Annotated in this window: 93 protein-coding genes (1 of these 93 cut by a window edge); 54 read left to right on the forward strand and 39 right to left on the reverse strand. The window is 39.3% G+C overall.

The features are described 5' to 3' along the window. Positions 1-1268 carry the 5' portion of a helix-turn-helix domain-containing protein gene (locus EHQ62_RS17490; RefSeq protein WP_135645226.1) on the reverse strand. It extends 298 nt beyond the left edge of the window, so 1268 of the gene's 1566 nt are visible here — the first part of the coding sequence; the start codon lies at positions 1266-1268; the stop codon falls past the left edge of the window. A gap of 144 nt (positions 1269-1412) precedes the next feature. Here EHQ62_RS17490 and EHQ62_RS17495 point away from each other — a divergent pair, with 144 nt between their 5' ends. From EHQ62_RS17495 to EHQ62_RS17505, 3 genes are all read left to right on the forward strand, one after another. Further along, entirely contained in the window at positions 1413-2399 is a 987-nt protein-coding gene (locus EHQ62_RS17495; protein WP_135645228.1) for a sodium-dependent bicarbonate transport family permease, read from the forward strand. Between the two features lie 103 nt (positions 2400-2502). After that, complete coding sequence (locus tag EHQ62_RS17500; RefSeq protein WP_135645230.1) at positions 2503-4335, forward strand: alginate export family protein; 1833 nt, start codon at positions 2503-2505, stop codon at positions 4333-4335. A gap of 61 nt (positions 4336-4396) precedes the next feature. After that, the gene (locus tag EHQ62_RS17505; RefSeq protein ID WP_135645232.1) at positions 4397-5026 is read left to right on the forward strand and encodes a TetR/AcrR family transcriptional regulator; all 630 of its coding nucleotides are present in this window, start codon (positions 4397-4399) and stop codon (positions 5024-5026) included. Here the strand turns inward: EHQ62_RS17505 and EHQ62_RS17510 are convergent. Beyond that, positions 5013-5786, reverse strand: a complete 774-nt coding sequence (locus EHQ62_RS17510; RefSeq protein ID WP_135645234.1) for a lysophospholipid acyltransferase family protein — start codon at positions 5784-5786, stop codon at positions 5013-5015. The genes EHQ62_RS17505 and EHQ62_RS17510 overlap by 14 nt on opposite strands. A 462-nt stretch (positions 5787-6248) precedes the next feature. Between EHQ62_RS17510 and EHQ62_RS17515 the strand changes: the two genes are divergently transcribed. The 5 genes from EHQ62_RS17515 to EHQ62_RS17535 all read left to right on the forward strand — a co-directional run bounded on the left by EHQ62_RS17515 (position 6249) and on the right by EHQ62_RS17535 (position 9513). After that, positions 6249-6818 (forward strand): hypothetical protein, encoded by a 570-nt coding sequence (locus EHQ62_RS17515; RefSeq protein ID WP_135645236.1) that lies wholly within the window; start codon positions 6249-6251, stop codon positions 6816-6818. Then, the gene (locus EHQ62_RS17520) at positions 6819-7667 is read left to right on the forward strand and encodes an LIC_13355 family lipoprotein (protein WP_135645238.1); all 849 of its coding nucleotides are present in this window, start codon (positions 6819-6821) and stop codon (positions 7665-7667) included. Positions 7668-7802: 135 nt separating this feature from the next. Next, on the forward strand, positions 7803-8582 hold the full coding sequence (locus EHQ62_RS17525) for a class I SAM-dependent methyltransferase (RefSeq protein WP_244241833.1): 780 nt from the start codon (positions 7803-7805) through the stop codon (positions 8580-8582). A gap of 12 nt (positions 8583-8594) precedes the next feature. After that, positions 8595-9152, forward strand: a complete 558-nt coding sequence (locus tag EHQ62_RS17530) for a slr1658 superfamily regulator (RefSeq protein ID WP_015676320.1) — start codon at positions 8595-8597, stop codon at positions 9150-9152. A gap of 13 nt (positions 9153-9165) precedes the next feature. Then, complete coding sequence (locus tag EHQ62_RS17535; RefSeq protein WP_135637185.1) at positions 9166-9513, forward strand: slr1659 superfamily regulator; 348 nt, start codon at positions 9166-9168, stop codon at positions 9511-9513. Between the two features lie 18 nt (positions 9514-9531). Here the strand turns inward: EHQ62_RS17535 and EHQ62_RS17540 are convergent, their stop codons facing one another. After that, entirely contained in the window at positions 9532-10707 is a 1176-nt protein-coding gene (locus EHQ62_RS17540) for a GNAT family N-acetyltransferase (RefSeq protein ID WP_135645240.1), read from the reverse strand. Between the two features lie 257 nt (positions 10708-10964). On the opposite strand from EHQ62_RS17540, the gene EHQ62_RS17545 reads away from it, so the two are divergent. The 3 genes from EHQ62_RS17545 to EHQ62_RS17555 are packed head-to-tail and all read left to right on the forward strand — an operon-like array spanning position 10965 to position 13899. Further along, on the forward strand, positions 10965-12338 hold the full coding sequence (locus EHQ62_RS17545; protein WP_244241834.1) for a PP2C family protein-serine/threonine phosphatase: 1374 nt from the start codon (positions 10965-10967) through the stop codon (positions 12336-12338). Positions 12339-12347: 9 nt separating this feature from the next. After that, positions 12348-13283, forward strand: coding sequence for an adenylate/guanylate cyclase domain-containing protein (locus tag EHQ62_RS17550; RefSeq protein ID WP_135645244.1), 936 nt, complete (start codon positions 12348-12350; stop codon positions 13281-13283). Positions 13284-13314: 31 nt separating this feature from the next. Next, positions 13315-13899, forward strand: coding sequence for a DUF6272 family protein (locus tag EHQ62_RS17555; RefSeq protein ID WP_015677526.1), 585 nt, complete (start codon positions 13315-13317; stop codon positions 13897-13899). On the opposite strand, the gene EHQ62_RS17560 is transcribed toward EHQ62_RS17555, so the two are convergent. Then, on the reverse strand, positions 13874-14596 hold the full coding sequence (locus EHQ62_RS17560) for a TetR/AcrR family transcriptional regulator (RefSeq protein ID WP_135645246.1): 723 nt from the start codon (positions 14594-14596) through the stop codon (positions 13874-13876). The genes EHQ62_RS17555 and EHQ62_RS17560 overlap by 26 nt on opposite strands. A 66-nt stretch (positions 14597-14662) precedes the next feature. Between EHQ62_RS17560 and EHQ62_RS17565 the strand changes: the two genes are divergently transcribed. Together EHQ62_RS17565 and EHQ62_RS17570 are read left to right on the forward strand one after the other, a co-directional pair. After that, the gene (locus EHQ62_RS17565) at positions 14663-15586 is read left to right on the forward strand and encodes a hypothetical protein (protein ID WP_135645397.1); all 924 of its coding nucleotides are present in this window, start codon (positions 14663-14665) and stop codon (positions 15584-15586) included. Next, positions 15583-16008 (forward strand): ABA4-like family protein, encoded by a 426-nt coding sequence (locus tag EHQ62_RS17570; protein WP_135645248.1) that lies wholly within the window; start codon positions 15583-15585, stop codon positions 16006-16008. Before EHQ62_RS17565 ends, EHQ62_RS17570 begins: the two co-directional genes overlap by 4 nt. Here EHQ62_RS17570 and EHQ62_RS17575 read toward each other — a convergent pair. Continuing rightward, a complete protein-coding gene (locus EHQ62_RS17575) occupies positions 16005-17645 on the reverse strand; it encodes an ankyrin repeat domain-containing protein (protein WP_135645250.1) in 1641 nt (546 codons plus the stop codon). The two genes, EHQ62_RS17570 and EHQ62_RS17575, sit on opposite strands and share 4 nt — an antisense overlap. 77 nt (positions 17646-17722) lie before the next feature. On the opposite strand from EHQ62_RS17575, the gene EHQ62_RS17580 reads away from it, so the two are divergent. The 6 genes from EHQ62_RS17580 (at position 17723) to EHQ62_RS17605 (ending at position 22290) form a co-directional block, all read left to right on the forward strand. Continuing rightward, positions 17723-18550 (forward strand): hypothetical protein, encoded by an 828-nt coding sequence (locus tag EHQ62_RS17580; RefSeq protein ID WP_135645252.1) that lies wholly within the window; start codon positions 17723-17725, stop codon positions 18548-18550. Positions 18551-18605: 55 nt separating this feature from the next. Further along, positions 18606-19640, forward strand: a complete 1035-nt coding sequence (locus EHQ62_RS17585) for a zinc-dependent alcohol dehydrogenase (RefSeq protein ID WP_135645254.1) — start codon at positions 18606-18608, stop codon at positions 19638-19640. 256 nt (positions 19641-19896) lie between these two features. Continuing rightward, a complete protein-coding gene (locus EHQ62_RS17590) occupies positions 19897-20664 on the forward strand; it encodes a DUF4846 domain-containing protein (protein ID WP_279638331.1) in 768 nt (255 codons plus the stop codon). Then, the gene (locus tag EHQ62_RS17595) at positions 20661-20864 is read left to right on the forward strand and encodes a hypothetical protein (protein ID WP_135645258.1); all 204 of its coding nucleotides are present in this window, start codon (positions 20661-20663) and stop codon (positions 20862-20864) included. The genes EHQ62_RS17590 and EHQ62_RS17595 overlap by 4 nt, the downstream gene beginning before the upstream one ends. Further along, complete coding sequence (locus tag EHQ62_RS17600; RefSeq protein ID WP_135645260.1) at positions 20851-21441, forward strand: LOG family protein; 591 nt, start codon at positions 20851-20853, stop codon at positions 21439-21441. Before EHQ62_RS17595 ends, EHQ62_RS17600 begins: the two co-directional genes overlap by 14 nt. A 36-nt stretch (positions 21442-21477) precedes the next feature. Next, positions 21478-22290 (forward strand): hypothetical protein, encoded by an 813-nt coding sequence (locus EHQ62_RS17605; protein ID WP_135645262.1) that lies wholly within the window; start codon positions 21478-21480, stop codon positions 22288-22290. A 200-nt stretch (positions 22291-22490) separates the two neighbouring features. Here the strand turns inward: EHQ62_RS17605 and EHQ62_RS17610 are convergent, their stop codons facing one another. Then, entirely contained in the window at positions 22491-22745 is a 255-nt protein-coding gene (locus tag EHQ62_RS17610) for a hypothetical protein (protein ID WP_135645264.1), read from the reverse strand. A 247-nt stretch (positions 22746-22992) separates the two neighbouring features. Between EHQ62_RS17610 and EHQ62_RS17615 the strand changes: the two genes are divergently transcribed. Further along, entirely contained in the window at positions 22993-24336 is a 1344-nt protein-coding gene (locus EHQ62_RS17615) for an adenylate/guanylate cyclase domain-containing protein (RefSeq protein ID WP_135645266.1), read from the forward strand. A gap of 354 nt (positions 24337-24690) precedes the next feature. Further along, on the forward strand, positions 24691-25752 hold the full coding sequence (locus EHQ62_RS17620; RefSeq protein WP_135645268.1) for a hypothetical protein: 1062 nt from the start codon (positions 24691-24693) through the stop codon (positions 25750-25752). Positions 25753-26150: 398 nt separating this feature from the next. On the opposite strand, the gene EHQ62_RS17625 is transcribed toward EHQ62_RS17620, so the two are convergent. The 4 genes from EHQ62_RS17625 to EHQ62_RS17640 form a co-directional block, all read right to left on the reverse strand. Then, on the reverse strand, positions 26151-27512 hold the full coding sequence (locus EHQ62_RS17625; protein ID WP_135645270.1) for a hypothetical protein: 1362 nt from the start codon (positions 27510-27512) through the stop codon (positions 26151-26153). Positions 27513-27856: 344 nt separating this feature from the next. Next, entirely contained in the window at positions 27857-28237 is a 381-nt protein-coding gene (locus EHQ62_RS17630) for a response regulator (protein WP_135645272.1), read from the reverse strand. Then, positions 28224-29804, reverse strand: a complete 1581-nt coding sequence (locus EHQ62_RS17635) for a PAS domain-containing sensor histidine kinase (RefSeq protein WP_135645274.1) — start codon at positions 29802-29804, stop codon at positions 28224-28226. The genes EHQ62_RS17630 and EHQ62_RS17635 overlap by 14 nt, the downstream gene beginning before the upstream one ends. Positions 29805-29930: 126 nt before the next feature. After that, entirely contained in the window at positions 29931-32141 is a 2211-nt protein-coding gene (locus tag EHQ62_RS17640) for a PAS domain S-box protein (RefSeq protein WP_135645276.1), read from the reverse strand. A 431-nt stretch (positions 32142-32572) separates the two neighbouring features. Here EHQ62_RS17640 and EHQ62_RS17645 point away from each other — a divergent pair, with 431 nt between their 5' ends. Further along, entirely contained in the window at positions 32573-33760 is a 1188-nt protein-coding gene (locus EHQ62_RS17645; RefSeq protein WP_135645278.1) for a GAF domain-containing sensor histidine kinase, read from the forward strand. Between the two features lie 164 nt (positions 33761-33924). Here EHQ62_RS17645 and EHQ62_RS17650 read toward each other — a convergent pair whose 3' ends face one another. The 4 genes from EHQ62_RS17650 to EHQ62_RS18620 all read right to left on the reverse strand — a co-directional run bounded on the left by EHQ62_RS17650 (position 33925) and on the right by EHQ62_RS18620 (position 36055). Continuing rightward, positions 33925-34626, reverse strand: coding sequence for a hypothetical protein (locus tag EHQ62_RS17650; RefSeq protein ID WP_135645280.1), 702 nt, complete (start codon positions 34624-34626; stop codon positions 33925-33927). A 7-nt stretch (positions 34627-34633) separates the two neighbouring features. Continuing rightward, the gene (locus EHQ62_RS17655; RefSeq protein ID WP_135645282.1) at positions 34634-34990 is read right to left on the reverse strand and encodes a M23 family metallopeptidase; all 357 of its coding nucleotides are present in this window, start codon (positions 34988-34990) and stop codon (positions 34634-34636) included. A gap of 54 nt (positions 34991-35044) precedes the next feature. Beyond that, positions 35045-35701 carry a hypothetical protein gene (locus EHQ62_RS17660; protein ID WP_135645284.1) on the reverse strand — a complete coding sequence of 219 codons (657 nt, stop codon included), beginning with the start codon at positions 35699-35701 and terminating at the stop codon, positions 35045-35047. A gap of 186 nt (positions 35702-35887) precedes the next feature. Further along, on the reverse strand, positions 35888-36055 hold the full coding sequence (locus EHQ62_RS18620; RefSeq protein WP_167482901.1) for a hypothetical protein: 168 nt from the start codon (positions 36053-36055) through the stop codon (positions 35888-35890). 264 nt (positions 36056-36319) lie between these two features. On the opposite strand from EHQ62_RS18620, the gene EHQ62_RS17665 reads away from it, so the two are divergent. The 6 genes from EHQ62_RS17665 to EHQ62_RS17690 all read left to right on the forward strand — a co-directional run bounded on the left by EHQ62_RS17665 (position 36320) and on the right by EHQ62_RS17690 (position 43023). Next, a complete protein-coding gene (locus tag EHQ62_RS17665) occupies positions 36320-36958 on the forward strand; it encodes a hypothetical protein (protein ID WP_135645286.1) in 639 nt (212 codons plus the stop codon). A 66-nt stretch (positions 36959-37024) separates the two neighbouring features. Beyond that, positions 37025-38215, forward strand: a complete 1191-nt coding sequence (gene mreC / locus EHQ62_RS17670; protein WP_135645288.1) for a rod shape-determining protein MreC — start codon at positions 37025-37027, stop codon at positions 38213-38215. Beyond that, the gene (gene mreD, locus EHQ62_RS17675) at positions 38212-38727 is read left to right on the forward strand and encodes a rod shape-determining protein MreD (RefSeq protein WP_135576698.1); all 516 of its coding nucleotides are present in this window, start codon (positions 38212-38214) and stop codon (positions 38725-38727) included. Before mreC ends, mreD begins: the two co-directional genes overlap by 4 nt. Next, complete coding sequence (mrdA, locus tag EHQ62_RS17680) at positions 38724-40661, forward strand: penicillin-binding protein 2 (RefSeq protein ID WP_135645290.1); 1938 nt, start codon at positions 38724-38726, stop codon at positions 40659-40661. Before mreD ends, mrdA begins: the two co-directional genes overlap by 4 nt. Then, positions 40661-42175: a rod shape-determining protein RodA gene (gene rodA, locus EHQ62_RS17685; protein ID WP_135645292.1), complete on the forward strand. Its 1515-nt coding sequence runs from the start codon at positions 40661-40663 to the stop codon at positions 42173-42175. The genes mrdA and rodA overlap by 1 nt, the downstream gene beginning before the upstream one ends. 8 nt (positions 42176-42183) lie before the next feature. Continuing rightward, complete coding sequence (locus tag EHQ62_RS17690) at positions 42184-43023, forward strand: hypothetical protein (protein WP_135645294.1); 840 nt, start codon at positions 42184-42186, stop codon at positions 43021-43023. A gap of 453 nt (positions 43024-43476) precedes the next feature. Here EHQ62_RS17690 and EHQ62_RS17695 read toward each other — a convergent pair whose 3' ends face one another. Continuing rightward, entirely contained in the window at positions 43477-44406 is a 930-nt protein-coding gene (locus tag EHQ62_RS17695; RefSeq protein ID WP_135645296.1) for a bifunctional riboflavin kinase/FAD synthetase, read from the reverse strand. Positions 44407-44442: 36 nt separating this feature from the next. Between EHQ62_RS17695 and EHQ62_RS17700 the strand changes: the two genes are divergently transcribed. Beyond that, positions 44443-45012 (forward strand): LIC10729 family protein, encoded by a 570-nt coding sequence (locus EHQ62_RS17700; RefSeq protein ID WP_244241835.1) that lies wholly within the window; start codon positions 44443-44445, stop codon positions 45010-45012. On the opposite strand, the gene EHQ62_RS17705 is transcribed toward EHQ62_RS17700, so the two are convergent. Continuing rightward, complete coding sequence (locus tag EHQ62_RS17705; RefSeq protein ID WP_135645300.1) at positions 45013-45357, reverse strand: STAS domain-containing protein; 345 nt, start codon at positions 45355-45357, stop codon at positions 45013-45015. A 119-nt stretch (positions 45358-45476) separates the two neighbouring features. Between EHQ62_RS17705 and EHQ62_RS17710 the strand changes: the two genes are divergently transcribed. From EHQ62_RS17710 to EHQ62_RS17720, 3 genes are read left to right on the forward strand one after another with little or no spacing between them, the layout of a single operon-like run. Then, positions 45477-46196, forward strand: coding sequence for an LIC_12936 family protein (locus EHQ62_RS17710; protein WP_135645302.1), 720 nt, complete (start codon positions 45477-45479; stop codon positions 46194-46196). A gap of 28 nt (positions 46197-46224) precedes the next feature. After that, positions 46225-46920: a DnaJ domain-containing protein gene (locus tag EHQ62_RS17715; RefSeq protein WP_135645304.1), complete on the forward strand. Its 696-nt coding sequence runs from the start codon at positions 46225-46227 to the stop codon at positions 46918-46920. An 11-nt stretch (positions 46921-46931) separates the two neighbouring features. Then, positions 46932-47951, forward strand: a complete 1020-nt coding sequence (locus EHQ62_RS17720) for a type I phosphomannose isomerase catalytic subunit (RefSeq protein WP_135645306.1) — start codon at positions 46932-46934, stop codon at positions 47949-47951. 16 nt (positions 47952-47967) lie between these two features. On the opposite strand, the gene EHQ62_RS17725 is transcribed toward EHQ62_RS17720, so the two are convergent. From EHQ62_RS17725 to EHQ62_RS17740, 4 genes are read right to left on the reverse strand one after another with little or no spacing between them, the layout of a single operon-like run. Then, on the reverse strand, positions 47968-48834 hold the full coding sequence (locus EHQ62_RS17725; protein ID WP_135645308.1) for a pirin family protein: 867 nt from the start codon (positions 48832-48834) through the stop codon (positions 47968-47970). After that, the gene (locus EHQ62_RS17730; RefSeq protein WP_135645310.1) at positions 48831-49919 is read right to left on the reverse strand and encodes a glycoside hydrolase family protein; all 1089 of its coding nucleotides are present in this window, start codon (positions 49917-49919) and stop codon (positions 48831-48833) included. Before EHQ62_RS17730 ends, EHQ62_RS17725 begins: the two co-directional genes overlap by 4 nt. Positions 49920-49934: 15 nt before the next feature. Beyond that, positions 49935-50477 carry an SRPBCC family protein gene (locus EHQ62_RS17735; RefSeq protein ID WP_135645312.1) on the reverse strand — a complete coding sequence of 181 codons (543 nt, stop codon included), beginning with the start codon at positions 50475-50477 and terminating at the stop codon, positions 49935-49937. 42 nt (positions 50478-50519) lie between these two features. After that, positions 50520-51839 carry an MFS transporter gene (locus tag EHQ62_RS17740; protein ID WP_135645315.1) on the reverse strand — a complete coding sequence of 440 codons (1320 nt, stop codon included), beginning with the start codon at positions 51837-51839 and terminating at the stop codon, positions 50520-50522. A gap of 46 nt (positions 51840-51885) precedes the next feature. On the opposite strand from EHQ62_RS17740, the gene EHQ62_RS17745 reads away from it, so the two are divergent. From EHQ62_RS17745 to EHQ62_RS17755, 3 genes are all read left to right on the forward strand, one after another. Next, positions 51886-52860 carry a cysteine synthase A gene (locus EHQ62_RS17745; protein WP_135645317.1) on the forward strand — a complete coding sequence of 325 codons (975 nt, stop codon included), beginning with the start codon at positions 51886-51888 and terminating at the stop codon, positions 52858-52860. A 453-nt stretch (positions 52861-53313) separates the two neighbouring features. Continuing rightward, complete coding sequence (locus tag EHQ62_RS17750) at positions 53314-59040, forward strand: LamG-like jellyroll fold domain-containing protein (RefSeq protein ID WP_244241836.1); 5727 nt, start codon at positions 53314-53316, stop codon at positions 59038-59040. Beyond that, the gene (locus EHQ62_RS17755; RefSeq protein WP_208720722.1) at positions 59031-59474 is read left to right on the forward strand and encodes a c-type cytochrome; all 444 of its coding nucleotides are present in this window, start codon (positions 59031-59033) and stop codon (positions 59472-59474) included. Before EHQ62_RS17750 ends, EHQ62_RS17755 begins: the two co-directional genes overlap by 10 nt. A gap of 71 nt (positions 59475-59545) precedes the next feature. Here EHQ62_RS17755 and EHQ62_RS17760 read toward each other — a convergent pair whose 3' ends face one another. Beyond that, a complete protein-coding gene (locus EHQ62_RS17760) occupies positions 59546-60307 on the reverse strand; it encodes a hypothetical protein (protein WP_135645321.1) in 762 nt (253 codons plus the stop codon). After that, on the reverse strand, positions 60304-62268 hold the full coding sequence (locus EHQ62_RS17765) for an acetoacetate--CoA ligase (protein ID WP_135645323.1): 1965 nt from the start codon (positions 62266-62268) through the stop codon (positions 60304-60306). Before EHQ62_RS17765 ends, EHQ62_RS17760 begins: the two co-directional genes overlap by 4 nt. Positions 62269-62509: 241 nt before the next feature. Here EHQ62_RS17765 and EHQ62_RS17770 point away from each other — a divergent pair, with 241 nt between their 5' ends. From EHQ62_RS17770 to EHQ62_RS17785, 4 genes are read left to right on the forward strand one after another with little or no spacing between them, the layout of a single operon-like run. Then, a complete protein-coding gene (locus EHQ62_RS17770; protein ID WP_135645325.1) occupies positions 62510-62905 on the forward strand; it encodes a hypothetical protein in 396 nt (131 codons plus the stop codon). Positions 62906-62952: 47 nt separating this feature from the next. Beyond that, entirely contained in the window at positions 62953-64275 is a 1323-nt protein-coding gene (locus EHQ62_RS17775) for a TolC family protein (protein WP_135645327.1), read from the forward strand. Beyond that, positions 64272-65411, forward strand: a complete 1140-nt coding sequence (locus EHQ62_RS17780) for an efflux RND transporter periplasmic adaptor subunit (RefSeq protein ID WP_135645329.1) — start codon at positions 64272-64274, stop codon at positions 65409-65411. The genes EHQ62_RS17775 and EHQ62_RS17780 overlap by 4 nt, the downstream gene beginning before the upstream one ends. A 1-nt stretch (position 65412) precedes the next feature. Beyond that, positions 65413-68523 (forward strand): efflux RND transporter permease subunit, encoded by a 3111-nt coding sequence (locus EHQ62_RS17785; RefSeq protein ID WP_135645331.1) that lies wholly within the window; start codon positions 65413-65415, stop codon positions 68521-68523. Here the strand turns inward: EHQ62_RS17785 and EHQ62_RS17790 are convergent. Further along, complete coding sequence (locus EHQ62_RS17790) at positions 68472-69278, reverse strand: dienelactone hydrolase family protein (protein WP_135645333.1); 807 nt, start codon at positions 69276-69278, stop codon at positions 68472-68474. The two genes, EHQ62_RS17785 and EHQ62_RS17790, sit on opposite strands and share 52 nt — an antisense overlap. Before the next feature lie 440 nt (positions 69279-69718). On the opposite strand from EHQ62_RS17790, the gene EHQ62_RS17795 reads away from it, so the two are divergent. After that, positions 69719-71431, forward strand: a complete 1713-nt coding sequence (locus EHQ62_RS17795; RefSeq protein WP_135645335.1) for an acyl-CoA dehydrogenase family protein — start codon at positions 69719-69721, stop codon at positions 71429-71431. A 91-nt stretch (positions 71432-71522) separates the two neighbouring features. On the opposite strand, the gene EHQ62_RS17800 is transcribed toward EHQ62_RS17795, so the two are convergent. Both EHQ62_RS17800 and EHQ62_RS17805 read right to left on the reverse strand, forming a co-directional pair. Continuing rightward, on the reverse strand, positions 71523-72704 hold the full coding sequence (locus EHQ62_RS17800) for a fatty acid desaturase family protein (RefSeq protein WP_135645337.1): 1182 nt from the start codon (positions 72702-72704) through the stop codon (positions 71523-71525). 58 nt (positions 72705-72762) lie between these two features. Beyond that, a complete protein-coding gene (locus tag EHQ62_RS17805; RefSeq protein WP_135645339.1) occupies positions 72763-73848 on the reverse strand; it encodes a flavin reductase family protein in 1086 nt (361 codons plus the stop codon). Between the two features lie 148 nt (positions 73849-73996). Between EHQ62_RS17805 and EHQ62_RS17810 the strand changes: the two genes are divergently transcribed. Continuing rightward, positions 73997-74620 (forward strand): TetR family transcriptional regulator, encoded by a 624-nt coding sequence (locus EHQ62_RS17810; protein ID WP_135645341.1) that lies wholly within the window; start codon positions 73997-73999, stop codon positions 74618-74620. A 10-nt stretch (positions 74621-74630) separates the two neighbouring features. Here the strand turns inward: EHQ62_RS17810 and EHQ62_RS17815 are convergent, their stop codons facing one another. Together EHQ62_RS17815 and EHQ62_RS17820 are read right to left on the reverse strand one after the other, a co-directional pair. Further along, the gene (locus tag EHQ62_RS17815; protein ID WP_135645343.1) at positions 74631-76436 is read right to left on the reverse strand and encodes a PAS domain S-box protein; all 1806 of its coding nucleotides are present in this window, start codon (positions 76434-76436) and stop codon (positions 74631-74633) included. Between the two features lie 459 nt (positions 76437-76895). Beyond that, positions 76896-77303, reverse strand: a complete 408-nt coding sequence (locus tag EHQ62_RS17820; RefSeq protein WP_135645401.1) for a 6-carboxytetrahydropterin synthase — start codon at positions 77301-77303, stop codon at positions 76896-76898. A gap of 66 nt (positions 77304-77369) precedes the next feature. Between EHQ62_RS17820 and EHQ62_RS17825 the strand changes: the two genes are divergently transcribed. Further along, positions 77370-77591 (forward strand): DUF1858 domain-containing protein, encoded by a 222-nt coding sequence (locus EHQ62_RS17825; RefSeq protein ID WP_012390037.1) that lies wholly within the window; start codon positions 77370-77372, stop codon positions 77589-77591. 76 nt (positions 77592-77667) lie between these two features. Then, on the forward strand, positions 77668-78078 hold the full coding sequence (locus EHQ62_RS17830) for a DUF2721 domain-containing protein (RefSeq protein WP_135645345.1): 411 nt from the start codon (positions 77668-77670) through the stop codon (positions 78076-78078). Here EHQ62_RS17830 and EHQ62_RS17835 read toward each other — a convergent pair. From EHQ62_RS17835 to EHQ62_RS17870, 8 genes are all read right to left on the reverse strand, one after another. Beyond that, positions 78068-79078 carry a zinc-dependent alcohol dehydrogenase family protein gene (locus EHQ62_RS17835; RefSeq protein WP_135645347.1) on the reverse strand — a complete coding sequence of 337 codons (1011 nt, stop codon included), beginning with the start codon at positions 79076-79078 and terminating at the stop codon, positions 78068-78070. The genes EHQ62_RS17830 and EHQ62_RS17835 overlap by 11 nt on opposite strands. A 161-nt stretch (positions 79079-79239) precedes the next feature. Further along, positions 79240-79671: a VOC family protein gene (locus EHQ62_RS17840; RefSeq protein ID WP_135645349.1), complete on the reverse strand. Its 432-nt coding sequence runs from the start codon at positions 79669-79671 to the stop codon at positions 79240-79242. A 179-nt stretch (positions 79672-79850) separates the two neighbouring features. Next, positions 79851-81098, reverse strand: a complete 1248-nt coding sequence (gene ccrA / locus EHQ62_RS17845) for a crotonyl-CoA carboxylase/reductase (protein WP_039928129.1) — start codon at positions 81096-81098, stop codon at positions 79851-79853. A gap of 64 nt (positions 81099-81162) precedes the next feature. Further along, on the reverse strand, positions 81163-82107 hold the full coding sequence (locus EHQ62_RS17850) for an LIC11086 family outer membrane transporter (protein ID WP_135645351.1): 945 nt from the start codon (positions 82105-82107) through the stop codon (positions 81163-81165). Beyond that, positions 82104-82961, reverse strand: a complete 858-nt coding sequence (locus tag EHQ62_RS17855; protein ID WP_135645403.1) for a hypothetical protein — start codon at positions 82959-82961, stop codon at positions 82104-82106. Before EHQ62_RS17855 ends, EHQ62_RS17850 begins: the two co-directional genes overlap by 4 nt. Before the next feature lie 47 nt (positions 82962-83008). Beyond that, entirely contained in the window at positions 83009-84220 is a 1212-nt protein-coding gene (locus EHQ62_RS17860) for an MbnH family di-heme enzyme (protein ID WP_135645405.1), read from the reverse strand. Positions 84221-84280: 60 nt separating this feature from the next. Continuing rightward, positions 84281-85129, reverse strand: coding sequence for an MbnP family copper-binding protein (locus tag EHQ62_RS17865; protein ID WP_135645353.1), 849 nt, complete (start codon positions 85127-85129; stop codon positions 84281-84283). 92 nt (positions 85130-85221) lie between these two features. Then, positions 85222-85692 (reverse strand): LIC_11090 family protein, encoded by a 471-nt coding sequence (locus EHQ62_RS17870; RefSeq protein ID WP_135645355.1) that lies wholly within the window; start codon positions 85690-85692, stop codon positions 85222-85224. 125 nt (positions 85693-85817) lie between these two features. On the opposite strand from EHQ62_RS17870, the gene EHQ62_RS17880 reads away from it, so the two are divergent. Together EHQ62_RS17880 and EHQ62_RS17885 are read left to right on the forward strand one after the other, a co-directional pair. Then, positions 85818-86144, forward strand: coding sequence for an LB_289 family protein (locus tag EHQ62_RS17880; protein ID WP_135645359.1), 327 nt, complete (start codon positions 85818-85820; stop codon positions 86142-86144). A gap of 69 nt (positions 86145-86213) precedes the next feature. Further along, entirely contained in the window at positions 86214-88190 is a 1977-nt protein-coding gene (locus EHQ62_RS17885) for a 7TM diverse intracellular signaling domain-containing protein (protein WP_135645361.1), read from the forward strand. A 21-nt stretch (positions 88191-88211) separates the two neighbouring features. Here EHQ62_RS17885 and EHQ62_RS17890 read toward each other — a convergent pair whose 3' ends face one another. Next, positions 88212-89888: a Na/Pi cotransporter family protein gene (locus tag EHQ62_RS17890; protein WP_135645363.1), complete on the reverse strand. Its 1677-nt coding sequence runs from the start codon at positions 89886-89888 to the stop codon at positions 88212-88214. 94 nt (positions 89889-89982) lie between these two features. Between EHQ62_RS17890 and EHQ62_RS17895 the strand changes: the two genes are divergently transcribed. The 3 genes from EHQ62_RS17895 (at position 89983) to EHQ62_RS18625 (ending at position 91217) form a co-directional block, all read left to right on the forward strand. Continuing rightward, entirely contained in the window at positions 89983-90474 is a 492-nt protein-coding gene (locus tag EHQ62_RS17895; RefSeq protein WP_135645365.1) for an FKBP-type peptidyl-prolyl cis-trans isomerase, read from the forward strand. 256 nt (positions 90475-90730) lie between these two features. After that, positions 90731-90994 (forward strand): RNA recognition motif domain-containing protein, encoded by a 264-nt coding sequence (locus EHQ62_RS17900; RefSeq protein ID WP_039928132.1) that lies wholly within the window; start codon positions 90731-90733, stop codon positions 90992-90994. An 82-nt stretch (positions 90995-91076) separates the two neighbouring features. Further along, positions 91077-91217, forward strand: a complete 141-nt coding sequence (locus EHQ62_RS18625; RefSeq protein WP_167482903.1) for a hypothetical protein — start codon at positions 91077-91079, stop codon at positions 91215-91217. Between the two features lie 18 nt (positions 91218-91235). On the opposite strand, the gene EHQ62_RS17905 is transcribed toward EHQ62_RS18625, so the two are convergent. After that, positions 91236-91676, reverse strand: a complete 441-nt coding sequence (locus tag EHQ62_RS17905; protein ID WP_135645367.1) for an ATP-binding protein — start codon at positions 91674-91676, stop codon at positions 91236-91238. Between the two features lie 162 nt (positions 91677-91838). On the opposite strand from EHQ62_RS17905, the gene EHQ62_RS17910 reads away from it, so the two are divergent. The 6 genes from EHQ62_RS17910 (at position 91839) to EHQ62_RS17935 (ending at position 96847) form a co-directional block, all read left to right on the forward strand. Beyond that, complete coding sequence (locus EHQ62_RS17910; RefSeq protein ID WP_208720725.1) at positions 91839-92171, forward strand: DUF2878 family protein; 333 nt, start codon at positions 91839-91841, stop codon at positions 92169-92171. Positions 92172-92290: 119 nt separating this feature from the next. Further along, a complete protein-coding gene (fumC, locus tag EHQ62_RS17915; RefSeq protein ID WP_135645371.1) occupies positions 92291-93679 on the forward strand; it encodes a class II fumarate hydratase in 1389 nt (462 codons plus the stop codon). Positions 93680-94034: 355 nt separating this feature from the next. Continuing rightward, the gene (locus EHQ62_RS17920) at positions 94035-94856 is read left to right on the forward strand and encodes a hypothetical protein (RefSeq protein WP_135645373.1); all 822 of its coding nucleotides are present in this window, start codon (positions 94035-94037) and stop codon (positions 94854-94856) included. Between the two features lie 150 nt (positions 94857-95006). Continuing rightward, the gene (locus EHQ62_RS17925) at positions 95007-95873 is read left to right on the forward strand and encodes an AraC family transcriptional regulator (protein ID WP_135645375.1); all 867 of its coding nucleotides are present in this window, start codon (positions 95007-95009) and stop codon (positions 95871-95873) included. A gap of 178 nt (positions 95874-96051) precedes the next feature. Next, the gene (locus tag EHQ62_RS17930) at positions 96052-96456 is read left to right on the forward strand and encodes a hypothetical protein (RefSeq protein ID WP_135645377.1); all 405 of its coding nucleotides are present in this window, start codon (positions 96052-96054) and stop codon (positions 96454-96456) included. Next, entirely contained in the window at positions 96425-96847 is a 423-nt protein-coding gene (locus tag EHQ62_RS17935; RefSeq protein ID WP_135645379.1) for a hypothetical protein, read from the forward strand. The genes EHQ62_RS17930 and EHQ62_RS17935 overlap by 32 nt, the downstream gene beginning before the upstream one ends. Before the next feature lie 46 nt (positions 96848-96893). Here the strand turns inward: EHQ62_RS17935 and EHQ62_RS17940 are convergent, their stop codons facing one another. Both EHQ62_RS17940 and tsaA read right to left on the reverse strand, forming a co-directional pair. Next, positions 96894-97622: a class I SAM-dependent methyltransferase gene (locus EHQ62_RS17940; protein ID WP_135645381.1), complete on the reverse strand. Its 729-nt coding sequence runs from the start codon at positions 97620-97622 to the stop codon at positions 96894-96896. 5 nt (positions 97623-97627) lie between these two features. Beyond that, a complete protein-coding gene (gene tsaA, locus EHQ62_RS17945; protein WP_135645383.1) occupies positions 97628-98083 on the reverse strand; it encodes a tRNA (N6-threonylcarbamoyladenosine(37)-N6)-methyltransferase TrmO in 456 nt (151 codons plus the stop codon). Positions 98084-98175: the final 92 nt, after the last annotated feature.

Here is a 98175-nt window from a genome sequence, read left to right on the forward strand (position 1 = left end):
ATTTTATCTGTTTCGAGGTATGTTTCTAATTTTGATCGATATTCTAATGTATTAATTTTGTTAGTGATGGAACGAAATCTTGTTTTTGAGACATCACGTTTTTCGTAATTTCTTAAAAATAGAAAACTACTCGCAGTTAAAAATGGTAAGTAAAACACAGAGGCATAAATGAAAAAAGGTTGGTACGGATAAAAATCAAAATGGAATAATGTTTTCAAAAACACTAAAAACAAAAATAAAACCCAAGAAAAAAAGTAACGTTTCTCTTCTTTGTTCCCATTATTGATAAGAAAAATGTGTGTATTTTTTAGAAAGTAAGCAGCCGAACCAAATACAAACAAAACTATAAAAATTCTATATTCATAAACAAAGTGAAACAAAGGAACAAACAGGTACAAAAATCCAGAAAATGCAAAGAACCAAAACAATTTCGGATATTCTAAATTTTCATTCGTAAACTTAACAAAACTAAACAAATACAAAAAGAAAATGAAATGATTCATCGATAAAAACAAATAATAGGAATGGCGAATCAAATTGTTTTCATTCCCAAAAACAGATGCCAACTCTTTGCCGTGAACAGAATACACTAACAAAAAGAAGAACAAATAATGGATAAGGATGGAAAGGTAAACAGTTTCTTTTGATTTGATGTATTCGGAAGTAGCCCAACCTACCGACACAATCGCCACCATAAGAAAAAATAAGAAGGTCAAAAAACGAAACAAAACAATGAAACGATAACTTGATGTGGAAATGGTGCGGATTGGAAAATTGATGGTTTCATTTGAATCCAAATACAAATAAAAGTCACGGGATTCATTGGCCTCTAACCTAACATTAAAATGGGGGAAAGGGGAAAGTAATCCAAGCCACGACTCCCATTGATAACCGCTGTAAACATCACCAATTTCCCCATTTCGATTTTCGGAACACATCTCGGCAGAAGGAATATTGATCCATTGGATGAGCACACTGAATTCGGATGGAACTTCCAATTGGTTCTGCAAACGAAAATGGAGCCACTGCCCGCGGGACCTTTGTCGGCTACGGAGCGAATGAGAACTTTCGTTTGGGATCCAAGCCATGTGTTTGAGTTTCTGGATGGACAAGGGATCACATGAATTCGGAGGGTTTTCTTTCCCAAAGGCTAAAAATTCCACTTCACGGCTGATATTTTGGCCGTAGAAGGCTTCTGGTTTCCAGAGACAGCCTTCCGCTACCAAAACGAAGGCCAACAAGGTGAAAACCCGAAAGATGATGCACATGGTTATCACCAATGTGGAACTCTAGCGTTCGCAAGGAAGCGAATTCAAGGGCCAAAGAAATCGTTTCAAGACTATTTTTTTGTCCAATTTTATGATTTTGGACAAATTGCATGTCTAAAATCATGGCAATTACGAGGGACAAATATGGACTTTCACAATGCTCTGAACAACATTCTCAACCCACCTGTCTTGTTTTTCTTTTTAGGAATGGGTGTCGTATTCTTTAAATCCGATTTACGCATCACGGAAGGAGTATCGAAATTCCTTTCCTTGTATCTATTGTTTTCTATTGGATTCAAAGGAGGGCATGAACTCTTTAAATCTCCTTTCGCCGAAGAACACCTACTCACTCTGATTGCCTGTATGTTTATGGCATGTTTTGTTCCAGTGTATTCTTACTTCATTTTCCGATTTAAATTGGACCATGCGAACTCTGCAGCCCTCGCTGGGAGTTTTGGTTCCATTAGCGCCGTTACCTTTGTGACAGCTGGAGCCTTTTTGCATAGTTATGGATTTGAATACCAAGGTTTTATCGTAGCAGGCATGGCGCTCATGGAATCACCTGCCATTGTCATTGCGGTCATCATAGACCGACTAGGGAAAAAGAAACAAAATGGGAATCCGAGTGAAAGGATCCAATGGAAACACCTGTTACACGAAGCATTCTTTAGTTCATCAGTTTATATTTTAATTGGAGCATTGATTGTAGGGTATCTTTCGGGTGAATCTGGATGGAACACAACAAAACCTTTCACAGAAGATATCTTCAAAGGACTACTCACATTTTTCCTATTGGACAAAGGGATAGATGCAGCAAAACAAATGCGTGAGTTAAAAAAAGTTGGAATCTTTTTAGTGGGTTCTTCACTCCTCATTATGTTTGTTAATGTGATCATTTCGATTTTTTTAACCAAAATCATCCAAATGCCAATTGGTGATGCATTGATGTTTGTGGTATTATGTGCATCTGCGTCATACATTGCAGTTCCTGCTGCGATGAAGGATTCCATTCCTGAAGCAAGTCCAAGTATCTATCTTACAGTTGCCTTATCGATCGTTTTCCCGATCAATATCATCTTTGGAATTCCAGTTTACTTTTATTTGTTAAAAATCTTTATGGGTAACAATTAAAATTCCATTTGAATCATTTGCGTTCCTTCACAAAATCCTCATTTTGTTCGGTAACAAAATGGGATGGATTCCAAACGCAAATCATAGGATAGGAGAGTACACTATGTTCCGTTTTCAGAATGGCATTCAATTTTGTTTCCTTTTATTGGTGCAAACCTCCTTTTTGTTTGCAGAACCAGTAGCAGATCCTACTGGGACCAAACAAGAGGAACCAAAACCGTACAGTTCTCCTATGAAAGAAAAGGGATTGGATCCAGAATTCAACCGCCATATGTTTGTGGAACCAGCCCTTTCCAAACATTCCGCAACCTCCTCCCAGTTTTGGTTGAATGATGTATTACGATTTGGTTTGTACCTTCGCCCGAGGCAAGAAATCCGGTACAATTTAGATTTTAACGCTTCGGACAAAGGATACGTTGACCGCACCCTCCAAACCTCTTCCCTATATTTTCTTTTTGACCCAAGCCCTTATGTACAAGCGAAAGTAACCTTACAAGATGCTCGTGTCTGGGGTGGAGAATCCCCTGCCTCGTCTGGTGATATCCGAGCTAATTTTTTTAGTAATTCTGCAGATATCTATTCTCGAAACCAAACCAATGCCGTATCCCTTAACCAAACTGGCGTTAGAGAAGCATTTATCTTACTCAACAAACTTCCTCTCCAATCCAAACTCCAAGTGGGTCGACAAATTTGGTCCTATGGCGACCAAAGGATGATTGGTGGTGGAAACTGGACCGTCAATGGACTTTCGTTTGATGGGGCGCGGTTGATGTTCAATTACGAAACCGTGAAACTCCATTTTTTTATGGCAAGGCCGTATTGGACTCAAAGTGGGCCGAATGGTGTCGCATCTGCCAATGATCCAAAACTCAATTCTTCTGCCAATGGAACCGATACGACACTCGTCGGAACTTACAATAGTTTTACGATCCCAGATTGGGTCACATTGGATCTCTATACCTTAGGTGTGGTGCGTAAGTGGAAAAAAAATACAACCAATCCAATTACTGGACTACCCGAATCTTCACCAGATGACCCACTCGCTACAAACCGAAGCCGCCAAAACCAAAATTTGGTGACTTCTGGCTTTCGGATTACGAATCGGACAAAAGGAAATTTTTTACCAGAAGGCAAAGCTTGGGATTTCACTTGGGAATCCGCATTCCAATCAGGGACTTCGGGTAGAAGGATCCAAGATCCATACCTAAAAGGTTACCTTCCTAATGAATGGGACAATTATAAAACAGAAAGAGAAAAGTACACTGGCCAAATGCATGTATTCCAAACAGGTTACACTTTTTTCAAAAAACTAAGGTTAGGTGGTCAAATTCTTTATGCATCAGGGGATAAAAATCGATCAGATGCTTCTCTTTCTACTTTCCAAACACTTGCGAACCCACGATTTGGTGTGATCCCTTATTTCAATAGTGTGGCTGGAATTTCAGAAAACATTAATGCACAAAATCTCTATTCAAAATCGGTAAGTCTTACGTATGCTTCCGAATCTTATGGTGAGTTCCAAATCACATACTTTCAAAACGACAAAGCGGAAAAACAAGATGCATGGTATGCCATTAGCGGTGTTGCCAATTCCACTGCATCCATTGGTGAAAGGAATCCCTATCCTGTGTCGTCTGACAAAGGTAGTACGGAAAATTATTCAAACCAATCCTATTCATCTCCTTATGCTTTGGGGAAACGGATTTATACAGAAGTGGACGTAACATGGCATGGCCAAATCAACGATTTTGTTTCGCTTTGGCTCGGTGTTGGGTATTTGCAAGCGGGTGATGCGGTGAGAAACTACCGCAATAGCAAAATCCAATACAATGCGACCACACAATCCTTCGAATGGAACCAAAACTACTTACAAGGGCGAAACCAATTGGCAAAAGAAGCTTATATGGCTTATGCCCAAATCAACGCTGCATTTTAAGAAAAACGTTCGATTTTTCGCTGGATTGCCTTAGGATGGAAGGGAAACCTGAAATTCATCCATGTTGGAAGCCCATCACAAACAAAGAAGGATTCGCAATAGCCTCTCACGAGAGGAGATCCGAGATGTTTCCCTCCTCATCTTAAAGGAGGAAGGACTCGAGGGCCTATCCATGCGAAAGATTGCAAACCGTCTCGGTTGCAGTGTGGCAAGTCCATATTCCTATTATGAAAGCCAAATTGACCTAGTACAAGATTTGATCCGAACGGGTGAAGACGAACTGCTTTCCATGTTAAAAAAAGCAAGTGCGGATGTCACAACAGGATCTGCATTTGACCAACTGGCTGCCATTGCTCGTTCCTACTTTCATTTTGCGAGCAATAACCGCGAACTCCACAAAGTGATGTTTGTTACCGATTATGGTGGTGTGCATCGTAAGGCTTTCCCACAACTTCCAAAAAGTTATCGGTTCTTTTTGGAGACCGTTCGCATCGGATTTGATTCGGGAGAAATTCCTTATCCCAAAAATGAATACCCAGCCATTGCTCGTATGATGTGGAGTTGGATGTATGGTGTGATTGTTTTGGATATGACGGGAATGCTTCGGAAACGAAAAGGAGCAGGAAATCCGATCGAAGAAGGAATTTCCTACTTTCAAAAATTGTTAAGCAAACAACCTAACCAGCAATAGTTGAAACTTCCATTCCGTCATTATCATCTTCTAAAGAAATTTCAGATCCAACTTGGGAATCATTCACGAGCACTGCTTTGTTTTTAGACAATTGGTTGAGTCTGATAAACTCCGCTTTGATCTCACCCATCACTTCCGTTGTATCATTCACTTGCCAAACAGGATTCCCTAAGGTGAGGCGAATGGGTTTGTTTAAATTATAAGCGTCAAGGTACATCGGAACAATTGGTAAGTTGTAACGTTTGCTTAGCACAACCATGCCAGGATACAACTTTCGCGACTTTCGAAACCCTCTATACCAAGAGCCTTCTGGAAAAATCCCAATTCCCAAATTTCCTTTTTTGATCCGTCTTTGAAAATCTTTTATGGTCACTGGATCGGATTCATTTCGATTGAGAGGAATGAGATCGATGGATTTCACAATCCCTTTGACCAATTGTTCTTTCCTACGAAGCCATTTTGACTTCCTACCTTTGTTTCCCATTCCAGAATCATAACTGGTTAGGGCCGTTGTGTAAATCCCATATCGTTTGAGGACACCACGGATCACAAATGCATCATAAGGCATGGTGATGATTTTTAAAAATTTATTTCTTGGTTTGATATGATTCGAAATGAGAATCATCGACTTTCCATTTAACTGGCGTAAAATATAGTCGTTTTGAATTTCTACTTTTTTGTTTCCATACTTGAGTCGCATGGGTTTCACCACAATCCACATCAATACAAAACCAATAGACCTTCCGACATAATAAAACATATCTTTTCCTCTTAGTTTGTATGAGTCCAAAAAACTCACTTGGTTGCAAAAGATTCCTTAGAAATTACGCTACATTTCCAATACAATTTTGTTTCAATTTGTACGAAACAGGTTCAGGAGAAATCCTGGATTTAAAAATTTGACAATCCTTGGCCCCACAAAAACCTGGAAAATACCTTCTGGGAGGAAACAGGTGAAAATCCTGTGCTGACCCGCAACTGTAATCCAAACATCTGTTTGGTGAGCCAGATCTTCCCCGTAAAGAAATCCTCGCGGTTATGGAACTTTACACACTAAAATCCAAATGACCACCATTTGGAGGATAGGGGCCCCGAAGGCATCGGGGCACCCGAAACAAGTTTTACAATGATGGATTTCTCTTTTGGAGGTTCCTTCCAAAAACACCAATCATTGTTTTCCGTTGGTCCGGAGTTCCCTAAAATTAAACTTTAGGAAACGTTTATGAAACAAACTCTTTTAAAAACTTTAGCCACCATTGGACTCCTCCTTTCCCTATCCCTTTGCAATACGGGTAACCAAGTTTCAGAATCGGAAGCCAATGAAAATTTACTCCTTGGACTATTAGCAGGCAGTGCGATCGAATCGAATAAGGATTTTGCTTTGAATGGTGTTTGGAATAGTTTCACTGGTAACGGGACAACTTCAGATACATTAACAACCTTTAGTGCAAAATTTGGACAAAAAGGTTTACAATTAGATGACAGTTCTGGTTTTGGAGGATATTCTAGTTGTTATATCATCATTGAGTTTAATAATAGCGAAGGAAGTTTCATCACACAAAACCCTGAAAATAACGGAGGATGTTTTACTGGAGATACCAACAAAGGAAAATACAATAAAGTATTCTTTTTTAAGAATACAGCAAAAGAAAATTCTTTTTGGTTATGTACAGTTGCCTTCGGTAAAACTTATGAAGAAGCAAAAGCACAAACAGATACATCAACAAAAACAAATCCAGGAAGTTCCGGTTGTGGTGCATCTGCCTTCTCTCGTTATGACCGAAAAATTTAAATGAGAAAACAAACTCTCTCTTATTTCATTTTCACATGTTTGTGGTTCTTTTCTTGTAAAGAGACAGGATCCTCGTCAAACGAAACTTTGTTGGCACTCCTTCCAATTCTCGGATCAAGTGCCAATGCCACTCTTTGTCCCAAATCTTCCTCTCTCCCAACAGATCTATTTTTTGCGAATACGGTCGTCAGTGCACAAGCTAGTATCTCTGGCTTTTCCGATCCATCCAAAGCCATCAATGGTGTTTGTGGTGCAGGAGAACTCGCGGGCTCTCTCGATGTGTATGCACTCGAAAAAACAGGTGTGGGGGCAACCATGATCCTCAGTTGGGGTGGTAAAACTGTTAAAAATGTCGCCGATGATGATTTTATCGTTTTTGATAATAGTTTTCGAATCTCCGATGATTCCAATACCTATGCCATGGATCCGTCTGTGATCCAGGTTTCCTTGGATGGAACCACCTATTGTGGTTTTAATCCGAGTTATACGGCCGGTAATATCAACTTAATTTCCAGCTGGACTAGGTTTGGTGGGCTGAGACCCGTGTATTTGAATATGACCACCAATCTTTTGTCAAACGAGGATCTCTTCATTGAAAAAGGCAGTCGGTTTTTTCTCGGAGGTGGAGATGCCTTCAATTTGGATGACCTAGATGAAAATGATCCAAACGATGTTAGTTGTGACGCAGCTGCCGTAACCAATATCCAATCAACAGGATTCAAATTTATCAAAATCACCTCGGCAAGTGCTGTCAGAAATTATGCGGATGGAACAAACAATTTTCCATGGCCACCTGGAAGTTATAATGGAAGTGATATTGATGGAGTGGTCGCACGCGAAGTGCAGTGAACCCTAAGCCATTATGTCTAATGTATGACCATACGCGAGGTTTTAAAAAAAACATTTAAAAATCGTTCGTATTTCAGTTGACCAATTTTAAAAAAAGGATTCTTTTTTTAGAACCACTCTTCTGGCGAATTCACTTTGAGCGAAAACCTTTACACACAAAAGATCTCCATTCAGGATGAAATGCCAAGGTTATCGGCGCAGGCAAACCTCCTAAAACTCCTGCTCGAACCATATTTAGATTCCATCGAATACGAAAAAGAAGTGGGGACAGCACTCGATGCGGGTGCGGGTCCAGGGGTTCTCACCAGTTTCCTCGTGAAAAAAAATCCCAACCTCAAATGGATGGCTTGTGACATCTCCGAAGATATGGTGCAGTACTGTAAGTTGGTATACCCAAAAGTAGACTGGAAGGTCTCCGATGTCCGGGCCTTGGATTACCCAGACAACCATTTTGATTTTATTTTTAATTCCATGGTCCTCATCCACATCAAGGAACCGGAAAAAGCGTTAAAGGAATTCTACCGGGTCTTAAAACCAGGGGGAAAAATCCTCATCCACTGTCCCAATGACAAAACTTTCACTGGCCCACAGGTCCTCCTAGACATGGTTGCCAAACATGCCACCATCCACCCAGCCGATCGGTTTGTGATGGAAAAAGTTCCGAGCATTATGGAAGGTTTAGGATTCCAATTGAAACATAGAACTGACTTCATTGCGTCCAATGATGGCAATGACGATAAACCCATTGTGGAGTACCCCAAAATTCATTTGGGAATGATGACAGGTTGGTCTATGATGTCGTTTATGGGGCACCCAGAAGGGATGCAAGAATTGTATTCTCAGTTACAATCCGAGTATATGTCCAACCGTGTGAAATTCACGATCAAATTAGAAACACATTTGTACCAAAAATAAACGGAGGCAAAATTGAACCAAAAGGCACCCATCATCATCGGTGAATACCACATCATTCCAGAGAATTTGCCTGCGGATGGACAATTGCGATTGGTATTCCAACCGATCGATATGACGACGTACTGGCGCAGGTGTGGTCTCACGGCCAATTTCGTTGCTGGATTTTATTCTTATTGTTACGAAGAAAGTGAAACCAAAGCCAATTCCCTTTCCACCATCATCAACGAACTCTTAGAAAATGCCTCTAAATTCTCCAAAGCGAGGGAAGGCAGAATCAATGTAGAATTAAAACAATATGGAAATCTTTTAAGGATTGATGTTTTAAATGTGGCGTCAAAAACCTTAAGGGATAGTTTTGAGCTTTTTGTGAACAAACTCATATCAGAAAACGTGGAGGAGATGTATTTTTCTACACTCGAAACCAAAGAGGATGGAGATACAAAGTCGGGACTTGGACTCCTGATGATGTTAAAGGATTACCCGGTCCGATTTGGTTATAGTTTCCATGAGATCGATGCCGATACTCATGAAATCACGGTAAGAGCAATTATCAACGTAGAAGAGATATAATAGGCGAAGCTTCATGGAAATCAAAGACTTAGATTACAACATACAATACGACGAAGCCACTAAGACTGTCAAATTCACTGGATCCATCCGCTTGCAGAACTTACCCGCTTATGAACCAATCAAATTATTTTTAAGAGACGTTGCAAAACTTTGCCAAGGGGCACTTCTGACCATGGACTTTCGAGACCTACAATTTGTGAACAGTTCTGGGATCACTACCCTCTCCATGTTCATTATTGACTCGAGAAAAAGTGCAACCTACCAAATCAAGATCCAAGGATCCCTCAATGTTTCTTGGCAGTCAAAATCCCTTTCCAATTTCAAAAAACTTTGGGACCAAGTGGTTTTGGAAATTTCCTAAACCACAACCAAACTCTTTTTAACCACTTCCCTTCGCAGTTCCGCCCATCTCGTACAACCTTCTAAATTCGAGCATGCGGCGGGACATTTCATTGAACCTCTGCGCAAGGATCACAAACAAATTGGTAAGCAGTTTGATCGCTAAGGTGGGACTTTGGATTTCCAATTTTTGAAATTCATTGGGTGTGAGGATGAGTAGTTTTGCATGGTCACGCACAATGATATCAGCATTACGATTGGATTTTGCCACAAACCCAAGTTCCCCAAAAATCTCTCCTTGGTTTAAAATGGAAATGGTAGAACGAACTCCATCTTCACGGTTGACAACAACCTCCACACTGCCTTCCAAAACACAAAACAAACCTTGGCTTTCTTGGTTTTGGTGGAAAACGATGTCCCCATCTTCATAATCGATGAGATCAAGCATGGACAAAAGTTTTTTGGACTCTTCCTCCGTAAACCCTCGGAGGAAAGAGAGGAACTGGCTTGGTGGGAGCATCATATCATGTACGATATTTTGCCAAACCGTATCCCCTTCCATTGAGAAGAGAGGTCTGATGTCTTTGTATTCAGGGAACTTGGTTTCAAATAGATGAGCCAACTCAGTTCCCGCAGGGAAACGTTTCGCCAAACGAAGGAAAGGTGAATGGATTTGTTTTAAGTATTCATTATCGTCTAACAAAAACACCATCGGGATCACAATCCCATACTCTGGATGGTGGATGTTTTTTTTGTACATTCTGTACCCAACTTGGTTGTACAAACGCACCAAGTGTGGGTTCGTATCTATGAAATCGATCACAATCCCATTTTCTCTGGCATGTTCATAGATCTTCATGCATAACATACTTGCTGCTGCTGTATGGCGGTATTCTCGTTTGACCATGAGTTTTGTCGACATGGAGACTTTGTCTGGGTAAAAGGGACGAAAGAGGTCCATTTCGTAAAGGTCCTCACATTCCAAACTCCCATCTTTACGAAAGTTGATGCGAACAGTGCCGATGATCTCCCCTTCTTCCGTTTCCGCGAGGAACAGGTGGCCTGTCTCATCAAAGGGTTCTTTGATCATTTTGGTGGTGTGGTCGGCATATTCTTGGACCCTGTTCATTTCTTGAACATAAATGTCATAGCGGAGGTGGTAAATTTTATTACGGTCTTCCTCAGTTGTTGCCAAATGGACGTTGATATGACTCATACTCGCCGTCCTCCTTAAAAATTTGAAAAATCATTTGCAATTTATGCAAAATGTATGACGTTATCAGTTAATTTTCCGCATTCTCTAAAACGAAATATAAAGAAAGAAACCTTTACTCTATGCCGCAATCCTCTTCCAACGAAAATCGCTTCGTCCTCTCGGACTACTACAAGAAACAACTTAAAGAGATTGCCTTCCAGGGGGAATTTAGGGCCGAAACCTTCGCCACTAAATTCCGATTCTTCTTCCTGGGATTTTTGGTTATCTTTGCTACACTCGGTCTTCTCTCTGGCCGTCCACCGGTAGAATTTTATTACCAAATCTCTGCCATTCTCGTTTTACTCTGTTACAACTTTGTTGTCCTCTATTCATTAAAGAAGTCGGGAAAATATCTCAATATATTTAAATTCTCTTCTTCTTTTTTAGAGATCACTCTCCTTACATTTGTTACAGGGTATACGGCATACTCCCAAAAAAACCCAAGCCTTGTGTATGCGGCACCGATGATTTATGTCTTTTTCATTCTCATCGCTCTCGCATCCATACGGAATAATACTAAAACAATCATCTTTGCAGTGATCATCCTCATCGTAGAGTATGCATCCCTCACCATCTACTTTTACCCTGAGATGACAGACTTCAATGCCAAACTCATTGCACTGTCTGACTATCTCAAACCGAGTTTCTTAGAAGAAAACAGTACCTTCTTCCTAGTCAGTGCGGTTCCCATGGGAATCTTTCTCATCTTACTTTATATGGTTGTGACGGGAGGTCTGATTTTATATGCCATCCTCAACACTTCACGCACCACACAAGAACAAGCTGACTTAATCTTTAACACAGAAAAGCAAGCCATCCTAGAAGAGAACATGCGCCTTGGTATGGAATTAGACGTCGCAAGGCAAATCCAAGCCATGGTACTTCCCCGCAATGAGGAATTAAAACAAATTGATGAATTAGAAATTTCGGCACGGATGGACTCTGCCAACGAAGTGGGGGGAGACTATTACGATGTGGTCCACCATGAAGATGGGACGGTATACATAGGGATCGGAGACGTGACAGACCATGGACTGGCATCAGGTGTTGTGATGCTCATGACCCAATCTGCTTTCATCACAACCTTACGATCGAAGGTGATCTCTTTACGAGAATCGCTACGTTCCATCAACTCCATTTTATTTTCCAATATTCATGTCAGAATGAATGACATTCGAAACCTAACACTCTCTCTCTTTTCCTATAAAAATGGAGTGTTTACAACTGCTGGCCAACACGAAACGATAATGGTTTATCGCCATGCAAACAAAAAAACAGAAATCATTGATACGGTCGACAATGGTATGTTAGTTGGTCTAACAGAATCAATTGATGAATTCATTCATGAAAAACCCATTCCATTGCAACCAAAAGACATCATCTTACTTTATACAGATGGTGCCACTGAAGCTGAGAATCCGAAACGAGAGCAGTTTGGTTCTCATAGACTGATTGAATCATTGGAACGACATGCAGACCTTCCCACTACTGATGAAATTTTAGCTGCCATTTTCCAAGACATCTATGTTTTTATCGATGGCATGGATGTCTATGATGACATTACCATTATGATCATGAGGAAACGAGGTTAGAGGACAATTATGGACAATGACAAAGTTTTGGAAGAGGAAAGAGCCAAATACGCAGAATTGGAAGTCCTTTACCAAAACATCATTGACCACTCAACCGAAATCGAAAACGAACTCTTAGAAAATAACAAAAAAATCCAAATGTATTTGGATCGGATGCGTCGTTACCTCTCCCCTCAATTGTATGAAATGATCACCGGTGCGGAAGTGGAAACCTCGATCTCCCACCAAAGGCGTAAACTCACAATATTTTTCTCTGACATTGTTGGTTTCACAACAATCACCGATTCCATCGAACCTGAAATCCTATCCGATTGTCTCAACCAATATCTGGATGTGATGTCAAGTATCGCGATCAAATACGGAGGTACCATCGACAAATTCATTGGTGATGCCATTATGATTTTTTTTGGTGCACCTAGTTTTGAAAACGACAAAGCACATGCCCTAAACTGTGTGAAAATGGCCATTGAGATGCGAGACAGTTTGCCTGCGTTAGATGAATACTGGAGAAAATCGGGAATCAACCACAACCTAACATGCAGGATTGGAATCAACACCGGTTATGTGACGGTTGGAAACTTTGGAACCAACGAAAGGATGGATTACACCATCATTGGTGGCCCGGTGAATGTTGCGTCCCGTTTGGAAAGTGTATCAAGTGCAGGGGAAATTTTGATTTCAAACGCAACCAAATCCTTGGTAGACGAATATGTAAATACGATTCCCAAAGGAGAAATCTTGGTCAAAGGGGTTCACACTCCCATCGAAACCTTCCAAGTGATTGGTTTAAAAAATGACCAAGAAAAAAAGGAAAATCCTTTTGTGAAATTTGATGGTGATGGTTTCCTCTTAAAACCCCTACACTTCGATAAACTCAGCACAAACCCCGAAGAACGCCGATTAATGCAAAATGCATTAGAAAAAGCGCTTGCGGCATTAAAGTAGTTTCGCTACTTTCTTTAGTTGAACTACGAATATGCGAAAATACGGCAATCTCACACACACGGCTTTCTCAGAACAAAAGCCTGAATCCATCATCGAAATCCATTTAAAACCTTTGGATTTGATGCGTTACTGGCGCCGTATTGGAATTTTATCTGATTTTATTGGTTATTTTTATGGGTTTTCGTTTTTACCCGATGTTCCAAGTGATTCGATGGACATGAAAAATTCAGAGATCGTCAATTCGATCTCCACAGTCTTCAATGAACTTTTAGAAAACGCTGCCAAGTATTCTTACGATAAAAAAGCCGATATCGAAATTTCACTCATCCACCGTGGCCAATCATTTGAAATGTTGGTCAGAAACAAAACAAACGAATCCAATGTTTCCGCATATGAAGCGAGCTTAAAAGAAATCTTTTCTGCAAAAGATTTGGAAAAACTTTACTTTGATAAAATTGAATCCAATGACCCAAACTCAAATCGATCAGGAATTGGTTTGATTATGGTATTAAAGGATTACCCTGTGGAGATGGAAGTGACACTCGAAACAGAAGGTGAACACACCATCATCACAAGTCGCATCATCTACTTTACAGACGTGTCCCTTCGATCATAATCTCTAATATTTGTAATACCTCTTTCTGAAAGGATTGTTTTTCTCCTTCGGAGGATTGTATTGCTTTCCATTTGCGTTCATTCAGTACGGCAAAACCATGGACCCCACTCCAAAAACTCATCATAAGAGTTGCAGTAGGCACTGATTTTTTTAAAACCAATTGGTTTTGTCCGTACTCGACAATCCGAAACATTCCCATATAGGCATCGTTTCCGCACTCTCTTAACTCATCTGAGATGGGATCCCCGGAAACATAAATTTCACCACCAAACATAAGTTCCGTTCTTCTTGGATTTTTGAGTAATAAGTAAATGTATTCTTCACCGGCTTTTCTGATTTTTGCCAAAGGATCTTCGGAATGTTCGTAAGCCCGTTTCATCGCAGCGGCTAATTCTCGAAACCCTTCGGTCACAAGGGCTTGGAGTAGGTCCATTTTCTTTGGGAAATGCCTGTAGGGGGCAGTGTGGCTCACCCCGAGGTCTTTTGCGATGTCTCTTAGGCTAAGAGAAGAAACCCCTGTTTTCTCTAGGACCTGACGGGAGTGTTCTAATACCACCTCTCGCAAATTCCCATGGTGGTAACTGGAAACTTCCTGGCTGTCTTTGGATTTGCCCAAATTGGATTTTAACGATGGGACAGAAGGTTTTTTGGTGGGAGCCTGGATTTTGGGGGCAGTTTGTTTTTTGGATGGTTTCATAAAATGTTTACAATGTATACTTTTTATGTTGACAGAGTATACATATTTGTTTACGCTGTCAACATTATGAAATACGCCGACTTCAAAAGACAACCACTTTTTTGGAATGGAATCGCGATGGCAGTACTCACGATATCCATGATTCCCTTAGTTTTTCTAGACACAAGAACCCTTTTGGGTGTGAATCTCTGGATCAAACCGATTAAGTTCACCGTTTCCCTGGGAGTGTATTCCCTATCCACTGTATGGATTTTGGAACGGTTTTTGAAAGATTGGCGTTTCAATCGGAAAACACAAATTGTCCTAACCATCACCTCGGTGATTGAAATTGTTCTCATCACACTCCAAGCGGCAAGGGGTGAATCAAGCCATTTCAATGTCTCAAACACTTGGAACCAAATTGTATTTTCCATTATGGGAACAAGTATCTCTATTTTTTGGTTATTCCATTTAGGTATGATTCTCCCTATTTTAAAGGAGAAAAGAATTTCAAAATCCGTTCGAGAAAGTTTACTTTGGGGGCTAACAATCGCTGGGTTTGGAATGATCATTGGATTTTTTATGACCCAACCTCGTCCCGAACAATTGGAACTGATGAAACAAGGGATTTTCCAAACAAGTGGGTCTCATAGCTTTGGAACGGGAGAACCGGGACAAGGCCTAACTTTTTTTGGATGGAGCACTGTGATTGGTGATATGCGTGTTCCCCATTTTTTTGGAATGCATGTGATGCAGATCTTCTTTGTAATCGCTGCATCCCTCCTCCATAAAAAAGAAACATCAGACCAAGTATTCATGGTTCGTTTTATGGGTGGTCTATTCCTTTCGATGAACATTTTGATGGTGGTCCAAACTCTTTTAGGACAATCAATTTTTTCATTCCAACCTTTGTTTACAGTGGTGTATGGAATTCATCTCCTCTTCATCGTATCTTTAGGTTTACGCCTATTTTCGTTTCCAAAATTTTTAGAACCAAAGGTGTTTATATGAACCCATCTCTCGTTTTCACAATTGCCAATTCACTCACTCTAGTGGCTTGGTTAGTTTTACTACTATCACCAAACCAAACAAAGGTGATTCCATATCTAAGGATCTTGGTTTCAGGTTTATTTCTCGGTGGTTTGTACATCCTTTCTTTATCCATTGGATTTGGAAATGCGGAAGGAAATTTTTCAAGTTTGCAATCAGTTCGGTCTTTGTTTCAGAATGATGAATTTCTGTTAGCAGGTTGGGTGCATTACCTTTCTTTTGATTTGTTTTTGGGAACATGGGAAGCAGAAGATGGAAAGGCAAACAACATCCACAGATTGGTTTTGGTACCCATCCATGGACTTACATTTTACTATGGCCCCGTTGGACTTGTATTGTATTTTATTGTTCGAAGTTTGAAAACAAAACGATTGGGATTTTAACCACCATATACATCTAAGAGAGAAAGGACCCTTTGGTAACGGTTCTTTTTCTCTTCGTCTGCTTCCAAATCTGCAATTTCTAAATTTTCAAATGCCAAGTCGCGACCAGTTTTATCATCCAAAGTTTTCGCATTTGCCTTTGCACCCGATTCCAATAACAAAGCAAGCACAGAAGAATTTCCAAATTTACAAGCTTCATGTAAAGCAGTGCTTCCATTTTGGTCACCGATATGGATATCCACACCCGCTTGGATGAGTCGTTTTGCCAAACTCGGTTCCCCAAATACGGAACACCAATGGAGGGGTGACATACCATTGACTGACTGTAAGTTTACCTTCGCACCACGTCTGATCAACTCATCCATCAAATTGGTTTTTTCTTGCAAACGAAGGGTATTGTCTTGGCATAATTTAAAAATTGCTGTTTCGCCATTTGCATCGACTATATTGGGATTCGCACCTCTTTCCAATAACCGCATACATGATTTGTATTTGGAGCGAACAAAAGCTTCTTGTAACAAAGTAAAACCAAGTGGGTTTCGGATCGAATCTTTGATGATAAAGTCCAATGATCCAACTGAACGAACAAAGGAATCCAAAAGATAGACATCATCTTCCTCTAACCAGTCTAAGGTTTTATCTTCGTTTTTAGTTTCTAATTGACTGCCTAAATGTTTATGGTATTCGTCTGGGAATTTTGTTTTGAGAAGAGGAATGAAGATGGGTTCCTTTTCAGAGTGGCATACAACATCATGGATGATGTGCCAATGTTCAGAGTTTGGTGTTAATTGATTTGAAATTAGAAAAATAAAACTCTCATTGAGTTTTCGTTGAGTGAGTTGGAAGATTGCCTGGATATTCCCTTCTTTAAAATGGACTTCGGAAACAGTGGTTTGGCTTTCAGGCCAATGGTACATGACAAGAGACAAAAGTTCTGCTTTTTCTTTTTCATTTAGAGCAGGAAAATGTTTTTGTAAGGATAAAATATTTCCTGACAAAACGTAAATTTTTGCCGCCAAAAAACTGGTGATGAAATCAGGTAATTCTTTGTTTGCCACACCATATTCATCAAATTGAATTTTGTAAATATGAGTCGCAGTAAAACTTCCATGTAAAAATGTATTCCACTCGTCTGAAATTGCGAGATACAATTTTCCATTCACTAAAACATGATCATAGTCCGTAACTGTTAACGATAACCGAACTGGTGCTTTGTTCACATTGTGATTGATGATGATACTTAAATTTTTGGAAGGTTGATCAGAAGTGACATCATAATCAAAATTCTTTAGTCTTACAATTTCTGGCAGCCCTGAAATGGAAATACGAACATCGTGATCGTTTCCCTCCTCGTCCTTCAAAAAAACGAGTTCTTCATTCGACCATTCTGAAACAAAATTAGAAGTATAACGGCCAAAAATTTGGCCTTGTAAGTTATGGTTGGGTATTTGGCCTAAAAAATTTAGGTCAAATAACACGAGTGAGTCGGACCTTTCCCCCGTTTCGATCTTTCGAAAATCAAAATGGTTCCAAATGGAACATTTTTTACATCGGTACTTTCCTTTTTTGCCCTCCAGTTTGGATGAAGAGATGGAATGACCACTGAGACAGTTGGAGCAGGATAAAATCGTTTTCATATTTCGCTTGTTCCGATATAGAATCCAAGAGACTTTACCGTGATCAATCGAAAATTAAATGCTTTAGGTAGGGATTCATGGGACAAAATCAATATTTAATCATTGGAGGTTCGGGGGAAGCAGGCCAAAGTGCCATCTCTGCCATAAGGTCCGTCGACCCTAGTGCCTATCTTATCTCTACCACGACGACAAAAGAACCTGTGTCCAATTCTGACCTAACGTTATTTGGGAAACGTGCCGAACCAGGTTTAACCGAAGCCGTCATTGATGACATAAACAAAGCAGGTAAGCCCCTAGAGTTCCAAGCCCTAATCTATACGCCAGCGCTCGGTGAAGTGGGATTTCCCATTGAAGAAAGTACCCAGGCACAAATCAAAGAAACACTTGGAATTTGTTTGGATCCGATGCTCAGTTTGGAAGAAAGGTTACAACCAAAACTAACAGTCGCCTATTCAGCGTTTTATTGGTTAAGCCATACTTTGGCATTTTATGGATCGATGGGTATCGCAAAATACAAAGCAGACAAATGGGTTTTGGAAAATCCGAAAAACCGTCGTTTGGTTAGAGCTGGTACTTTTTTTTCAAAGAGTGTTCGTGGGATCTCCATTGTTTTGCAAAGGACAATGAAAAAAACAAACCATCCTGATTTATTAAAACTAAAAAACAAATTTGAATCCTCTAACCAAAAGTTTATCGATTTTTTCCTTTCTTATGCGTGGGAACATGAAAAAGAAACGTTTCAAAACCAATTTGAGACTCCTTACCGACCAACCGTTCGAGATGATTTAACACGGGGACTTGCGAAAGCTTTGCAAAACGACTCTCCCATCACCACCGTTCTTGGGGATTGGACATGGGAAGAAACGAAATTGCCCCAATTGCCAACTTGGTTCCAACAATTTTAGTTGCACAAAAAAGAAAACAACCAAAACGTAGACCGATCGGTATACGGAGGGACAAATGCAAAGACTTGTGTTTCGTAAAAAAGGAATCTTGGAATGGGAAGAGATTGATACACCCACCATCAGTGGTGGAAACCAAGCGTTAGTGGAACCAATCGCGATCGCTCGTTGTGATTTGGATTTACCCATTGTACGCGGAGAAACTCTTTTCCGTGCACCCTTTCCCGTAGGACACGAGTTTGTGGGCCGTATCAAAAAAGTATCGGAAGATTTAGAAGAAAAATTCAAAATCGGAACCATGGTTGCCATTCCCTTCCAAATTTCTTGTGGCACTTGCCCTACCTGTTTGTCCCTCCATACCAATTCTTGTGAAACAGTCCCTTATACATCGGCTTATGGAATGCCACCTGGTGCCCAAACATTCGGTGGTGCCATTTCAGAATTGTTACTCGTTCCATACGCCGAACAAATGTTATTTGAACTGGATTCAAATATCAATCCAATTGGGATTGCAAGTTTTAGTGATAACATTGCGGAAGTCTGGAAACTCGCTGGTAGGTTTTTAACTAAAAAAAAAGATCCAAAAACAATTGTGGTGGGTGGGAATGCAGGGAGCATTGGACTGTATACAGCACTTTACCTCCACCAAACAAAAAAAGCCGAAGTTATGTATGTCGATACAAACAGGGAAAGGATAGATTTAGCATCTTCTCTTGGTATCCCCGTCACTCATTTCACAACCTTTCCCAAACCAAACGAAAGGTATGATTTGGTATGTGACGCCTCTGCCACAAAAGAAGGTTGGGACTTTGCCACAAGGTCACTCGGAAAAAATGCCATCCTTAGCTCTGCTTCCATTTTTTGGACCAATCGTTTGGAAATTCCTTATTTGGAAATGTACAACCAAGGTGCAGAGATCCATATCGGCCGAGTGGAATCCCTGGATTCGATGCAAGCACTTTACCCCGAAATCCAATCGGGTGCCTTTCAACCAGAATCCATTGTCACCAAAACTGTTTCTTTTGCCGGAGCCAAAGAGGCATGGTTGGAAGAGTCTATCAAACTTGTGGTGACACGCTCATCATTGGATTGAGATTTCTAACAATTGAAAAGCTCTTCCTTAGAATAAAGGAACATCCCCATCTTAGAATGCGAAATATGATTTGCATCCCAAATAAACTTTGATTAGAATTTATATCGAAAATATGATTTTGATTTCGGTCAAAATTTGATTCCATGGGATTAGGATGGGGACCAATTTTTTTAGTAGACCAACGGATCGAAACCAAAGAGTAAAACTTTCTTCTATCCGGATATGGATTTTCCTTTTCCTATTTGGAATCAGTTTTTTGTCTTTTGCCACCCTTCTCATTTTCCCACTTCATGCAGATTCCATCCAGAAAAGGATTACACCACCTAACGGATATTTGAGAGTGGATTACCCAAAAGCAAGTTTTTCTCATTACTTACAAAACTTCCCCTTAAAACCGGATGGTAGCCCCGTACTTTTGTATAACGGAAAGCAGAAACAAAACCAAGTCCATGTAGCCGTTCTCAATTTTCCCTTACTGAAACGGGACTTAATCCAATGTGCAGATGCAGTTATGAAACTCCGCGCAGAATATTTTTATGCCAACAAAAAGTTTGATGCGATCCATTTTAAAATCAGCAATGGAATGGATGTTCCTTTCCTGCGATTTGCCAATGGGGAACGAGTGGTTGTGAAAGGAAACAAAACCAGTTGGATACAAACCAAAGCCAAACAAGGAACAAACCGTGATGTCTTTGAAGAATACTTACAATTTATTTATAGTTATGCGGGAACGATTTCACTCAAATCAGAATTAATCAAAAAACCTTTATCCCAATTGGAACCAGGTGATGTTTGGATTGAAGCGGGATCCCCAGGCCATGTGGTGATGGTGGTAGACAAAGCAATGGGAAAAGATGGACAGATGGTATTCCTTTTGGCACAAAGTTATATGCCGTCCCAGGAAATGCACATTCTAAATTCAGAGGGTGAATTTTCTCCTTGGTTCACACTCCCCAAAGGAAACAATTTCCAAACCCCCGAATGGGAATTCCCGGCAAAAGAACTATATGGATTTTTAAAATGAAATATTGGTTATCCTTACTCCTTTTTTTCACGAGTCGTTTGTTTGCGATACCCTATGAAACAAAGCTCACTCGTGCCACCAATACCAAAAAGAAATGTTTTCTAAGACCAAACCAACATGGAATGGAGGACATTGGTCTCTATCACTGCATTCCCAATACCATTTCTTCCCAAGAAGCAAAAGCATATGGCACCATTTAAAAAAATAGCAATCTACTGTGGTTCTTCTTCTGGGAAAGATCCTTCGATTGAAAAGGAAGCCTACCGTCTGGGCGAAACACTTGCGACCCATTCGATTGGGATTGTCTATGGGGGTGCCAGTGTGGGCCTTATGGGAGCAGTTGCAAACGGTTGTTTGGCGAAAAAAGGCAATGTGATTGGAGTTTTACCAAGCTTTCTCAAACGACGGGAAATCGAACACATTGGTCTCACAGAACTCATCCAAGTAGAATCCATGCACGAAAGAAAACGAATCATGTTTGATCTTTCCGATGCATTTTTGGTTTTGCCTGGAGGTTTTGGAACCATGGAAGAGTTTTTTGAAGTGGTAACTTGGTCCCAATTGGGATTACACAACAAACCAATTGTGATTTTGAATTGGAATGGATTCTATGACCCCCTTGTCAAAATGTTCCAAACCATGGTGGACCAAGGCTTCTTAAAAAAAGAAAATTTGGATCTGGTGATCGTACTAAATAAATCAGAAGACCTGCTCACACATTTGCAAAACTATTCTCCGTCTAAGACCGAGAAATGGTTGTCGAATGACGCCATCTAATCAAGATTCACTGGTCAGGAAGGAACAATTCAGTTTATGCTCCGTGGGTTTCGAACATTTCCGTTTTTTACAGCAGTTTCATTTGCCATGGGGTTTTACCTCACGGTTCCATTCTTCCCAATGTTAGTCGCAAACCCAGACCTTTTAGAAAGCGATATTTACTATTACGACACCGTTGGCCAAAATCGAAACAAAACTCCAAGAAAACCTAACCCAGACTTACATGTCCCTTCTGTTCCCGTAAAACACGGAGTCACAGTTTTTTCCAATATTCCTAATGATAAAACTGCTTACCCATTCCTCCAAACAACGATTAACTTTGTAGAGGCACATTTTGCCTTCAAAGCCTTTTTATCGGATGGAACGGAAGTCTCCTACTCCACAAGGGGAGAACATGTCCGTTACTCCAAATGTTATGGTGAAATATGTATCATCGTATCCCAAAAAAACGTGTTAGGTGTAAGTAATTCAAGTACGGAATGGGAAAAAGGCCATATCTTTGGTGAGGAACGTTACGAAGTAGCTATGGGACACAGAGCGGCCCTTGTTGCCAGTGATCGCAAACTTTACTTATACAATAGTTATACAAACCACTGGGAAACCATCAGCCTCGAACAAGAAACCCTTCGTGGTTTTGCCAACCTCTATGATAAAGTGGCCATCATCACCTCCCGCCGTATCCTAGTGGTAGACCTTCCTTCCGAAGCCCAATTCGAACAAAATTTACTCCTCCGCGGTATCTACCAATTTGAAATGCGAGATGGGTTCATCAATTTTTACTCCGGTGATAAACTTTGGATGTTCCGCCACCAAACAGAGGCATTCGAAGAAGTGGATTTAACAGACTGACACTCCAACAAGCGAAAGGGTAAGCCTTTCCTTTGACAGGATTGGGGATGTTTTGGTATGCGCTAGGCTGGTTGATTCGATAAAATTAAATCAGATATGATAAAAATCAAATAGGATTATTACCGTATGCGGTATCGGAACTTTTTGGTGAGTCCTGAATTCCTTTGTTTCGGCAGAACTAATTTCCGTTGAAACAAGAATTAAAAATTAGTATTCCTTTCTACGGGTACAAGTGAGAGAAGACAAAAAGAAATCTTCAGGTTATCATTCTCATTGATTCTAGAAGAATATTCTTCTTGAGTAATGCGCCCTTCTTCAAATGCATTACGATGCCTAAGATTGAAATTTTCTATCACTGCTGCCATTTCAATGCATGCTTTTGGATTTCTTTCTCTTTCGGGGGCACATGCGATCAAAAGCAATGTGAAAGACACGGCAATTTTCATTTTTACCATTTAAATTTCTACCTACTACCTGTTACAAAGAAACCTGTTTTGAATATTTTTACAAGTAATCCTTAAGAGTTATGTCGGGCATCGTGTGACTCACCAAAAAAAATCGAAAATTATAGATTCACTTCTACATTTTTATCTAGCAAAGAATACGATAAGGAGACTTGTATAGCAATAGGAAATGCAATTCCCTTTGGTGAAATTTCCAAAATTGTAATACTCAAATATCAATTTCAAAAGGTAAAACTCAATGTTTGATCTCTCTTTTTTAGAACCAGAAAGGAAAACTTTAAAAATCAAACGATCAGGCGATACCATATTGGAAACCGCCATCGCTCATAATTTTCCACTTTATCATTTATGTGGCGGAAATGCTCGGTGTACGACCTGTCGCGTCTTTGTTTCTGATGGATTGGATTCTCTCAGTGAAAGGAATGATAGGGAAAAAACAATTGCCGATCGGAAAGGTTGGCCTAAAGAAATTCGATTGTCATGCCAAACAGAAATTTTTGGTAATGTCGAAGTCCAAAGGATCATTCGAGATGAAGAAGATCTTAAAAACATAACTTCCGAAAGAAAAAATTCGAAAACTGGCGAGGAGTGTTATGCGGCAATTTTATTTTTAGACATAAAAGGTTTCACTTCTTTTACAGAGTCAAGTTTAGCTTATGATGTTGTATTTGTTCTCAATCGATTTTTCCAAGAGATGAGTGATCCAATTCTTAACAATGGTGGATTTATCGATAAATTTATTGGGGATGGTATCCTTGCGTATTTCTTTTTAGACAAAACAAAATTACAAACATCACAACTTACTTTGGAAGATGCAAAAAAACAAATGTTTATCCAGGCATTACGAGCTTGTTTTCGTATTTTTGACCAACTAAAAAAATTCAATGTTTATGTTAAGGAACGTTTCCACCATGAATTTGACATTCGGTTGGGATTACATGCAGGTCAAGTGATCTACGGTGATATCGGTCATTCCGATCATAAATCACAAACAGTTCTCGGAGATACAGTAAACGTGGCCTCGCGATTAGAAGTTCTGAATAAAAAAACTGGGACAAGATTTTTAATCTCTGACGAGATTTACCAATACGTCTCTGACATAATTCAAATTCAAAAAAAGATTCTTACAAAACTCAGAGGAAAAACGGAAAGGATGGCCGCCTACTCCGTGTTAGGCTTTAAGGAGAAAGATCAAATTTTAGAATTACAACGATCACTAGAACTGGCATTACAACTGAATCCGAATTTAGCTCGGGATTTTTACATTCACTTTCTCGAAACCAAACCAGAGTTCCAAAAATTTTTCCAAAATACAGATATGGAAACACAAGCCAAAAAGTTACTGGCTATGTTTGGAAAAACGATTGAGAGATTAGGAAATTTGAACCAGATCCAAATTGAACTCCAAAATTTAGGAAAAATGCATGAAGAGATGGGCATTCCAGTGACTGATTTTGGAACAATTGCACCAAGCCTACTCTATGCGTTAGAAAAAAGTTTAGGGGATCAATGGAATGAAGAATGGAAGTCGATTTGGGAGACGGCTCTTGGATCGTTAGTTCGGTTGATGGGAATGAAATAAAAGGAAAAATAAATAGCATTCAAAATTAGTTTATTATTCTAGAATCTATAATATTACTGCTTAAAAATAATAAAATTTATCACTTCAACGAAAGATTCAGACAATAAAATCTTGATTACAAAAAAAAATTACACCTGTTACCTTTTTTTTTAATTTTGATTTCACACAAGTAACACTGGTCAGCTTTTTGCACAAACACGCAAAATGGCATCTATCAGCTGCTAAAATTTCATTTATCCTTGTTGACGGAATCGATAGAGCATATAACTTCTGTAACTACGAGTACTCACGGTAACATTCGTTCTGTTATTCGATATTCCTCGTTTACTTTCTTTTGGAAATGGTAAAAAATTAATGAAATTTATATTCAAAATTATATATCCATTATTTGTTTATTTTTTTGTTCTTGGATGTTCGAACGGTTCTTTGTTTTCTGTCGCAGAGGGAGAAAATCAAACTGAATCTTTAATATTGTTAAGTTTTCTCTCCAGCAATTTAGCCAATTCAAATGCCGGAGAAGAAACTTGTGTAAATCCAGGGACTAATTGGATTTCAAGGACGGCCTCCGAACAAAATACATGGTTTTCCATTGCCTATGGCAATGGAATTTTCGCAGCAGTTTCTAAAGATGGTCTCAACAGAGTTATGACCTCAGTAGATGGGTTAACATGGACATCAAGATCGGCGGCTGAGCAAAATACATGGGAAGCAATTACTTTTGGTAATGGAATTTTCGTAGCTGTGTCAAGTACGGGAGCAAATCGAGTTATGACATCACCTGACGGTATTAACTGGACTTCTCGTTTGGCAGCGGAAGCGAACGAGTGGTCTGCTGTTTCTTATGGAAATGGAATTTTTGTGGCAGTTGCGAGGTCAGGAACAAACCGAGTGATGACCTCAACAGACGGATTTAATTGGACGTCTGCGTTGGCATCTCAACAAAACAATTGGTCAGGTATTACCTACGGAAATGGCATCTTTGTGGCTGTGTCGCAAAATGGTACAAATCGAGTGATGACATCAATTGACGCAACTACCTGGACATCTAGAACACTCCCAGAGTTAAATCTTTTAGTAACGATTACATATGGAGGTGGAATATTTATTACAATGGCACCCGTAACGGCTCCAGCAAAACATATTATGCGTTCTACGGATGGAATCAATTGGAACGCATATTCTGCTCCAACGAATTTCTTTGCTTCACAGACAGTCACTTATGGCAATTCACTTTTTGCAGCTGTTGCTTATGGTAGTTTCGGATCTGATCAAATTATGACTTCTCCTAATGGAATTGATTGGACGTTCCGAGCAGCTCCGCAGGCGAATTTATGGACATCAATAACATTTGGGAATGGCCGTTTTGTTGCTGTTTCAGGAGATGGCGCGAACAGAGTTATGACATCTTGCAATTAGAATCTAATTATCATTATTTTTTAAAATTTTGAAATTGATAAAGTGTTTAGATAGTGATATCTACTTTCTCATTCAAAGAATTTTGGCAAACTAACTTAAAATTGACCTTCGTATTTGGGAATTTCCAAACGAAGGTCATTCCAAACTAAAAAGATTCGTCACTTTCGACGACTGGATTCTAAACCTTCGGCAAGAATTGCCGTTGCCTTGTTCCAAAGGAGTAATATAAAATCTATATCTTGTCTTTCATTCGCGATAAATTGGCTTTGCTAATTTCAGAAAATGGATCCACTTACACACTAACCTCATCAGACTAGTGTGTGAAAACAAAAAGAATCAGTAGATTCTGTTCGTTTTTTTTGAAAATTCTTTCATACCATTCACTCGGTAACAATCGATCATTCAACTTGAATCGAAATCTTTGGTAAAAAGTATCCAAATACCTTTCCATTGGATGGATCAATTTGATTGGGGTCTGATGCGGTGGTAGGCCAAGCACTTCGGAAGATACCATTCGCTACAGACCAATTGTCATCGATTTCATACTCGGAAGATACCCCTGGACCTTTATAGTCGGCCGTTAACTTCGGCGATGTGATCGGAGTGTAAATGGAATTCCCATTGGATGAATGAAATAACAAGGAATTGTTTTTATCGACAACGATTTTCATTCGATTTCGTGTCGTATTCCCTGGAATCTTTAATACAAGGAGTCTCTCATTGTTCCATGAATTGGAACTGTATTCGGGCATTAAATTGCCATGGAGTACTGCTAAATTGCTTCCTGGAGGAACGGCATCACCAGGAAGTCCACTTAACTCATTGAAATTTGTATCCCATGTTCCTTGCGGAACACCAAGTGCCAAGTCACCATTTTGGATCCTAACATAGGAAGATGAAATTTTGTATGCGCTAGGTATTGCAGAACCCGTGTCTGCATTAACATTTAACAATGGTTGTAGACTCATCCCACAGAACACTGCTTGGTGGATGCTGATGATCCTTGGCTCATCAGGATAGAGAGTTTGGCAAGGAGTTTTCATACTTAAAATGGTTTCGTTACTACCTAAATAGGGCATATCGAAATTTGTAACAGTTGCATTCCGATAGTAATCCTCAGAAGTATTGATGTTCCCACCATTATTTGAACTCAATGCCCTTACCCTCATCTCAACCAAACGTTGCATAGGTGAACTGATATAATTACTATCATACTCAATTTTGAAATCAAAGATAATGAGACCCAATCGATCATAACTTCCGTCTTTCCAAGTTGGATCAATTGAGAAAGTTTTTAATGGTTGGCCTAATCTTTGGACTCCATATAGGGATTGGAAGATATCCCACTGTCCAAATTGGAAGGGAACTTTAAATTTTGCATCTCTTCCATAGGCTTCGGCACCAAAATCCAAAAGGACTTTATCTGCATTGGAAACTGTTTCCTGACCATAAGGAACACCACCAAACTCAGGTGATTTCCATACTAAAAATCCCGCAATATTCATTGAAAAATCGGCAATCGGGACTGACTTGAGTTCGAAGTTGGGGTTATTGAATTCTGCAGGCAAAACAATAACAGAGTTTGCATTCCTTACGAGAGAATTGGAATTTAAATTCTCACCTAACTGAAATTCTATTTTGGATTGAAACAATTGTGAAAGTAAAAACAGATTGAGGACATCATCATTTTTTGACTTAGGTGTGAATAAATTGCAATGCAATAGGGAAATGATGAGAAATCCTTTTGCAAGTTTTGTCAATAGCCGAATCCCTGTTTTTTGATAGAATCCCCTCATTTTAAAATCTCCATTTTCAAATCTTTTTTCATTCTGTTGCAGATCGTATGGCAATATAAGGTGATTCAATGGAAAAAAGGAGGGCTTGGAAAAAAAATTTTAAAATACCGCTAAAACCGTTCAGAATTTCCCCAAAAAACAGTTTGGCCGGTTGAAAGTTTTTGAACTTAGTTCAATGAATCTTGTTCGTTAATCCAAACAATTCGGTATTTTTTCATTTCGATGTTCACCTGATATTTGTTATATGGATTGCCAACCAATCCCATCATGACCGTGTTATCCGATTGGGTGGTGCAAATCGTTCGGAGTTAAATGTTTTTGATCACTTCCCCTATGCTTTCTAAATCTGCTTTATTAAATGGTTTGAAAAATACCTTCGTAAAATGATACTCCTCTAATTTTTTTAAATGTTCTTCATCCGTATGCCCAGTGATTGCAATGACTGGGATATTGGGATTGAATTGGAAGATTTTTTTCCTTAGTTCATAACCATCCATTACGGGCATTGAAATATCAGTGATGACAAAATCGATTTGAACCCCTTTCTCAAGCAAATTGAGAGCTTCCTTTCCATTCGATGCCACATAACAGCCGGAGAACTTTCTTTTTAATAAATGCTCCATCATTTTGAGTACGGTTGCCTCATCATCAACAGCAAGGATTACCTTTTCAAATTTAGCGTTCGCCATTTTTTATCCTCAAAATGAATTTTGCACCATTCTTTTCATTACTCGCGCGGATTGAACCTTCGAAGGTTTTTTCGATGATCAGTTTAGAGATGTACAATCCCATCCCCGTACCAGATGTGGGCCCTTTGGTGGTGAAATAAGGTTCAAAAATTTTATGAACTAACTCTTGTGGGATACCACCTGCATTATCGGAAACTTCTATTTCGATGAACTCCGAATCGAAATGGGTCACAGAAAAAGAAATTGTTTTATCTTCGATCTCTTTATTCTTAAATGAATCTATAGAATTATCGATCAATATTAAAAATACTTGTCTTAATTGATTTGGATTTCCATAAGCAGTGATGGTAGAATCTATTGGTAAATTAATTTCTTTTCGGATGTTATTGATTTTGATTTCATGATCAAGAAAATGAAAGGATGAGTGAATGACATCAGTTACACTAAAGTTTTCATTTTTTGAATTCGGAGAATAAAATTTCCGGAAATCTTCAATTGTTTGCGTTAAAAATTCAATTTCTTTTTCTATTTGAGTATAAACTTCTTCATATTCTACTTTTTCTGATTCTTCCACATGGAAAGGTAGATTTGTAAAAATTTCATTTAAAGTCATTATTCCATAACTGATGGAAGTCAATGGTTGTCTCCATTGGTGAGCGATTGCAGAAATCATATCTCCCATCGCAGCAAGTTTCGATTGTTGTATCAATGCTTCTTCTTTTATATGTTGTTCACGAATGGCATTCCTTACTTTTTCTTCCAAATTTTTATTAATTTCTTCTAGTTGACTTGTTTTATTCACTAACTCGGTGACTACAGAAAACGTGACAACAAATCCATCCTCTAATTTAACCGAATTATTGGAAAACCAAGCATCGATTCCATCAGAAGTAAACTTGAATAATAAACTTTTATTTTGACCAGATTCTACAACTTCTGCATACAATTCAAAAAGTGATTTTCCATAACCTTCAAGGATATCTTTATGGCCGGGTAAAACCTCTAACAACCGTTTGCCAATCACATCTTTTTCTTCGATCTGAATGATTTCACTTGCAACTTTATTCGAAAACACATATTCGAAATCTATAATTTCGTGATTGGAATTTCGAATGGACCTAAAGTACTGAACTCCATTTAAAGAGGAATCTAACACTTTCCTTAATAAATTTTGTAATTTTTTCGTGTTATCTTTTAATACAACATTTTCATTTTTTAAAAAAACATCATATTCTTTCGTAGCTGAAATATCAGTTGATAAGATAAGGACACCTTCCTCAACTCTTTCCAAATCCAATTTGTAAACTTTACGGGAGCCGTCTGGATATTCGAATTCATTGATTACAAATTGGTTTTCTGATGTTGCAAAACATGTTTGGATGGATTTAAAAATTTCGGTATTCTCGATGCCAGGAAACACATCAACCATTGCTTTACCAATGATTTGCTCCCTTTCCATTTGGATTTGTTTTAACAAACTATCATTCAGAAAATAATAACGCATCTCTTCATCCACGATTTGCATACCGATGGATAAATTGTTAAATCCGTTGTACCTGGAAGGCATAAAAAATCCTAATTAAATCTGACGAAAAAAACGAAACCAGAATACGACTGAAATCAATAAATTGATGGGTTTATTTACCGAAAAGATGATGGTAAAGGAAGGTTTGTTTCCTTCCAAAAGAGCGATTTAGATGTTCATTCGAGACATTTTTGGAAAGTAGAGATGGAAACTTGTGCCTTTGTCAACTTGGCTCTCCACTTCAATTTTTCCACCCAAGGATTCAATTTGGTATTTTGTTAGAAAAAGGCCCATGCCCTTTCCTTCTATATTAGGATGGAACCTGGAATTCATTTTAAACATTTTACTTCTGTATTTTTCCAAATCAATTCCAACTCCATTATCGGAGATCGAAAGAATGACAAACTCTTCGGATTCATTTATTTCGATTTGGATATGCCCAATCGTTTTGTGAGAACAATACTTAAATGCATTGGATAAAACATTGTTAATGATACTTTCAAAATATACTGGTATTGTGTATAGGACTACGTCGTCTGGAATGGATACATTCACTTTAGTATGCTCGGATTTGTCAGAAACGAATAACAAAAGTTGGTTTTGAATTTCTTTTTGGACATTGATTTCTTTTTTTACAAGCGAAAGTGAGTCTTTTTCTATGGTAAGCAACTCATTTAAATTTCGCATCATATGATCCAATTGTACGGCAGAGGATTCAATCATTTGGACCAAACTCTGGTCACTTGGATCATCTTTTAATAAATTACATAAACTGAGTATATTGGCAATGGGTGCTCTCAGATTATGTGAAGTAATGTAGGTATACTCTCTAAGCCTTTCATTTTGTCTATTTGTGACTTGGACAAGGGTTTCAAGTTCTTTATTTTTTGCGACCCAATCGGAAATGTTACGATTGTAGATGACAACCCCGTCTGTTGTTGGCAAAACGATGTGATGAAAATAGCCAGGTGTGTAATAACCATCTGGAATTGTATAATCCTGTTCGAGTGGTTCTTTTGTTAAAAAAACTTGTTTGTACTGCTCAAAAAATCCATTTTCTAAATTGATTGGATACAATTCACAAATTCGTTTTCCAATCAGTTCTTCTTTTGGAACTCCTAAGTTTTTTGAACCTTTCTCATTCATTTCAGTAAAAAGGAAATCGATGATTGTCCCTTCGTTGTCTTTCAAAATCGATAAAAAATATATGGATTCAAATGAAGCTTCCAACGAGGCTTTGAATCGTTCGTTACTTTCTTTCAGTTTGGTTTCCGCTTCTTTTTCAAGCGTAATGTTTTTCGAAGCGCCAATCAATTTGGATAATTTACCAAATTCATCTACCAATGGTTTGCTATAATCCCGAATCCAAATGTATTCACCATTTTTTGCCAAAACACGGTATTCCGATACACCAATCTTTCCTTGGAGAATTTCAGATACCCGATTCCCAACAAGACCTAAGTCATCTGGATGGATGATTTTGATCCATCCTCCTAATTTTCCAATATCTTCAACTGTATACCCTACAATTTTTGATAGATTCCCAGAACTCCAATCTGCAAATATTTCACCATCGATGATTTTTGCCGTATAGATATAATCAGATGTGATTTCTGTAATCAGTTTCAATTTTCCTAATATGTCTTCAGAATCGGTGATATCCCTTGCCACAGCGACGAGTTCTTTTATGTTTCCATATTGATCCCTGATCGGAGCTTTGACGGTATTAAAATAACGAATGAATCCATCTTTGCCTAAATGAGGTTCTTTTTCAATTTTGACTTGTTTGCCTTCTTTGAAGATAAGGGAATCGATTCTGTGGTATTCTTCGATAAACTCTTGTTTGTTTTCTGGAATATCATATGTTCCAATGATGTCTGATTTTTTTTGGCCAAAGTAATCTGCGCAGGCCTGGTTCACGTAGGTCATTTTAAAATCAGAATCTTTACAGAAAATAAAATCAGATATGGAATCGAGTATCTGTGAATAATAGTTTTCCGTTTCACGGATGGTATCGGTGATTGTATTCTGATTGGAACTTTCTAAGATGCTAAAAATAATGTATTGGATTTCATTTGAACTGGATTTGGAAATCGATACTTGCGCTAAACAATTAAATTTGGATTTGTTTTTTTTGACTGCTTCCAGTTCTCCCAAAAAAGAACCTGTCTTTGGTAGGGAATGAATCCCATTTGTCTGAGGATCAGAAGCTATCCAAAAATCATTTGTCAAACGTCCTACCACCTCGTCTTTCGAAGAGTAACCCCAAAAACGCAAAAAAGTATTGTTTACAAAAATGATTTTACCGAGTGGATCTGAAATCGCAATGGCACTTAATGAATCATCCACCGCTTTTTCAATGATCGATTTTGTATCCATCTATCAGTCCTTCTCTTTTCGTTGGCTTGAAAACTATACTCCACTTAGGCGTAAAGACAACCTAAGTTTTCTCGACGAGAATCCAAGTCCCAGTCCCAATGAAAATACGAGTGTGCCGGACCAAATGTTAGCATCGTACCAATACGAAGGTTACGTTTCGGATTGGGAAAGCAGGTAAGACATAAACACAAGTTGGTATTTTAAAAAAATACTTGGGTAATTTGATTCACCCAATAAATTCGATGAAAATCATTCAATTGTCAAATCCAAATGAATACTAAAATGCGAAATCTTATCAATTATTTCTTAATCTCTTGGGTTTATTTTGGTTCCTCTGCAAAACAACTACCTGCATGGGGATCTGCTCAGCGGACAAACCTCCATTTCGTCTAAAATAAAATAAAAATAGTGAATCAATTAGGAATCCATCCATGCAAACCATTCCCGAAAATGAAATCACTCGTTTACTCCAATTAGCAGAATTAAACTTAGATTATGTTTCTTTAAAAGAGGAATTTAATGGACTCGCGGAACTGGCTGCAAGGATCACAGGGACACCCATTTCGCATATCAATCTCATCGATGCCTTACACCAGTGGACGATTGGAGATTTTGGATTTCCTTCTACACTCACACCAAGAGAAGAAACGGTTTGCCAATTTACCATCTTAAGCAATACACATCTTGAAGTTAAGGATTTAAGGATTGATGATCGATTCAAAGAGAAGGGCTTTGTCACGGAGAGTCCCTTCTTAAAGTACTATTACGGAATCCCCATCAATATCAAGGGATCCAATGTCGGTTCTCTTTGTGTGATTGACACAGAAGAAAATTCGATTTCCCCAGAAAAAATCAAACTCTTAGAAATCATTGCCGAAGAGGTAAGTCGTCGTATCAAACTCAAACACACCGCTGACCAAACTACAAAAAGAAATCTGAAACTATGGAAGAATTATAAGATCTTAGCACATGATATTCGAGGACCTATCGGTGGAATTTCTAGTTTGGCTGAGATCATCCTCGAACAGGATGAGGAAATAGACATAGAGGAATGCCTTTCGGTCATGAAAATGATGAAAGATAGTAGTGATTCCGTTCTGAATTTGGTCAATGATCTTATGAATGAATTGACTGAAGAGAGTTCGATACAAAATGATATTTCGATCTCTGAATTTTCGGAACAAGTATTAAGTTTGTTCCAAGCTCAATCACAAGCGAAACAAATTAACATCATTGTAAATATCAATCCCAACTTAAACAAAACAAAAGTTCCAAAAAATAAATTCCTGCAGATTATAGGAAATCTAATTTCAAACGCAATTAAGTTTTCACCGATGGAACGTGAGATACAAATCCATTTTGATGTCTTAAATTCAGAAAACCAAACATTAGTCATACGGATCAAAGACTTTGGAATCGGAATGACAGCGGAACAAATCAATGAAGTATTAGCAGACAAAGCAAATTCTACCTTAGGGACAGCGGGCGAAGTCGGGAACGGATTTGGAATCCATTTTGTCAAACTACTTGTCGATGAATTGAAAGGATCGTTGTCAATCCATTCGGAAGTAGGAAAGGGATGTGAGTTTGTTATCCAGTTACCGGTTGTAATTCCGTAAACGATTAGCGCCTCGAATCTGTTAGGGGATGGTCATTTCTTGTAAGAACGACCGCGCTTTACGCTCCCATCTTTTCTATCGGAAAGGATTTCCGATAATTTTGACACTTCGATAAACTCATTGTCAATGGCTCGGGGTAGGACATCTTTCAAAATTTATTTATTTCAAAGATCGATCTCTGGCAAATAAGGATCATCTTCCGCTTGCAAATTAGGAACTGGACAGTGATCAAAGTATTTTTCCAAAAAGTATGTTTTTATAGAATCCTGGTTACTAAAAGATATACCCATTATTATTTTTTCCTTTTTCTGATCTAACTTTTCGATTGTGAACAGGTAATCTGGTCTATAAAATATATATTCTTTCTTATACTTTTCTGAATAGAATACATCCGGTTTACGAGTTCGATATGGGGAAATCTCAATCGATATAATTTTTCCTTTGAACAACTCGTCGAAATTGCAGAAAGGGTCTTTTTTTGATTGATTATATATTTTTAACCATCGTTCTTTGATTTCATCTGAATTCTCATATTTGTTAAGCCCTCCTAGTTTTGAACCGACGGAATTATATATAGGAAGTGAATCTTCGATCAATAGTGCGAAATTCTTTTCCTCGATGATATCCCTCAAATATTTTGCACCGAGAATTGCTTCTTTGCGAGCTATTTCTCTAGGGTCCATTCCTCTTCTGTTAAACGTATACTCACCCGATTGATCCCTAACGTAAATATACCCTGGCTCTATCTCTTCTCTTTCGGGTCCCGTGTGCCAATCATCCTGAATCAGATTGTCCTTTCTCTCCTGATCCATCGGTTTACAGACGAATAACAGAAATAAGGTCCCATATACTATCTTTTTTATCATTATTTTCTTACCTTGGGATTTCAGATTTTAACATTTCTCTCATAAAGTAATCTGAGTTGATTCGATACCCGGAGATTTCGCCTCTTGAGTTCATGATGGGGTCATAGTATAACGCAGGTATATCTGGTCTACTGACAGTTGTAACTTCTACATGAAGGTGATTTCCTGTTGATGATCCAGTTGTTCCAAGGAGGCCAATTTGTTGCCCTCGCTTAATCTCGCCATTTCCGGGGATGGTAGGAACTTCATTCAAATGAAGGTAAGATATTTTATAATCTATTCCGCTAACAGTGGATATCATAGATAGGGAGTTTCCGTTTGCACTGAGTAAGCTAGGATTATAAATGTTTTGTGCGCCTCGCATTTATTTGATTGCCATCACTTGAATGTATAACCGACCGTGTTTTATCCTCGGAACTTACTCAGAAAGGATCAACGATATTCTATGCCAAACTTCCAAGGTCTTGATAGGTTTTGTAGTCTCTGCCATAACAAATGATTTTGAATCCCCATACACCGGTGTGTTGTCAATTATGGAATGCCGTAAAACTTTTATCTCATTATTTGCAAATGTAAAATAAATAAAGCTACCTTGCCTTTCGACATTCGAATTATTGATCTCACAGTCAATACGTTTGATTATGAATTCTTCTGTTTTGGCATCCGATCGATTTACAGGATTCTCAATAAAATAATTACTGTCTTTACGATAGATTTTCCCTTTTTGCTTCCAGACAGTTATTGTACCATCGGGACCATGCTCGACAATTTTAATTTTACCCTTTTGATCTAGATGAAACTTCATTCCATAATCGCCGATATCCCATGTCTTTCCAAAAAAGTAAGCTTCAATTCCTTTTGCTTTAATCTCATCTATAGCTTTCACACAAGTGAGTGATTGTTTTTCTTTTACACAGGGCTTTCCCCAATAAAAATCACCTTGAACGATTTTAGGACATTCACTTTTGATCTTTTCTAATTTATCATTAGGCTGTGCTATATTTTCTATACAAGAAAAAGATAGTACGACAATTGTAATGAGAATTTTTAATAGTGGTTTTGAATCAATCTTCATGTTGAATATCTCCTATTGATCTTGTGGTTTTACTTTATAAAATTCACTACGTTTAAGATAGCTAAAGTCTGCATGACTGATCCAACGGGTTACTGGCCCATGAGGCTTATAACTCTTAGAAATCATATATTCTAAGTAACGAGTCTCTTCGTTAAACCTCTTATCTACAATCATATACACATGGTCCTATTTCATCGGACCGTTTTCTGATACTCGCTTTCTTGTTATTCCAATTTGACCAACTTCTAAATCAGGAACTTTAAAACCATCGTCTTTTTTTGCTATTCCAACATCCTTTTCGATGAGTGGACTTGTTCTTTCCAATAAATTTGATGCCTGTCTAAAATACTCCACTCCGTTTTCATGAGCTTTTTTATTAGCAATTAGTAGCCCGGTCCCAAATTCGGAAACAAGTGCACCAACAAACGAAAGCTACTTTGATTCAAAATACCTTAGGGGATTCGCCACAAAAGTATTCAAAAGTTTTCGTCTCAAAAGATAACTGCCGAATAAGAGATGTTTTGTGTTCAAAGGGAAATCGCAGGAAGAGAAAAGAACTGAGAACATATGTGAAATTCATTCTGATTTTTTCCCCCACTCCCTTTCGTCTAACCAACAATGTTCCCAGAAAAACCAATCTGGATCTGGAAGGGAAATCCTGAATTTGTCCTCTTACAACTGGTAGGCCTAATCCTATTTTTTTATTATGCCTTTCGGATCAGCGCCTACTTCACCCACCGATTTGAACTCATCCAAATGCATAAGAAACGACTCGACCGCTTGGCATTCAAGGCAGGTTGCAACCAAGGAGAACGATCCCTCCTCCAATCCTTCTACAACCAACTGGACAGACGCCACCGTGTTCTACTCGCCCACAACCACGCCAAAGAATACTTACGAGCCCACCTCTTACAATTTGTTTCCCATTTGGACAAAGAGGAAGAACGAACCTTTCTCTCCCTCGTAGCCAAGTTTTTGGGAACCGCGAAAGACAAATCACCCGCATTCGGCATTCGCGAGTTTGTACTTGTGCATTGGGGAAGGGAATCCTACCTGGCACAGGTCGTCGACCCGGGAACCGCCGAGGTAAGAATCAGGTTCAGTCCAACCAAACGAAACGGTGGGGCTCCGAGCCAAACAAAAGTCACAGTGTTTCGGGAACCAAAAGGGTTTCGGTCCATCCAAGGCAGTGTGGAAATGGAGACCTCCTCCACTTTTTATTTCCGCCCCCACGAGACAAGAGAGCCCCCCGAATGAAAATTGGGCCAAAATCGATTCGCGCTTGAAAGATTCTTTCCACGAAAATTAATGTGACATAAGTCCATGAAGTGGAATCGTATCAACCAAAATGACGAATTGTTTTCCCTACTTTTCGTATTCCTGTTTTCCTTTACTTCCCTAATTTGGAACGGCAACTTCATGGTAAGAGGGATTGCCAGCTTTCAGGGTGTAGGCGACTTTTTTTCTGGGTCCTTTGATTCCTTTGGATCCCTGATCAAAAGTAGTTATAACAAACTTGAATCCTTTGAACGGGTGAGAGAAGAACGTGACTCCTGTTTGAACGTGATGGAAGAATACCGCCAACTCTCAAAAGATGTGGAACGCCTCAAAGCAGAAAACGCCATCCTCCGCCAAGAGTTAAACTTCCCACTCCGCACCGAATACCCATCGGTTCGCGCGGAAGTTCTCAGTGTTCGTTTGAATGCCATTTACCGAACCATCATCATCAACAAAGGATCTGAATCGGGTATTAAACCTTATATGCCAGTCGTAGCACGCGCGTTAGACGAAAAAGGCAAATTCACAGAGGCACTTGTCGGAAAAATCATCGCTGTCTCCAAAGGTTCAGCTGTCATCCAACCCATCATCAATTCCAACTTTTCCATGGGAGTCTCCATCCCTGGCACCAATTTATGGGCATCTCTCAATGGGAACAGTGGCCGCGGAACCGATGTTTTACTCGACTACATTGATTCTGGGATCGTGATTGATCCAAAAGCGATCGGAAATTTTCCAATGGGACCAAACCCACCTCCTACTTCAGCGAACACAATGTTCACAGAAGGGTTTAGTAAAATTGGGAAAGCAGTGTTTAGTTCTGGTGGATCGGGTGTTTTCCCTCCAGGCATCCCAGTTGGAACGATCATTGAAGAAGGCCCAAGGAATGGTTCCTTTAAAACAGCCATCTTACGTCCGTTTGTTGAATTTGATAACCTCTTACATGTGATTGTCTTAAAAAAACTTCCAGAGAAATGGCGTGAAGAGTGGCCTGCAGAAAAAACAATCCAAATCGAAGGCCCATACTTTGGAGAAATTGATTTCCCTAAAGAAAAAGATTATAACAAAAAAGAAAAAGAGAAAAAACAAGGAACACAGGGATTTGGTGGGCCAAGTACGTTTGGTACGCCTAATACAGGACGAACCAATCCAACCACAAATCCTAGTTCTCCATCGGAGCCGTCTCCTTCCCCATCTCCTCAGACCATGGAAAGTCCAAAAGAGGTGAACCCATGATTTTAGATAAGGTATTCATCATCATAGGCCTGTTACTTGCTCATTTTCTAAATGGATCCAATGTCTTTGAACTTGGAAATGCCGTAAGACCAGACTTTATGGTGATCTTTGTTGTGTTTTTTGCACTCCGTAAAGGACCTATGTATGGACTTTGGTTGGGATTTTTTGGAGGCCTTCTCACTGACACTGCACTCGGTGGTGAAATTGGTGGGGACAATCTTGTGTATTACAAAATTGGCCTACATTCCTTTTCCTATGCCATTGTGGGTTACATCGTTGGGAAGGGGTTACGAAGTTCGTATACAGAAAACTATATTTCCATCACAATTTATATTTTGGGTCTTACGTTTGTTTCAAGGCTCATCACATATTTGTTGTTTCTTATGTTCTTTCATTCTAACCATAGTTATTCGTTTTTGTATGTTTCACTTTACAATGCTTTCCTCGGGCCCGCACTTTTCTTTTTGTTTTCGTGGGCATATCGATTGGATGGAGATGAGGTGCGGCAATGAGCCAGTCGGCATCTGAGTTTCGTTTAGAAGCAAGTTTCCGGAAACGATTGTACTTCTTTACTGGAATGATTGTTTTTACGTTAACTGCGTATATTTTACAATTATTCAACTTACAAATTGTGCAAGGGAGCGAAAACTCTCTCAAAGCCGAACGATTTGTCCGCCGTAGTGAATCCATTCCTGCTGATCGAGGCAATATCTTTGATCGTAATTTTTTAACTCCTGAAACAAGCCAACCCCTTGTATCGAACTCTGCATCCCTTGATGTGATCCTCAATACAAGTTTGCTAAAAAACGATGCAAAAAAAGTAAAAGAATTCATTTATAAATTCTGTGAAGCACTTTCCATTCCCATTGTTTATTATGAAAAAGAATTACAAGAATCCCGCCTCATCAAAAAAATCCGCTCAAGAGAACCTTTTGTTTTACTGGAAGGGATTTCACGGGAACAACAAGAACGAATTTTAGTATTGGATAATATCAATCGTTATGTGTATCTTGTGTCATCCCCTGCTCGCGTTTACCATATGGGACCGGCACTCTCGCATGTGACAGGTTATGTGGGAAAACCAACCACCAGTGACTTACAAGAAAAAGAAATCAAAACCTACCAATTGATTGGAAAAGGTGGAATTGAATCCTTATATGACACTACCCTTCGTGGACAAGACGGCTTTCGCATCCAAAAACGAAACACAGAAGGAAACATCGAAGAAGAACGTGTCATTGAACATGCTGTCCCTGGGAATAATTTAATCCTCACCATTGACAGAGACATGCAAATCGCAGCATACAAAGCCCTAAAGGGTGTTAGGGGAACTGTGCTTGCCATCAAAGCAACCACCGGGGAAGTGTTGGCCATGGCATCAAACCCTGCCTATGATCCTAATATTTTGTCTGGAAAAAATAAACTCGAAAGATCAAATCACTTCACTCGAGTCACAAACAACGGTGGGTTTTTAAACTTAGCAATCCAATCTAGGTTCCCACCGGCATCCACATTCAAAACCTTGGTGGGTCTTGCTGCCATGGAAAGTGAACACAAAATCAATTATGATCCCAAACAAACTTTTTCATGCCCAGCCAGTTTTACTTTAAAATCAACATTTAAAGGTGTGCCAGACCAAGTTTTTTATAACTGGGACAAAAAGAACCACGGCGAATTAAACTTAGCACAAGCCTTGGAAAAATCCAACTCAGTTTATTTTTACCAATTGGGATACAAACTGGGTGCAGAACCTATCCTCGCCTATTCTAGGTTATTCGGTTTGGATAAAAAAACAGGAATCGATTTACCAGGAGAAGCCACTGGATTTATCCCAAGTTCCGATTGGAAAAAGAGAACTTATGGAAACAAGTGGTTTGATGGGGATACGGTAAATTTATCCATCGGACAAGGATTTATTTCAGTTACACCAATCGAGATGGCTTTGTTTTATATGGCAGTTGTGAATAATGGAAAAATTTACAAACCGTACGTTGTGTCCGAAATTAGAAGCCCACTGGACAACTCCCTCATACAAAAAACAGAACCTACCATTTTACGTGATATCCCTCTCAAAAAATCCACGGTGGAAGCTTTAAAAGAAGGATTGTATTTGGTTGGGTATTCTGGAACGGCATCTGGAGTTTTGAATTCTCCAAACTTACCAGAAATCGCTGGAAAAACAGGAACTGCACAAACAAGGCGTAGAGGTGCATCTTCTTCCAATCACGCCTGGTTTATTGGGTATGCTCCAGTCAATGCGCCTGTCGAAAAACAGATATTAGTTGCCGCTTTCGTAGAATATGGAGTTGGTGGTGCGGCTTCTGCGGCTCCTGCAGCAAGGGAAGTTTTTAAAGCTGCATTCCCTCCAGGTTCTTTCCCAAGAACTGATAGATCCCGTGCCAAAACCATGGAAGAAGAAGCACCAGTCGAACAAGAGGCATTTTAATGGCTGATCGTAATACAGAAAAACTCGATTATTTTTTAATTTTCTCCGTTGTTCTCGTGGCAATGGCTGGTGTCCTCACTCTTTATACACAAGAGGCAAACACGGCAGATGCATTGGGACGATGGTACAAACAATTTTCATTTGTATTTGTTGGTCTCATTGCAATGTGGTTTATGTCGAGGATCAACTACCAATTGATTGGTTCGTATGCACTATTCATTTATCTATTTTCCATTTTCCTCCTTGTGATCACCCTTATCCCAGGCATCGGATACCTTCCTTCGGGTCGTGGGGCAAGGTCTTGGTTAAAACTTGGTCCCATCACCCTACAAGCCTCAGAGTTTTCTAAACTTGCGACAGTGATTTTACTTGGCCAGTATCTTGTGATGAAAGAAAAGGAAATGCACAAAATTACAGTGCTGATCATTCCATTTATCATCTGTTTGGTGCCGATGCTTTTTATCATCTTACAACCAGATTTTGGAACTGCGGTTTCTTTTTTACCAATGTTATTCACCATGTTGTACTTAGGTGGGGCCGATATTTTACATGTTGGCTCGCTTCTCACTTTTGGTGGGATCTCCCTTATGGTACCAATGTACCTTGCTTATTCACAACTCACGCTCATCCAACCACTCATCGATTTGCTACGTAAAGATAACAAAACAGAACTTGTATCGCTTGTGAACCAACTCCAAGGGAAAATTTGGCTTATCTTAGATGGGAAAAAAGTATCGGGTCTCACACTGCCTGGGATCGAAAATCCCAAAAACTTACAGATGATCCGTGAGGCCGCAGAAATTGTAAAAGATGAATATGCAAGCATAGGATATAAAATTTTATCGAACGAAGCCTTTATGTTTGGCCTTGGTGGCACACTAACACTCATTAGTTTGGTGATGATTTTCATTCGGATCGCACGTGGTTCAAGGCATCTAAGAAATTATTACATCACCATTGGGATTTTGGGACTTTCTGTTCTTTCTGCCATTGCAGTTCACAAATCCATCCCTTTCCGTGAAAACCAAGTGATCCGACTCACTGCCTTTTTAAACCCTGACCAATTCAAACAAGGGGCCGGTTACCAACTCCGGGCATCCAAACCTGCGGTTGGATCTGGAAAGGTTTTTGGAAAAGGACTTTTTCATGGAGAGATGACAGAAGGCAGGATCCCACATGTTCCCGAATCGGGAACAGACTTTATCTTTGCATCATGGGCAGAACAAACTGGATTCTTTGGAAGTGTATTGTTATTATTCTTTTTGATGTCCATCCCACTGCGCGGATTACAAATCAGTTTTGAAAGTAAGGACAGATTTGGTTCATTACTCGCGGCAGGAATTGTTGCCATGATTTTTTTCCATATTGCCATCAATGTGGGAATTGTGATTGGACTTCTTCCTGTAACAGGTGTTCCACTCACCTTTATGAGTTATGGTGGATCTCACTTGGTGATGGCGATGACAGCCGTTGGTATCATTTTATCGATCAAAAAACGTAAGTTTGCCAACTAACAAAGACCATGAAGCCCACCAAAAAAATTCTGGATGCAGATGAGTTTTTCGAAACGAAGGTAAAATTAGAAGAAGAACTCATCCGTTTAGAAGGATTAGAGCGGGAAGTGAATGAACAAATTTTGAAGTTAGTTGGCCTTTCAGAAAAACTCATCAAAACTTCAGAAACAAACGAATCCCCTTATTTTTTACAAAGAAGCAAACGATTAAATGCCGAAATCATAAAATTTAAAATCAGAAACGAATACAAACAAAAGGAATTTGATTCCATTTACCACATCTTAAACAAAATCAAATCTGAAGATAAAATAGAATTTTTAGATTCGGCTCTCAAAAATCGAATCACAAAAATTGCCAAACGATTGGTAAACAAAAAACAAAGTGAAGGGATTACAAATTCAAAAAACACGAACCCTTCTTTCACCGAAAGGGTGCTGAACGCATCCCATTTGGCAAAAACAAATCCAACCAAACCACTAGCAGGCAAACTCGTTTTTATTTGTTATGTGTTAGAGGGCGTAAATTTCCTATTACCAAAAAAATCATACCGTATCCTTCGGAATATCCCTGCCTTCAAAAAACAGATCAGAATCAAAGACAAATTGATTTCCATGTTCCCTGGCCCTGGTTTTGTCCTAATGGAAGAAGGTGAATCAAAAAACAAACATGTGATCCTTATGAAAAATGCAGAGAAAAAAGAATGTGGTTTTTATTTTGATGAATTAAAAGAAGATTGGGCCATTTCCAAATCCTCTCTCGATGCCATCTTAGAAAAAGAATCCAACCACAATTCCATCCTCGGCAAAATCAAACGCAAAGGAAAACTCTACCACATCATCAAACTATAACAATCGTCTCACCACACCTAACTCTCATTTATCGTCGCGTGCCTCAAATCTAGCTCTTATTCGCGCACCTAACTTTCGTTCATCTCCGTGCGCCTCAACCCTAGTTCATATTCGTGCGCCTCAACTCTCGTTCATCTCCGTGCGCCTCAACCCTAGTTCATATTCGTGCGCCGCACTGAGTTCATCGAAGTGCGATCCGCGCCAGCGATTGGAGCGGAAATCCTTTCCATGGTTTACAAACAATTTGAGACAAAAATTAAATCAGGAAAGATTGGAGCGAAAAGCGCGGTCATTTTATAAAAAAAATAAAGATCTAAAAGGAATTTGAGGCGCCCACATAACAGCAACCACACCACTGCCACCAGATCACAGATGCTATATCACCGATTCTATATTACAGATGATAGATCACAATTGATAGGTCACTGAGTTCATCGAAGTGACGAGTTTCCATTAAAACTGCAAAATTTGTAAACTTGTTTCTTTGTCTTTTGTGAGTTGGGCTTTTAATGCTTCGATGCCTTGGAATTTTTGTTCCTCTCGGATTTTTTTGACCATCTCCAATTCGATTTCTTTGCCGTATAAATTGTCATCAAAATCAAAGATGTTTACTTCCACATGCAAACCTAACCCATCAAAGGTGGGATTAAAACCTATGTTGACCATTCCCTTATGGTCTTTGCCATCAAATTTGACAAAACAAGCATACACACCAACAGAAGGGAGGAGTTTGTCACTCGGAACGTGAAGATTGGCGGTTGGGAATCCTATCGTGCGGCCTCGTTTGGCACCTTCCACAACAGTCCCAGTAATGTGGTAGTTACGACCGAGTAGGTTTTTTGCTTCTTCCATTTCTCCTTTGTCAAGGAATCCACGGATGAGGGAGGAGGAAATTTTACTGTCTTTCTTTAAAACTGCTTCTCGTAGTTCCACCGCATAACCATACTTAGTTTTATTGGAATTGAGTAATTCAAAATCTCCGCGGCGTTCTGCTCCAAAAAAATGATTGTATCCGATGACGATGTGTTTGGCGTGCAAAGTTTTGATCATGATGTTTTCCAAAAAGTCTTCTGCAGACATTTTGGAAAGCTCTAAGGTAAACTCTAAAACAAGAAGATAATCTATCCCAAACCCGCGGATGAGTTCTTCCTTTTCCTTTTCGGAGGAAAGGTATTTGAAATTTGGTTTTTTACCTAGTACGACGGAAGGATTTGGATAGTAGGTGACAACAACCGAAGGAATTCCAAGTTCTTTTGCTTTTTCGACCGTGCGTAACAAGAGTGTTTGGTGGCCAACGTGGATTCCATCAAAATTCCCGAGTGTGAGCGATGAACCACTTCGGAATTCATTTTGGATCGATTCTAAAGAACGAATAATTTTCAAAGGGGGACTTGTCTCGTAATCCGATACTTGGAATAGGTGTTACCATTGAAACTACGAACCCTACTCCTTACGGCAATCTTTTTATCAACCCTTGGTGCACTCTCCTCAGATGATTCCAAAATTCCCAAACAAGAATTTGGACTGGAGGAAGGTTTACTCCCAGAAGACATTTCCACTTTTCCTGAACTCAAAACCTGGGCCATTTACCAATCCTATGAACTAGAGCCCGATTCCCCGCACCTTGGTTTAGCAGATTCCATCTGTCGAATGGTGCCAGAATCTGGACTTCGGTTTTTACTCGAAAAACCAAGTAATACAAAATCCACAGTGTATCTCTACTTAGATTTGACCAAGTACAGACCACTCAAAGGTTCCAAGTTCAAACCGAGAAAATTACAAATCCTTGTGAATGGAAAACCCAAACGTTCCCTCCTCACCGAAAAAAACCATGGATTCCAAAACCCAGTGGAAATCCCGCTCGAACCTTCCGAATACCCAGATGGAAAGATTTATGTGGAGTTAGTGCCGAGCCAAAACTCAGTGGGACGTTTTTGGGGGATATGGGATGCGTTTGTTGTGGAAAACCGTTTGGAGGAAAAAGAGTGATTAGACCGCGTATTTTTCGCGGTATTCGTCTTCCCCAATGGTTTGGAAGTAACTGGTAAGCCCTGCTACTTTGAAAACCTTCTCAATGGCTGGTTTCATATTGGCAATCGAGAACTTCCCTTGCAATTCTTGGACATAATTCAGCTGTTTGATGAGCATTCCAATCCCAGAAGAGTCAATGTAGTTGAGTTTCTCCAAATTGATGATGACATGGAGGTTTGGTGCAGGTTGGCTTGGGATATTGGTTTCGAGGAAGTTTTTAAAATCTAAGGAAGTGTAGATGTCCAAACTTCCAGAAATGCTGATCACAAAGGCGTCTGCATTCTTTTTCAGATTTATTTCCATGGGAGACCTACCGCAAGCCTCCTGTTTTTACGTTTTTTATTCAACCTTATTTTTAACAAATTAATGATTTCATTTCAAAAGTCGAAAATAGATATAGAGTCTACTATCTGGGAGTTCGTATGCGTACCTCGTTTGTCTTAATTTTTACCTTCTTCTTCACCGTTGGTCTTTTTGCCGCGGATGAAAAAAATGAACCTGTGAGCCAAGCAGATGCCCACAAACTGAATCCAGATGGAAGCATTGCACTCATTCCCTATAATGCAAAACAACAGCAGAAAATCGAACGGATTGGCAAGGAAGTGGATGATTACCATGCCATGATCAACGAAAAGGTGAAATTCCTTAGTTTTGAGAAAAAAATCAAAGACAGTCGTTATGGCCAAGTATCCAGCGCACGGGAAATCCACCTCCCTTATGAGCCGAGTTATGTGATGCACAGTCGTTTTGTGATGAAACTAAAAGGTGGTGGCGGTGCTGAAGGTGGTGGGTTTTCCCTTGATGAACTTTCTTTCTGGTCTCGTAAATCTCTCACCGAAAAAGGAAAAGACCCTGTTACCACTTACCGTGAATTAAAAAATAGTACGGCTGGTGGAGTGAAGGGCCTTGTACTTTCTGTTCGTACTGTGACCAATGCTGATGACAATACCCTCACCTATGAATTGGAAAAAATCCAAAGTCCATGGGAAAGGATCCGATTGGCAACAGCTTACCGTGATAGACTCCGCGAAGTGGCAAGAACCATTGACCGATACATCCAAGCAAAAGGAAAATTAGAAGCAAAAATGGTTTCTGAATCCGTTATGGAAGTCTCTGTGAGTGGTGATTTCGAAGAACCATAACATGTATTAGGTGGGATTTGAAAAGAGAATGCCACCACAAAACACAAACCTATACGAAGTACTAGAAATTCCCTTTGGTGCAACGACGGAAGAAATCAAAACTTCATTCCGTCGTCTAGCCAAACTCTACCACCCTGATATCCCGAACACCGGATCCTATTCCAAATTCCAAAGTTTACATTTTGCCTACCAAACTCTGACAGGCCTTGCCAGAAAGCAGTATGATGAAGAGTTTAAAAAAAATTATGCCAAAGAGTTCCTAAAACGAAAACTAGAAGAACACCCCATCGTTTTACCTGTATCCCGAGTTCGGTTTACGACAGGGATCATGGACCTTGCCAAAAGGGGCCTGATGCGAAAAGGATTTCGAAACAAGGATCGAAGGAAAGTGACTGGGATTGATTATGATCTGGTGATCGATCTAAAAGAATCAGAAATCATCCGGCCCGTGATTGCCGTGATCCCACTCACGGTTCGCATCGTATGTAGGGACTGTATGGGTAGTGACCCTCACTGCCCTGCCTGCAATGGCCGAGGGAGTTATAAAGGGTATCGCAAGTTAAATGTAGAATTCCCAGTATCTTCCCTTGTCCCATCCAAGGTGTTTGAGTTTGATCTCTCTAAATTCCGACCAGATTCTTTCACCCATTTTAAGAAAAAATTCCTTCGGGTCAAACTCCTTGTGCATAAAAATATCCCTTTACGGACAAAGACCGCCGTCTAAAACGGAAACGGATGGAGAGGATTCCAAAAGTCTTATTTGTTACCCCAATTTACAAAGAAAAGATATGGGGTGGCAGAAAATTGGAATCCCAATTGGGACGAAAGATCCCTGAAGGCCTCATTGGTGAATCCTGGGAAGTCTCCGTCTACGATTCCGATATTTCACTCATTGAAAATCCTGAGTTCCAGAACCTTCCCTTAACAACACTCATCCAAAAAGCACCCAATGAAGTGCTTGGAAAACCGTTTGCAAATGCTAGTTTGCCCCTGCTTGTCAAAGTCATCGATGCCAAAGAAAAACTTTCGGTGCAAGTCCACCCCGATGATGCCTATGCCCTGAAGTATGATCCCAAATCCAAAGGGAAAAAAGAATGTTGGTACGTTTTGTCCGCAGACCCTGGTGCGGAACTCGTAGTTGGTTTTGGAACCCAAACAAACCGTGAAGACTATGAATCTCTCGTAAAACAAAATTTAGGTGAATCTGTCTTAAAAAAATGGCCAGTGAAACCGGGGGATGTATTCCTTCTGAATCCTGGCACCATCCATGCCATTGGTGGTGGTGTGGTACTTCTCGAAGTGCAACAATCCTCTGATTCTACCTATCGTGTGTATGATTATGGTAGGATTGGTGATGATGGAAAACCAAGAGAACTGCATTTAGAAAAGGCATTGTCTGTTTTGAATTTTGAAGCATCCAAGGGTGAGGAAAAATTACAAAAAACTCTGCTTGGCCACCATCCCTTTTCCCGGTATCTTTTCACATCCAATGACAAATTTAGGTTAGAGTCTTGGGAATTCAACCAAGCACAAAACTTCACCTTTGCACCGTTAAATGAACCTTCTTGTTTTGGGATCTTTTTTACTGTATCCGGTTCGGTTTATTTTCCTGAACTGAGGCGTATGGTGGGTCCAAATGAAACATTTTTTGTCACAGCATCTGGATTTGTCGAAACCATTTCTGCATCAGCTTCTCCAGGCACAAAATTAGCGTATATGTCAGCAGGAACTGATCTGGTAAAATACCAGTCGTAAAAAAGATTTTTTTGATTTATGACGAACCTGGTAAAGGAATCCGATCGGTTTCACCAGGCACTTTTGGAAATTCATCCTTTGCCCATCTTACCTTTGCTTCATCAATCAAAGTTTGGTCAGTAGAAACAAAGTTCCAATACAAATGTCTTTTTTCTTTGAGTGGTTCTCCACCTAACAACATCAATCGGCTGTTTTGTTTGGCTTTAAAGGTTACTTTAGTTCCTTTTTCAAACAACACCATTGATCCCATGGCATAGGACTCCCCCTCTGATTCGATGGCTCCGCGGGTTACATAGAGTCCTGCTTCTTCCTCCGAACCGAGTTTCCATTCAATCAAATCGGATTCCATTTTTAAATCAATGTCTGCATAAAACAAAGGAGAGTGTACGATTGCTTTCGATTCTAATCCTAAAAACTTACCACCTAACAAGCGAAATGTAACACCGTTCCCATTCCAAACTGGGATTTCAGTTTCGGAAAGGTGTTGGAAACTTGGTTCCATCTGTTCTTTCTCTTTTGGTAACGCAATCCAGGTTTGGATGCCTTCTAACACTTCATATTTAGGATCAAACTTAGACCGTTCACTGTGTACAATACCATTCCCCGCTACCATCCAATTGGTTTCACCAGGACGAATGTCCATCTCCACTCTTAGGCTATCTCGGTGGGTGATCACCCCATCATATAAAAATGTGATGGTCGCAAGCCCAATGTGCGGGTGGGCACGAACCACAAGTTCTTCGCCAGTGACAACAGGTACAGGTCCAAAATGATCAAAAAAAACAAAGGGTCCCACCGATCGTTTTTCTAACGCCGGTAATACGCGACGGATGATAAAATTGTCTCCTAAGTCTTTGGAATGTCCGACGAGCGATTTTGTCATTTGGATTTAGACTTCTTTGGTTTTGGTTTTGTTGGTTTCTTTTTTGCCGAAACTTTCGAATTCGTTTTGGCCTTACCATTGGATTTGGTTTTGGACTTTTGTTTTGAACCCGATTTGGAATTCCCTTTTGATTCTTCTACCTTTCCGACAAACAGTCCAATCGCCTCTTTCCCTTTTGTCCAATGGGCTTTGTCCCTTGCATTGAAATAGAGGATAAAGATATTTTCAGCTTCCGAATACTTAACATCGCAGGCATAAACATGGCTTGCTTTCCATCCTCTTCCCGTTGGCCCAAGGATAGGAGTTTGGTTGATCCGTTCAAAATGGATCCCATCTTCACTTTGTAAAAAAAGGATCGCAGAACAGGATTCCTTTCGAACCGGGTTCCAAAAAATTCCATTTTGAAATCCTAAGTACCTTCCTTTCCAAGGGATGACCTTGATGGAACCTGCACCTAAATTACAAAAAGGATCCATTCCATTGGGTGAAATGATAGGTTCTGAAAAATAGGAAAACGGACCCAGGGGAGAACTTGATTCTGCCACCGTAATGTATTTGGGTTCACAAAAACCACAATCAGGGACCATCACAAGGGAAGAAGAAAAGTACATTCTGTACTTATTTCCAAACTTTACAAGGCAAGGATTACTGACAGATTCACCATAGTTTGGATCTTTGTGAAAGGGAAATTTAGGAATGATGACCGTTTTTGGTTTTGACCAATGTTTTAGGTCTTTACTTGTTTTTACTTCAATCCTTGATTTCCATTTGCGGTAGGGAAACCAAGACATAAGCACATGGAAAAATTTATATTTTTCATAATACAAATAATAGGTTCCCTCTTCAAAGTAGATAAAGGGACGCATTGCATTCCATACAATGGATTTCTTTTTTTTCCAAGTGATTCCATCTTCCGATACATACTCTAACACACCAAAGATGTTATGCGCAAATAAATGCCAGAGTCCATCGGGACATACCTCTGGGAATAAAAAACTGGGATCGGCCAAGATGGGAGATGGGAATCCAGGTTTGAGAATGGGGTCGTCTTGGTAGAGTTGCCAATAGATATTTTGTATGTTCAAATGAAATGAATTTCCTTATTTTTCCAAAACAGTTTTTAGATTCGAAAGTCCTTCTTCAAAATCGTTCCCAATCATTTCTTCAAAGTCCATAAAAAGTAACATCAAATTAAATGGATAAGGCATCGATCCATCAAATCCCCAAATGACTTTGGATTTTTTGGGATCAAGAGAAGATACCTTCATATAACTTCTTTCGGTGCCCTCAAATGGTTCAAAAAATCTAAGTTCGGTTTGCATCTCCATTGCATCAGCATTGATCATTTTGATTTCTTGTTCGCCAATACCAACATCTTTCACTTGGCTTTCCCATCGTGAAACAAACCCAACAGTTCCGTCTTCACCAGTGAAGATCTTTTTCATATCGGGATCACGTTTGGCCCATACACTGTACTGGTCTTGGTTTTTTAAAAGGCGTATGAAGGTAAAAACCTCTGATGCCGATTTTCCAATATCAATGGACCTTTCCACTTGGTAACTAGAAGGTAAAAAAATTGCCAACACAAGTGGGATGGCAATGATACCGATGATTCCGATTGCGATCTTTTTGCCTAGATTCATAACTCGTAAATTTGGATCAAAATTTGATCTCCGTCAATTGATTTACCCTCTTGGCCTTAAATTCCAACTAAAAATCAGAAGGAAAATCGCGATGAGTGTGGAAACCAAAATGGCACCAATTGCGACATCCCATGAATAATGTGTGGATAAAAGAGCAAGGCCCTTACCTTGCGTTGTGCGACCAAGAGAACCAAAAAGACCAATGAATCCGGCCGCAGTCCCCACGGCTTTTTTGGAAGTAAAATCCATGCCAGCTACACCTAACAACATAACAGGCGGATAAATGAAAAGTCCAATCATTCCAAACAAAACATAATCGATCCAAATATTCCCGGGAGGATTTACCATGATTCCCACAAAAGCAAAAAAGATAGGAATGATACAAAGTAAACTTACCATCCCGCGACGGCCTCCCAACCGATCAGAAACCCATCCCATAAGTAATGTGGAACCAATCCCACCAAATTCCAAAATCAAAGTGGAATAACCTCCACCTAATATATCAGCACCTTTCGTTTCTTTTAAGTAAGTTGGGCCCCAATCGATCAAACTGTAACGTATGATGTATACAAAAAAATTGATAATCGCAAATAACCAAATGTATTTGTTTAATAATACTTGTTCCACAATCAGTTGTTTGGTGGTAAGTTCCTTTTCGTGATCTTCTTTTTCTTCTGGTGGGTAATCATTCCGATACACTTCGATCGGTGGAAGGCCAACGGATTGTGGTGTGTCCACAAGTCGTTTATAAACTAAATATGCTTCAATCAGGGCAATGAAACCTGGAATAAAAAATGCGTATTGCCATCCATACTTGGCTGCAGAGTGAGATGCGACAACACCAACAAGTCCTCCTCCAATATTATGTGCAATATTCCAAAATGCAAACGTAGTACCCCTTTCTCCAACGGAATACCAATGCCCAAGAGAACGACCACTAGGTGGCCAACCCATTCCTTGCACTAAACCATTGGCTCCCCATAAAAACAGATGTACCCAATAATGATTCGCAAATCCAAATGAAAAATTCAAAATGGCAGTGAGAAAGAGTCCAACTGCCATAAATTTTTTGGGATTGGATCGGTCCGACAAAGCACCCATAAAAAATTTTCCAATCCCATAGGTGATAGCGGTCACTGCCAAGATATCACCTATCTCTGATTTGGAATATGACAATGCTTCTCCAATTTCTTTTGAAACAGGAGAAAAGTTATTACGAGTGAGGTAGTAGACCGTATAACCGATGAAAGTTGATTCGAGTACTCGGAACCTATATTTGGGGTAAAGAGTTTGAATTTCTGTTTCGGATTTTTGTGGGATGGCAGGCGCTGGGGAAAACCACTGCCGAATGGACTTGTACATAAACTTGGAAATTGGTATCTAATAGAAAGGAGTCAAGTGTATTCTTATGGAAACAACAATTCGAAATGGATTTACCGATACAATTGGAAACACCCCACTGATCCGTATTCGTTCATTAAGTGAAGAGACAGGTTGTGAAATTTTAGGAAAAGCTGAATTTTTAAACCCTGGTGGGTCGGTGAAAGATCGTGCAGCACTTTACATCATCGAAGATGCAGAAAAAAAAGGCCTCTTAAAAAAAGGGGGGACCGTCGTTGAAGGTACTGCCGGGAATACTGGCATTGGACTCACCCATATTTGCAATGCAAAAGGATACAAAACCATCATTGTCATCCCAGAGACTCAATCCAAAGAAAAAATTGAAATGTTACGCACATTAGGTGCAGAAGTCATCTTAGTTCCGGCAGTTCCCTATTCTGATCCAGGAAATTATGTAAGGGTCTCTGAAAAAATTGCCAAGGAAACTCCCAACTCCCTTTGGGCCAATCAGTTTGATAACCTTGCCAATCGGAATGCTCATTTTGAATCCACTGGCCCAGAAATTTGGAACCAGACCCAAGGAAAAATCGATGTTTGGACCACATCCATTGGAACAGGTGGGACCTATGCTGGCACAGCTCTTTATCTCAAATCAAAAAATCCGAACATCAAATGCATTGTCGCGGATCCGTATGGATCGGGAGTGTATTCATTAGTCAAAACAGGGAAAATTACCATTGAAGGTTCGTCCATCACAGAAGGGATCGGGCAAGGTCGCATCACTAAAAATATGGAAGGTATGCCCGCCGATGACGCCATTCGCATCCACGACAAAGATGCCCTTACCATTTTACAAAAAGTATTAAAGGAAGATGGACTCTTTATGGGAGGCAGTGTGGGGATCAATTTAGCAGCCGCCACCCAAATCGCCAAACAAATGGGACCAGGTCATACCATCGTTACCGTGTTATGCGACACAGGAACCAAGTACCAATCTAAAGTTTACAATCCTGAATTTTTACAATCCAAAGGACTGATGTAAATTCTAATGAGACAAAATCTTGACCACTCACCAACTAGCCAGTTCCATACGGTGGGTGCTGGACTTCGTTCTGAAAGTAGTTATTTTACCTTTTGAGTTGAGCGGATTGTTTGCAATTTCTTTCCCATTTCCATTTTAGATTGAATCTCAATTGGAGTGGTAGTACTTACAGTGAACTGGGATTTCTCACAGAATGTCTTTCCTAGATTCTCTTAAAAAAATATAGATTTTCTCTGGACGAAATCGATTCTCAACTGTTATCATTCGATAGATATGATGATGACGGGAAAATATTTTTTTGGATCCAAGGGGGGTATTTCCTTCCTTCAAAAACTTTTCCTTTCCTTATTCCTCCTCCCGATCTTTGGGTGTTCGTTTCCAAACATCAATCGGTCCTTTTTAGAGACTTTCACTACATTTCGTTTTTTGCAGGCGAACACCCTGGCTTATACTGTGAGCTTTCGTGTTTCAGGACTTCTCGGAACTGGACTCCAAATGGAAAACAATGGCGAAGTCCTGGAAGTGACTAACGACGGCACTTATACGTTCACAAAAAAAATCAACTCAGGTGCCACTTATAATGTAACTGTCAAAACTCCACCTTCTTCCCCGATCCAAAACTGTATCGTATCCTCTGGCCAAGGGACAGTCCTCAGTGGGAACATTGAAGGCATCCAGGTGGTTTGCGGAGACGCCTTGTATCTGATCAGTGGAACAGCCACTGGGCTTTCTGGCAATGGACTCCAGTTGCAAAATATAACTGGGTCCGGGACTGACACCATCAACGTCAATAGCGCAAGTTTTTCTTTCCCACCACTGCCTGCCGGTGAAACTTATAACTTTAGCATCGTAAGCCAACCCACAAACCCTAGCCAAACTTGTTCCATCACCTCACCTGGTGTTACATCAGGAACCATGACCACCACACCGATTCCTGTGACCATCAATTGTAGTACCAATTCCTACGCGGTGAATGCACAAGTGATCGGAATTTTAGGAACACTGAGTGTTGGAAACGAACTCAAACTTACGTTAGATGGTGCAAACACGATCGACGTCACAACGGACGGAACTTTTGCATTTCCAGGAACCTACTTGAGTGGTGGGACTTTTTCTGTTTCCATTGATAACCCAGGTGGTGTGATCACAACAGGAGTGTGTACCCTAGTATCTAGTTCAGTTACTGTGGGCAATGGTACAACGACTTTCGCTGTGAATTGTTCCAATGCATTTCTAGTGGGAGGCTCCGTATCGAGCCCTGGTGGAACCACAACAAGTGTGTTAGGCGGGGCAGTGACCTTGGATTTGGTTCACACAGGAGGAACACCTGCATTTGTCACACAATCTGTTTCGGTAAACCCTGGTGTTGGCACATTTACCTTTGGTTCCACCATTCCCGGCGGAGTGGACTATGAAATTGTAGTATCCGCCAATCCACCAAACCAAGTCTGTACGATTACCGCAGGAGCAACACATTCAGGTATCGTTTCTAATATGTCGAATGCAGTTCTCAATTGTAGTTTGACCTTACCTAGTTTTTCACCCGTATCAGGTTCTGTATTCAATGATGACGGAACGGTTACCCTCTCTAGTTTGATCCCTGGTTCCGAATACCGCTACACATTGGGAAATGGTGCACAAGCAGACCCCACTTGTGCGACAGGAACCGTGACAACAAGTACGGTATCCCTTACAGACAATTCCCAAGCCGTCATCAAAGCCATTCATTGTAAAGTAGGATGGGATCCCTCACAAGTGGTCACATCTTCTTATGCTCTAAAGGTTGCGACACCAACTCCTAGTTTGGCGACCGGTGCATTTTTAGATTCAGGGCAAACAGTAAGTTTTAGTACGACCACAACCGGAAGCACCTGGGTTTGCCATACGAATGCCGTTGCAGTACCTGCCGATCCCGATTGTGGAATGGCAGCAAACACGTGCAATACGGGAGCACTTGGGAATTACGTATTTCCAACTCCAGGTGTTTCTGAGAACGTAAAAGTGAGGATGTGTAAAGTAGGTTTTGCACAAAGTGACATACTCAGTGTCAATTACCAACCCAATGTTTACACTGTGGGTGGAACCATCAGTTCACTCACAACTCCCTTTGGAGCCGGAACTTTTGTTTTACAAAATAATGGTGGTGATGATTTAACAATTGCAAGTAACGGAACCTTTACCTTTAACACGGCACTACCTACAGGAACGAACTATTCAGTCACCGTTTTCTCTGCCCCACAAAACCCTTGGCAAAATTGTAGTATAACAAGTGCAAGCGGAACAGTCACCAATGGAGCCGTTACCAATGTTGGCATCATTTGTTCCGTAAACCTATACAATATGAGTGGAAATGTGACTAGTACTGTTAATTTGCCTACTGGTTTAACCATTACCAACGGCATCGATTCGATTAACGTTCCCGCCGGTGCCACTTCCACTCCCATTACTTTTGCGACACCACTTGCCAGTGGGACTGGTTATGAAATCCAAATCACCCAAGAGCCACCTGGATTTGTATGTGCGGTCCAATCCGATGTGACTGGTACAATGCTTGGTGCCAATATCACGAACATTGCTGTCAATTGTGTTGCTGGTTATCGGTATGGGAATGCCATTGGGGCACAAAAACTTGCACCAGTACAAATCCATTACTTTCAAGGTGAAATCGCAACGGCGGCAGGACAAGTCACAAGTGGAGCAAGTGATGGCCTTGCTGCCACAGCATCCTTCAATGATATCAATGGGATCACATTCGATGGAGCAAAGGGTTACATTGTCGATTCAGGAAATCATAAAATCCGTGTTTTCAATCCAATGACCAATTCAGTTTCTTCTCTTGTGGGATCGGGATCAGCTGGTAATACGGCTGGCTCAGGTGTCAGCGGTAGTTTCAATTTACCCAAAGGCATCACAACGGATGGAACCTATTTATATGTCACAGAAACTTTAGGAAACAGGATCAAACGTGTTCTCATTAGCACAGGTTATGCGGAAACATTTGCTGGAGACGATTCTGTCGTTTCACCTGCAAATGCTTTGGCTGATTCTTCTGATCCCCTTGCTGCTAGGTTTGCTTCTCCTGCAGGGATCGTACTCGATGATGGCAAACTCTATATTGCTGATCGGAATAACTCTGCCATCCGTGTGTTGAAGATTAGTTCAAGGGAAGTCACAACCCTTGTGAGTGGTGGGGATATTAATTTCCCGGAAGGGATCACGGTAATCGGTGATTACCTCTACACCACAAACTTAGGAACCCATAACATTACAAAAACACACAAAGTCACGGGTGCCACATCAATCCTTTGTGGAAGTTCCCTCGATGGTTACATGGATGCTTCTGGTTCATCAGCTGCTTTTAATTCACCGTATGGAATCACTTCAGATGGTATCTTTTTGTATGTAGCTGATTTTGGAAACAACCGGATAAGAAGGGTGCATAGTGAATCAGGAGAAGTGATCACAGTAGCAGGATCAGGAAACTTAGGCCTTACCAATTCGATCGGTGTCGATGCCAATATCCAATCTCCAAAGTACATCACAAATGTGGGTGACGTCATTGTGTTTGGAACTATGCACACATTGCGGTCATTAAAATCAAATAAATTCACAGCCTTCTATCCGTTAAACGGTTCCACTTCCAATTTTTTAGGAAATCAGACTATCACTGCGATTGGAAGTCCTACGTTTGGGAGTGGTAGGTTTGGAGAAACGAGCGGTGCTGCCACAACATCGATTGGAAATGCTGGTACCGCTCCCTCTCCAGGCCCTTCTGTGAATAAGGTCACTTTATCGAGTTGGTTCCTTTGGGATGGTACGAATCCTGGATCCGCAAAAGTAATCTTTTACCATGGGGATTTTACAAGTAATGGTTATGGTTTATTCATTGATGCGAGTGACCAATTGTCAGTTTACCGCGGTGGTTTTACACCTGTCTCCACTCATACAACCATCATCCCAAACCAATGGACCCATGTTGCCCTAACCATTGATAGTAATGATGGGTACAAAGTGTACATGAATGGGAATTTGGTTTTAAAGAGAACCATGCCTACGATCGCCATATCAGGTGATTTGACCGTAGGTGTTTCTTCCTCTGGGACTTTGTTTTTCCCAGGAAAAATAGCCGACTTACGATTCTACGAACGCGAGTTAAACGAAGCCGAAGTGAATGATTTAGCGAAAAATGCGGATAGCGCACTCGTCGGCAATTCCTATGCATCAAGGCCAATCCAGCTCATGGTGCAATATTCTTTTACGGGAGATACAACATCCACTGGTGCCATTAGCGGAAACCTGACATCATATGGATCGAATGTTTTCACCACAGGTATCGGAAGGCAGGCGAATACAGGAAGGCGTATGCGACTTGGGGGGTATTTGCAGGACCCAACTCTCAACGCATTGCCTCTTGGAAACCATCCAAGGAGCATCTGTGTTTGGGTGAACCCAGAACGTTACCCAGTCAACATCAATGAAAATGCAGCGATTTTGTCCTATGGAAATCCAGCTTCAAATGAAGCCTTCATCCTCGGAATGTTCAAAGATGCCGGTGGCAACCAAAGACTTCGGTTTGGTGGCCTAAATGGTTCTGAAATTTATATCTTTTATACACTCCCCCTCAATCGTTGGACTCACCTCTGTGGAACCTTTGATGGAAACAATGGTTGGTTGTATGCAGATGGAGTTGAGATTGCAAGCCAGACTATAAATGCGGTGAATACAACTCTTGGTTCTGGTTTATTCGTAGGAAGGCTCGACTCAAGTCCCTCTCAAACTTTCAATGGCAAACTCGATGAAATCAAAATTTATTCCAAGGCACTTACCGCAAAAGAAGTGAGAATCCTCTCTGCGCAAATCCCTGATGGTCTTGTGGCTCGTTTTGATTTTAATAAGGACTTCCAAGATGTGAGTGGGTTTGGCAATCCGACAAGTAATATGGGTGCCACACTCGTGGTTGATAAATATGGCCAATCCATCTCGGCCTTAAATACAAATGGTTCCACTTACTTAAATGTCATCACGACCACATCCTCCTTACCTAAAAAATTCCAACCGCGAACCGTATGTGTCCAATACAAATCAGGTGCCATCAATCCTGGAACCATGCTGAGCATAGGTCCAAACTCAGCCGACCGCATGATCGCGTTAGGTGCAGGGCTTACCAATTCAAAATACTTTTTTTCAGGTTATTTGAACGAAGTAGAGGAATTTTATTATAACCAACAGAACATTTGGCATTACCTTTGTGGTGTCTATGAAGGGCCAGCTGGTGGTTATGGAGCTTCCATCTACCACAATGGTGTGAAACTCATCACACAAGCCAAAAGCACTTGGGATGCCGATCCAAGTGTGTTCACAATTGGCATTCGCTCCGATTTGACAAGTGGATTCAATGGCCAACTGGATGAAGTCCTAGTATACAACAGAGCACTTACCATGGATGAAATCCAAGCCATCTCAGGATATGATCCAAGACAAGTGGCTTCCTGGAATTCCAATCCAGTCACAAGTTCTTTGAAACTCCACCTAAGTGCTGATAGTTTTTCCAATCTCACAAATTACTCACCAGTTACAAATTGGCAAGACCGCAGTGGGAATGGTGCTTCCTTTGTAGCAGGCAATCCTCCTTTATACCTGAGTGGTGGGATTGGTGGAAAACCAGCTGTTAACTTTGATGCTGGTAGTTCCCAGTATCTATACCGACTGAGTGCCACGGGTATCCCTGCCAATAGTTCAACCATGTTCTTTGTTCTAACAAGAAGTATCTTAGCCAACGGACCCATCTTCGAATCCAATGGTGGTGTCACTTATTACTTTGATTCTAATATCTTTCGGATGGGAAAAATATCGGAAGGGATCATTGGCTCTAGCTCCATTAACTTTAACCTCACTTACTTTCCCTACCTGGTAACGTTTGAACAATTGAATGGAGTGAATTTTTCATTTTTCTCAAGTGGTTTGAACCAAACCATTTCTACAGATCCAAATAAAACCTTCACACCAAGTGATCTTTATTTAGGATCAGATGCAGGTGCGTCTAATTTCTTTTCAGGAAATATTGGAGAAGTCATTTATTATAATAACACACTCGCAATCACGGGTCGTACGATTGTCTTATGTTATCTCTCTCAAAAGTACAATCTTGACTTAACCGGAGTACCCATCTATTGCGATTAACAGTAACTAGTTTGGATCGGGTGTTTTCGGTTTCTTTCCAAACCTCTGTTAAACAATGTTTTTTTGTTTTCACCTTGTGTTTTCTCTATTTCCAATGTAATGCGGAAAATGAGTCCACAAAAAAAGAACCTCCCCCACCGAAAGCCACCACCGTTCCTTTCCCAGAAGCCATGTACATCCAAAATGGTTGTATCTCTTGCCATGGACCAGAAGGCAATGGCCGAGGCACAAGGACTCATTTGTTAAAGGATGCAAGGATTCCGAATTTCCAAGATAAAACGACTTATGTGAATGGATCATCAAAAGAAGCCATAGCCAAAAGTATCAAAAACGGAATTCCAGGCAGTTACATGAAAGCATATTCGCATATGCGTAAAAACGAAATTGATGCCTTAGCCGAATACATTCAAAAAATGCAGCGAAACAATCGATAATCACAAACTAGATTCATAGATAAACATTGGTCATTTCAAAGATCTCAATCAAACATCAATCAGATGCGAGACTAACGCCCGAGATTCATTAAATTGGAATACATCTCACAGGAACTCAAAACCCCCAATTCACAGGCATCATCCAATTCCTCTAAAGCTATGGAGATCTGATCAACTTGTTTTGTTTTCAATCGAGATTGGGCACTCATTTCTAACTCTTTTGCCTTTTTCATTTGCTCACCAATAGAACTAAACTTCCATGGCAAAATTCTTTTTTCATACTTTAATGAACTTAAAAACAGCCTGATGTCCCTTTCGATTTGAGGATAAACTGATTCCAAACAAGTTACAATGATTGTGATTCCAAATGTTTCATTCGTTGTTGTGATATAATGTTGGATGACCGTGTCTTCTTTATCCTTAAAACTGCCAACCATTCCCAAAAATTGAAATACTTCCTGTTCGGGTTCCGAGTTTAATTTTTGAAGATTGTAATACTCTTTAATGTTTGTGACTAAAATGTATTTTTTTGATTCTGCATGAAAGAGAATCGGATTTACGATTTGTTTGGTGTCCGATTCTTTGAAAAGCACCACCAAGGCCGGGATGATCTCACGCCCAAGTCCATCTTTTAAAACCTGAGTGCGGAAGTGGTCAAATTTTGTGGTCTGACCATTGGACCGTCTATTCGTTAGATACCACAAGGAAGGTAACCGAAAAGAAAGACAATGGGTTTGCAAACATGTTTTCCAAGTTTCCTCTTCAGCTACCAAATGAGTCAAAGAAAAAGAAATATAGAAAAACGTAATGAGTGCAAACTTAGAATATTTCATTCCATTAATTCTTTTCTATTTTTAAAAAAATCAAGTGCATTTGGATTGGCGAGGGCATTTTTATTTTTTACCTCTAAACCAGCTACGGTTTGTTTTACGGCGATTTCTACTTTTTTTCCGTTCACTGTATATGGAATTTCCGGCACTGAAAGTACAATCGATGGCACATGCCGTGGAGATGTTTCTTTTTTGATTTGTTCTTTGATTTTTTTGATTAACACTTCATCCAAACTGATCCCGTCGGCTAATACCACAAAAAGAACGACTCGTACATCATCTTTATACTCTTGCCCGATGATGACGGAGTCTTTGATTTCAGGAATTTTGGCTACAACAGAATAAATGTCGGCCGTTCCAATCCGAACACCACCAGGATTCAATGTGGCATCTGACCTTCCATAAATGATCACACCATTTTCATTTGTTATGGAAGCAAAATCACCATGGCACCAAATATTATCATAGGTTTCAAAATAGGCAGATTTGTATTTAGAACCAGTTTCATCATTCCAAAAAAATAACGGCATCGAAGGAAATGGAGTGGGACAAACCAATTCTCCTTTTTCACCAACCACTGATTTACCCATGTCGTCAAATACTTGGACATCCATTCCAAGTCCCTTACATTGGATTTGACCAGCAAACACCGGTAAGCCTGGATTTCCTAAAGCAAAACATCCATTTAGGTCGGTACCACCCGAAATGGAAGATAGTTGTACATCTTCTTTGATGTTTTGATAAACATATTCAAATCCAGAAACTGGCAATGGAGATCCCGTAGAAAGGATGACTTTTAGATCGGGAAGTGGGTATTTTTCTTTGATCGAAATTTTTTCTTCTTCTAAGACAGATAAGTATTTGGCACTTGTTCCAAATACTTGTATGGATTCCCTTTCCACCATTTCCCAAAGAGTCTCATGGCTCGGATAAAATGGATTCCCATCAAATTGGTATAAGGTGGCTCCTAAAGCCAAAACGGATTGTGACCAGTTCCACATCATCCAACCACAGGTTGTATAATAAAAGAGTTTTTCCCCTTTTGAAAGATTGCAATGTAACGATAACTCTTTTGTGTGATTGAGTAATACCCCACCCCCTTGTACAATGCATTTAGGCAATCCCGTTGTCCCAGATGAAAACATGATGTAAACAGGATCTGAAAAAGAAATGGATGTGTAGGATATTTCCTCACCTTCTCTTACAACAGGCAAAGATTGGTAACGAAATGGAAATTTGATCGTTCCAAACTCTGTTATCGTTTGGGTAAAATCATACAAAATCGTTTCTTTGAATTGAGAGTTTTCACTTGAGGCCAGAGCCAATGTCACTTCTTCTAATTTATCGATGATCGAGATTTTTTTCCCTTTAAAATAATAAGCATCCACTGAAATCAAAACTTTTGGATACACTTGTTCAAACCGATCTAAGATCCCCTTAACACCAAAATCTGGTGAGGCACTTGCCCAAATGGCTCCAAGTGATGTGGTTGCTAACATTCCTATGGTGGAAATAGGAGCATTGGGGACCAAACCTACCACTCTGTCTCCTTTCGTCACGCCTAACGAAAGCAGGTGGTTTCGTAATTTGATCACCTCTCTTTTCAGTTCTCGGTATGTATACCTCTCAATCTTACCATCTTCTCCATAAAAGACAATGGCTTCCTGCTCTGGATTTCCCTTCTCTAATAGATTTTCTGCGAAGTTATAAAGGGCACCGGGAAACCATTTCGTTTTCGAAAACTGAGGATTGCTTTCCAAGGTTTTTGTAGGATTTTGGTGTAATAGGAAACCAGAATACGTTAACCATTCCATCCAAAACGTTTCAAACTCGGAAACAGAAACAGAATGGAAAGAAGTGTAATCAGAAAACGTTTTCCCAATTTTTGTTTCCAAATGGGTTTGGAATCGGCTGAGATTTGTAGGTTGTTTTGATGGAGTCCAAAGGGGATTTTGTTTCGCCATGAGAACTGATCTTCATTCCTTCAAATTCCAAGGCAAGAAAGTTACCATCCTCCTACAAACTAACGAAACACAAAACAAATCCAAAGATACTGAGTCTCAACCATTCAATCCGAAGTGACATCAAGTCAGATGTGCAAAAGCAAACGGACTGTTCGTTAAAGGAGGATCCATAGATTATAAACGAGGTATCCTGATTATTGATTGCAAATGGCAAAGGCAACCACATAGTTTCCATTAGGATATGAATGCAAAAGGGAAACAAAATCAATTTGTAAAACAATTCTTGTTGTATTCCTTTGTCCTTGTATTCGCATCCCATTTTATCTACCAACGTTTGGTGGACAATGAAATCAATTGTGGTGCAATTGGTGCTCCTGAAAGTGGATGCCCGTATTCTTTTTTAGACCATACGTTCGGTTTGGATACAGACCATGATTTAGGAGAGGAAGGCGAACATTCTGAACATGTTTGTATCTCATGCCCTTGTAATCTGATTGTTTCCATCACTTGGGATTTATACCTATCTCACGTGCTCATCCAACTTCATAAATTTTATTATGAAGCAAACGAAATTCAAATTCCAAAGCAATTAGGCATCAAATTTCACTTTAGACCACCCAAAGCCATTCTCTCTTAGTTTATCCGCACAGTTTTATTTTTGCGATTCACTCATGGGAGGGTTCCATGTATTTACCGAAGTATTTTTACAAACTAAAATGGTTTGTGTTTTTGGTATGTTTCATTTTTGTATTTTCGACAAAAACAAACTCGAATGATACAAATTTAAAATGCCAAAATTCAAACTCGATCTTTGAATTGAGTTTATGTATTGTTAAACGCCATCCAGATTATCGATTAGAGGAAATCAAACTCAAAGAAATTTCTGGAAGGAAAAAAATAGCATCCTACTATTTTCCTTCAAATCCCACATTCTCTGGTTATTTGGCAAATAGAAGTGTAGAATCATCGAATCAATTTTTGGGTTCCAGTGTTAGTTCGGCCAACAATTTCCAAGTAATGGTAAACCAAGAGATTTTTACCAATGGAAAACGAGAAATTGCCATTCAAATTGCTGATGAAGAGTTTAGGTCTCAAGTTTTTCGTTTAGAATCCATCAAACGAATTTTAGAATTTGAAGCGCTCAAAAAACTAACTAGGTACCGTTATCTGTATTTAGAAAAAGAAAATAGTAACAATAGTTTACAGTTAGTAAAAGAATTAAAAAAAATTTCCAAAGCACGTATCAATGAAGGATTATCCCCTGGGATCGATGAATCCCTTTCTGAATCAGAGGAAATTCGAATTTTTAAGTTATGGAACCAAACACACAGGTCATTCGAAAATGCAAAATCTGAATTAGAAGTTTTACTGGGAGAGACAATCGAATTTAACGAGGATACTGCAATCCATTGGAAAATCCCCACAGACCTACCGAAAGAAAAATCAGATTTGGTAAAAATCGCATTCCAATCTAGACCAGAAATTTTTTTAACAGAAAAAGAAATCGAACTAGCTTTGTTAAGGCATAATGAAGTTCGGAAACAAAAGATTCCTAATGTTAGTTTAGGTGCTTTTGCACAAAATGATGGATTCAACGAACGTGTGGTAGGTGGAATGTTAACCCTGCCACTTGTAATTTGGCGGGATTATGAAGGAGAATCGATGGTCTCTGCATCCAAAATTGAATCATCGAAGGAACTTAAAGAATCAGTTTCAAGAAATGTCAAACAAGAGGTTTTGTTTGCCCTCACAAATTATCTTACTCTCTCGGAAGAAATTCAATTGTATGATGAAAAAAAAATGCAAAGAGCAGAGTTTGATTTAAAAAACCTTCAAGAAGCCATTCAATTTGGAAAAATCAAAATCATCGATGCCATTAACCACCAAAGAATTCTGCTTCAAACAAAATTAAACTATCTCAATACAAAATCAGAATATGAAATTTCACAAATCGAACTCATTCGCGTACTCGGTTTGCCAACCCATTCAATGGAAATCCAAAAATGAATCGTAACACAAAACTTTTATTCGCATCCATCATCCTTATCCTATTTGCATTCTATTTTTGGTACTCACAAAAACCAAATACAACTGGATCAGAAAACCAAACCGCCAAGGACTTACTTGAAATTAGTACCGAACAAAGGAATGAAATCAAAATTGAAACACAAGTTATGGAACTTAGTCCCATCCATACGCAAATAGAACTCTTAGGTGAAACAGAAGCTGTCCCTGACCAAATCATGGATGTACCTGCAAGAATTTCAGGCAGAGTGACGTCGGTTCATTTTGTGGAAGGAGATACCATCACAAAAGGACAAAAATTAGCCACCATTGACTCTCCAGAACTCGCAAAACTTCGATCCAATTATCTTGTTGCAAATTCAAAATTCCATGCCGCTGAACAAAATTTAACACGAATTAGTTCTCTCGTAAAAATAAATTTGGCAGCAAAACAAGAACAAATTGATGCTGAAGCAAATTTACGTGTCATTGAATCAGAAAAAAATTCTGCGGAAGAATCCTTACGTGCAAACGGATTACCGATAAACAATATATCGTCAGGACAATACATTGTTTATGCACCTAAATCAGGTTTGGCGCTCTCTCGGAATGCAATTCCAGGGTCCATCATCAATGGAAATCAAATTTTGACAACCATTGCAAATCTAAATGATTTATGGTTCCAAGCAAAAATTTATGAAAATGATTTACAGTATTTATCAGAGGGACTCACTGCAAATGTCTTACTGAACGCATACCCTGAACTCAGCTTCCCAGGAAAATTGGAACATATCGGAGAAAAAGTAGACCCAGAATCACGTACAGTTCATGCGCGAGTTGTTTTCAAAAATCAAAATCGAAAAGCAAAGATTGGATTATTTGGCAAAGCAATTTTAAAGGTCAATGAACGAAAGAGTTTCCAATTGCCAGAACATAGCATCCAATCCTACCAAAACCGAAAGTTTATCTTTCTCGAAGGTAAAAAAAACGAATTCCATTGGGTAGAAGTGGTAACGGGCATTACATCCAATCAAAAAACAGAAATATTACAAGGGGTTAAGGAAGGTGATCGAGTTGTCACAAAAGGTGCTTTTGAATTAAAGGCAATTTTATTCAAAGATACGTTTGGAGGAGAATGATATGGAATTTTTAACTAAAATTGTTTATTTTTCTCTTCATAACAGACTTCTCATTGTATTACTTACTACATTACTTGCATTAGGTGGATTTTATTCTTTAAAAAATTTGAAGGTTGATGCAGTACCTGATATCACGAATGTCCAAGTCCAAGTCATCACAACTTCCCCATCACTTTCGACATTGGAAATTGAGCAATACATCACACTTCCAGTAGAACGAGCACTCACTGGGATACCCAATTTAGTGGAAATTCGGTCCGTTTCAAGGTATGGGTTTTCTCTTGTGACTGCCGTTTTTTCCGATGGAACTGATTTATTACAATGTAGACAACTTGTTAGCGAAAAATTGAATGAAGCATCGGAAAACATACCATCCATCTATGGAAAACCAGTCATTGGGCCCATCACAACGGGATTAGGTGAAGTGTTTCAGTTTACATTGGAAAGTGACTTCCATAACCAAATGGAACTCACTACCTATTTGAATTGGGTCATAAATCCGATTTTAAAAACAGTTCCTGGGATTGTAGAAGTTAACAGTTTTGGAGGGAAAACCAAACAATACCAAGTGATCGTAGATTCATATAAAGCAGCATCACTTGGGATTTCTTTGGACCAAATTGTATCATCTGTTCAATCGAATAATTTATCGACTGGCAGTGGTTATATTGAGAGATCAAATGAACAATTGATCATTGGAAGTGATGGACTGTTAAAAACTCTACCGGACTTTGAAAAAATCCAGGTTGGAAAATCAAAAGATGGATATCCTATTTATTTGAGTACTGTAGCAAAGATTGTAGAAGGGCCAAAACTCAGAAAAGGTGCCGCAACTTCCTCAGGAAACTCAGAAGTAGTTGGTGCCGTTACATTGATGTTACTCGGTGAGAATTCACTCACGGTTACAAAGTCTGTGAAAGAAAAAATTTCAATGATCGAAAAAACATTACCAGCAGGAATCAAAATCAAACCTTACTACGACAGGTCCATTATGGTTTCAAATACGTTAAAAACCATTGTTTGGAATTTATCAGAAGGTGCCTTCCTTGTCATCATCATCTTATTTCTTATGATCGGTGACTTCAGGTCGGGTTTGGTCATAGCCTCTGTCATTCCTTTAGCAATGCTTTTTGCGATTTCACTTATGTTTTTACGCGATTTGCCAGCCAACTTGATGTCCATGGGAGCGATTGACTTTGGATTAATTGTCGATGGAGCCGTAATCCTCATCGAAAATTCTCATCGAAGGATTGGTTTAAAAGTAAAAGAACTCAAACGCAAACTAAATCCAGATGAAAAAATTGATACTATCTTAAATGCGACAATTGAAGTCAGAAAGGCAACAATATTTGGAGAAATCATCATTGCCATCGTTTACATTCCAATCCTTACTTTGAGTGGGACAGAAGGTAAAATGTTTATTCCAATGGCAACCACTGTATTATTTGCTTTGATTGGCTCGTTTCTTTTGACATTAACCATTATACCGGTATTAGCGTCCTTTTTCTTACATGCAGATGTAAAAGAAGATCATAAAACAGTTTTATTCCAAAAGATAGAAGATTGGTACATTCCAAAACTAAAGTTTTGTATGGATCATGGTTCTAATATTATAAAAGGTACGATGATTACTTTTATAATTTCAATCATACTCTTCTTTCAATTAGGTGGTGAGTTTTTACCAAAATTAGATGAAGGAAATTTATTAATTGAAATCAGTCGTTACCCTTCAACCACACTAACTGAATCGTTGGCCTCATCCAATAAAATTGAAAAGGCAATTTTACAATCCATTCCAGAAATCACTGAAGTAGTATCAAGAACCGGTTCACCAGAACTTGCTATTGAACCTATGGGAGTCGAAAAAACAGATATGTATTTAATGATGAAACCAAGGTCTGAATGGGAACAGTCAAAATCAGAGATCGAAGAAAAATTGGAAAAAATCATCCAACGAGTGGCTCCACAAGTGGCCTTTGGTTTATCACAACCCATTGAAATGAGAAATAACGAAATTATGGCAGGAATTCGTGCTGACGTTGGGATTAAAATTTTTGGTGATGATTTGGTCCAACTGAAAGCCATAGCAGAAGAAATTTCCTCTAAAATTAAAACCATTGAAGGAGTGGCGGATCTGAGAATTGAGCAGTTGTATGGTTTGGAATATTTGCGAATCAAACCTAATCGGGAAAAGTTAGCAAGGTATGATTTGACCATTGAAAAAATCAATCGGATCATTGAATCTCTTTCTTCCGGTGTGCCTGCAGGTATTGTTTATGAAGGGATGAAACGATTTGAGATTGTCGTAAAAACGGACATTCAATCCAACTCTGAAAAAATCCCAAATGTTCCCGTTCATGTAGGAGTGAATCAATTTGCACCACTACATGAATTGGCGGAAATCAAAACTGAAGATGGCCCTGTTCAAATTTACCATCAAAATCAAAATCGTTATGCACTGGTTCAATTTAATATTCGTGGAAGTGATATGGTAAGCACTGTGAACGATGTCAAAAAGATATTAAATGAAAAAATCAAATACCCAGATGGATACAACTATGAACTCGGTGGTGAATTTCAAAAATTTGAATCCGCCACAAATACACTGTTAGTTGTTGTACCCATCACACTTCTGATCATATTTTTGCTTTTATACTTTGCATTTCAGGAAATGTTTCCAGCTTTTATAATTTTTTTAAATGTTCCTTTTGCAATTACGGGAGGAATTTTTGCATTATACCTGAGGAATTTACCATTTAGCATTTCCGCCGGTGTAGGATTCATTGCATTGTTTGGAATTGCTGTCTTAAATGGACTTGTATTGATCAGCTTTATCAAGTCAATGGAAGGTAAAGGAAAAGTTCTTATGGAAGCGATACGAGATGCCGCTGTTTCACGATTAAGACCTGTTCTGACAACTGCACTACTAGCTTCTATTGGTTTTATTCCTATGGCGATTAGCACTTCCCCAGGTGCAGAAGTCCAACGACCACTCGCAACAGTTGTGATCGGAGGGTTAATCACTGCGAGTGCATTAACCCTCTTTGTTTTACCAATTGTCTATTTAAAGTTTTTTGCGAAAAAGTCCTTCATGCTTTCAAAAGAAGCATAATCTGCCTTTTCATTGTATGCAAGACCAGGTAATCCATGTTTGTCGGCACCTGGTCTAGTAAATCCATGTACGGCACCTGGATGAGAAACAAATGTGACAGGAGCCTTTGCATCTGCGATTGTTTTCACAAATGTTTCAACAACATTTTTTGGAATAAAAGGATCATCTGCTCCATGGTGAACCAATACATTCGTTTTGATTTTTTTAACACCTGTGACCAAATTTTTACTTCCTAACATCCCATGGAAGGAAACCACTCCACCCTTCAAATCAGCTCCATCTAATGCGAGTTCAATGACTCCTCCACCACCAAAACAATAACCGATAGCACCGATTTTGTTTGGATCGACATTTGGATTGGATTTAAGAATTTCAAGAGCTTTGTATATTTTTTTTAATAAGATTTTTGGATCCCCATTGGCACTAGACAATTTTCCAGCTTCGACATGGTCTTTGGCTAAAATGCCTTTTCCATAAACATCCATCACGAATGCCACATAACCTAAATCAGCCAATTGTTTTGCCCGTTGTTTGGGATAATCATTCACACCCCACCATTCGTGGATCACAAGCACACCTGGACGTTTTCCAGTAATACTAGAATCCATTGCCAAAAAACCTTCGTATGTTTTGCCATCCAGTTTGTACTCTAAGGCATTCCCAGTTACCGTTGGTTTGACAGGTTGTTCTGCCGTTGGCAACGAACTACACTGCAACAAAAGAAACGATGTGACGACTACGAACAAATGTTTCATATCTCTCCTTTTGGAAGTTTTGAAACTCTCCTGAAGTTTTCAAAGATCCCAATCAAAACTTAGAATTAAAAAAACAGTTAGAAAATACAAAAAAACTCTCGTTCACGATATTTTTTCTATGCTTTGGCATTTGAATTGAAATGAATCTTTCCATTCCCTTGGCCCATGTCGTTTCGTTCTCCAATGGAATGTTCTAATACCGAATGGATTTTTTTCCTTTGCAAGGAATGAAAATCCAATTGGTTTTACCGTTTGTAACAACAAGTTGATGGTTTTTAAAACAGTGGACTTTTTTACAAATAGACCGAACAGTCTTCATTCTAAAACCAAAAGTATACCGATCGTTTCACTTTTCCCAAAAATTTAATAATTTATAAACTGAATTTTTTTTTGATCGCAAGAGAATGTTGAATATTATCTTTTTATCCTAGGGAACGAACATGATCCAAAACAATTACTTTCTTACAAACGAAGACTTAAGAGAACATTTTTATGAATTAATCGATTGGAATGAGATCGTTCCTATATACGAAAACAATTTTTCAGACTCAAAATTATACGAATCTACACAAAATCCCAAATTAGAAATGGCGCCAACTAACCCAGATGAGGCTATTTCTTATTATGAAGAAATATTAAAATCCTGTGGTGAAATCAGTGGGATGTATGTTTCGCAAGTTGCTTCTGTAGTGGATACCAAAGGATTAAAATTTGAAAATGGAGATGTTGTCCATCCACAAGAAATGGTTGATGTCATCCAAATGTACCATGATGCCGGGCTTGGACCTGCTGCGTTTAAAAGAAAGTATGGTGGACTTGGTGTGCCAAGTATCATCAAAGCGATGATTGCAGAACTTATGTATCGATCAGATAGTTCCATTACCATCGCTGTAGGCAGCATGGGACTTGCGGCTATTTTAGAAGTTTGTGCTTCTGAAGAGATGAAAAACGAATGGATACCAAAATTGATATCAGGAAATTATACGGTCACCATGGGACTGTCAGAACCAGATTTTGGATCCGACTTACCGAATATCACAACAAAAGCCATTCAAAAAGATGATGGCTGGTATTTAACAGGTACCAAACGGTTTCAAACTGTTGCATGTGGGGTGAATGGAGGCCCAGGAATCACTCTTACATTAGCAAGGACTGGATCTTTGGAAAGTGGAGCCAGAGGATTATCTTTTTTTATCGTTGAGAACAAAAACTATGTGATCCAAGGGATTGAAAAAAAACTTGGCATCAAAGCTTCTGCAACATGTGAAACAGTTTTTGAAAATAGCAAAGGTTATCTGGTTGGCAAAGAAGGTTTTGGACTTGTTAAGTATGTCATGGGAATGTTAAACGGTGCAAGGTTAAGTGTTTCCTCCCAAGGAACAGGTATTGTGACCGCAGCATACGAAGAGGCCTTAAAGTATGCAAAAGAAAGGTTCCAATTCGGAAAACCTATTTATGAAATCCCTGCTGTCAAAAAATTATTAGATCGTATGGAAAGGGAATTGGCTGGTATGCGTTGCCTAATGGTAGAAGCAGCATACTCCGTTGATAAATACTATTGGTATGAAGATGGAAGAGAAGTTACGGCAGAAGAAAACAAAACAGCAAAGTTTTGGGAAAAAGTAGCAAATACCCTAACCCCGATTTCAAAATATTACAATTCAGAAATGTGTAATGATTTAGTGTATGATGGTTTACAGGTATTAGGTGGTGCAGGTTATACAGAGGATTATGATTTGTCTAGGTTGTATCGAGATGCAAGGATCACGAATATCTATGATGGGACCACACAAATTCAGGTCAATGCCGCCATTGGAGGAATTACTTCTGGTATGACCCAAACTGGTACTTTTCGCGCTTATTTAGATCATTTGGCAAAAGGTTCAGAATCAAATCAATGTTTAACAGAAATTCGATCTGTATTCGAATCGATTGTGGAAACATACAAATCAATTCCAGACCAAAATACAAAAGAATCATTTAGTTTTGAAGTTGTGGAATCTGCTGCAAGGTTAGTGGTAGGACTTTTACTGGAAAGGAGCAAAAACAAATCCAAATCAAGGAAAGAACTTAGGACAAAGTGGTGTAAAGAATTTCACGTTGATAGTTTGGGAATTCTAACGGCAAATCATATCAAACTAAAGTCAGCATAAAAAAAAAGGGTCTCTGGTATGAGACCCTCGAAGGAAAGGAAAGGGATAAATCTCTTCTATTGCGAGTAGAGGAGATTTCAGTTAGTTCAGGTTATGTGATTGATACTGTTTTTTCTTCCGGTGATAAACTTACTTGGAAACTCGGTTGCGTTAATACAACGGTAGGTTCTAAAAACTTTTTTCTTTTTCCCATAAATTTACTAGCAATATGATCTGGGAAGGAATACGCGATGATACGTTTCCAAACTGATCCAAATTGTTTCACAAAACTTCCCGTGTTGTAATGTTGGCCATACTTTGCACAAATTTCTTTTAAACGAGGTGCCACTTCACGGTAACGTTTTGCAGGCATGTCTGGGAACATATGGTGTTCAATTTGATGGCTTAAATGACCTGTCATTGTGTAAAACAAATTGTTTCCATCAAGGTTAGAGGAACCTTTGAGTTGTCTCAAGTACCACTGAGCTTTTGTTTCCCCAACGATTTCATCCGTTGTAAATGATTCTGCATTCTCTGTGAAATGACCACAAAAGATCACCGCATAAGTCCAAAGATTACGAATCAAATTTGCCAACATGTTTCCCAAAATGACTTTAGGGAAATTGAGACCAGCAAGTGCTGGGAACAAAATATAATCTTTTAACATCTGCATCTCAATTTTTTTAAAGAAAAGAGCTTTATAATCTTTTAAAGTTTTTTTCTTTCTGAGTTTCTTTGGTGTTTCCAAGTATTCTACTCGGTAACCATGTGCGCCAATCCCCCACTGAAAGTTGATCGCTAAAAACAAATTCGTAAACGGTTGTGTTAAGTGTACTGGTTTCCATTTTTGAGCTTCGGTCAAACGTGTGAAATTGTAACCATAATCATGGTCTTTGTTTAAAACATTTGTATAAGTATGGTGCATGTAATTGTGATAAAATTTCCATTGGTGAGCATTACATACAATGTCCCACTCAAAGGTTCTAGAATTAAATCTTGGATCATTCATCCAATCATATTGGCCATGCAAAACATTATGCCCAAGTTCCATATTGTTGATGATTTTAGAAATCGATAATAATAAAGTTCCTGCTGCAAAAGTAATTGGTTCAAAACTGAAATGAATCAATCCTCGACCTAATACCTCTGTGTACCGATACATTTTGTAGATAAATCGAATATGGTCTGCGTCTTCTTTTCCAACTTTGGCCATAACTTCTTCACGAAGTGCATCCACTTCTTTGCCAAATGATTCGATTTCTTCTTTGTTTAATTTTTTGCTAATTGTTCTCATTTTCTTATCCTATGATAATTCCTTTTTTTTCAATCAACTGGTTTGCCTTGCCACCAATCTAAAGTTCTAACTCCAAATTTGACTCTGCCCTTGCTACACAGATTTGGATATTCTCCTCACCTAACTCAGATACTTCTCCATTTGATAAATCAGTGACTGATCCAGTTTGTTTTTTACAAACACAAGTATGGCAAATTCCCATACGGCATCCACTTTGTGGGTAAATTCCTTGTTCTTCGAGTTCCTCTAAAAGTGATTTTTCCCCTTTTACTTGGATCGTTTTGTGACTAAGTGTTAAGAAGACATCTACAGTTCCCTCTTTTTTTACTTGATTCACATTTTGATTTGGTAACAAAAAGAGTTCTGATTTAACGTCCACACCATCTAACAAACTTAATGCTTTGGTTTGCATCGGTGATGGACCACAAACATAAACAGATGTAGATTTTAGATCCTTGTTGTATTTTTCCAAAATTTCTTTGGTTAAAAATCCTGATTCGTATCCTTCTTGTGGAACATCAGAAAATACATAAACAATTTCTAACCATTTCACATTGGATTTTATTTTCTCAAGTGAAGATTTCAGAATGATATCTTCGTAAGAACGAACAAAGTAAAGTAAAGTCACTTTGCCATCATACTTCGATTTTTCTAAATCTTTGAGAAGTGAGTGAATGGGTGTGATCCCACTTCCTCCCGCAAGGAATAAAAGCTGTTTTGGAACATCCTTTGGAAAAACAAAGTCACCACTCGCATCCCCAAGTTCTAAAATATCACCTTTTTTGATATTTTGATTGATGAAGTTAGAAACAAGACCACCTTTCTGGCGTTTCACGGTGATTTGTAAGTATTTGTCAGATGGATGGGAAGATAATGAATAAAATCTCGTAATCCTTCGGCCTGCGATTTCCACAGTAACTGGTAGATGTTGGCCAGATTGGAACCCTTTCCACAACCAATTCGGTTTCAAAACAATTGATTTGGTATCATTTGTTTCTTCGATCACATCCATCACTTTTGCTTTGGTAGCAGTGACAGAAAATCGTGGGTTGATTTCTCCGAGGAAAAAATTGGCCCAATCTTTGGGTTGGAGGAATTTTAGGAATTCCTTTGGTTCGTTGTAGATAAAAGGAAATGTTTTCATTTTCGCCTCTTTTCGCATTTAAGTGAACAAGTGTTCACGGATTTATCTAATAGTGTTAACTTACGCTGTTCACTATGTCAACCCAAAACTTGGGATTTTTTCCTTGCTTTCCAAAAAAAAGTGAACAATCGTTTACTCAATTCATCCCATGAAACCAGGCAAACGAGACAGCCAGAAACAAAAAACCCACGCAAACCTGCTTGAAAGCGCTCTGAAACTGATGGGTGAGGAAAAAGGATTGGGTGATCTCAGCTTACGAGAAGTGACAGGAAAGGCAGGGATAGTCCCTGCGGCATTTTACCGGCACTTTAAGTCGATGGAGGAATTAGGACTCAATTTGGTAGAAGAATGCAGCAATCGGATCCAAATGATTGTGGGAGATGCCAGGGTCAAAGGTGCTTACCGGTCGGCCTTACAGCTCACGATTGGCTTTTTTTTCGACTACGTCACAAATAACCGTTCCCTATTCCGATTCATTGCCAGAGAACGAACGGGAGGCAACCGGAAGATCCGCGAAGGGATCCGAGAAGCCATGCATATGATTGCCGTGGAACTTGCTAAGGATATGCGAATGCCAAAATCCATCTCAAAGGTGGATACTTTGTTTGCTTCTGAACTCATCGTCAGCATCTGCTTCCAAATGGCTTCGGATTATTTAGATTTAGAAGAAGATGCCCATTTGGAAATGCGAAAGTTAAAAGTGAAAACCATGAAACAGGTTCGATTGGTTTTTATCGGAACCATTCGAGGGAGAAAACATAAACATCGTTAGTGGCTTTTGTTTAGTCTTTCCCATGGATCGGGAAGGAGATGATGATGTTCAAACCTTCCCCTTTTTTCGAAACCGATGAAAACACCCCTTTCAATTGAGAGGTTAAACTTCGGATCAGCTCATATCCAAAATGATTGCCTTTTTCAATGTTCACCGATTCTGGTAAACCCACCCCATCATCTCCAACTGTCAATTGGATGTGATCATTTGACTTAATGAGTTGGATACGAATGTCACCACTTGCATCATTTGGATACGCATACTTAAGTGCATTGGTGAGCAATTCATTGACAATCAAACCCAATGGCAAAGTTCGTTTGAGATCCAATCGAATGTCTTCTAGTTTTACATCAAATTTAATTTTGGTTGGATTTAACACAAAGATATCATGTAAACTGAAAACCAAGTCTTCAATGTACTTTCGTAAATCAACCGATTCCAAATCTTCTGATTGGTATAGGTTTTCATACACCTTGGACATTGACATGATCCGCGACTGTGCATTTAAAAAGGATTGTTTTGCCAGTTCGTTTTCAACCTTAAAGGATTCTAGATTGAGAAGTCCTGATATGATAGCTAATGTATTTTTAACCCGGTGTTGTAACTCTTTTAAAAGTACATCTTTTTCTTCTAATGATTTGGCAAGTCGTCCTTCGATGTCCAAAATTTTTGTTACATCTAAATTGATCCAGAGGACAAATCGTTCGCCAGAGATATCCATCGCTTGGCTAAACACCAATACCTCATACTGTTTTCCATCAGCATGCCTGACAGACATCCTTTCGCCAGACAACCTTCCATTTTGTTCGTAAATGGCATTGAGTCTTTGGATTTGTTCTGGATCACTCCAAGCTTTAAACTCTTCTGTATTTCGTCCGATTACCTTTTCTTTTTCAAATTGGAAAATGGTTTCCATGGCTGGATTGATATCCAAATACGTTCCATCTTTGATCGTAGAAATGGCCATTGCAATCGGGCTAAGTTGGAAAACCTTTGCATACAAACTTTCACTGTCTTTTGGAGGAACCAAAACAGGGGTTTCGGGATTTTCTCGAAATACAATGACGATCCCACTTAAATTCTTGTTTGCATCTAATATTGGTGAGACGGTCTCAGTTACATTGATCTCGCGGCCGTTTCTTGAAATGATCATTAGATCGTTTCGACGTTTTGTTTCCATTAACCCTTCTGAATGATTAAGGAATGAATAAGTGATTCGCATTCGCGACTCAGCTTGTATGAGATACAAAAAGGAAGAAATTTCTTTGCCAATGACTTCTAATTTTTGATAACCTAACAAATTCAACGCATTCTGATTGATATCTCGGATTTGACCTTCGGGTGTTAATACAATGACAGCATCACCCATTGCTTCAAAAGTGATTCTGAGTTCTTTTTCACGAAACGCTAAACTCTGTTCCACTTGGTGGAGTTTGAGTGCAGATTTAATCATACACTCAACAATATCAGGACTTGAAATTTTAGGAACGAAACCGTAGTGTTTTAAATCGGCCACTCGATTCAAAATTTTTTGATCGGAATAACCACTCACAAACAAAATTGGTATTTCTTTGATTTCTAATATCTTTTTTGCGAGTTGGATCCCATCTAATTCATCAGATAAATTGATATCCATTAAAATTAAATCGGCTCTTTCTCCTGATGTGACAAAATCAATTGCATCATAAGAATTAGAAACATGTTGTACAGAGTATCCTTTGAGTTTTAGAAACTCTGCTTGGGAGACTGCCAATATAGCTTCATCCTCTACAAGTAGGATATGACCTAAACTATGTTTGATTTCTGCTATTGGCATAACGACTTTCACCAAAATTTAAGAATAGGGATCGAAATGGCAATCTATTCTGTAATTCATTTTTTTTGAAAAAAATAATTATCAATGCAATAAAATAAAATCAATGCAAAATTACAGCAGAACCTTTCGTTAGGTGGCAGTTACAATCAAAATTGAAACGGATTCTAAAGCCTAACACGGAGAATTTTTTTACAATTGGATGACAAATGGTGATTCTTACTACGAAACTACCCTAGTCAAAGAGAATAACTGCTGTGATATGGGACTAAACCAACTCTTAGCCTTGTTGCCATATTTTCTAACAGATGTTCTATATCGATTTACGATGAAATGTGTTCAGTTTTGAATCACGAACATGTAGAGTGTCACTGGCAATGAAATTGATCGTTCCGAACGAATGATGGAGATGGCAAATGCATCCCATTCGGTCCCTGACTTGGACTGGATTGGATTGTGTCTTTAAAAGTCCTCTGGTTCAAAAAATGCAAGGTTTTCTGGACCTTCATGGATGACGATCCGCTTGATCTTTCCTTCGGAAGCCTTCACTTCGTCTTTCAATCCAAAATAGAACCATCTGGCAATATTTTCAGAAGTGGGGTTCGTGCCTTTGAAATCGGGGTGGTCGTTGATGAGGATGTGGTCAATGGAATGCACAAGTTCCAAAAGTTTGTTCCTAGCTGTCAAAAAGTCATAGGAGATTCCATCTGGGCGAATGTTCGTTTTTCCTTCTAAAAACACTTCCACTTTCCACGAATGGCCGTGGATGGGCTCGTCTGTGCCATCGGCAAAGTACTGGTAGAGGAAATGAGCGGACTCAAACCTGCCTTCGATGCGGACATAAAATTTCCCGTTTTCTTGGGTAAACATTCCATTGACGAATAGAGCATCGTCCAATATTTGTATAGTAATTTCCTCTTAGGGGGCTCAAAGAAGATGACTGAATCAACAAAACCACGCTTTTTTAAAGAAATGACCGTAGGCGAAGCAATTGCCATCCATCCGGAAGCGGGGCTTGTATTCTCAAGTTACCACTTAGGTGGCTGTTCCCACTGCTCGATCAATGAAGTGGAAACCATTGAACAAGTATGTATGGGGTATGGAGTGGAAGTTGACACTCTTATCGATTCATTAAATAATTTATTCGCCGAAGAATAAGACCTACAGTCATCATTGGGTCGGCCCCTCGGCCCAGCGCATTCCCATTTGCAGGAATCGGGAATGCATTGTCATATTGGACCATTTAACATATAACATTCCCGGTTTATTATTCCCAGCAATCTCACTTTTGATGTTGGGTTTTACCAATCGATTTTTTGGTTTGGCAAGTCTTTCGAGGCAACTCCTTGCGGAATATGAAACTTCCAAATCTGAAGTTCTCGCAAAACAGATTCATAATTTACGATTTCGGATCTCCCTTATTTTATACTCACAAAGTGCTGGGATCCTAAGTTTAATCCTCTGCACTTGTTCTTTAGGAATGATTCCCTTTTATAATTTGGTAGCTTGGATATTTTTTTCGATCTCGTTATTGTTTATGGTGGTCTCTCTCATTTTGGCACTGATTGAAATCCATTTGTCAGTCAATGCATTGGACATTGAAAGAGAATCCATTTTGGATCCCACTACCAAAATCAAATCGTAATGACTATTTTCCCAAAATGAGAGCCGGAACGTAAGTATTGGATGGCTTCCACTGTGTTTTCTAATGGAAAAACTTTATCAACAATTGGTTTTAATCCAGCTTGTTCAATGGCTTGGTTCATTTCGATAAATGCTTTTCTTCCACCCACAACAAGGCCTTGGATTTTTAAATTGTTCATGACTGCAGGTAATAAATTGAGTTCTCCTGATCGACCTGCCAATATTCCAATCAAATGGATTACACCAAACGGACGACAGGCGGCAATGGATTGTTCCAAAGTCCCTGCTCCACCCACTTCAATGATATGATCCGCACCCACCTTATTTGTGATACGCCGAACTTCTTTTCCCCAATCTTTGATTTCTTTATAATTGATTAGATAATTAGCGCCTAACTCTTTTCCTCTTTCTAACTTTTCATCACTCGAAGAAGTAAGGATTACTTTTGCACCCATCAGTTTGGCAAATTGTAAGGCAAAAATGGACACGCCACCTGTTCCCTGTACGACGACGAATTCACCCGGTTTCAATTGGCTATACTGGAATAATCCCGACCAGGCAGTGAGAGCAGCACAAGGTAAGGTTGCGGCTTCTTCATAACTTAAATGTTTTGGCATTTTGACTAGCCCTGTCTCAGGAACGATTGCCAATTCGCGAAGGGTTCCTGGAAGTGGGCCGCCAATGGTGTGACGAATTTCCGAATGAGTTGCTTCTTTTGCGATCCATTTCGGTGCAAAGGTGAGGAGTACCTTATCGCCCACTTGCCATTCTGTCACTTGCGAACCAATTTGGATCACTTCCCCCGCACCGTCACTACATGGAACGAGTGGTAAAGGAAACTTAGGATTGTATTTACCTTCTACAACAAGTGAATCTCGATAATTCAACGAGGCCGCACGCAAACGGACAAGAACTTCTGTTGGTCCTATTTCGTTTGGTTCTGGTACATTTATTACATTTAAATTTTCAAGTCCAAATTGTTTTATCTCAGCTTGTCTCATTGCTCAAAAAGATCCTTATCAGATGTTCGTTATCAAATATAAATTCAAAATCGAAAAAATTAGAAACTATGTATGGAACTAATAAAATTCGGCAATTATATAGTTAAACTTACCAAATTCTGCCAAAACGATTCACATCCACCAAAACCAACTAACAAACGCTACTTACTTAATTCGATTTCACCTTTCTCGTTTAGGGGGAAAAATGGATTGTATGCAATTTCAAATATGTGACCATCCAAGTCTTTGAAGTAAGCGCTATACCCACCCCAAAACACTTTTTGTGGCTCTTTTAATACCTCGGCACCTAACGCGCGCACTCCATTGATAATCTGATCTACTTCCGATTCACTTCCTACATTCTGAGCCAATGTGATCCCTGAATACTCTTGTCTTTTTTGAAAAGGAATTCCGATATCATCTGCCAAATCATTTTCTCCAAATAATGCGAATACCAAAGCTCCAATTTGGAAGAAGGCGACTTTGTCGTTACTCTCTAACGATTTTTTCCAACCTAACCCAGTTTCATAAAAATGAACTGCTTTTTGTAAATCGGAAACTCCGAGGGTGATCAAATTGATTCTGGGAAACATGATTTGCCTTCCTATGCGAAAATATGAACTTTTGTGATCGAATTTTTTAGAGATTTAGGATTTGGATTCACAAAACGAGGGTTGTGTGGTAGATGGAGCCATTGGGTGGCGGGTGGTTAACCCCACCCAGTTCGATATGGGCGGGGACATGTACTCTAAATACAGGCTAAACGAAAAAATTACTTCTTTCCCAATCCTGTTGTTTTTGCACCAACGAGGATTGACATGTTTCCTGATGGGTGTTTGTTTTCGCGCATCAATTGGTGGCACTCACCAGTTTGTTCGAAACGATATGTTTCTGCCAAAACTGGATCCACTTTTTTATCAATCACCAATTGGTTGAGATCACGGCAATTGTCGTCGTTAGCGAAGTGTGAACCTTGCAAACGTTTTTGTCTCATCCAAAGGTAACGTAAATCACCTGTTGCATTGAAACCAGTTGTTCCTGCACAGATCACAACCATACCACCAGTTTCACATACAAAAACAGAAGTTGGAAGTGTTGTTTCACCCGGGTGCTCAAAAACGATTTGTGGGTTTTTGCCTTTGCCTGCGATGTCCCAAATTGCTTTTCCGAACTCACGTGCTTGTTTTGTCCACTCAACGAATGCTTCTGGTTTGTTGATGTCAGAAGTGAGTGCACCCCAGTGTTTGAACTTGTTACGGTTGATCACACCAGCAGCACCTAAGTTTTTGCAGAATTCGATTTTATCATCAGATGATACAACTGCGATTGGAATTCCACCGGCTGCTTTCACAATTTGGATTGCCATAGCACCAAGTCCACCAGCTCCACCCCAAATGAGGACAACATCACCAGGTTTTACATCATTTGGTTTCCAGTGGTGTAACATTCTGTAAGCGGTTGCCGCAACTAACATGTAGGCTGCGGATGCTTCCCATGTTAGGTGTTGAGGGCGAGGCAAACATTGGTGGTCCTGCACTTTGCAAAATTGTGCAAAGGATCCCCAGTTGGATTCATATCCCCAAATGATTTGAGAAGGTGCATACATTGGATCTTTTCCTGAAAGAACCCATGGATCTTTTGGATCCCACATTGCACAATGGACAACGACTTCATCACCCACTTTTACATTCTTAACTTCGGAACCAACTTTGTACACAATACCAGAAGCATCAGAGCCACCGATGTGAAACTTTTCAGGTTCGCCTTTTTTATTCCGTGCAGCAATAACATCAACAGGGTAACCTAAGGCTGCCCAAACGTTGTTATAGTTGACTCCAGCAGCCATAGTGGCCACGAGAACTTCGTTCGGACCGATCTCCGGAACATCAATGACTTCTGATTGGAAAGAAGTTTTCGGTTCGCCGTAACGTTCCGGGCGAATGACCTGTGCGTGCATTTTTTTGGGCACGACGCCAATAGGAGGAAGTTCCCCTACTGGTACGATTTCTACGTTGCTCATAGATTACCTTTTACGATTAAGATTTATACAGTTTCTTAGAACGTTTTAAAAAAGGCGGGAAATGTCAATCGCTTCCCCACTCCATTGAGAAGGCAAAGGTCCATGCCGACTGGTACAATCTATACTCACGATCGCGCTGTAACGGATAACGGTAGGCGACACTCAGATTGTATTTCTCAGAAAAATTCCATGAAAACCCTGCACTCGCTTCCGTAAAATACGATGGATTCGCTTTGTCTTTTTCTTTGGAATAATCCACACCATTATAAGGATTTCGATACAAAATACCAGTGAAAAGGGAAATCTCAGGCATGAAATAATACGTCACATACGCAGAGATGAGAGTTGTTTTTTTGAATTCATACTCTGGTTCTGGTGCTGTGGCAGAGGGTTTACGGAGATAATAGGGTATCCCGTCGTTATCTTGTAAATTATTTGGTTGCGGCCGAGAAAGTGGATTCAGTCCACCAATCTTTGTCACAAACGACCACTTCTCATATAAGTATCCCAGTTTGATAAAACCAGAACCCGTATAATAATTCCCTCCTGTGAACCGGTCCGTATCAGGACCACTTGGGAAACCAACTGCTCCTTCAATCACAAAAAAGTAAGGTTTGTCCAAATCAAAAAACGGTTGGTATTTAAAACCAAGATAGGTTTTTCCAATTCGGGCCGCATCCTCTCTACCTCGCTGTTGGTAATAATTCCATGGTACAGATGCATTGAGTGCAAACCTACCTTCAAAAAAATTCAACTCCGCAAAGGCAGTGGTAGTGAAAAGATGGCTGTTTTCTCTTGTGGATTGGTAATAGTCTTGGGTCATGACCAAATAATTGGCCGGTTTTTCCCGTTTGCCTGTAAATGGATCCACAAATCTTGCCGTTGCATTGGGGCTGTCCGACGAACCAGTGTGATGCGAATACAATGAATTGTTAGGAATGGTAACAAACAGAAAAAGAATGAACAAAAAGATCCTTTCCAAAACTTTTTCGCAAAATAAGTGTTTCATCGTTCGACTCCTGGAAAACAACCAGGGAAACTGAAGGTAATATCTTCTGCTTGCAAGTTCTGTTGGAGGATATTGTATAAATTCACGTTAGAAACTTTCGAGATAACAACCGTTGTATCTCCTAAAAGGAACAAATCGTTTAAAAATCGAATCGGCGTTCCAGATACTGTCCTATCTTGGAAGAGAGCCGACAATGAAACCAAAATCTCAATGTTTCCACTCCTTCCATTTTTGATCGGAATTTTACATTTGGGAGTGATTTGTTTATTTCCTTGTGGGATTAAAATTGTAACTGTTTTTGTATCAGGTGCTCGATTCACCGTCATTTGAATGTAAATCTCTTCCCAACTCACATTGGCAATGGCAACAACACCTAACGGCAAATTAGCCGACCGCGTATTGGGATACAAAAAACTAGCGCCCGTCTCCATCGTAATATTGAATTGTGTGATGTTGGAAACAACAGACGTCGCTAGAAAAGGATAGAACTTTCCATACAAATCATCTGCAGGCAAATCCAATGGAACTGTATAGGGAGTGTGGGTCTTTGCGACTCCATGACTCCTTTCCGATCCAGTCGTTGACACACCCAAAGTTTGGTTGGGAGGGTTGATCCGATAGGTTCCTGTTTCCCAATGGATGTAAGAGCTTGTCTGAACCGTTATGTTAAACGTATTCCCATTACTTATCAAACTAAATTGGTTTAAGAAGTCATCTGCTTGGTCATCATAACTCCGCAGATTGGTTCCGACGGAAATCGTTTGGTTATTATTAAAAAAAATCAAATTCTGGAGGATCACCAGTTTTTCCTCTTCACTATTCCCAACCGATCCAAAGGTACACTGTGAAAACATTCCCAAACAAGCTGTTAGAAAGGCAATATAAGAGATGTTAGCTGACTTCAAAATGGGCTCGCAAATTTAGGGTTCGTGAGGAATTCCTCATCGGTCAGGGATAGGAGGAAGTTTACCATGTCGTCACGTTGTGAATTTGTAATTGTAAACGCACGGATCAAAGTGGAATCTTTTCCGCTATGGTTTTGCCCCCCCGATCGATAGTGATCAACTACCTTTGTTAACGCATCCCTTGCACAATCGGTTTTTGTTTTTCCTGATCCTGCAGGTTTTTCAGGATTATTCGCATCATCACACATAAAACTTCCATCATGCATGTAAGGATAGGTAACCCCAATATTTCGTAGTGAGGGAGCTCTAAATTTTCCGGTATCAGAAGCGATTCCAGTTAAATCATATAACCCTCGCTTGTTACTCGGGACACCAGCATAATACGTATCATCATGGATCCCATTGCTGTGGTAAAAGAATTCTTCTTGGGTACCACTGTGTAATGATGTGTCAGTAAAATTAAATCCACCGTGGCAATGGAAACACTCGGCCACTTCTCCATTGAATAGATTCAGTCCTCGAATTTCCGAAGCCGTGAGGGCTGATTTATTATTTCGAAAGGTATACTGGTCAAATCTAGAATTACCAGAAATCATAGATCTTTGGAAGCTTGCTAATGCAAATCGAATGTTTTGTTCGTTCACCGCTGAATCAGCATTACCGTAAGCATTTGTGAAAAGTGTTTGGTAGATGGTTTTTGATTTTATTTTATCGATAAAAGAATTAGAAGATAATCCTAGTTCTATGGGATTTTCTCCAAACATAGGAACTCTCGCTTGGACTTCCAAACTTGTCATTCTAGGATTATTCCAAGTGAGCCTTGGCAAATATGCTACATTCGATAAATGTTGTGAGTTTCGAGGATGGACTTCACTTGTAATTCCAGAGGGAAAATCCTTTCCATCGGAAAATGCAAGAGATTGGATATGGCAACTTCCGCATGACATAGTCTCATTTCCAGAAAGAGCTTTTTCATTGAATAAATGCCTTCCAAGTTCTACTTTCGCTATGCTCATTGGATTCTCCGATGGAACAAAAGGAACTGGAAATCCAGGAGGTAAGTCCCAAACCCAATCAGACCTTGATGCTAATAATCCAAGCGCTGCAAAAAGCAAATTGTCATTTGATTCTTCTTTTTGAATTGGAAAAAGAATACAATTTGAGAAACTGCTTATTGCAAAAACTATAATATAAAATTTTGAATTCATCATAAAATTCCTAAACATTTAAAGTTGGCATCTCAACAATACCAACTCTCGTGATCACATTTACTTTAAGCTAAAGACTCTTTGTGAGATGGAACTATCAACAGAACCTGAACTGATATTCAATCCAAATGCTTGGACTAATGTATCACAAGGAGCGCCAGTTCCTGGCATACATGAAACGGCACCAACAGAACTGTAACCAACCAAAAGTTTATCGACATCAAATGCAATTTTTTGATCAGAAGGATTGATTTGACCTGACAATTGAATGGAAGCTCTAAATTTTTTCGTACATCCATAATTTGGTGCAGCATTGCAAGTGGTTGAACCCAAATGCAGTTGTGTGTATCCAGCGTCATTATTGATACTAAACTCAATGTTTGCATGTTTGTAACCAAGTGTCCAAGACCAAGTCATTGAACCGATATTCAATGGCGCGCTTGCAGTAGTTCGGTCCAAATGATTTAGAGCGTCCGGGACACCTACCGTAAATTGAATTCCGCTATAATTTCCCAACAAAACAGATCCTGTTACTTTGCTTCGAGTATCACTTGTTTTAAATGTTTCAAAGTCTACAAGTGCTACACCATTATTTTGCCAGTTATTTTCGTTATCCAAAATCACATCTGCTGTTGAACCATCCGCTCGTATCAATTTTACTTCGGAAATGTAATAACGAAAGTCCTTAAATTTCACCGTTTTTCCATCAACAGTTTGATTCGTGTCATTAAAAGTTACGGATTGCCCACCAACTAATGTTTCAAAATTTAAATTCACAGATTGGCGAGCTGCCAAAGCCAAAAGTGCTAAAGTTTGATTATCATCAGAGTCAGATTTAGTATCACAAGAGACAAACCCCAAAAGGAAAACCGAAACAATGGAAACTTTAATTAAATGTAATAATTTCATAAATACCTAATATTCTAATATAACTTTTATTTTTTTCGAAAAACCTATACCAACTCCAGATTCGCTAGAGTTGGTTGTTGGAAATTGAATTCCTAGGTAAAACGCGGTGGTCTAAGTAAGGTAGGTAAATTTCCATCCTCGAGAGTGGAAGGAGACTCATAAATTGTATATGAATACAAAACAGGTAGCGTAAAACCAAATCTTACATTTGGTTGGTCCATGGTTTGGTGGTGGGTCCGGAGGGACATCGCATCCTTTTTTTTCTTTTTGCAAGAACAGAGGTGTGCTTCCCCATCCTTTGCATCGTGGCAACTTGGTTTTAGTGCCAATTCTTTTGGATAAGAGTGGTCTTTCCCATCCGATGTGGTGATTTTTGTATTTTGGTTTTCCGAAAACAATTGGTCTTCAGAATTTGTGTGTTTTTCTTTTTTGGATCCGTGGTTACACTTACAAATTTTGGAATTGGATTCCAGGCAATACCCAAGTAACCCACTCCCCAAAAAGAAGAATTGGGTCGTTAGCACTAAGGTTAAAAGTCCGGCTATCCACCGAAAGGAGACCATCTACCCCAATCTTTTGCCCTCTGACCAAAAATCGAGACAATTTTTGGACAATTTGAGTGTTCCCCCTCCCGCCCTTTGAAAAGATGGTCTTGGAACCAAATGCTTCCAAGCTAGAGGCCCTAACGATGAAACGTACAGAACTGGAACGCAGAGAACGAGAGCTGCGAAAGGCAGAAAAGAAGAAAATCCAAACTGGTGAAAAGGAATCCATGAGTGTGGGTGATTACATTGATGCCCTTTTTGGAATGTTTCGCTACGATACTGATGAAATCTTCAATGCATCCGATGACGAAAACATTTTGGAACTGCTGGAAAACATGAAGATGGAACACCCTGAGAAACAATGGGATGTGATCATCCGCAAAGCAGTGAACAAAACCAAAGTGGAACAAAAAGAAAAAGCATACGACGCACTTCGCAATTTAGCGGGAATCACAGTCGCCGCCACATAATTCCTTTTTTTTCCCATACAAACAGATTTACAAAGGAAGGTTCACGTCTTATACTAGTGGCCTTCCTGTATGAAACAGACCCTTACAATCATTCTGTTATGTCTCTTTCATACCATGTTAGGAGCGGAAGAGAAACTCTGCCCCAAAGTCGATACATTTCCGATTTCAACCAACCAAGGAAAACCCTTTGACGTATCTCCTAGGCTTGCTTTCCTTTCCGTTGACGAACCGATAAACACATTTCCAGAAATTCTCAACCAATTCAAAACCAACCAAGTTGCTTTAGCAAACGGTGTGATCCCAAATTTTGGAAATACGGCAAAACAGTTTTGGTTTTGTTTTGTCCTGCATAATGATGTAAATCACAACAAACGGACAATCAGCTTTATCAAATACCCTCTTTTAGATGAGGTGCAATTTTACGCATTACGCGAGTCAGGTGAAATCAAACAAAACATCCAAGGGAGACGTTTCCCGTTTCAAAATCGTGACAAGGATTATCGAGGATTTAGTTTTGCAACAGAACTTTTACCAAGTGAAACAGTAACGTATTTTGTCGGAATCAAAACGGATAGTTCTGTATCTGTTCCACTTATGGTAGCGGAGGAAAAACATTTTGATTCCTATGAATCTTTGGATACTCTTATGCAAGGGATGTTTTTTGGCATTGTCTGTGTAATGAGTTTATACAATTTATTTGTTTATTTTATGGTAAAAGACAAAGCGTATCTCTATTATGTAAATTACCTCATTCTTGCTGCAATTCTATTCCAACTTTCACTCCAAGGCCTTTTACCAGTTTTATTTTTTCCCGACTCACCTGAGTTAGTTTACAATGCCCATAATTTTCTGTACTTTTTATTTTTACTTTCTTGTTTTCCGATGAGCATCACCTTTATGAATTTAAAGGAAAATGCTCCTTTTTTGTACAAAGGATTTATGGGCCTTTCCGTCATTCCGATGGTTTGTTTGGCCCTATTGCCATTTCTACCTTACCGACCGTTAAACCAATTCGGAGATTCACTTTCTTCTTTTCTGGCATTTTATGCCCTTTTCGTCTCCTATTATGTTTCCTTTGTCAAAAAATTCCCACCGGCAAGGTTTTATTTTTTTGGGTATTTTATGCTCATCGTCGGTGGCCTCACAACCGTACTCAAGTACATGGGATTTTTCCCCGTGAATGTTTTTACGGAAAATGCCTTCCAAGCTGCAATGGCATTGGAAGTGTTACTGATGGCGTTTGGACTTGGTGACCGAATTTCTGTTGTCCAAAAAGAAAAAGAAAGGATCCAACTCAAAGCCGAAATCAACAAACAAAAGTTAATTGCCTATGGCAAAGAACTTAAACTCGCACAAAAACTCCAAGAATCAACCTTACCCCAAATCCTTCCCAAATTCCCTGGCCTATCGATCAAAACTGGTTATTTTCCGGCCTCTCTGGTTGGAGGTGATTTTTATGATTTAACCGTTTATGGAAAACAACAAATCTGTGGCCTCATCGCTGATGTTACAGGGCATGGAGTCCCCGCAGCAATCGAAGCAGCGATGTTAAAAATTGCCTATATGCAAACCTTGGCTTTTGCAAATAAACCAGGTAAAGTTTTAGAAAGCATCAACCAAGCTCTCGCAGGCAATTATAAAAATCAGTTTTTAACAGCCAGCGCTATCTTTATTGATTTAGAACAAAAAGTATTAAAAGTGGCCAATGCAGGCCACCCCGCCTTATACAAATTCAACGATGAGTCAAAATCAATTGATGTGATCCGACCAAAGGGAAAATTGATTGGTTATTCCAAAGAAGGATTGTATTCGGAAGAGGTTCATTCCATTCGGAAAGGTGATAAATTATTATTATTTACCGATGGGATTTGGGACCTCTGGGAAAATGGGGACTCAGGGGAAGAAGCACTGCTCGCGTGGTTACTCCAACGTAAAGGAGAATCCGTTGAATCTTTGTATGGTGGGATCGACGAACACATCCGCCTGCGTAACAAAGAAGGTCCCGCAGACGATGATATTACTTTTATTCTATTTGAAATAACCTAAATGATTCTCCAAAGATGCGGACTATACGTCCGCATAAATGGCTGCATTGAGTAACCTAGAAATATTATCTAAGTTTCTGGAAATATCACGGTATAAAAGAGCAGGCAACAGATTCTCTTTTTTCTGGTACTTTTTCTTCTTCACCTTTGATTCATTCTTTTTGATGGAACGAATCATTTGGAAACGATACTCACGACTTTGGTTACGAACTTGTGGGTTTCCGAGGATATCAAAGGTTTCACTTTGTTCCAAGTTCACAAGTAGGATATCGTAGTGGTGTTTGAGTAAATCCATTTGGTCTTTCACAGAATTTGAAAAGTTTTTATCAAAGGAAATTTTTTGTCTGTGAGACTTACGAATTTTTCTCGCAATGGATGCAAAATTGTCACCCATCTCTTCCACAGCTTTCACCCTTTCCATAATCCCTAACACATCTTTTGCGTAGTTACCAGTAATTCCTGATTCCTGGACTTGGTTGAGGTAGGTCAATACTTCTGTTCGAACCTGGTCAAGTTCCTCTTCTTTTTTCAGGACTTGGCCTATCCTTGCTGCATCATAAGGTTGGAGTAAAATTTGTTCTGTGAGTCTTAAAAAATCATATGTATCTCGAATGATTTTTTTGGTAAACTCAACAAGTTCTACCATTGCAAGTTCTGTGGTTTTCACAGTTCCTGCTTGCAACAAACGAATGCTATCTTTGTCTTTTCCAGTTTTGGAAGCAAGACCGTCTACGATTGTACTCACCACTTTGGAGATTGTATTCACAAACCAAATGAGGATGAGTGTGTTTGCCACATTGAACATAGTGTGGAACAATGAAATATGAAACCTTGTGGATTCTTTATCTGTGAGTGGATCACCAGGTATTAAATCATCTACAATCCCAGTAAAAACTTTAAAAAAGAGAAGGGCCCAAATCACACCAAACACGTTGAACAAGGTGTGCGCAAGTGCCGCTTTCTTGGCGTTTCGATTCCCGGGGATCGCAGCTAAATTTGCTGTGATTGTCGTTCCAATGTTTTCACCAAGGATCATACCATAAGCCGCATCAATCGGGATGTAACCAGAAAAAGCGAGTGTGATGGTAATCGTCGTCGATGCTGACGATGATTGAACGATGATGGTGAGTAAAGCTCCAATCAATACAAACAACAAAACCGAATTAAAACCCATGTTTGTGTATTGTTGTAAAAAGAGAAAACTCTCTGGGTCTTTCGCACTATCAGGTACGGATGTTTTAAGATAATCCAAACCCAAAAACAAAAATCCAAATCCGATGAGGAAACTGCCCCAACCAGAACGACTTTCTTTTCTTGAGAAATGAAGGATGACCCCACAAGCAATCGCAGGTAAGGCAAACGAAGCAATGTTGAATTTGAAACCTAAAAAGGACACAATCCATGCTGTGATTGTGGTTCCAATGTTGGCTCCCATGATCACACCGATGGCCTGTGCAAGAGAGATAAGTCCCGCATTGACAAACCCGACAACAAGGACGGTGGTTGCCGAACTGGATTGGATGGTAGAAGTAATGAACAATCCGCTGAACACAGCAGACACACGATTTCGTGTCATGGACGAAAGAAAGGAACGAAGCCTATCTCCTGCGACACGTTGTAAGGACTCACTGAGTAATTTCATCCCATAGATGAAAACCCCGAGCCCACCTAAAACTTGAATGAGTAACGGCCAATTCATAGATATTGATATTTCCAGGGTTCAATTTCTTTGATTACAATTTGGTACCAACCTTTTATTCGGTTGCAGTATTTTTTTCCGTATGTAGAGTGTAATGAATATGTCAAAAACCATCAGCAAAGGAATGGTTGTAGGATTTTCCTATCACCTAAAGAACGCCCAGGGAGAGACTCTGGACCAATCAGACGAACCGCTATTATACCTCCACGGCTGGCAAAATATCATCCCTGGATTGGAAAAAGAACTGGAAGGTCTTGTGAATGGGGACTCCAAAAATGTCACTGTACCACCTGAAGAAGGTTATGGGACATATAACGAAGCTCTTATTTTCCAAGTTCCCAAAACAGAACTCCCTGCCGAAGCAGAACTCGAAGTGGGAATGGAATTCCAAACCGACACACCAGAAGGTAGAATGATTCTATACCTCCAAGAAGTTCGTGACGCGGATGTCATTTTGAACGGCAATCACCCGTTAGCTGGAGAAACCCTTCATTTTGATGTCACCATCAAATCCATTCGTGAAGCCACAGAAGAAGAAAAACAACACGGACACGTACATGGACCTGGTGGACACCACCACCACTAAAAACGAAATCCTTCGTTATTTTCCCTCTGGGTCTTCTTTCAGATTGCTTTTTTTAGAAAGGGTAATTACACTGACAGAAGATTCAGAGTATTGTTGATTTTCACCGCCGAAGTAGTCCTTTCAAGCTTGCACGCTGGTAGCTTTCCCAAGTTTTTCCCTGCATTTTTCTGGAGTTCTTACCCAAAATCCCTTTTAGGGTCCCGACGATTGTAAATCTAGAATTCCCGAGTCAACTTTAACAAACAGGACAAAAACTATGTCAGTAAACATTTACGTTGGCAACCTCTCTTACGATATGACTGAAGGTAAACTCAGTGAGCTTTTCGGAGCACACGGAGCAGTGACTTCTGCAAAAATCATCACTGACCAGTACTCTGGTCGTTCTAAAGGTTTCGGATTCATCGAAATGAAAGATGGAAAAGAAGCTGATAACGCGATCAAAGATCTTAACGGAAAAAACGTACTCAACCGTGAGATGAAAGTAAACATCGCAAAACCTAAGACAAACAACTGGAGATAATCCAAGTTTGTTGAAAGACCGTCGCTTGACTTTATGTTAGGTGGCGGTTTTTTTTTGCCTTCCAGAATTTTTATTTCGATTTTTGATTCAACTCTCTTCAACTTCTCTAAACCAAATCGGTGTGAAAGTAGGTATGAAACTCGAAATCATCACTTTTGGCAATCGAATCGTGATCATTCCGATTGAACCAATCAAATGTTCCACAATCATCATCTCTTTATAAACATCCTAGCCTAATTCATTACAAAACCACTTTAAACTTTGCCTTCATCTTCTCTATATGTTCCTCTGGAATTTGATGAACGTTTTTTCCTCCATGCCTATTTTCCACAGTGACAACGAAACATAGATACCCAAAGGTTTTCGCCAAATCTTCGTAAGGTTTCATTTCCCATTCTATTGTAAACGTGTTATCAACGATGACAAAGGGAATCCCTTTTTCTAAAGCATCTTTTGTTTTGGATTCACATTCTTTGTAAGCCAAATGGTTTTTCGTGTAATCAAAATGATACTCTCCCTTTTCATTTTCAAAATAGGAATCGATAGATAAAATAGGGGCCCCATTGGATTTTGAAATTTCTTTGGCAAGTGTGGTTTTACCAGAGCCAGGAATCCCTCGTAAAAGGAGTAGTGTTTTTTGTTTCGGTAAAGTATTCGAAGCGGCTATCTGATCTGTCTCCATAACTTCCAAAGAATTTTCTTCCCACAGGGAATTCCCAGTTTTTTTTCTTGGGAAAAAACTGAGAAAACTCTCGCAAGGAAAACGAAGATTTGAAAGAATTGTGAGAGTTAAAAGGAGTCATTTGTGTCATACGAAGCGTATAAATTAATCCATATATTCGGAATGTATCTTTTATTTTTTTCATTGGGTGGAGTAACCCTTTATTCAATCAATGGGGGAAAAAAGTCAGAGAACAAATTCAAAGCCTTTGTTGCCATCTTTCATGGTGTTGGGTTGGTTTTGTTATTTGTTGCAGGTTTTGGACTCATGAAGTTCCGCGACATCTCTCACTCTGCACTCCCAGTTTGGATCATCGCAAAGATTCTCATCTGGCTTGCGTTTGGTGGACTTCTCACTTTGGCTTATAAAAATCAGAAAGCAGCAAAAGTCCTATGGTTTGTATTCCCTCTTTTGGGACTACTTGCAGCTTACTTAGCGTTTTACCAACCAAGTTAATTTTTTTTAAAACTTCTCAGTGGGAAACCACTGGGAAGTTGTCCATCGGCATCCAAATTTTCCTTTCATTGAAACCATCAATTTTTACCTGATCAGAGTCCAACCATAGGAAACAAAATATGGAAATCAAAAAAACTCGTTTGGAAACCGACTCCATGGGAGAAATCGAAGTTGGATCTTCTCGTTATTGGGGAGCACAAACCGAGCGTTCCTTACATTACTTTCAAATCGGAAAAGACCAATTTCCAAGAGAAATGATTCGTGCTTTAGGCATCGTCAAAAAATCGTCTGCGATCACCAATGCAGAGCTTGGCCTACTTGAAGAATCCAAAAAAAACCTAATCCTAAAGGCAGCAGATGAAGTCATTGGTGGCTTGTTAGATGACCATTTCCCGTTATCAGTTTGGCAAACTGGATCGGGTACTCAAACCAATATGAATGCCAATGAAGTGATTGCCAACCGAGCAAACGAATTAGCTGGAAGTGCACTTGGATCCAAATTCCCTATACATCCCAATGATGATGTCAACAAAGGACAAAGTTCCAATGATGTATTCCCAACCGCAATGCACATCGCTACTGCAGAATCGATTCAGAAAAACCTCATCCCAAATCTCAAACTCCTTCATTCAATCCTAACGAATAAGGCAAACCAATTCAAAGGCATTATCAAAATTGGAAGGACTCATTTACAAGATGCCACTCCTTTGACATTAGGCCAGGAATTTTCTGGGTATGCCGAGCAGTTGTCCTATAGCCTTGATCGAATCAGTCAAGTCCTACCATCCGTTTACAGACTGGCATTAGGTGGGACTGCAGTGGGAACAGGACTCAACACTCATTCAAATTTTCCTGTCAAAGTCGCCTATGCCATAGCACAGGAAACAGGAATTCCTTTTATCACTGCTCCAAATAAATTTGAAGCTCTTGCCGCCAATGATTCGTTAGTGGAAGTGAGTGGCGCTCTAAAAACCATCGCCAGTTCTCTCTTGAAGATCGCAAATGATATCCGTTGGTTGTCTTCTGGTCCGAGGTCAGGGATCGGTGAGATTCGCATTCCAGAGAATGAACCTGGGTCATCCATCATGCCTGGAAAAGTGAATCCGACCCAGTCGGAAGCACTCACCATGGTCTGCGCACAAGTGATTGGCAATGATGTAGCGGTCACGATTGGTGGAGCTTCGGGAAATTTTGAATTGAATGTATTCAAACCACTCATCATTTTCAATGTTCTCAATTCGATAAGACTATTAGCCGATGCAAGTCGTTCCTTTGCGATCCATTGTGTCGAAGGAATAGAACCAAATTTGGAAAAAATCAAAACCAATTTGGAAAACTCACTGATGCTTGTGACTGCCCTTAACCCACACATTGGATATGACAAGGCGGCAAAGATCGCAAAGCTGGCTTATGCTGAAAACTTAACATTAAAAGAAGCAGGGATCAAACTTGGTTTATTAACAGCAGAAGAATTTGACAAATGGGTCAACCCAAAAGATATGATATAAGCTAATATATCGTCAATCTGATTCACTTTCAATGAAAAGTATCTTCATTCTTAAAAAGAATTTATTATATATGAATCGTTCAATACGTTTTACTTGGAGAAATGTTCTACTGATCCTTGTCTTTGTCTTTCAAATCCAATTATTAAGTCAGACAAACGATAATAAACTTGAATCGGAAACAACGATTCCTAAGGAAATACAAAATAAAAATGTAGAGCAAAACGAAGATTCACATCAACGTTATGGTTTTTTATACTCAAGGCGAAAAGGGGGACCGAATTTTTTTGCTTTGTATCCTTCTTTGACATTTCAAAGTCAAAGCTTACAAATCAGGTCTCCTATTGGATCTGCATCAATGGATCATAAAAATCCTCTCCCGGTCATTCCAAGTATCGAAATAAAATCCAAATCCTACCATATGGGATCCCATTGGGGTTTCATCTTTCATGCTAGGTCATATGAATTTGAATACAATGCCCAGATAGTCGAAACTCAAAGTATTGTGAGTGATTCAAATGAAAGTGGAAGTAACTCCAAGAACAGCGCAAGTTTTTCAACGAAAGATTTAGGAAGTAGAATTCGGGGTCGATACCAACATGCTTTTCCGGCAATTTACATTGGAGCCAAAGGGGAGGACAGGGCAAAACTTGGATTTGGTGTAGGACCTTCCGAAGCAGTTATATCAGGAACTGCAAATTTTTATAACTCAGTCAATCCTGTAATATTTCAGGCACAGTCGCTCGATCGAAGTACATTTCTCAATCGAGTGGCTTTATCACAAATGATTTTAGGCGCTGATCCGAGTTTAGATCCATTGCGAACATATTTTTTAGCGAATATAAACGAAGGTAAAAATTTAGAACATCTAGGTGTGTACATGGCCGCAAAAGGAGAAATAGGCACCCCAAATTTCAATGTGGTCACAATAGCTCAAATTCAGTATTTAAACAACACGGGAAATTTTACACCATTAGAAATTTTAACTCTTTTGAGTCTAAATAATGGCGCCTATTCGAATCGTTTGAGATCAAATGCTACCTGGGTAGTATTTTACGAATATCCTGGAGAATACTTTACATTCCAATTGCAAGTGACCTCTCCTTTATATTACTCTGGATTCAATCGTTTTAGATTTAGTTTTATTGATTTTTCAATTCAAGTACCCATTGAATTTTGAATCGAATCACTCTGTTTTAATAACAAGTTATTTTGTCAAATTTAGTTTTGCCTGATTTAACTTTATATTTCTTTGGTTCGATTCTTAGAGCAGAACGAACCAAACTCCAAATTTCTTAAACTAATCATTACGAGTCGTAACCCTGAAAAAATGAAATCAAAAACTTCAAACAATGATACGATTCAGAAACTAAAAAAATCCAGAAGGTTTATTGAAGACCATTATTCTGAATCGATTGGATTAGAAGAAATATCCAATTCTGCCCACTTATCCTTGTTTCATTTCCATCGAATGTTCAAGTCATATTTTGAAATGACTTGCATTGACTATTTAATACAAGTTCGATTGGAAAAAAGCCTTCAACTTTTGGTATATTCCAAAAAATCAATTTCCGAAATTAGTTTTGAAGTTGGATTTCCAAATACAGAAACATACATCCGTAATTTTAAAAAATTATATAAAACAACACCGGGTATGTATCGAAAAAATACAACCGATCACTTTGAGAATCTAAAACCATTGGAATTACAAAGAGAAAAGGCAGTCTTTCAAAATCCATTTCAAATGATCAAAAATATGGATTCTTTTCCGATCGCAATCATGCGGACTGATGCAAAGGATAAAATATTTGCAAAAACCCTTCATAGGCTATTAGATAAAACAATTTCTCTAGGCGTGTACAACCATGAAATTTGTTTTTATGGCCGAAGTTTGGACCCACCAAAATTACCACATTCCAAATTGGAACGATGGGAGTTAGGTGTCAAAGTTCCCAAAGAAAAACGAAACAAACTTCCTTTCCCTTTGGAAGTTGTCACTTGGAAAAAAGGAAGATACCTTGTAATCAATCATCGTGGCACTGCAAAAGAATTGGAGGCAACGTATATGAAAGCCTATCAATACATCATTCATTCACCATTCCCGATCGCAAATGATCCATGTTGGGAAGTGTACAAAAAAATTCCACCTTTCCACCAAAACACAGAAATTGATATTTTTTTCCGATTGGAAGAATAGCAAGAATCGTCAATTGGTTCTTTGTTTTCTCCTGTAAACTAATACTGTGGAGGCAAAAATGAAACCTATGTTTTGGATTTTCATTGTATTCGTTTTAATTTCGATTCTGTGGGGTTTCAATCAAATCCCCAAAAAGAGAGTCTTGAAAAAGGAATACCATTTCGAGAAGGCACCGAGTATGGTCTGGAAACAAATTCGTGATATTGTTGGGCAAAAAAAATGGCGATCAGATATCACAGAAATAGCAATACTTTCCGTAGAACCTGAAATTTGGAAGGAAACAAATAGCAATGGTTACGAAACAGTCTTCCAAACGATTGAAATTTCTGAACCAGTCAAATGGGTGATCCAAGTGAAAGAACCGAGTTACATCCAAGCAACCTGGAAAGGAATCTTAATTCCAAAAGACAGGGGAACAACCGTAATCTTTGAAGAATCAATTGAAATCAATTCATTTCCTTATCGAATTTTATCGTATCTATTTTTCGATTTGGAGAAACTAATGTTTACGTATTTAAAAGATCTTAGTAATGCTTTGGAGGAACCTTGGGATGAAAGAAAAGTCAAAACAACCATGGAATGATAAACTTACGAAAAAAGCAGTTCCGAAAGTAAAACATATTGAGAAACAATTTTCGGACATTGAGGCAGACTCAGATATGTTAGTTGCAACTCCTAAAATCTTTGAAGAATATCTGAACCGAATTCCAAAAGGTAAGTTCATTGATACGAAACAAATTCGCAAAGACCTGGCAAAGAAATTTAAGGCAGATGCAACTTGCCCGGTGACAACGGGCCTATTCCTTCGAATTGTTGCCGAATCAGCTTATGAAAAATTTCAAAATGGAACCAAACCTTCTCAGTTAACACCTTTTTGGCGAGCCATTTCACCAAATTCAACCCTTGCCAAAAAACTAAGTTTTGGAAAAGAGTTTTTGGTTGAGATGCAAAAAAAAGAAGGAATTGAATTTTGAATCAGGAAATATTTTGGCAGTTCCATATTAACTTGGGACTGCTAAATTACTTAGTTGCGATAATAAAATTCATTCTCTGGAAAACTTCTGATACAATTATAAGAAATCCAATTTCTTTTAAATAATTCTGAATGATGGGTAAAGTAGTTCGAACTTTTCGATAAGAACTAACACTCATTTGCCATTCCCCTTTTATTTTTTCATACAATAAATCAGTGACCAAAATATTTTTGTCTGAAAAATCAAGTATACAAGTATGAATCCGATTTTCATCAGATTTTACTGGGATAAATCGTTCATTATCTTGGAGAGTTTTAGAATAATCTCGAAAGGATAAAATAATTTTACCTCCAGGTAATAAACTTGAATAACATTGTTTCATCCATTCTTTGATTTCTTCAAACGATTCCAAATGTGATATTGTGTCACCACAACAAAGGATTAATTCCGGATTGATGTCTTTCCATAATGCGAAATTTGTGATCTCACCATCAATGATTTGAATTGGCAAATCACTTTTCTTTATATTTTGATTTAATTCATTCAGCAATTGAGGATTGAAATCAATAGCTGTTACATGATAACCCAATTCTGCAAGAGGGATTGATTGGATTCCATTCCCCGCTCCCATATCAATAGCCTTTTGATTCAATTTTGGAGTTACACTTTGCCTGATTAAAAACGACTTAAATTCTTCTGATTTTTTCTCCCAGTCACCTAACATCCAAGTATAAAAATTACCTAAATGTGATTCGTAATGTTTTTTAACTGTCATACCAATTACCAATAATGTTTCATGAGGTCTGTTGCCCATCTAGGCTGCCGAATGGGAGACTGAGGTTCGAAGTCTCGGAATACTGGTTTTATGTCTAAAACGGGTGTACCTTCTATGGCGTCCAAATATTTTACAATCAATCGTTTTCCGACTACTTTTAATAATTCTACTGTGCAAATTCCTAATTGATTGGGACGATCCTTTTTTCTCTGAGCAAATATGCCTACTTTTGGATAATTTGGGTTTCCTCGTGGATGATTTTCATAAACAATTTCAGAGGGTTTTACCTTATCAAAATAATATAAAATTTCTAAATGAGAAAAGGAATCGATCCCTTGTAACGAGTGAATAGGAACTTCTTCCGTCAATACAATTTCGCTAATGACATCAGACCAATTGTCATCAATTGGTTCTGTCCTAGAATTCTTTACAAAAGCAATGGGTTTTAATTCAATCTTCATAAATTTCAAAGTCCCTAAAACCAAATAGTATTTTTGAATGGAATTTTACAGCAAAAAAATAGTAAACGAGTATAACATCCGCTAGATTGAAT

The sequence above is a fragment of the Leptospira jelokensis genome (genome assembly GCF_004769635.1).
Classification (GTDB): domain Bacteria; phylum Spirochaetota; class Leptospiria; order Leptospirales; family Leptospiraceae; genus Leptospira_A; species Leptospira_A jelokensis.

What these genes read in the sequence shown, in the direction of transcription:
- EHQ62_RS17575 (WP_135645250.1), bottom strand. Translation starts at nt 17,645, where the DNA reads ATGAAAACGATTTTATCCTGCTCCAACTGTCTCAGTGGTCATTCCATC.
- EHQ62_RS17790 (WP_135645333.1), bottom strand. Translation starts at nt 69,278, where the DNA reads ATGAAACATTTGTTCGTAGTCGTCACATCGTTTCTTTTGTTGCAGTGT.
- EHQ62_RS17775 (WP_135645327.1), top strand. Translation starts at nt 62,953, where the DNA reads ATGTATTTACCGAAGTATTTTTACAAACTAAAATGGTTTGTGTTTTTG.
- EHQ62_RS17635 (WP_135645274.1), bottom strand. Translation starts at nt 29,804, where the DNA reads ATGCCTTCCAGGTACAACGGATTTAACAATTTATCCATCGGTATGCAA.
- EHQ62_RS17770 (WP_135645325.1), top strand. Translation starts at nt 62,510, where the DNA reads ATGAATGCAAAAGGGAAACAAAATCAATTTGTAAAACAATTCTTGTTG.
- EHQ62_RS17895 (WP_135645365.1), top strand. Translation starts at nt 89,983, where the DNA reads ATGAATATGTCAAAAACCATCAGCAAAGGAATGGTTGTAGGATTTTCC.
- EHQ62_RS17920 (WP_135645373.1), top strand. Translation starts at nt 94,035, where the DNA reads ATGGATCATAAAAATCCTCTCCCGGTCATTCCAAGTATCGAAATAAAA.
- fumC (WP_135645371.1), top strand. Translation starts at nt 92,291, where the DNA reads ATGGAAATCAAAAAAACTCGTTTGGAAACCGACTCCATGGGAGAAATC.
- EHQ62_RS17645 (WP_135645278.1), top strand. Translation starts at nt 32,573, where the DNA reads ATGCAAACCATTCCCGAAAATGAAATCACTCGTTTACTCCAATTAGCA.
- EHQ62_RS17600 (WP_135645260.1), top strand. Translation starts at nt 20,851, where the DNA reads ATGGCACCATTTAAAAAAATAGCAATCTACTGTGGTTCTTCTTCTGGG.
- EHQ62_RS17860 (WP_135645405.1), bottom strand. Translation starts at nt 84,220, where the DNA reads ATGAATTCAAAATTTTATATTATAGTTTTTGCAATAAGCAGTTTCTCA.
- EHQ62_RS17655 (WP_135645282.1), bottom strand. Translation starts at nt 34,990, where the DNA reads ATGCGAGGCGCACAAAACATTTATAATCCTAGCTTACTCAGTGCAAAC.
- rodA (WP_135645292.1), top strand. Translation starts at nt 40,661, where the DNA reads ATGGCTGATCGTAATACAGAAAAACTCGATTATTTTTTAATTTTCTCC.
- EHQ62_RS17825 (WP_012390037.1), top strand. Translation starts at nt 77,370, where the DNA reads ATGACTGAATCAACAAAACCACGCTTTTTTAAAGAAATGACCGTAGGC.
- EHQ62_RS17720 (WP_135645306.1), top strand. Translation starts at nt 46,932, where the DNA reads ATGGAGAGGATTCCAAAAGTCTTATTTGTTACCCCAATTTACAAAGAA.
- mreC (WP_135645288.1), top strand. Translation starts at nt 37,025, where the DNA reads ATGAAGTGGAATCGTATCAACCAAAATGACGAATTGTTTTCCCTACTT.
- EHQ62_RS17735 (WP_135645312.1), bottom strand. Translation starts at nt 50,477, where the DNA reads ATGAATCTAGGCAAAAAGATCGCAATCGGAATCATCGGTATCATTGCC.
- EHQ62_RS17550 (WP_135645244.1), top strand. Translation starts at nt 12,348, where the DNA reads ATGGACAATGACAAAGTTTTGGAAGAGGAAAGAGCCAAATACGCAGAA.
- EHQ62_RS17795 (WP_135645335.1), top strand. Translation starts at nt 69,719, where the DNA reads ATGATCCAAAACAATTACTTTCTTACAAACGAAGACTTAAGAGAACAT.
- EHQ62_RS17850 (WP_135645351.1), bottom strand. Translation starts at nt 82,107, where the DNA reads ATGAAACACTTATTTTGCGAAAAAGTTTTGGAAAGGATCTTTTTGTTC.
- EHQ62_RS17745 (WP_135645317.1), top strand. Translation starts at nt 51,886, where the DNA reads ATGGAAACAACAATTCGAAATGGATTTACCGATACAATTGGAAACACC.
- EHQ62_RS17820 (WP_135645401.1), bottom strand. Translation starts at nt 77,303, where the DNA reads ATGTTTACCCAAGAAAACGGGAAATTTTATGTCCGCATCGAAGGCAGG.
- EHQ62_RS17650 (WP_135645280.1), bottom strand. Translation starts at nt 34,626, where the DNA reads ATGATAAAAAAGATAGTATATGGGACCTTATTTCTGTTATTCGTCTGT.
- EHQ62_RS17805 (WP_135645339.1), bottom strand. Translation starts at nt 73,848, where the DNA reads ATGAAAACATTTCCTTTTATCTACAACGAACCAAAGGAATTCCTAAAA.
- EHQ62_RS17605 (WP_135645262.1), top strand. Translation starts at nt 21,478, where the DNA reads ATGCTCCGTGGGTTTCGAACATTTCCGTTTTTTACAGCAGTTTCATTT.
- EHQ62_RS17885 (WP_135645361.1), top strand. Translation starts at nt 86,214, where the DNA reads ATGAAACAGACCCTTACAATCATTCTGTTATGTCTCTTTCATACCATG.
- EHQ62_RS17535 (WP_135637185.1), top strand. Translation starts at nt 9,166, where the DNA reads ATGGAAATCAAAGACTTAGATTACAACATACAATACGACGAAGCCACT.
- EHQ62_RS17840 (WP_135645349.1), bottom strand. Translation starts at nt 79,671, where the DNA reads ATGTTTCCCAGAATCAATTTGATCACCCTCGGAGTTTCCGATTTACAA.
- EHQ62_RS17760 (WP_135645321.1), bottom strand. Translation starts at nt 60,307, where the DNA reads ATGAAATATTCTAAGTTTGCACTCATTACGTTTTTCTATATTTCTTTT.
- EHQ62_RS17690 (WP_135645294.1), top strand. Translation starts at nt 42,184, where the DNA reads ATGAAGCCCACCAAAAAAATTCTGGATGCAGATGAGTTTTTCGAAACG.
- EHQ62_RS17740 (WP_135645315.1), bottom strand. Translation starts at nt 51,839, where the DNA reads ATGTACAAGTCCATTCGGCAGTGGTTTTCCCCAGCGCCTGCCATCCCA.
- EHQ62_RS17935 (WP_135645379.1), top strand. Translation starts at nt 96,425, where the DNA reads ATGAAAGAAAAGTCAAAACAACCATGGAATGATAAACTTACGAAAAAA.
- EHQ62_RS17855 (WP_135645403.1), bottom strand. Translation starts at nt 82,961, where the DNA reads ATGTTTTCACAGTGTACCTTTGGATCGGTTGGGAATAGTGAAGAGGAA.
- EHQ62_RS17940 (WP_135645381.1), bottom strand. Translation starts at nt 97,622, where the DNA reads ATGACAGTTAAAAAACATTACGAATCACATTTAGGTAATTTTTATACT.
- EHQ62_RS17715 (WP_135645304.1), top strand. Translation starts at nt 46,225, where the DNA reads ATGCCACCACAAAACACAAACCTATACGAAGTACTAGAAATTCCCTTT.
- EHQ62_RS17710 (WP_135645302.1), top strand. Translation starts at nt 45,477, where the DNA reads ATGCGTACCTCGTTTGTCTTAATTTTTACCTTCTTCTTCACCGTTGGT.
- EHQ62_RS17815 (WP_135645343.1), bottom strand. Translation starts at nt 76,436, where the DNA reads ATGCCAATAGCAGAAATCAAACATAGTTTAGGTCATATCCTACTTGTA.
- EHQ62_RS17560 (WP_135645246.1), bottom strand. Translation starts at nt 14,596, where the DNA reads ATGAAACCATCCAAAAAACAAACTGCCCCCAAAATCCAGGCTCCCACC.
- EHQ62_RS17495 (WP_135645228.1), top strand. Translation starts at nt 1,413, where the DNA reads ATGGACTTTCACAATGCTCTGAACAACATTCTCAACCCACCTGTCTTG.
- EHQ62_RS17880 (WP_135645359.1), top strand. Translation starts at nt 85,818, where the DNA reads ATGAAACGTACAGAACTGGAACGCAGAGAACGAGAGCTGCGAAAGGCA.
- EHQ62_RS17870 (WP_135645355.1), bottom strand. Translation starts at nt 85,692, where the DNA reads ATGGTCTCCTTTCGGTGGATAGCCGGACTTTTAACCTTAGTGCTAACG.
- EHQ62_RS17900 (WP_039928132.1), top strand. Translation starts at nt 90,731, where the DNA reads ATGTCAGTAAACATTTACGTTGGCAACCTCTCTTACGATATGACTGAA.
- EHQ62_RS17910 (WP_208720725.1), top strand. Translation starts at nt 91,839, where the DNA reads ATGTATCTTTTATTTTTTTCATTGGGTGGAGTAACCCTTTATTCAATC.
- EHQ62_RS17890 (WP_135645363.1), bottom strand. Translation starts at nt 89,888, where the DNA reads ATGAATTGGCCGTTACTCATTCAAGTTTTAGGTGGGCTCGGGGTTTTC.
- EHQ62_RS17660 (WP_135645284.1), bottom strand. Translation starts at nt 35,701, where the DNA reads ATGAAGATTGATTCAAAACCACTATTAAAAATTCTCATTACAATTGTC.
- EHQ62_RS17580 (WP_135645252.1), top strand. Translation starts at nt 17,723, where the DNA reads ATGGGACAAAATCAATATTTAATCATTGGAGGTTCGGGGGAAGCAGGC.
- EHQ62_RS17520 (WP_135645238.1), top strand. Translation starts at nt 6,819, where the DNA reads ATGAGAAAACAAACTCTCTCTTATTTCATTTTCACATGTTTGTGGTTC.
- EHQ62_RS17570 (WP_135645248.1), top strand. Translation starts at nt 15,583, where the DNA reads ATGAACCCATCTCTCGTTTTCACAATTGCCAATTCACTCACTCTAGTG.
- EHQ62_RS17595 (WP_135645258.1), top strand. Translation starts at nt 20,661, where the DNA reads ATGAAATATTGGTTATCCTTACTCCTTTTTTTCACGAGTCGTTTGTTT.
- ccrA (WP_039928129.1), bottom strand. Translation starts at nt 81,098, where the DNA reads ATGAGCAACGTAGAAATCGTACCAGTAGGGGAACTTCCTCCTATTGGC.
- EHQ62_RS17555 (WP_015677526.1), top strand. Translation starts at nt 13,315, where the DNA reads ATGCGAAAATACGGCAATCTCACACACACGGCTTTCTCAGAACAAAAG.
- EHQ62_RS17610 (WP_135645264.1), bottom strand. Translation starts at nt 22,745, where the DNA reads ATGGTAAAAATGAAAATTGCCGTGTCTTTCACATTGCTTTTGATCGCA.
- EHQ62_RS17565 (WP_135645397.1), top strand. Translation starts at nt 14,663, where the DNA reads ATGAAATACGCCGACTTCAAAAGACAACCACTTTTTTGGAATGGAATC.
- EHQ62_RS17620 (WP_135645268.1), top strand. Translation starts at nt 24,691, where the DNA reads ATGAAATTTATATTCAAAATTATATATCCATTATTTGTTTATTTTTTT.
- EHQ62_RS17810 (WP_135645341.1), top strand. Translation starts at nt 73,997, where the DNA reads ATGAAACCAGGCAAACGAGACAGCCAGAAACAAAAAACCCACGCAAAC.
- EHQ62_RS17925 (WP_135645375.1), top strand. Translation starts at nt 95,007, where the DNA reads ATGAAATCAAAAACTTCAAACAATGATACGATTCAGAAACTAAAAAAA.
- EHQ62_RS17640 (WP_135645276.1), bottom strand. Translation starts at nt 32,141, where the DNA reads ATGGATACAAAATCGATCATTGAAAAAGCGGTGGATGATTCATTAAGT.
- EHQ62_RS17765 (WP_135645323.1), bottom strand. Translation starts at nt 62,268, where the DNA reads ATGGCGAAACAAAATCCCCTTTGGACTCCATCAAAACAACCTACAAAT.
- EHQ62_RS17505 (WP_135645232.1), top strand. Translation starts at nt 4,397, where the DNA reads ATGTTGGAAGCCCATCACAAACAAAGAAGGATTCGCAATAGCCTCTCA.
- EHQ62_RS17785 (WP_135645331.1), top strand. Translation starts at nt 65,413, where the DNA reads ATGGAATTTTTAACTAAAATTGTTTATTTTTCTCTTCATAACAGACTT.
- EHQ62_RS17630 (WP_135645272.1), bottom strand. Translation starts at nt 28,237, where the DNA reads ATGGCGAACGCTAAATTTGAAAAGGTAATCCTTGCTGTTGATGATGAG.
- EHQ62_RS17780 (WP_135645329.1), top strand. Translation starts at nt 64,272, where the DNA reads ATGAATCGTAACACAAAACTTTTATTCGCATCCATCATCCTTATCCTA.
- EHQ62_RS17540 (WP_135645240.1), bottom strand. Translation starts at nt 10,707, where the DNA reads ATGAGTCATATCAACGTCCATTTGGCAACAACTGAGGAAGACCGTAAT.
- mreD (WP_135576698.1), top strand. Translation starts at nt 38,212, where the DNA reads ATGATTTTAGATAAGGTATTCATCATCATAGGCCTGTTACTTGCTCAT.
- tsaA (WP_135645383.1), bottom strand. Translation starts at nt 98,083, where the DNA reads ATGAAGATTGAATTAAAACCCATTGCTTTTGTAAAGAATTCTAGGACA.
- EHQ62_RS17800 (WP_135645337.1), bottom strand. Translation starts at nt 72,704, where the DNA reads ATGAGAACAATTAGCAAAAAATTAAACAAAGAAGAAATCGAATCATTT.
- EHQ62_RS17515 (WP_135645236.1), top strand. Translation starts at nt 6,249, where the DNA reads ATGAAACAAACTCTTTTAAAAACTTTAGCCACCATTGGACTCCTCCTT.
- EHQ62_RS17705 (WP_135645300.1), bottom strand. Translation starts at nt 45,357, where the DNA reads ATGGAAATAAATCTGAAAAAGAATGCAGACGCCTTTGTGATCAGCATT.
- EHQ62_RS17865 (WP_135645353.1), bottom strand. Translation starts at nt 85,129, where the DNA reads ATGAAATTATTACATTTAATTAAAGTTTCCATTGTTTCGGTTTTCCTT.
- EHQ62_RS17615 (WP_135645266.1), top strand. Translation starts at nt 22,993, where the DNA reads ATGTTTGATCTCTCTTTTTTAGAACCAGAAAGGAAAACTTTAAAAATC.
- EHQ62_RS17510 (WP_135645234.1), bottom strand. Translation starts at nt 5,786, where the DNA reads ATGTTTTATTATGTCGGAAGGTCTATTGGTTTTGTATTGATGTGGATT.
- EHQ62_RS17665 (WP_135645286.1), top strand. Translation starts at nt 36,320, where the DNA reads ATGTTCCCAGAAAAACCAATCTGGATCTGGAAGGGAAATCCTGAATTT.
- EHQ62_RS17725 (WP_135645308.1), bottom strand. Translation starts at nt 48,834, where the DNA reads ATGACAAAATCGCTCGTCGGACATTCCAAAGACTTAGGAGACAATTTT.
- EHQ62_RS17835 (WP_135645347.1), bottom strand. Translation starts at nt 79,078, where the DNA reads ATGAGACAAGCTGAGATAAAACAATTTGGACTTGAAAATTTAAATGTA.
- EHQ62_RS17905 (WP_135645367.1), bottom strand. Translation starts at nt 91,676, where the DNA reads ATGGAGACAGATCAGATAGCCGCTTCGAATACTTTACCGAAACAAAAA.
- EHQ62_RS17500 (WP_135645230.1), top strand. Translation starts at nt 2,503, where the DNA reads ATGTTCCGTTTTCAGAATGGCATTCAATTTTGTTTCCTTTTATTGGTG.
- EHQ62_RS17585 (WP_135645254.1), top strand. Translation starts at nt 18,606, where the DNA reads ATGCAAAGACTTGTGTTTCGTAAAAAAGGAATCTTGGAATGGGAAGAG.
- mrdA (WP_135645290.1), top strand. Translation starts at nt 38,724, where the DNA reads ATGAGCCAGTCGGCATCTGAGTTTCGTTTAGAAGCAAGTTTCCGGAAA.
- EHQ62_RS17930 (WP_135645377.1), top strand. Translation starts at nt 96,052, where the DNA reads ATGGTCTGGAAACAAATTCGTGATATTGTTGGGCAAAAAAAATGGCGA.